We start from the raw sequence: 115,343 nt of genomic DNA, 5'->3' as shown, positions 1-115,343 counted from the left end.
GACCCACAGGTCCTGCCCGGACAGGTGGAGGTGTCGGTCGACTGGTGCGGAATCTGCGGCAGCGACCTCCACGAGTTCCTCGAAGGTCCGATCTTCATCCCGAGGAAGGGCACACCGCATCCGATCACAGGCGCGGAGATGCCCATCGTCATGGGCCACGAGTTCGCCGGCGTGGTCTCGGCCGTCGGACCGGGCGTCACAGGTATCGCCGAGGGGGACCGGGTCGCCGTCGAGCCCTACTGGGTGTGCGGCGCGTGCGCGGCCTGCACGGCAGGGCGCTACAACATCTGTCGCAGCCTGGGCTTCGTCGGGCTCTCGGGTGACCAGGGTGGGTTCGCCGAGCGATGCGTCGTCGACGCCCGGTGGATCCACCCCCTCGGCCACCTGTCGACCGACGTCGGGGCGCTCGTCGAGCCGCTCGCCGTCGGCTACCACGCTGTGCGACTCTCCGGCCTACGCGAGGGCGGCACCGCCGCCGTGTTCGGAGCCGGGCCGATCGGGCTCGTCACGGCGGCGGCCCTCCGTGCCGCCGGGGCGGGCACAGTGATTGTCGTCGAACCCGCGGCCGCCCGGAAGGCGAAGGCCCCCGGCGCAGGCGCTCACGTCGTCATCGACCCGACGACGGACGACGCTGCCGCCGCCATCCGGGACCTCACCGGGGGAACGGGCGTCGACATCGCGTTCGAGTGCGCCGGGATCGACGCCGTACTCGCGTCCGCGATCGGCTCGGTCCGGCCGGGGGGCACGGTCGTGAATGTCGCGATCTGGGGCCACGTGCCGCGTGTGGCCATGAACGCCTTGGTCATGAGCGAGGTGCGGCTCCTCGGCTCGCTCGCCTACTGCGGCGATCACTCCGACGTCATCGCCCTTCTCCGCGACGGGAAGGTCGATGCGGAGCAGTTCATCACCGGTCGGATCGGGTTGGACGACCTGGTCGCCGGCGGGTTCCGGCAGCTGATCGACAACAAGGAGGAGAATGTGAAGATCCTCGTCTCCCCCAAGGAGATGCCGGCGTAGCAGGGGCCGTCGGCGGCGGGTGATCAGTTCAGGCTGGGTGACCCGGGCCCCGCCGCGACGAGCCCACGGGGCGTGGTGACACCTGCCGCGAGAGCCTCGGCGCGGCCGGTCCAGGACGGAAGGTCGAGCAGGATCCTGCCCGCGCGCTGGGGGGACGCGGGAGCGATCTCGAACGTGGTGGTCTTGAAGATCGTGCCGGCACCGCTGTCCATGACCTCCTGGGAGGACTCCCGGCACCGGATCGTGAACGAGTCACTCGCCGCACCGACCGGCAACGCCGCCCGCAGCCGCTCCAGGACGACATCGAGGTACACATGGTCGTCCGACCTGTGGCGGGGCATGTGCGCCTGGGCCGTCAGCAGCTGAGAGCCCTCAGCAGCGCGCGCACCGTCGTTGTCAGCCCACCTCAATGCGACGTAGCACATTCCGGCAGCAGCCCGCTCCGAGGCATGTCCGCTGTCGATCCGATTTGCGTGGTTCACGAGGAGCGCCCTCAGCAGCGCATCCCGGAAGATGAGATTGAACACGTCAAAACGAATATCCATCGTGTCATTCCCGTCAGTTGTCACTGTTTGCGCGGTACGCCGCCGTGAGATTGAGCCATTGACCAGACGCCGGCCGGTGACGCACGTCGGTCGCCCAACTGTCCATCGGGCGACGGATGCGGTGCTGCTGCCTCGGCACGCGCCTCACCTCCTCACGATCGCGTCCCGCCGACGGCCACGAACCGCCGGTCACAGACCTCGTTCCCGCCGTCCCGGGCCGACCCGAAGCGATCGGACCGGGGCTGTAAGGAGTGTGGAACGTCGCACCTGTGAGCACGCTGAAGAGACACTCGATGTGGCGACCAACAGCGGAACAAATCAGACAAAAGAACAGATATCGGAATGATCGACGATCACCTCGAACATCAGCCCCGAACGGGTGAGACGTAACTTCCACCCGGAACCGTCCCAGGCGGGACGACGGCGGTCGATTCGGGCATCAACCGCAACACATATGACATAAATTGCCGGCCAGTAAAACTGTCAACTGGTCGTTGTACCCACTGGAGTACTCGGTATACCGTCGCTTTCCAGTGCATTCGCCGATGCGGTCGGCCCCCACCGCTCGCCAGACGTCGCGGGCGCCCGGTCAGCAGTCCGGACGACCCGGGATCCGCCCACAGTGCCGAGGAGTGGACATGAGCCAGGCCGTACCGGAGACCGTGGGGACGTCGACCGGACGGCAACGATCCCGGCGCCTCACCGTCACCGCGGTCGTGGTGCTCGCGCTCCTCGCCGCCTCCTACGCGATCAACGCCGCCGACCGGCAGGTGTTCCCGGTCCTGCTCAGCTCGATCACCCAGCACTACGGTTTCTCCCTCACCGAGGGCGGATTCCTCGCCACGATCTTCACGCTCGGCATCGGCCTGGGCGGCATCCCCGCCGGCAGGCTCGCGGATCGTCTGAGCCGCAAGAGCTTGATGGTGTTCGGGATCGCGATCTATTCGGCCTTCACGATCCTCACCCCGCTGGCCTTCGGATTCGCCGACATGGCGGCCTACCGCACGTTGTCCGGAGTGGGCGAGTCCCTGCAGAACGCCGCACTCTTCTCCGCGGTCGGCGCCTACTTCTACACCCGCAGGTCGCTCGCGCTCGGCGCGTTGAACGTCTCCTACGGAGTCGGGGGCGCCCTCGGACCGCTGATCGGTGCGCGGCTGTTCACCGCCAGTGGGAGTTGGAGCCTGCCGCTCTACGTCTTCGGCGTCGTCGGCTTCCTCTTCGTCCTCGGCATCCTGCTGCTGGTCGACAAGGGATTCACCGAGGCCAAGGACACCGGGCGCACCCCGCCGGCCGGCGGTGCCGAGAGTTCGCAGTTGCCTGCGACGCTGCGCAATCGCAACAGCGTCATCCTCTGCCTCACGTGTGCGGCAGCGGGGCTCTCGCTGTACTCCTACCTCGGGTTGTACCCGACGTTCCTGCAGAGCGAGCTCGGCCTGAGCGTGAACGACGCCGGGCTCGCGGCGTCGATGTTCGGCATCGGCTCGCTCGTCGCGAGCATCCCGGCAGGCTATCTCGGCGATCGCTACGGAAATCGCATCATCATCCAGCTCTCCTTTCTGTGCGCGATCATCGTGGGGGCGCTGATGTTCATGGCTGCCGACACCGTGGCGGAACAGACGACCCTGTCGTTCCTCGAGGGAGCGTTCGGCAGCGGGTTCGTCTACGTCAACCTCTACGCGGCGTTGCAACGCTCGGTTCGCCCGTCGCTGGTGGGGCGTGCGTCCGGTGCTTTCGTGACCTGTTTCTTCCTACCCTCCGCGGTCGCCGGTTATCTGTTCGCGGAGCTCGTGAAGAGCGCCGGGTGGTCAGGCGCCACGATCGTTCAGCTCATGCTGTTCCCGCTGATCGGAGCGATCCTGATGGCATTCGCCCGGCTCCCCGAGCCGGCGGCCCGGACGCGCCTCGCGACCCGAACAGCGACCACGGGTTGACGGCCCACACCCCAGGAGGGCAGAACATGGAAACCACCGAATTCCGCGATCTTCACGCGCACTATCTGGCGCCCGCCACCATCGCCCGCATCCGGGCGGGCGACTTCGCACCGGCAGTGTCGGTCTCCGACGAGGAGAGCGGACCGCGGTTCACCTTCCCGACCGGCACCTCGCGCACGATGCAGCCGGCGATGGCGGATCTCGACGACCGGCTCCGCCATCTCGACGAGTGCGGGATCGACGTCCAGGTGCTCTCGACATGGATCGACATGTTCGGCTACGACCTGCCGGAGGAGCTGGCGGCCGATTTCCACAGGAGCATCAACGAGGGGATGGCAGAGGCCATCTCGTCCCGGCCCGACCGTTTCGGCTTCTTCGCCAGCGTGCCGCTCCCGTGGGGCGACGCCGCGGCGGATGTGCTGGAGGACGCCGTGACTCGGCTGGGCGCGGTGGGCAGCATGATCGGCACCAACATCAACGGCAGATACCTGGACGACGAGCGGCTGACACCGTTCTGGCGGGCCAGTGAGCGATTGGACGCGCCCGTCGAACTGCATCCGGTGAACGTCGCGGCAGTGGATCGACTGCACACCCACGAGTTCGCGAACTTCCTCGGCAACCCGTTCGACACCACGATCGCGGCCGGCTCGCTCATCTTCGGGGGAGTACTCGACCGCCACCCCGCGCTCCGTTTCGTACTGGTACATGGCGGCGGATACCTGCCCTATGCCGTCGGGCGGCTGTCGCACGGCCGGACGGCACGCGGGGTCGCGCCGGACCTGCTCCGCCGCCCCGATGAGTACCTCGACAGGTTCTTCTTCGACACCGTCGTCTACAGCCCCGCCGTGCTCAGCGCGCTCGCGTCGATCGTCGGGGTGAGCCGGCTCGTGCTCGGCACCGACTACCCGTTCGACATGGAGCCTCCTGCCGTCCGATCGATGGTCGCCGAAACGCTCGGTGAGGACGCATTGGCCTCGATCGCCGGGACCGCACGCAGCCTCAGCTGCCGGCTCGAATACGTAGAGCCACACCGATGAGTCCGAACATCCTGCTCCCCACCGGCGGATCGGCGCAGCCGGGCCTTGTCCGCGAGATCGTGAGGCCCCCCGCGATTGCTTCGATCCCCGTCCGTCGGCGCCAAAAGCAGTGCGAAGATATTCGCGGTGCACTGGGTATACTTCGCGCCATGAGCCCGAGATCGGCGGTCGGCCAAGGGGTCGAGAGTCAGGCGGATATTGCTTACCGGGCGATCTACGGCCTGGTGCTGCGCAACCGCGCCAACAATGACGCCGTGTGGTTCGAGCGTCAGCTCGGCGACCAGCTGGGAATGGGCAGAACACCGGTTCGGGAGGCGCTCAAACGGCTGCAGAACGAAGGCCTTCTGGTGCCGGTCTCCGCCCACGGCGGTCTCGCGGCCGCCACGATCTCGGCCGCCGAGGTGGGCAACGTCTACCGGGTGCGGGCCGTGCTGGAGGCGCTCGCCGCGGAGCTGGCGGCCACTCGTTGCGCCGAGGGCGAGCTCACCCGTTCCCAGCTCACCGAGCTCCGTCGACGCGCAGATGCGATCAAGGACCGGGCAGCCGACCGGGATCTGGCTGGGGTTTCGGAAGTGAACCACCAGTTCCACGAGTACATCGGCGTCCTGGCCGCGAATCCGTTCCTCCAGGACTCGCTGGATCGCCTGTGGAGCCGCATCGCCATCTCCGCTCTGAGCAACATCGTCGACGACGACGCGTGGGTGGCCGAGATTCATCTGCACCACGACGAGCTCGTGCGGCTGATCACCGAGGGCGACGCGGCCGGTGCAGCAGCGATCGCCCGTCGGCACATCGAGCGAGCCTGTGAGGTCTATGTGGCCCATCACGACCCGACGCCGAGCGCGATCGCCTGAACTCCGCGGGCCGCCGCCGCTGAAGCGGAATGTGGCGCCGACCCCATTTCAGGAAGTTAATCATCAATTGTTGATACACTTGGTATACCAAGTCTGACAGCAAAGGATGCCACATGCCAGGAAAGATGATCGATCTCAGCGTTGAGGTCTCCTCCGAAACAGTCGGCCCCCCGTCCACCAACGTCAAAGTGGGGATCGAGCGTTTCCACCGAGGGCCTGGCTTCTGGCAGGTGAGCTCCATTCACGCGAGCGTCCACACCGGCACGCATATCGACACGCCCCTGCACTGCTACGAGGACGGGTCGACCACGAGCGACGCCTCTCTGCAGGACCTGTCCGGACCGGTAGCGCTCTTCGAGCTCGACAAGAAGCCGAGCGAGCCGGTCACCTGGGACGACCTCGAGACGGCCGACCCCGGCATCCGGGAGGGCGATGTCGCCGTGCTGGCCACCGGCTGGACCGACCGGATGTGGGGCAGCTTCCCCCGGTACTACACCGAGTCGCCCTACCTCGCCGAGAGCGGTGCGCAGTGGTTGCTGACCAAGAAGCCCACCGCGGTCGTCTTCGACTTCTTCGAGGAGGAGTGCGCCAGGAAGACCGACTTCACCTCTGAGGAGTTCGTCGTGCACCGGATCCTGCTCGGCGGCGGCGTGTACCTCGTCGAGCACGCCACCCAGCTCCACCTGCTCCGGAACACCGACGCCACCATCTACGCCGCGTTCTACAAGCTCGCCGACTGCGATGGGTCCCCGGCCCGGCTGTTCGCCATCCTGGAGGACTCGTGAGAATCGCGACCATCGAGTGGTCGGGCACCACCTCGGCCGCCGTGGTGTTCGAGAGCGGTCTGGCTCCCGTCCGGACGCTGCCGGGCCGCGAATCGGCAGTGGACGCGCTCAGTGTCATCGCCACGCCGCTCACCTCCGACGAGCTCGTCGCGCTCGAGCGAGGCGAATCGGTGCCGCGCGCTTCGGCGACGTTGCACGCCCCGATACCCCACCCGCCGAAGAACGTGCTGTGTGTCGGCAAGAACTACCGTGAGCACGTCGCCGAGGGGGCGCGAGCCGAAGGACGCACCGACTTCTCCGTGCCGGAGCGGCCGGTGTGGTTCACCAAGCCTGCCAGCGCTCTCGTCGGCGACGGCGGCAACATCATCCAGGATCCCGAGTTCACCAAGGCACTCGACTACGAGGGCGAGCTCGCGATCGTCATCGGCCGCGGCGGCAAGTCGATCCCGGCGGACGCCGTCTTCGACCACATCTTCGGCTACACGATCGTCAACGACGTCACCGCACGCGATGTTCAGCAAGCTCATCTGCAGTGGTTCCGAGGCAAGTCGGCCGACAGCTACGCGCCGTGCGGGCCGTGGATCGTCACCACCGACGAGATCAAGGAGCCGGAGGCGCTCGACCTCACCACCCGGGTCAACGGCGAGATACGGCAGCACGACAACACGCGCAACCTGCTCTTCGGGATCGCCACGCTGGTCAGCAACATCAGCCAGGGGCTCACGCTGCAGCCCGGAGACATCATCGCGACCGGTACGCCGTCCGGCGTCGCATGGGGCATGGACGCCCCTCGCTACCTGACTGCGGGTGACGTCGTGGAGGTCGAGGTCGAGGGCATCGGAACGCTCACCAACACCGTGGTCCCGGTTCCCTGACGCCCCGGGCGGCAGCTCCCCCGTCCACCTCGATCCGTGGAGAGTGCGATGACGACCATCATCACCGGCGGTGCCGACCCGAACGAGATGCCGTTCAGCATCGCCGTGAGCACCGGCGCGAATCCGCGCACCGTGCAGATTTCCGGAGCGACGGCCTTTCCCCTCGTCCACAAGCATCCGCACGACGAGGACGAGCTCCGCGTACCGGCCGGGCTCTACGACCAGACCGTTCGCGCGTTGCACAACCTCCGTATCGCCCTCGATGCAGCAGACGCTGCTGTCACCGACATCGTGAAGGTCGTCATCTACAACACGCGAATGGACCAGCAGGACGAGGTCAACCGGGCCTACACAGAGTTCTTCGGCGACCATCGGCCGGCTCGGACACATGTCGGAGTGAACGCGCTGGTGGGCACGGGCCTGCTCATCGAGATCGACGCAACGGCCGTGGTCGGCGACGGGCCACTCGAGACACGCGACGTCTTCTAGCCACCGCAACCAGCACGCGCCCACATTTCCCCGCGCCGACCTCGTCGTCGGCATGCCTCGCCGATCGCGCAGGGAATCGAAGGAGGTGTTCGAGGTGAGCAACACCATCGAATCCGACACGACGAGCGGCCGGGCCGGCACGGAGCGCAGCTACGCGGCCGGCGCGATATTCGTTCTCCTCCTGCTCGCGTACCTGGTGAACGCCATGGACCGGCAGGTCTTCCCGGTGCTCCTGGTGGCGGTGCGCAACGACTACGGATTCAGCACGACGGAGGCCGGGCTGCAGTCCACCATCTTCGCGCTGGGCATCGGGGTGCTGGGCCTGCCGTCCGGATACTTCATCGACCGCGTGAGCCGTAAGTGGACGGTCTTCGCCGGAACAGTGATCTTCTCCGCCGCCACCGGGCTGACCACGCTCTCGTTCGGGATCTGGGACATGACCCTGTGGCGGGTGCTCTCGGGCGTCGGCGAGTCGATGCAGTTCACCGCTCTCATCGCGATCGCGGCCACGGCGTTCCCGGCGCGCCGCGGGATGGCGATCGGCACGATCAACATCTGTTTCGCCCTCGGCGCGCTGATCGGCCCGACACTCGGCGGAGCACTCCTGACGCGCACCGGCCAATGGCGCCTGCCGGAGATCGTCTTCGCGGTGCTCGGCGGAATCGTGGCCGTGGCCATCGCCGTGTTCGCGCGGCCGTGGCTGACGGAACGACGGGCGCACGCCCGGAACAGCCACCGGGTCGTCGGAGGCGCCGACACGCTGCTCAACCGCAACACCGTCCTGCTGGTCGTCATGACCGTGATCGGTGGCCTGGTCGACTTCGGCTTCCTGGGCATGTACGGGACGTACATGCAGACCGCCCTGCATTACACGGCCGCGCAAGCCGGGTTGGTGGCCGGGATTTCCGGTGCCGGCGCGCTGCTCTCCTTCTACGGCGGGCACCTCGGTGACCGACTCTCCCCACGGATCGTGCTGCCCGCATCCTTCGCGCTCACAGGCGTTGCCGGCGCAGCCGTGTTCCTCGGTCCCGCCAACATGGCGTGGCAGGTCGTATTCGCCTTGATGTTCGGGATCGCCTTCAGCGCAGGCGCGTTCGTCCTGCTCGCGGGGTCCCTGGTGAAGTCGGTCGAGGGCCGCCGCGCGGGTCTCACCGCGGGGATCTTCGTCACCGGCATCTACATTCCAGCCGCGTTCGCCGGCCTTCTCTTCAGCTCGCTCGCGCAGTCCTGGTCCTGGGGTGCCGCTGCCCTCATCCAGATCGTGCTCGGATCCGCCGTCGCGACCGTGCTGGCGCTGCTGCTGCAACCGTCGCGATTCAGCACGGTGCTGCCTGCACGGACGTCGGTGGCTGCGGGCGCATGATGCCGGGACCGGCAGTCGTGGCGTAGGAGCAGCGGCGCCTGCGGGGCGGAAGGCGGGAGGCGCGAAGTAATCGTCGGAGAACGTTGCCGACGACGTCTTGCCATCGCCGTGCCGAAAGGGAGATCGTTCTTCCTGGTCCGGTTCGTCATCGTCGCTGCTGCCCCGACCACCGCCGTGCAGCGGCGGCGGGACCTGCTGCGCGAAAGGACAGCCACGCCATGACCGCTGCGAACTCCTCGCCGTCCGACCTGCGCCACCCCATGTTCAGCTGGATCTACGCGCGAATGAGCCGGCGGATGGAGGCCGAGGGCATGTCCGGCCTGCGTACCGAGCTGCTCGCGGGCCTGTCCGGGCGCGTGGTGGAGCTGGGCGCCGGGAACGGCCTGAACTTCGCTCACTACCCGCGCACCGTCAGCGAGGTGGTCGCGGTCGAACCGGAGCCCTACCTGCGCACCCACGCCGAGGGCGCCGCCGCCACGGCGCCGGTGCCGGTGACCGTCACGCCCGGGCGTGCCGAGCAGGTACCGCTGGCGGACGACAGCGTGGACGCCGTAGTGCTGTGCCTGGTGATGTGCTCGCTGCCCGACCGTGCCGCCGCAATGGCCGAGGTCCGCCGGGTTCTGCGCCCGAACGGGAGCTTGCGGTTCCTCGAGCACACCATCGCCCCCACGCCCGGTTTGCGGGCCGTGCAGAAGATCGTCGACGCCACCTTCTGGCCACGGATCGCGGGCGGTTGCCACACCGCCACCGACCCGGTCGGCACGATCGCCACGGCCGGGTTCGAGGTCACCGAGCTGCGCAGGCTCCGGTTCCCGGACATCCGGTTCACCCAACCCTCCACCCCACACGTGCTGGGTACGGCCCAGATGGCCACGACGTAGCCGACCCTCGACGCCCGACCTTGATCGACAAACGGGTGCCGGCAGCAGGGCCGGGCACGGCTGACAGGCCCGAACCGATGATCCTTCGGCCCCCTCACAGGGTGACTGTGGCGGCTGCCGCAGCTTGATCACCGAATGGGGGCCGGCAGCAGGGTCGGCAACAGCCGGCAGGCCCGAACCGATGATCAAGGCCGCGCCGCCACCGATCGGCCTCCGCGCAGGCGGCTGCCCCCTCGAATGCCACACCTTGATCACCAAACGGGGGTCCGCAGCAGGGCCAGGCACGGCCGACAGGCCCAAACCGATGATCAAGGCTGCGCCGGCACCGATCGACCCCCCGCGCAGGCGGCTGCCCGGTCGAATGCCACACCTTGATCACCAAACGGGGCCCGACAACAGGGTCCGGCACGACCGACCGGCCCCAACCGATGATCAAGCCCCAGACAGCCCAGCCCCGCACCGGGCGGCCCCTCGGCTGATGCAGCTTGATCACCCGACAGGGACGAGCAGGTGGGCCGGGCGCGGCTCAACGGCCCGGCCCGGCCCGGATCATCGAGCCGGTGGCCGGCACCGATCCGCCGCACACCCGGCGGCTGCCCCGATGCCGAACCTTGATCACCAAACGGGGGTCGGTAGCAGGGTCGGGCACGGCCGACGGGCCCAAACCGGTGATCAAGCCCCAGACAGCCCAGCCCCGCACCGGGCGGCCCCTCGGCTGATGCAGCTTGATCACCGAACATGGACGAGCAACCGTGTCCAGTGCTGCTGGCGGCCTCAATCGATGATCAAGGCCGCACTGGTGCCGATCGGCCCTCACGCCGGACGACGGCCCGCCCGAATACCGCGCCTTGATCACCACACAGGGACGAGGAGGTGCGCCAGGCGCGGCTCAACGGGCTCAGCCCGGATCATCAAGCCAGGAGGGCCGGCACCGATCGGCGGCACAGCCGGTGGCTGCCCCGATGCCGAACCTTGATCACCAAACGGGGGTCGGTAGCAGGGCCAGGCACCGCTGACGGGCCCCAACCGATGATCAAGGCCCGGCCAACCCCGGCGGCCCGCCGCGCGCCGGTAGCCACCCCTCGGCTGTCCGGTCTTGATCGCCGAACGGGACGAACAGCCGTGCCAGGTGCAGCGTGGCCCGATGATCAAGACCGCGCCGGCCCCCCGACCGACCACCGCACCGGGCGGCCACCACTCGGACGCCGCGGCTTGATTACCACACGGGGTTCGAGGAGGTGTGCCGGGCGCGGCTCAACGGCCCGGCCCGGATCATCGAGCCGGTGGCCGGCGCCGATCGGCCACACATCCGGCGGCTGCCCCAGTACCGCACCTTGATCACCAAACGGGGGTCAGTAGCAGGGCCAGGCACGGCCGACGGGCCCCAACCGATGATCAAGACCCGGACAACCCGGCCGCCCAGCCAACGCGCCGGGCGACCCCCGCGGCTCAACCCGGATCATCAAGGCGGTGGCCGGCACCGATCGGCCACACACCCGGCGGCTGCCCCAGTACCGCACCTTGATCACCAAACGGGGGTCAGCAGCAGGGCCAGGCACCGCTCACGGGCCCCAATCGATGATCAAGGCCCGGACAGCCCCGGCCGCCCAGCCAACGCGCCGGGCGCCCCGCGGCTCAGCCCGGATCATCGAGCCGGTGGCCGGCGCCGATCGGCGGCACACCCGGTGGCTGCCCCGATGCCGAACCTTGATCATCAAACGGGGGTCAGTTGCAGGGCCAGGCACCGCTGACGGGCCCCAACCGATGATCAAGACCCGGACAACCCCGGCGGCCCGCCCCGCGCCGGTAGCCACCCCGTCGGCTGCCCAATCTTGATCGCCGAACGGGACGAACAGCCGTGTCGAGGGCAGCGGCTGGGCCCGATCTCGTGATCAAGACCGCGCTCGACCCCGAGCCGGGGCGCCACCCGTCAGGCGCCGCGGCTTGACCACGAAACGGGTCCCGGCAGCAGGGCCGGACACAGCCGAAGGGCCCACACCGATGATCACGGCCGGGGCGACCCGGTAGCCCGACCCCCTCGCCAAGCAACCACCCTCCGACGCCACGGCTTGATCACCAAACGGGGACCGGCAGCAGGGCCGGACACAGCCGAAGGGCCCACACCGATGATCACGGCCGGGGCGACCCGGCAGCCCGACCCCCTCGCCAAGCAACCACCCTCCGACGCCACGGCTTGATCACCAAACGGGGACCCACAGCAGGGCCAGGGACGGCTGGTCGGCACCGAACCGATGACCAACGCCGGCTACGACCCGGCGCCCCGGGCCTCCTCGCCAAGCGCCCACCCTCGGCTACCCGGTCTCGAAGCTGTGGGCTGCGGGAGTCCCTGCCGCCACCGCGGCTGCGGCTGCGGGCTGACCTGCCCGCGGAGTCGGGGCTGGGGCGGCAGGCGGTGGCGGGGAGCGCGCTGGTCCTGACCCCACACGGCATCCGCAGCCGGCCAGGTGTCCAGGGAGCCCGAGAATCCGGCCGGTTGTTGGGGCGCACGGACGTGTCAGGCGCCGGATCCTCGGGGCGCCGACTGCCGCTCGCCTACCGGCCCCGAGCAGCAGCGGGGCGGCCCCACCGGCCGACCGCCGACGCCGAGCCGAACCTCGGTGCAAGCGGGCAGCGAGTCATGCGAAACCCTAGCTCACGCCCCACATCACGCTCCCCCGAGCCCGGAGACCAGGAGTTTCCCGGCCTCGTGGCCGGGCCCGGGGCGGGGGTCTACCCCACGTGGACTTGGGGGGGCTCCCTCCCAGGACGGGGGGCGCCCCGATGGTTCGGGGGCATTGCGGACGGCAGTCTTCGAACGAGCAAGAAAGCCAGCCGGGACCACGGTCCCGAACCGAGAAAAGACCATCACCGCACCGGCCCCCGCCAGTGCTTCTGCGTCGCGGAGGACGTTATGCCGATCATTTCTGCACCTCACGAATTCAACGAGGACGAGCTCTACATCGACCTCCGTTCGATGTTCGGGCAGTCGTTGTTCCTGAAGTGCGAGGGCTTCAACTTCGCCGGCTCGATCAAACTCAAGGCCGCGACCGAGATGGTCGAGGCCGCCGAGCGGAAAGGCCTGCTCAGGCCGGGTTCCGTGCTGATCGAGTCGTCGTCGGGGAACCTGGGCGTAGCGCTCAGCATGATCGCGGCGAGCAAGGGCTACGGATTCCTGTGTGTCACCGACTCGCGCTGCAACTTGGCAACCAGGCGCCTGATGGAGGCGCTGGGCAGCCGGGTGCACATCGTCACCGAGCCGTCGCCCTCCGGCGGTTTGCTGGGCGCGCGAATCGATTACGTCCGCGCCATGTGCGCGTCCGACGATCGTTATGTGTGGCTCAACCAGTACACCAACCCCGGCAACGCGCGGTCGCATTACCGTAGGACGGGGCCGGCGATCGCTCGCCAGTTCCCGAACCTCGACGTGCTGTTCATCGGGGCCGGCACCACCGGCACCCTCATGGGCTGCTCGCGCTTCTTCAAGGAGCACCACCCGTCGGTCCGGATCGTGGCCGTGGACAGCGTCGGCTCGGTGACCTTCGGTACCCCCGCCGCGCGCCGCATGATCCCCGGCCTGGGCACGAGCGTTCGTCCCCCGCTGCTCGACGACTCGTACGTGGACGAGGTCGTGCACGTCGAGGAGGCCGACACGATCCGGACGTGCCACAAGCTGGCCCGCCGCGGGTTTCTGTTCGGCGGCTCCACCGGCACGGCCGTCAGCGGCGCGGTGCGCTGGCTGGAGCAGCACGGCTCGCCCGACCTGACCTCGGTGACCCTCGCCCCCGACCTGGGCGAGCGCTACCTCGACACCGTCTACCAGACCAACTGGGTGCACGACCTCTACGGCGAGGACGTGCTCTCCGAGGAGTTGGCCGGCGTTCCGCCAGCAGCCTGACCAGCACGTTCTCGGCAAGTTCGGGCCGTTTCTGCGCAGTGAGGGATTCTTCCCGACTGCGCAGTTTCTGCGTTTACGGGGCCCGGCCGTTCCCGAGGCGGCAGAAGAGACCCAGGCCACGACGCTCGGGGCGTCGCCCGAGTTCTCCGGCCGGACGCACACTGGGGAGGCACCCGGCCACCTGCGGTTCCCGCGGGCCGGGCTCCGGCGATCCGGCTCACGACGGCGTCTGTCCGGTCGAGCCACAGACGGTCAAATCCCCTGTTCCGGGAGCTAACACAAGCCCGTGACCAGCCTCTCGTTCACATATTGGGAGCGCCCGACGTAATGTACGGTCATTAGCCGTTGCGGGATCCTGAGGGGGCGACATGAGTCGAGCAGTGGGGATCGTCGGAGGCGCGGAATCCGGCGTTCGGAGTGATTTCCGGACAGACATCGCAGTCATCGGTGGAGGTGCGAGCGGGACGTTGACCGCGGTGCACCTGTTGCGAGCAGACCCGGATCTGCGGGTGGTGGTGTTCGAGTCCGAGGCGAGCCGGCGCCATCTCGGGGCGGCGTACAGCACCACGGACCCGCGGCACCTGCTCAACGTCCGGGCTCAGGTGATGAGTGCGTTCCCCGAGGAGCCGGGGCATTTCGTCGCGTGGGCCCGGCAGGCCGGCTACGCGGTGGAGCCGACCGATTTCGTGCCGCGGATGGTGTTCGGGCACTACCTGCGGAGCCTGGTCGCGCAGTTCGGTGACGGTCGGCTGAGAGTGGTCACGGAGCGTGTGGAGGATGTCGTAGTCGACGGGGGCGGCTTCACGCTCACCGCCGGGGACACCACCACGCACGCCTCCTCGGTGGTGCTCGCCTACGGCAACCCCGCACCCCGGCAGCTGGCCACCGCGGCCGGACCGCTCCCGGACGCCGCGTGGCATGTGCGCAACCCCTGGGACCTCGACGCGCTCACCGCGTTGCCCGACGACGCCACGGTCGTGCTCGTCGGCAGCGGGCTGACCGCGGTCGATGCCGCGATCACGCTCCTGGACGACACTCCTCGGCGCCGAGTGGTGATGGTCAGCCGCCACGGCGAACTGCCGCGCACGCACCTCGCGCAGGCCCTCACCGACTGGGTCTCCCCCATCCCCCCGCTGGGGCCGCTGACGGCGGACGGGCTCACCGAACTGGTCTGCAACCAGATCGAGGTCGCCGCACGCCGGGGCGTGAACTGGCGCGCGGTGATCGACGGCCTGCGGAGCTGCACCGCGTGGATGTGGGGTCGCCTCGACCTCGAGGAGCGTCGCCGATTCCTCGCCGCCCACTCCCGCGACTGGGACGTGCGCCGCCACCGGATGGCCCCTGCGCCTGCGGCCCGGATCCGCTCCTACCGCGACGCAGGCCGGCTCTCCGTGCACGGCGGCGGCCTCCAGTCGGTGGAGGATCTCGGCTCCCGCTGCCGGGTGGGACTGGACGGTGGCGCGCTCGATGCCGATGCCGTCGTCAACTGCACCGGTCCGCTGAACGACGTCGCACGGACCGTCGACCCGCTCCTGCGCAGGCTGGTCGACCGCGGCACCGTCGCCCCCGACCCACTCGGCTTGGGTCTGGCCTGCACACCCGACGGCCGGCTCCTCGACGACACCGGCGCCGTCGTCGCCGGGATGTACGCCGTCGGCCCGCCCAGGAAGGGCGCATTGTGGGAGTCGCTCGCCGTCCCGGAGATCCGGGATCAGGCCTCCCAGCTCGCCCAGCACCTCGTCTCGGCGCAGGCCGCCTGACGACCACGTACCGCGCCGGCCCGGGTCGATCATCGGACCCGGGCCGGCGCAACGTATATATTGGCAACACGATTGTGAACAATCTCGCTGCCTGTTATGGTCACGATCGGTTCACCGAGCCGGTAAACGCGTCGAAGTCGTAGCTCCCCCAGTTGATTGCCCGGGCCACGGGCACCCGTCTGGCTGCAGCTGCCGATTTCGTCGGGGTTGGTCCACTACGGCGTTGTATGGGACAGCTCGAGCGGGGTGATGTGGTCCGTGAGATCGCAAACGAGGCGCGTTCGTGCACTGCACGGTCTGGCAGTGCTTCTGGCTCTGTCCCTGATGGGCACCGCGTGTGGTGAGGCCGGCGAACGGCCCGACACCGTCACCGCCGGGCTGGACGCGTCCCAGCCGTTCGGGGGTGACCCCGCCGCGGAGGGCACCCCGACCAGCGGCGGAACACTCATCGTCGGGATGTACACCGAGGCCCGGTCCTTCGACCCGACCGTCGGGTCCAACCTCATCGCGTCGGCGGTCTACGACTCGCTGCTCAAGATGGACAGCAAGGGCGACCCGCAGCCGTACCTGGCCAAGTCGATGACGACGGCGGACAACGGCAAGACCTGGCTGCTCGGGCTGCGCGAAGGAGTGACCTTCCAGGACGGCACGCCGCTCGACGCCGACGCGGTGATCTTCAACGTCGCCCGCCAGCGCGACAAGGCCACGGCGCTCGGACATCTCTACACCGAACCCATCGACTCGATGACGGCTGTCGATCCGCTGACCGTCGAGTTCGTGCTCAAGCGGCCCACCGGCTCGTTCCCCGTGTCGTTCGCGCTGCCGTTCTCCTCGGGCAACCTCGGCACGATCGCCTCGCCGACGGCCGTGCAGAAGTGGGGCGAGGACTACGGGCGCCACCCCGTGGGCGCCGGTCCGTTCAGCTTCGTCGAGTGGATCCCGAACAACAAGATCGTCGTCACGAAGTTCGACGGCTACTGGGACAAGGGCAAGCCCTACCTCGACGGCATCGAGTTCCGGCCGCTCCCCGACACCGAGACGCGCTACGCGTCGGTCGCCAACGGCGACATCGACCTCAACATCGGTGGCTTCTTCACCGAGGCCCAGCGCTCGTCACTGGACCAGAACCTCGAGACGTACTACGGCCCGGGCGGCGACGGCGAGTTCCTGTACTTCAACTTCTCCAAGAAGCCTTTCGACGACCCGCGTATGCGGGAGGCCGTGATCCGGGCGATCGACCCGAAGGCGCTCAACGCCACCCAGTACCGCGACGCCGGCGACCTGGCGACCACCGCCTTCGCCGAGGGAGACCAGTACTTCAGCCGGAAGGCAGCCGACTCCTACCCGACCTACGACCCGGAGAAGGCGAAGCAGCTGATCGCCGACTACCGCGCCTCCGGCGGCAACCCGGACTTCACGTTCCAGGACGCCACCTCGCCCAACAACGTCCAGTTCGCGACATTCCTGCAGGCGCAGTGGGCAGCGGTCGGGCTGAACGTGAAGCTGCAGCTCGACGACATCGCCACCGTGATCACGACGGTGGTGCAGGGCGGCAACTTCCAGATGTTGCACTGGATCAGCGGGCCGTACGAGAACCCCTACCCGTTCATGTACAACCAGTTCCACACGGGCGGGATCAACAACTACGGCAAGTACTCCAACCCCGAGGTCGACGCCGCGCTCGACGAGGCCACGAGCACCACCGACCCGGCGGAGCGGATCGCGGCTTACCAGAAGGCGCAGGAGCTGCTCAACGGCGATCTGGCCGTGGCCTGGATGGCCAGAGCGGCGAAGGCCGCGATCGCCAGACCGAACGTGAAGGGCGTGTCCCGGTACCTGTCCAGCGAGCTGTTCTGGGGAGGCACCTGGAAGTCCTCCTAGTGTCGCGTTTCCTCGGCATTAGGGGCCCGGAACGACATTCCAGGAGAGAAGTGTGGACAAGGTTTTCGATTCACCGGCCGCTGCCGTCGCCGACATCGCCGACGGGTCCAGCGTCGCCATCGCGGGGTTCGGGGTCACGCACCGCTTCCCGTCGAGCCTGATCACGGCGTTGCGGGACCAGGGCGCCCGGCGGCTGACCGTCTACTGCAACGGGCTCGGGGTGCCCGGGCAGCCGACCGCGCAGCTGCTGGCCGAGAACGGGCAGCTGGCCAAGCTGGTGGCCTCGTTCTCGTCGCGACCCGGCCCCGTCACCATCTCCGAGGAGCAGATCCTCGCCGGCGAGCTCGAGTTCGAGATCGTCCCCCAGGGCACCCTCGTGGAGCGGATGCGGGCGGGAGGCGCGGGCATCGCGGCCTTCTTCACCCCCGCCGGAGCCGGCACCCTCGTCGGTGAGGGGAAGGAGGTGCGCGACTTCGACGGGCGTCCGCACCTGCTCGAACACGGCATCCGCACCGACTACGCCCTGCTGCGCGGCTGGCGCGCCGACCGCATGGGCAACGTGCAGTTCCGTGGGGCGAGCCGCAACTTCAACGACAGCTTCGCCAAGGCCGCCCGGGTGGCGATCATCGAGGTCGACGAGATCGTGGAGGTCGGCGAGATCGCCCCGCAGGACATCGACCTGCCCGGGGTGTTCGTCGCGAGGGTGGTCGTGGGAACCGTCCACATCGACGTCGGCAACCTCCCGCGCCGCGCGGCCCGCTCGGCCCAGAGCGGGCGGCTCTACGCGGACAAGCCGGGCCTGACCCGCGAGGAGATCGGCCACCGCGTCGCGATGCTCGTGGAACCCGGGAGCATCATCAACCTGGGCGCGGGGCTGCCCAACCTGGTGGCCAACTTCCTGGGTGGCCGCAACGTCGTCCTGCACGGCGAGAACGGCGTGCTGAAGTACGGCGGGTTCGTCACGAACGGCGAGCGGGATCCCGACCATCACGACGCCGGCGGCAACTTCATCACGCTGGAGCCGGGAGCGTCGTTCTTCGACAGCGTCACCTCCTTCGAGATCGCCCGGTCCGGCAGGCTGGACGCGGTGGTGCTCGGCGCGTACCAGGTCAGCGGGCAGGGCGACCTCGCGAACTGGGCGGTGCCGGGCCGTCCGGGCGGGGGGATCGGCGGGGCGATGGACCTCGCGGTCGGCGCGAAGAGGGTGATCGCCACTCTCGAACACCTCGACAGCAAGGGCCGCCCGAAGCTCGTCGAGGAGTGCTCGTACCCCGTCACCGCACCGGGCTGCGTCGACGTCGTCGCCACCGATCTCGCGCTGTTCACCCGCATGCCGAGCGGGCGCTTCCGGCTCGACGAGGTCGCCAGGGGCTTCACGGTCGACGAGGTGCTCGGACTCACCGACATGCGGGTGGATGTCGCCGACTCCGTCGGTGTCATGCAGGACGCCTGGTGAGCGCACCCACGCAGGAGGTCCGATTCCTCGACACCACGTTCCGTGACGGGTCGCAGAGCCTGTGGGCGATGGGGATCCGCCACGGGATGATGGAGGCCCTCGCAGGCGATCTCGACAACGCCGGGTTCGACGTGATCGAGGTGCCCGCCAACGCGATCTTCTTCAAGAAGATGGTGCGCGACCTCAAGGAAGACCCCTGGGAGACCATGCGCATGCTCGCGCGCAGGATCTCCCGGACACCCAAGTCGTGCATGGGCGGTGCGGGAGGCAGCCTCAACGGCTTCGGCACGCCCACTCCCCCGGTGCTCGGCGAGCTCTTCTCCCGCAGGCTCGCCGAGATCGGGGTGCTCAACCGCGGCCAGTTCATGGCCAACACCGCCGACCAGCTCTCCCGGCAGTTCCCCAGGATGATGCCGCTGGCACGCGAGCTGGGACTCCAGATCGCGATCGCCGTCTGCTACACGATCTCGCCGCGGCACACCGACGAGCACTTCGCCGACACCGCCCGCCGCGCCGCGGCGTACCGCCCCGACGTCATCTACCTCAAGGACGCCGGTGGCCTGCTCACCGTCGACCGGATTCGGACGCTGCTCCCGGTGGTGCTCAGGGAGGCGGACGGCATCCCCGTCGAGCTGCACTCGCACTGCACCACCGGACTCGCGCCGCTGGTGTACCTGGAGGCGCTCAAGCTCGGCGTGCGGACGCTGCACTGCGGCATCCCACCGCTGGCCAACGGCTCGGCGCAGCCGTCGGTGCTCGACGTCGCCCGCAACGCACGGCTCATGGGCTTCACCCCGACGGTCGACGAGGAGCTGCTCGCCTCGATCTCGGGACGGCTGCTGGAGTTCGCGAAGCAGGACGCGCTGCCCGTCGGCGTGCCGCTGACCCACGACCTCAACCACTACCGCCACCAGATCCCGGGCGGCGTGATCTCCAACCTGCGGTTCCAGCTCGCCGAGATCCGGATGGACCACCGGCTCGACGAGGTGCTCGAGGAATGCGTCCAGGTCCGCGAGGACCTGGGTTTCCCCATCATGATCACGCCGTTCTCGCAGTACGTCGCCACACAGGCGGCGATCAACGTCGCCTCCGGCGAGCGCTACGGCGTCGTCATCGACGAGCTGGTGCGGTTCGCCGCGGGCCGCTACGGCGAGGACTCCGGCTACACCTGGATGGACCAGAACCTCAAGGACCGCTTCCTCGCCATGCCGAGGGCCCAGGAGCTGGCGATCCTCGACGAGCGGCCCATCGAGGACGTGTCCCTCCACGACGTCCGGCAGAGCATCGGCGCCCCCGGTCTGTCCGACGACGAACTGCTGCTGCGCGTGATCATGCAGGGCACCTCCGAGATCGACGCCATGCGTGCCGCGGGGGCGCCGCGGCGCTACTCCTCCACCGGGATGCCGCTGCTCACGCTCGTGGAGCGGCTCACACAGAGCAATGGGATCAGGTACGTGCGCGTCCAGCGCGGCAGCGACACGATCACCGTCCAGAACCGAGCCGGCGCTGCCGCCACCACGCAGGGGAGCTGACATGACTGATTCTCTGAGCGACTCGGACGTCGAGCAGGTCGTCCGGTTGGTCGAGACGCTGGACGGCTCGTCGTTCGACTATCTGGAGCTGCAGATCGGCGAGCTGAAGGTCACGATCGGGAAGGGCGAGCCGCCGTCGTCCGGTAGCGCCCCCGCCGCCCCCGTCACGACACGAGCGCCCCAGGTGCTCCCTGCCGCGATCGCACCGACGCCCCTCGACGCGGTGGCTCCGGTGGTCGCGCCCCCAGCCGGCTCGGTGGAGATCACCGCCCCGACCATGGGGATCTTCTACGCGCAGTCCGAGCCGGGGAAGCCACCGTTCGTGACGGTCGGCGCGCTCGTCGAGGAGGACACCACCGTCGCGCTCGTCGAGGTGATGAAGACTTTTCACGCCGTGTCGGCCGGCGTGCGGGGCACGGTCGTCGAGGTCTGTGTGCAGGATGCTCAGCTCGTGGAGTTCGGCCAGGTGATGTACCGCGTGGAGCCTGCGCTGCGATGAACGTGTTCCATCTCTCGACGGGCCGGACACTCGATCATCTGCCGCGCCCGGTTGCCGCCCGTTCAACAGGGGTTGGCGGACCGCGATCACCCGCTGTGATCGAGCTGGAGCGCGGCAGCGAGATCAACCAGGGCATTCACGCCGTTCGTGACAATCTCGGACCGGACTTCACCGAAGCGCTCCGTATTCACGGTTTCGCACCGTAGTATCGGTTTCCGCGCCACCCGCCGCGACGCGCCCACCCTGCCGGATCCGGATTCGTCGGTAAACGTCCCATTATTTGCTGCACAACTGGACGTACATTTAATTTCCGACAATTCACTCACCGTTGTGGCGCGCTGTCGCGCGGCGAGCTAGGCTTCGCCGCGACATAACGAGCCGGAGCCAGAGACGGACCCGACACTTGGCAATTCAACTTATCGTGGTGGAGCGTTGCTTTGCATGCACATCTGATCTCCGGCACCGACCCCCGCCATACGTATATGCGCCCCGTCCACACCGGTCACGACGCGATATCTACTGGTGTTCCACGTAGGACGACCCCCTGATCTCACCTTGTCATCGGCCTGATCAGCGCAGCATGCACTGACTTCCCACATCGCCGGCCCGAGTCCACGCGCCGCACGGTCGCAGCACAGACAGCCAACCGGCCTTCTTCTCGCCCCCGCTCGTCCACTGGCCACTCCCCATTGCACCGGCCGGTTTCCCAGCCGCGCACCGCTTGACACCCGGTTGCGCGGACGCACTGTCATGCAGTTCGGCGCGGGCTTCTCGCGAGCCCGTAACGCGCCCCGGAATTGCGGCATTGATCTTAAGGAGCTCATGTCCGTGGGAGATTCGGCTCAGGATTGGGCGGCCGTCACAGCACCTCTGATGACTATTTCGCAGAGGCCGCGGCCTCTGCCTCGGCCTCGGCCTCGACCTCGGCCAGAGTTCGACACCGAACGGAAGTTCGCCGAGCTGCTGGCCGACATCGCACAGATCGAGCAGGTGCCCGTCGACAGCAACTTCTTCGACGACCTGGGCGCCGACTCGATGGTGATGGCCCGGTTCTGCGCTCGAATCAGGAAACGACCGGATCTGCCGGCGGTGTCCATGAAGGACATCTACCGCCACCCCACCGTCAGAAGCCTCGCCACGGCGTTCAGGGACGCCGTTCCCGCGCCGGCCCCAGCACCTGCCCCCGCCCGAGTCGCGGTGCCGGCACAGCGGCAGGCCCCGGCCGAGGAGACGACGCCCACCCCTACCCCGCCGCGAGCGAGCTCTCGGCAGTACGTCCTCTGCGGAGCGTTGCAGCTCCTGATCTTCCTCGGCTACTCCTACCTCGCCGGATACATCGCGAACTTCGGCTACGACTGGATCTCCGCGGGCTCCGGTGTGGGCGATGTCTACCTGCGGTCGATCCTCTTCGGCGACGTGAGCGTGATCGCTCTGTGCGTCCTTCCGATCGTTGCGAAGTGGGTGCTCATCGGACGGTGGAAGCCACAGGAGTTCCGCGTCTGGAGCCTCGGCTACGTCCGCTTCTGGGTCGTCAAGACGCTGGTGCGGTCGAACCCGCTGCTCCTGCTGATCGGCGGCCGAGCGCGGTCGAGCACAGCGTCGCCGATCCTCAACTTCTATCTGAGGGCTCTCGGCGCGAAGATCGGGCCCGGCGTCACGATCTTCTCCCGGAACTTCCCGGTGTGCACCGACCTGCTCACCATCGGTGCGGGCTCGGTCATCCGCAAGGACTCCTTCATCTCCTGCTACCGGGCCCACGACGGGATGATCCAGACCGGCGCGGTCACCCTCGGGAAGGACGTGTTCGTCGGCGAGATGACCGTGATCGACATCGACACCTCGATGGGTGACGGGTCCCAGCTCGGTCATGCGTCCTCCCTGCACCGCGGGCAGGCCGTGCCCGCGGGCGAGAGCTGGCACGGGTCACCCGGGCAACGCGCCGAGGTGGACTACCGCGTGGTCGACGCGGCCCCGGGGGCCGCCTTGCGGGCCACGATGTTCGGCATCACGCAACTGCTGACCGTGCTCGTGCTGGTCGTGCCGGTGCTGGTCGGCGGCATAGTGCTGCTGCTCGTCGGGGTCCCGCAGCTCAACGAACTCCTGAACCCGGGCCCCCTCGCGTTCACCACCTGGCGGTTCTACGAGAACGTGCTGCTGGTCTCCGCGGTGCTCTTCGCCGCGTACGTGGTGGTCAGCCTGCTCTTCGTCGGTACCGTCCCCCGTCTGCTGAACCGCGCGATCAAGCCCGACACGGTGTATCCGCTGTACGGCTTCCACTACGGAATCCACAAGGCGATCGCGCGCATGACCAACATCCGGTTCCTGGTGTGGCTCTTCGGCGACAGCTCCTACATCGTCAACTACCTGCAGTGGGTCGGGTACGACCTGTCCACCGTGGTGCAGAGCGGCTCGAACTTCGGCACGGACGTGCGGCACGAGAACCCGTATCTGACCACGATCGGCAGCGGAACGATGGTCGCCGACGGGCTGTCGATCATCAATGCCGACTTCTCGAGCACGTCCTTCAAAGTGTCCCGGGCGACGGTCGGCGGGCACAGTTTCCTCGGGAACAACATCGCCTACCCTGCGCAGAGCACCGTGGGCGACAACTGCCTTCTCGCGACGAAGGTCATGATCCCCGTCGGCGGCAAGGTCCGGGAGGGGACCGGGCTGCTCGGAGCGCCCAGCTTCGAGATCCCGCGATCGGTGGAGCGGGACACCCGACTGCACGACATCACCCGGGTCGAACTGCGCCGCCGCCTCAAAGCCAAGAACAGGCACAACCTCGTCACGATGGCGCTGTACCTGCTGTCCCGCTGGGCCTTCTTCTTCGGGGTCCTGATGATCGACTCGTTCGCTGCGGTGCTCTACTACGGGTGGGACGACATTGCGATCGCGCTGGCGGGCGTGGTCTCCGTGCTGTTCAGCATCGTGTACTGGACGCTGGCCGAGCGGCTCGTCAAGCGATTCCAGGACCTGGAGCCGTTGTACTGCTCGATCCACGACCGCGCGTTCTGGCGCCACGAGCGGTACTGGAAGGTCCCGGCGCAGGCGTACCTCCTGATCCTGAACGGCACCCCGTTCAAGAACCTGGCCTGGCGACTGCTCGGGGTGAAGATCGGACGCCGGGTCTTCGACGACGGGGCCGTGCTGACGGAGCGGACGCTCACCCATGTCGGGGACGACTGCACGCTCAACGCGTCGACCACCCTCCAGTGCCACTCCCAGGAGGACGGCGCCTTCAAGTCCGACCACATCACGCTCGGCGCCCGGTGCACTCTCGCGGTCGGCGCGTTCGTCCACTACGGCGTGACGATGGCCGACGACTCGGTGCTCGAGACGAGTTCGTTCCTCATGAAGGGCGAGGAAGTCCCACCCCACGCCCGGTGGGCGGGAAACCCGGCCACGGCCCTCATCGACGACCGCACCCGGCCCCTCGTGAAGGTGGGTGGCGCCCGCTGATGAACGACGTTCCGCCGCGTGGGGCGCGGCGGCCGCCGCTGTCAGGGTTCGGCACCCTGCCAGCGGCGGCCACCGTGATGACGTCGGTGCTCGCGCTGTACATGCTGCTGGTCGTGTTCGGCAATATCACCGACTTCGGCACGAACCGTGAGTTCGTCCAGCACGTTCTCGCAATGGACACGACGTTCCACGATCCCCACGTCATGTGGCGGGCGATCACGAACCCGGCGCTACAGGACGCGGTGTACGTCTGCGTTATCATCTGGGAGGCGCTGACGACGGCCGTGCTGGTGTACGCCGTGGTGTTGTGGGGGGTCGCGTTCCGCCGCAGCAGCAGTTTCGAACGCGCGCGGCAGGTCGCGACCCTCGGCCTGCTCATGATCGTGGTGCTGTTCGCGGGTGGGTTCATCGCCATCGGCGGAGAGTGGTTCGCGATGTGGGAGTCCACGGAATGGAACGGGTTGCAGCCCGCTCTGCAGAACACGATCCTCGCCGCGTTCGCCCTGGTGCTGGTGCAGCTGCCGTCCCGGCACTGGGAGGCCGGGGGCCGCGGCCCGGCCTGATCCTGACGTGGTCAGTGGAGGGGCACCATTCCCACACGTTGCCGGTCATGAGCTGTGAGCGTCTGTGCGCATTCGGGCGGCCATTTTCGGGGGCGGCGATACTCCCTCCACCAAGTGGTGGCTCGGCGGCGGCCAGAGCGGGCACAAAAGAGTTCGCAGACGACCGAGGAGGTCGACCGCTATTGCCGGTTCCCACGCACCCTGATGGAAGAACAGCACGCCGGTGGAAGCCTCGGGCGGACGCCTCTTCCCCTCCATTCCCCCGCACTTGCCTGGTCTGTTCGCCGAAGCAGGCGGGGCCCGATCAGCGGGGAGTTGCGCGATCCGGGCGCCCGTGGTGACCCATCGTTGCGGGAACGAGTGAATTCCCGATCGAGGGCTAACACAGCACAGCCCCACAGAGGACGCTCGGGGCGCCGTGATGACGCTGGGGTCGTCTCGGGCAAAGGAGCAGAAGGAGGGCAGGAGATGAATCTGTTCGACTACCTGTTGGGCTGGCTGGGACTGAGCAACCAGTGTTCCCGCAGCGACAGCTATTGCGACCGCGACAACGACGGCTACGACGACTGGGACCGTGACCGGGACGGATACCGCGACAGCGGATACTAGCCAGCGATGACCGATCCGGCGATCGGGCGCCCGGCCCGGCCTCCGAGCCGGGCGTGTCGCGTCGCCCGGTGCGAGTCGCCGCATGCCGCATCTCCCACGGTGCCGTCACGGGGCGATGCCGGCGCGGAAGGCGTAGCCGAGGCGCCGGTCGTGCGGCTGCGGCAGATCGTGCGCCGGTTCTGGCCGATGGCCCGCCGATACCGGTGGTGGCTCGCACTCACGCTGGTGGTGGTCGCAATCTCCCCGGCGGTGACGACCGCGGAGATCTGGCTGTTCAAAATCGTCGTGGACGATGTGCTGACGCCACACGACTACCGCCTGTTCCCGATGGTCGCGGCCGCGTTCGTGGGTTTCTGCCTCGTCAGCGGCGCGCTCGGCTTCGCCGACCGGTATCTGTCCACCTGGATCGGCGAGCGCTTCTTGGTCGACCTGCGAACCCGCACTTTCGCACACCTGCAGAACCTCTCGCTGAGCTACTTCGAGCGGCGCCCGCTCGGCGACATTCTGTCCCGGCTCACAGGGGACGTGTCGGCGGTGGAACGCCTGATCCTCGCCGGCCCCACAGCGCTCGTCTCCTACGTGTTCCGGATCCTCCTGTTCGGCACGGCATTGTTCGTCCTGGACTGGCGCCTCGCAGCAGCATCGCTGGTGGGCGCGCCTCTGTTCCTCGGCATTGCCCGGTACTTCTCCCGAAGGCTCAAGCACGCCGCGCGCGAGACCCGGCGGCGGGATGGGGCGATCAGTACCGTGGCCGAGGAGAGCCTCGGCAACACCGCGCTCGTGCAGGCCTACAACCAGCAGGACGCCCAGATCGAGCGCTTCCACCGGCAGAACCGGGGCAGCTTCGCCGCGCAGATGACCACCGCGCGGCTCCAAGGGATCTTCGCCCCGCTCGTCGATCTCGTCTCGGTCCTCGGCATCCTGGTGGTCGTCGCCCTCGGGGTGTGGGAGCTCGCCCAGGGCCGCATCACCCTCGGCGGGCTGCTGGTCTTCATGGCCTACCTGTCCCAGCTGAACAACCCGATCCGCGGCTTGGGCAGGCTGACGAACTCCCTGTTCGCCGCCACCGCCGGCGCCGAGCGGATCCTCGAACTGCTCGACGAGCGGCCCACCGTTCCCGAACCCGACGCGCCGATGCCCCTGCGGCGTAGCCGGGGCGATCTGCGGCTCGACGGCGTGGCGTTCCGCTATCCCGGCGCGGAGGAGCCTGCGCTGGTCGACGTCACCCTGGAGTTGGCGCCCGGAGAGGTCGTTGCGCTGGTGGGCGACAGTGGGGCAGGCAAGTCGACGCTCGGCAAGCTCGTCCTGCGCTTCTACGACCCCACCAGAGGTGCCGTACTGCTCGATGGGCACGACCTGCGCGAGTACAGCCTCGCCGATCTGCGCCGCAACATCGCTGTCGTCCTGCAGGAGACCCTGGTGCTCGACGGCACGGTGCGGGACAACATCGCGTGGGGGCGGCCGGATGCGGCCGACAGCGACATCCGGCGCGCGGCGGTCGCGGCCGACGCGGCGGAGTTCATCGAGGCCCTGCCCGACGGGTACGACACCCGCGTCGGCCAGCGTGGGCGGCTGCTGTCCGGCGGGCAGCGCCAGCGGGTGGCCATCGCCCGTGCGATGCTGCGCGACGCCCCGCTGCTCCTGCTCGACGAGCCCACCGCCGGCCTCGACGCCGAGTCGGCAGAGCGGTTCCTGGGGCCGGTGCGGCGGCTCATCGCCGACCGGAGCACGCTCATCATCTCGCATGATCTGCTGACGGCGGCGCGGGCGGACCGGATCGTCGTGCTCGCCGACGGCCGGGTCGCCGAGGTCGGCACCCACGCTCAACTGCTCGCGCTGGGCGCGCGTTACGCGCGGCTCTACCGCCTCCACCATCCGGTGCCCGCCCCGGCCCCCGAGCGCGGGTTACCCGACGCAGGCCACCAGCGAGACCGCCCACAGACGTGTGATCGACCCTACCTGGCGCGCTGATCACAGTTCGGTGATCGCGGCGATCCGGTCGAGCCGGTGTTCGAGGTCGACGATGCGTCTTTTGTTCTCCACCAACATGGGCGAGCACGACGCGAAACGCATCGACGGCGCGCGCTTCTCCGGACGGCAGGTCGTGCCGGGTGACGACGAACAACGCTCCAACGGCACTCCCGTCACCCTGGAGTGCCACGGTGAGGCCGCGCAGGCCGATGACGACGGTAGGTGCGGCCCCCTCGACCGCACCTACCGTCGCGAGTTGCAGAAGGTCCGCTCGGTGATCGTCGCGCCCAGCCTGGTGAGGAACGCGTCGCCGACGTCGAGCCGTTGAGGACTCCTTGATTCCCGAGCTAGCTGCGACCGGTGCGTCTCATGCTCGTCAGCCGGCAGTTCGAGACTCTGGCCACCTCATGCTAGGTCCACCCGAGCTGCCGCATGGTGATCCCATCGTTCCAGATCTTGGTCATGTGCCGGATCTTGTCGCCGTCGAAGTCCATGACATAGACGTATTCGGCGTTTGTGGTCTTTCCGGTCGGCGGTACCGGGCCGCCCTCGCCGGTGTGTGTTCCGTGGAAGATGCCGAACACCGACACGTTGCTGCGCGTCTCGTCGACGGCGAGCGACCGCACCTCAGGGTTGCCATCGGGCAATACTGCGAACAGGCCCTTCATGAACTCGACGTAAGCCTCCAGCGTTTCCATACTGCTCAGGTAGTCGGCCTGGGCGGAGAAGGTTGCGCCCGGGCGACAGTACTGCTCGCACACCTTCCAGCCCTTCCCGGTGTCACAAGCATCGAAGAATCGTTCGGCAGTGACTCGTATTGATGTCACGGTCCATCCCTTTCACTGGTCGCAGGTTAAAGATGTATTGGTCCGTGGCTGTTCGCGGTGGCGCGTCCCGCTGGACGCCACATGCGAAAGAAGCGGGTGTCGTCCGGTAGTGGAAAATCGAACGGCTTCATCTCCGTGTAGCCGTGCCGCTTGTACAGCCGGATGTTCGCTTCGTTGGTCGCCTCGAGGTACTCGGGGATGCCGCCCGAGTCGAGTTTCGCGTGCGTGCGGTTCATCAGCTCGCCGCCCAGGCCACGGCCCTGGCGCTGCGGATGCACGGCCAGGAATGCGAGATGCCAGTGCGGCTCGCTCGGGTGGTGAATGTCGAACAGTGTGTCGAGCGTTCGGAAACGATCGAGGAACGGGCCGGCCAGCGCGGCCAGCCGGGCGTCGTAGTCCGGGATCGCTGGTATGTCGTGGGTGCGGTCGAACCAGACGGCGGCCGCAGCCAGTTCCGGCCCGTACGCATCGTCGATCACGTCGACGCTCCCATGGTCGAGGGCGTGCTCGGTGATGAGGGTGAAGTATTCGGCGTTGACATCTCGCCGTCGTGCCGGATCGGGCGCCAGAAAGGCGTTGGCGGCGAGCTGGTCGAACGAGTACGAGATGAGGCGGCCGACGTCCGTCGATTCGTCCTCGCGGGCCGGGCGCACGTTCATGTCTGCTCCTCGTTGTCGGGCACCCGGGCTCACGACCCCCGGGAGATCGGTTACCACGGGAGTTTGGTCACGATGATGCCGGAGCCGGCGGAACGGGCAGCGCCAGGATTGGATGCGCCATTCGCTCCGAGCCCGATATCGGCGTAGAGCTGCGGGCGGAGTCTGCGCAGTACCAGCGCCCACACCGCCCCGGCCAGAGCGACCACGCCGAACGCCAGCGGGACGACCCAGGTCGGTTTCGAGCCGGGTGCGACACCGAACAGTGTTGCGATGTTCGTCAATGCCAGGTAGCTGGTGATCACCAACAGCACCGTGGCGATGATCGGGGCACCGAGGCGGTGCCAGGCGTCCTCACCTGTGGGGTTACGGGCGAAATACCCGATGATCGCGATCGAGGTGAGCGCGATGAGCAGCAGCACGCCCATGCTGCCGCCGGTTCCGCCCCAGTAGAAGAGCTGGATCAGGGGATCCCACCCGGCCACCGCGTACAGGACGATGACGATCAGGCCGAGCGTGGACTGGGCGAGTGAGCCGTTCCTCGGTGCGCCGGTGCCGGGCACCGTTCGGCCGAACCGGCGCGGCAGCACACCTTCACGGCCGAGGGAGAACGTGTACCGGGCACTGATGTTGTGGAACGAGATCATCGCGGCCAGCAGCGAGGTCAGGAACAGGACGTGGCCCAGCAGTAGAGCGACGCTGCCGACCCGCGCCGAGGCGACGTCGAAGAACAGATCCGGACCCTCCGCCGCGGCCCGGGCCAGCACGGTGCTGCCGGCCGCGGAGATCATCGCCCAGGACGCGAACGCGTACAGCACGGCGATCAGCGCGATGGCGAGGTACGTGGCACGGGGAACCGTGCGGCGTGGGTCGCGCGACTCCTCGGTGTACACCACCGACTGTTCGAAACCGACGAAACCCGCGACGGCCATGACCAGCAGCGCACCGGCGCCAGGCCCGACCAGGCCTCGCACGTTGAGCGGGGCGGACGACGCATGGAATCCCGCGACGAAGATGTCGGCGACGCCGAACACGACGACCAGGAGGGTCTCGGCTGCGAGCAGGGTGGCCAGAACCCTTCCGCTGACCGCGATGTCACGCACGCCGAGCACGGCGACGACCGCCCAGCCGATCAGAGCCAGAACCCACCACTGGACGTGCAGACCGAGCCACTCCGTGAACAGCGGGGCGGCGATAGCACCGAACCCGCCGTAGCCGGCGCACTCGAACATGCTGTAGGCCACCAGGGCAACCCAGGACGCCCCGACACCAACCGGGCGCCCGATGCCGCCGGAGACGAACGCGTAGAACGCGCCGGTGTTGGCGATGTGCCGAGCCATGGCCACGTAGCCCACGGAAAAGACCGCGAGGACGACGGCGACAGCGAGGAATGCGACCGAGATACTGAGCAGCCCGGTGACCGCGAGACCGGTCGGCACGACACCGGCGATGACGGTGAGTGGCGCGGACGCCGACATCACGAAGAACACGACGGCGACGACCCCGAGGCGGTCCTTGGCCAGTGCGGTCGAGACCTGACCAGATCCGTGGGACCAGATGACGGACAACGGCTTCTCCGAGAGGTAGGAGGCTCGGGGCGGTCGCGGATGCGGCCCCTGGTTCTGCAACCGCACGGTCGGCGTGCGGCCTTCATATGGAAGAGGCTTTCCAGCCGGTAGGGCGCAGATTGCGGAACCCGCCGGGCGGCCGCGTATCAAAGGAAGATCCCCTTTCACCGTCCGACAGGTGAATCGTGCAGGGAAGCGGCTGTTCCCAACCCGGGCGGCCGACCTCGACGAGTGTTCCGGGTGGAGGTTCTCGACCGGAGGGCTGCCCCGACGGAGCCGCTGATCACCTTCTCACCCGCCGCCGAAGCCTCCTTCGTCCATCCGCTAGAACGCTCGCTCTAGTGGGAAGCTACATTTTGGTGGCCCAGCTTGGCAACCTCGGTCGACAGGAATTCCAGCTCCGCGACGTGGCGTTCTCGCATTAAACGCGTAAGGCCTCAGATCGTACATTCGGGCACATTTCACAAAGAAAGGTCCGTGGCAAAAATGTCGATCACGCGTCCGGACGTCCTCGCCGCGGCCGTGGAGCGTGCGCGGCAGACCGGCGTCGCGGTGGAGGCGGGCCGCGTGCTGAACTGCGCTGCCGCGCCCGTGCCGCTCAGCGGGCGGCGGTTGCCGCCGTTGCGGGACTTCCCGGCCGCGGGCGGCTCCATCGAGGTCTCGTCGGCGCCGCCAGGCAGCGAAACGGATCGGGTGCGCCATCCCGCACGATGGCGCCCCTTGTCGCATTGCGGGGCGAGCGGACGTGGGTAAAGTCGGGCCCATGCGAGGACAGGTCGAGCGCCGCCGTGCCAATAGTGCACAGCCGCATGATTCGGAGCCGGCGACGTCCTCACGCGACCTGATCCTCGATGCCGCCGAGAAGTTGATGGGAGAAAATGGCTACGCCGGCACGCCGATCTCCGCGATTTGCAAGGAATCCGGACTTCCAGTCGGTTCCGTCTACCATCATTTCGGCAACAAGGCGGGAATCCTCGCAGAGGTCCTCGACCGGGGGACCCGCCGCCACTTCACCGCGATGGCCGATGCCGCCACGGACGAAGCGGAGCCCTCATTACGTTTGCGGCACTATTTCGAACAGGCGCCGAAGCTGTTGATTGCAAATGTCAACATCATCCGGATCATGATCACGACGCTCCAACAGCCGCCTGACTCGAGCATTGCCGCTCACGCCCATGCGGCTGTCGAGCTCGCCGCATCGATTCTTTGTACCGTCATCGAGCCCGTCGCAGCGCTGCGCGGGGTGCCGGACCCAGCGGCCACCGCGTTGCGCCTCGCCCACGCCACGATTTCCTACACGTGGGGGGCGGTGATCACGGCCGGATACGACCTCGAGCGCCTGACGACACAGATGGCGCTCTTGCACGACCTCGTGCGGGGGGCCATCCAGGTCGAGGCCATCGAGGCGGGCACGGCTGCGCACAACCCCGAGCCTCGGCGATGATCTGCACGGGCAAGCGGCAGCGCCGGCCTGCCAACGACGGTCTGATGTGTCGGTGGCCCGACGCCATCGCCTCACACGATCAGAGCTCGATGATCGCGGCGATCCGGGCGAGCCGGTGTTCGAGGTCGACGATGCGTCGCTGGTCCTGCACCAGCATGGCGAGAACGTCACGAAACGCGTCGACGACGCGCAGTTCCCCGGGCAGCAGGTCGTGCCGGGTGACGACGAACAACGCTCCGACGGCGCTCCCGTCGCCCTGGAGCGCCACGGTGAGGCCCTGGCCGACCGCCCGTGGCTCGGGGAACCGGATCGCCGCGGGGTCGAAGAGGCACGGTCGCCGCGTCCGGAACGCCTGCACCACGGGCGCGGGCGGTGGGCCGGACGTGAGTCGTTCGGCCAGCCAGCGCCGTACGCCGAACCCGGCGGTGAAGCGCAACTCGCCGTCGTGCAGGAGGTAGAGCCCTGCGGTGTCGGCGTCCAGCACCTGCACGAGCGGCCGGACGGCGGCACGTACGGCGGCGGCGATGTCGGCCGAACCGCTCTCGTCGGGCGGACGTGGTTCCGGCACCGCGGCGTCGACCCATCCGGGCTGTCCGGTACCCGCCCGGTCGGCGTAGCGCCGCAGCTCGGCCGGGTCGTAGCGCCGGTGACCCCCCGGCGTTCGCAACGGCGTCAGGAGGCCGGCGTCCTCCGCCGCAAGAAGAGTGGTGCGGCTCATCCCCAGCGCGCGGCTCGCCTCGCTCACCGTGAGGCGGCGTTCGATCATCACCGATCCTCCCGAAACGACCGAATCGCACGAAGATGATTTGAGGAGCTGATCGATCGAGTGGTACACCTCCAGCCACGGACGGTCAACGTCGGCGTCCGCCGGATCCGTCGTCAGTTCTGGACGTTTCCGGACGGTTCGGGGGGAGGTGCCGGTGCGCGACCCTCGGACCGCGGCGCTGCCGGATCTCACCGGCCAGGTCGCGCTCGTCACCGGGGCGGGCCGTGGCCAGGGCCGCTCGCACTGCCTCGCCCTGGCCGACGCCGGAGCCACGATCGCCGCGCTCGACGTCTGCCGTGACCTCGACGTCCCGAGCTACCCGCTCGCCACCCGGGCCGAGCTCGACGAGGTGGTGGCCGACGTCGAGCGGCTCGGTGGGCGTGCCGTGCCGCTCGTGGCGGACGTGCGCGACCCCGGCGAGGTCACCGCGGCCGTCGCCGCCGTCGAGAAGGCCTTCGGACGCCTGGACGTGCTGGTCAACAATGCGGCGATCCTGACGAGCGCGCCGTTCTGGGAGCTCTCCGAGCAGCAGTGGACAGCCGTCGTCGACACGAACCTCTCCGGGGTCTGGCGCACCACGAAGGCGGCCGCGGAGCTGCTGCGGCGGTCGCCGCGGGGCCGCATCGTCAACATCGCCTCGACGGGCGGGGTGCGCGCGGTGCCGGAGTTCGCGCACTACGTGGCCGCCAAGCACGGCGTCGTCGGGCTCACGCGGGCGATGGCGATCGAACTGGCGAACGACGGCGTCACCGTGAACGCGATCCTGCCCGGCGCCGTCGACTCGCCGATGCTCGCCGGGCTCGCCGACGAGCTCGGCCTCACCCCCGACGACGTGCACAAGCGCTGGCTGCACGACCAGCTGCTGGTCGAGGTCATCGCGCCCGCCGAGGTCACCGGGGCGCTGCTGTGGCTGCTCTCCGACTCCGCGCGCCACGTCACGGGCCACTGCCTCGCGGTCGACGGGGGTGCACTGGCCCGCTGACCGGTCCCCACGCGCAGTACCCCACGAACTCGAGGAGGAGCGATGGGCAAGTTCGACGGCAAGGTCGTGCTGATCACCGGAGGCGCACGCGGACAGGGGCGGTCCCACGCGCTGAAGTTCGCGCGGGAGGGGGCCGACGTCGCGTTCTGCGACATCGCCTCCCAGCTCGACTCGGTGCCGTACCCGATGTCGAAGCCCGACGACCTGCAGGAGACCGTGCGGCTCGTCGAGGACCTCGACCGCCGCTGCCTCGGGGTCACCGCCGACGTGCGGGACCGCGGGCAGATCGACTCGTTCGCCGAGCAGACCCGCACCGAGCTCGGCCGCATCGACTTCCTCCTGGCCAATGCCGGGATCTTCTCCTTCTCCACTGTCGCGGACATGGACGACCGGAAGTGGCAGGAGATGATCGACACGAACCTGACCGGGGTCTTCCACGCCATGCGCGCCGTGCTGCCCGCGATGCTCGAACAGAACTACGGCCGGATCGTCGCGACGTCCTCGATGGCCGGGAAGACAGGATCGCCCAACATCGCCCACTACTGCGCCACGAAGTGGGGAGTCATCGGGCTGGTCAAGTCACTCGCCCAGGAGGTGGCCGGGAACGGCATCACGGTCAACGCCGTCTGTCCCACCGGCGTCGACACGACGATGATCCAGAACGAGGCGGCCTACAAGCTGTTCGTCCCCGATGTCGCAGGCCCCAGCCGTGAGGACGCCGCTCCGGCCTTCCAGCGTCTGAACTCGATCCCGATCCCGTGGGTCGAGACGGTCGACATCTCCAACGCGATGGCCTTCCTGTGCTCGGACGAGGCCCGCTACATCACCGGCGAGACCCTCGCGGTCGCCGCCGGCATGAACGCCGCGAACGCCGGCTGACCAGACTCGACGAAGAGGAGCACGAACCATGGCAGGACGTCTCGAGGGCAAGGTCGCTCTCGTCTCGGGCGCGGCACGTGGGCAGGGCCGCTCGCACGCGGTGCGGCTGGCGCAGGAGGGCGCGGACATCATCGCGTTCGACATCTGCCGCCAGCTCGACACCGTGCCCTACCCGATGGCGGTCTCGGAGGACCTCGAGCAGACGATCAAGCTCGTCGAGGACCTCGACCGCCGGATCATCGCGCGCGAGGCGGACGTGCGCGACTCGGCAGCCGTGCAGGCCCTGGTCGACGATGGGGTGAGCGAGTTCGGTCGCCTCGACGTGGTGTGCGCCAACGCGGGAATCGCCGGAGTTGCGGAGAACACCTGGACGATGACCGAGGACGCGTGGGAGGAGATGATCGCGGTCAACCTCACGGGCGTGTGGAAGACCGTGAAGGCGGCCGTACCCTCGATGATCGAGGCGGGCAACGGAGGCGCGATCGTGATCACGAGCTCGACCGCGGGCATCAAGGGTCTGCCGGGCACGGCCCACTACGTGTCGGCCAAGCACGGCGTCGTCGGCCTCATGCGCACCCTCGCCAACGAGCTGGCCCCGCATTCCATCCGGGTAAACACCGTGCACCCGACGGGGGTGAACACCCCGATGATCATCAACGACTTCATGGCGCAGGTGCTGTCCAGCGATGACGGCGCGGTCAACCTGCAGAACGCATTGCCGGTGGGGATGGTCGAGCCGGTGGACATCTCGAATGCCATCGTGTGGCTCGCCTCCGAGGAGGCCCGCTACGTCACGGGCGTGTCGCTGCCGGTGGACGCCGGGTTCCTGCAGCGGTGACCACTCCGGCAGCACCTGCCACCCCGAGCGCGAACGGATCGCGACGCGATGCGATCGCGCGCGGGGTGGTGGGCAGGCGACGCGAGCTCGATCTCGTGCTGGCCGCGGTGACGGCGGGGCGCGACATCCTGCTGGAAGGCCCGCCGGGCACGTCGAAGTCGACGCTGCTGCGCGCGATCACCGGCCAGTGGGGCGTGCCGTTCGTGCTGGTGGAGGGCAACGCCGAGCTGACGCCCGCCCGTCTCGTGGGCCACCACAACCCCGCACGCGTGCTGCGGGAGGACTACTCGGCGGAGAACTTCGTGCCGGGCCCGCTCGTCGAGGCGATGCAGGGCGGCGGGTTCCTCTACATCGAAGAGCTCAACCGCGCCCCCGAGGACACGCTCAACGTGCTGCTCGCCGCGATGGCGGAGCGCGAGGTCACCGTTCCGCGGGTGGGGCTGATCAGGGGGCTGCCGACGTTCCGGGTGCTCGCGTCGATGAACCCGTTCGACGACATCGGCACGGCCCGGATCTCCGACTCCGTCTACGACCGCTGGTGCCGTCTCGCCGTGGGATACCAGGACGAGGCCGACGAGCGGGCCATCGTCGCGGTGCGCACGGGCTGCGACGACGACCGGCTCATCGCCGACGGCGTCGCACTCACCCGCGCCACGCGCTCCCACCCGGACCTACGCCGCGGGTCGAGCGTGCGGGGCGCGATCGACCTGGTCGCGATCGCCGTCGAGCTCGCAGCGCTCGGCAGCTACGGCACCGGCGATGAGATCGATCGGCCGCGTGTCGTGCTCGACGCCGCGCTGCTCGCGCTGTCGGCGCGGATCGGAGTCGACGAGGCGAGCGAGGCCACACCCGAGCAGGTGATCACCCAGATCTGGGAGAACCATTTTTTCTCGCGCCCCGGCGTGCAGCGCCGGGTCCCCATCGCTTAGACGTCGACAACGCCGTCCGGCTGCCCGGATCCGACGGGCCGCCACGCGGCCTCGCGCCCCTGCGCAGGAAGCCGAAGCGACTGACGGCCGCCCCCGCCCTGTTCCGGACGGGGACGGGAGCCCCGTTCGTCGCCGACGCCGGGGACAGCCGCGGGAACGGCGCGGCGACCGGTCCGGCGGGTGGACAGGGCGTGCTGGTCACCGGTCAGCGCGCGGAGCTGCGTGACGTCGGCGAGCTGCTCGAGGACCTCGCTCCCGACCTGGAGATCGCCGCGATGGCGCAGCGGATCGGGCGCAGGCTCGCGATCCGACGGCGCCCACGCGCAGACCGTCCCGAGCGCGGTTCCGGACGGCTCGCGTCCGTGCCGTACCGGTACCGATCCGACGACATCGACCTCGACCGCACCATCGAGGTGCTCACCGAGCGTCCGGTGCCCGAGGACACGGACATCATCGTGCGTGAGCGGATGCGGTCCCGGCGAGACGTCGTGCTCGTCGTGGACGTGTCCGGCTCCATGCGGGGCGAGAAGGTCCGGATCGCCGCCGCGACGGTCGCGGCCCTCTCGGCGGACCTGTCGGCGCACGGCAGCCGGCTCGCCCTCGTGGCGTTCTGGTCCGATGCCGCGTTGCTGAAGCCCCTCGGCGCGCACGTTCCCGCCTCGCGGCTGCTGGACCAGTTGCTGCGCATTCCGGCGCGCGGGCTCACCAACGTCCAGTTCGCGCTGGCGGTGGCTCACGCGGAGCTGCACCGCTCGTCGGCACGCAGGCGCACCGCTGTGCTGCTCACCGACGCCGTGCACAACGCCGGACCCGACCCCCGGCTGATCGCACGCCGCTTCCCCGAGCTGCACGTGCTGCTCGAGACCGACGGCGAGCACGACACCTCACTCGGCGCCGACATCGCCCGTCTCGGACGTGGTCGCCTCGCCCCGGTCGCGACCCACCGCGACGTCGCGCCCGCCGTCAACCGCCTGCTGGGTTGAGCACGTCGTGGGCGGCGTCATGCGCGGCACTTATCTCGCGTCATGAACAGTATTTATCCGTTGTGTGATGGAGATCCTGTACCGCATCCATAGGTCATTCAGGCCACTGGTCGGATTATTACTTGTTGTCCCTAACTGAATCCCGCTTGATCAACATTCGATCGAGCGCCGGCAGATCGGGTGTGTGCTTGACCACGCAGAGTCGACACGATCACTCGGCGACCCCCACGACCGGGTCGGCCGTCCTGCCCCACCGACTGCTTCGCCGGATCCTGCCGGTGGCAGTCCTCCTCACCTGGCTCGGACCGTTCTCGATGGACGCCTACAGCCCGGCCTTCCCCGCCATCCAGAAGGACTTCGCGACCTCGGCCGGAGCCGTGCAGGCCACGCTGGCCACCACGCTGGTCGGCCTGGCGCTCGGCCAGCTCCTCGTCGGCCCGATCAGCGACAGATACGGCAGGCGCCGCCCCCTGGTCGTCGGCCTGTCCGGGTACGTGGTCGGGTCCGTGCTCTGCGCGAGCGCCTGGACGATCGAGCTGCTGATCGCCGCCCGCTTCGTGCAGGGCTTCGCCGCCGCCACCGGCATCGCGATCGCGCGGGCGATCGCTCGCGACGTGCACTCCGGAACGCAGCTCGCCCGGTTCTACTCCCTGCTCACCGCAGCGACGGCCATCGCGCCCATGGTCGCGCCGATCGCCGGCGCGGGGTTGCTCGAGTCGGGGCTGTCGTGGCGCTGGATCTTCGGGGTCACCTTGATCCTGGGGGTCATCGGGCTCGCCGCGGTCGTCCTGCTCCTCCCGGAGACGCATCCGCGCTGGATCGGCGGCGTGGACCGAGCCGTGACGCAGGTCGGGCACCCGCAGCCGGAGCCCGCCGCCCACCTGAGCCTCTGGGTGCTGCTGCGCAGGCGCGAGGTCTTCGTCAGCGCGCTCGTGCTCGGGCTGTGCGGTGCGGCCATGATCGCCCACCTGGCCGGGCTTTCCTTCTTCCTCCAGGACGAGCGCGGGCTGAGCCCGGCCGCCTACGGTGCGGTGTTCGCGCTGGACGCCGCAGGACTGGTGATCGCGAACAACGTCAACCGGTTCGTACTGCGCCGCTGGTCCTCGCGCCAGGTGCTGTCCGTGTCGGTGCCGGTGATGCTCGTCTTCGCGCTCGTGTTCGCGGCGCTGCTGCGCGCCGAAGCGCCGTTGCCCGCTGTGCTCCCGGCGCTGTTCCTGTTCATCAGCTGCTGGGGCTTCGTGATGCCGAACGCCGTCGCCGTCGGCATGTCCGTGGAACGTGCCGCGGCCGGGCGGGCATCGGCGATCCTCGGGGTGGCCCAGTTCGGCTTCGCCGCGTTCAGTGCTCCGCTGGTGGGCACGATTCCGGTGATCGCCGGCACTCCCCCGATGGCCACCGTGATCGTCGTGTGCCTCGCCGGGGCGGTGGTGACGCAGATCGTGGCGCGGCTCGTCGGTCGCCGCGCCGCTGCTCCGGCTCCCGCCCCCCGTCGTCGCGGGCTCCGGCGGCAACCGTCCGCTGCCCTCATGGCGGAGAGGACGTGCGTGTCCCCTGCCGCCCAGCTCGTGGACCGCCACGTCTGCGCGAAGGGAAGCGAGGCGAACCCCACGCCATGACCGGAGCGGCGATCAGCGGATCGCCAGACTCTCGAGGAGGTCACGGATCTGGTCGATGGACATCCCGGACGGGGACAGGCACGGCACGGAGATCCCCGCCGCCCGGTACCCGGCGATCACGCTGCGCACGGCCGACGGCCGGAGATCGGTGACGGCGGTGCGCCGGGCCACCTCCTCGGCCGTCCGAAGGCCCTGACGGTCGAGGTGCCTGCGGTAGTTGGGGAAACGCGTGAGGTAGGCGTCCGCCTCGGCCAGCACGGCCTCCGGCTCGCCGACCCGGACGTAGAGCGCCGTCTCCGGGCGGGCGTTGCCGATCTCGGCGGCTGCTTCGGCCATCACGCGGCTCGTGGTCTCGGCGTGCTCAGGAGTCAGCCAGTTCAGGACGGCACCGTCCGCGGCCGTGGCGGCCAGTCGCAGCATTCGCGGACCGAGCGCGCCGAGCAGCACCGGGAACCCGTTACCGAAGGTCAGGTCCTTCTGCGAGAGTTCGCGCAGTTCCACGAGGTAGGCCGTCATGTGGGCCATCGGAGAGTCCGGGAACGGCACACCGATGGCTGCCAGCGCGCCTCGATGCGAAATGCCGCAGCCGAGCACGAACCGGCCGCCCGAGTCCTCCTGGCAGTTCGCCGCGAGCAGCGCCATCGCCCGGGCAGCGCGGACCGGGGTGATCGCGACGCCGGGGCCGACCCGCAGCCGGGTGGTTGCGGCCAAGGCGGAGGCGGAGGCGATGAACGGGTCGCGCCCGGTGATCCTCGTGGTGGCCGCGTAGCCCATCTCCGGGAGGAACAGGTCGGTGAAGCCTGCCGACTCGGCCAGCCGTGCGATCTCCGCAACTCGTTCGCCCGGCTGGTCGCGCACGACGATGCCGAGCCGCTCTGTCGTGCTGTCGTGATTTGCGCTGGTGGGGGATATGGGACCCGGCCTCCTCTTTCGGCGCGCCACGTCGCCGTGGCCCGTGCGTGGCCGCCGGAGCGGCGATTCGAAGCCTTGACAGCATATTCGCCCGGTCGTACGGTGCAACCGTATACAAAAACAACACGAAATAACGAATGCGTCCAGGAATGCGCGATTTGTGATATGCCGACGGAATTCGGTCGCGAGTCGATGCGGCGGCATATTCCGCACGCCCGCGGAGCGCGGATCGGCCACGACGCACGCCGGGCCGACGAGAGCGGGCAGTGATGACTGAGATCTGGACGTCGGCCTGGAACGCGCGCGTGGAGGAGATCGCACAGCAGGCGCACCAGGCCGAGGACGCCGGCTTCGACGGCATGTTCATCACCGACTCGCAGAACCTCTGGATGGAGTGCTGGGTCGCGCTCACGGTGGCGGCCACCGAGACCGAGCGGCTGAAGCTGGGCACGGCGGTCACGAACCCCGTCACCCGCCACGCCGCTGTCACTGCCGACGCCGCAGCCAGCCTGCAGGAGGTCTCGAAGGGACGAGTGCTGCTCGGCATCGGCCGCGGCGACTCCGCGCTCGCCTACCTCGGCCACGCCCCGGCACCGCTCCCCCGCTTCGCCCGGTACCTGCGGCAGCTGCAGGGCTACCTGCGCGGCGAGGACGTCCCCTTCGACACCGACGGCCTCACCGACCTGCCACCGCTGGGCACCCTGGGCTACGAGCGAGTGCCCCGGTCCAGCCGGATCCGGTGGCTGCCGGGCACGCAACCGAAGGTGCCGGTCGACGTGGCAGGGTCCGGCCCGAAGGTCGTCCGGCTGGCCGCAGAGCTCGCCGACGGTGTCACGTTCGGCGTCGGCGCGGAGAGCGGACGGCTGCGCGCGATGCTGGACATGGTCGCCACGGCTCGCGGCGAGGCCGGCCTCTCCAGCACGCCGTTCAGCTGCTCCGCGATGGTCACCGTGGTGCCGCATCAGGACACCGCGATTGCACGCCGGCTGGCGGCCGGGGGCGTGGCACTGGCCGGGCGCTGGTCGGTGATGCAGTCGCGCAAGCCGATCGCCGGCGTGGACGACCAGACCCGGGCGCAGTTCGACATGGCCAGGACCTCCTACGACATGACCCGGCACGGGGAGACCCACAGCAGCCACGCGGCCTCCATGAACGACGCGCTGGTCGACCGCTTCGGCATCGCCGGCCCGCCGGAGCACTGCATCGAGCGGTTGCGCGAGCTGATGTCGCTGGGCCTTCACCGGATCGTGTTCAACACCCAGATCCGCGGTGCGACCGAGGAGGAACAGGCGGACGTGACGCACCTGCTGCTGAACGAGGTGCTGCCCAACGTTTCCGGTCGCGCCCGCGACGGGCAACCATGATGAGTGCCTGACCGTCGTCGTGGATCTACGAGAGGTGGAGTCATGGACGGGATCGCGGACATGGGAGGCACCCGTGGCTGGGGCGCCCTGCACCCGCCGCGCGACGAACCGATCTTCGCGGAACCCTGGCACAGTCGGGCGTTCGCGATGGCGCTGCTGTCCCGGGGCGCGATGACCGGGTACAACCTCGATGCGTTCCGGCATGCGATCGAGCGGCTGGATCGGGCCGCCTATCTGGACGACGGCTACTACGGTCGCTGGCTCAGCGCATCGGAGCTGATACTCACCGAGTGCGCGATCCTGGCGCCGGGCGCCGTCGAGGCCCGCATCCGCAACCTGAACGGCGAGCAGGTGGAGGAACCACCGGTTCCCGAGCCCGTCCTGCCCGACTACACGCCGACCGACGCAGGATGGCGGCGTGCCGTGGACTCCGCGCCTGCCTTCGCCGTCGGTGAGCGGGTGCGCGCCAAGGACATGGCGCCTGCCGGGCACACCAGGCTGGCGGGCTACGTGCGCGGGCACATCGGGGTGGTCGAGCTCATCCAGCCCGCGGCGGTGCTACCGGACACGCACGCGCACTTCCAGGGTGAGAACCCGCAGCACGTGTATTCGGTGCGGTTCGACTCGCACGAGCTGTGGGGTGCCGACGCCGAGTCCTTCGTCGTCACCATCGAGCTGTATGAGAGTTACCTGGAGAAGACTGCATGAGCGAGCTTGCGCGTGAATCCGACCCAGCGCAGGGAAATACCGGATCCGCCGGGCGCTTTCCGGCTGCGCTGCGCGCCGAGGCCATCGAGCAGTTGCTCACCGAGCGCGGCTTGATCGAGTCCACCGTGCTGGACAAGATCATCACCGACTACGAGACCAACATCGGCCCGCTCAACGGCGCCAAGGTGGTCGCCAAGGCGTGGACCGATCCGCAGTTCCGGCAGCGGCTGCTCGACAACGGCACCGACGCCATCGCGGAGCTGGGCCTGTCAGGCACGCAGGACAAGCACATCGTCGTCGTCGAGAACACTCCGACGGTCCACAACGTGGTGGTCTGCACGCTGTGCTCGTGCTACCCGTGGGCGGTGCTCGGGCTGCCGCCCAGTTGGTACAAGGACCCTGCCTACCGTGCGCGGGTGGTGAGGGAGCCGCGCGCGGTGCTCTCGGAGATGGGCCTGGAGATCGCCGACGACGTGCAGATCATCGTGCGCGACTCCAGCAGCGAGGTGCGCTGGCTGGTGCTGCCCGAACGTCCTGCCGGCACCGAGGACCTCTCCGAGGAGCAGCTGACGCAGCTGGTCACCCGGGACGCGATGATCGGCGTGGCCAAGCTCGCGACGCGGTAGGCGCTCCGCTCCACGTGACGTGTGACGGCTCGAGCGACCCCGGAACGGGTGGCAGCCGTCCACGAAGGTGGCGAACCGAGCGGCCGACCGGGCCGCCTGCGCCCTGATGCCCCTGCCCGGCCACGGCGATCGGCGTGACCCACACGGTCGGAGTCGCCGTCATCGCACCTCACCACGAGGTGACGCCGCATATCGTCCGATCGGTGTCGGCGCGATAGCCCTTCGTGTTCACGTCACCCGATATTTCGAGCCCTTTCGCTGAAACGGGTTCCGCCGGCTCACGCTCGCCGCAATGTGCTGGTCCGTTAACCCCCGAACGGGTCATACTGCAAAACAAGGCGAATCCCCTATACATTTACTGAAATCCCCCATGCCCCGTCACCCGACCCCAACGGAAAGCCAGGCGGATCCCCGATGGCTCGCCGGCGCACCGCCCATAGCTTTCGCCTGAACATCGGTCAGTCCGAACACAACATCACGAACATCGGAGATGATCAGAATGGCCCAGCCCATGACGCTGCTCGAGTTCCTCCGGGAGCTGACGATGAACGAGCAGGCGCGTGATCTGTACGCCGCGAACCCCGAGGCGACGCTGAGCCAGTACGGGCTCGACAACCTCAGCCCTGCAGACGTTCGCGACGCCCTCGTGCTGATCGAGGACAACGAGACCGCGCAGTACACCGCAGGCCACTTCGACGCGCAGTTCGGGACGCCGCCGCCGGTGCCCATGAGTTACGCGGGCAGCGAGCACGAGGCCGCGGTCGAGTACATCAACCGGTACGTCAGCAACGACTACGACTCCGACCGTGACGCCAACGGGGACAACTTCCTCGACCAGAACGTCCGCAACAGCGGCATCTTCGATCAGGACGTCGACGTCGACGCGCTCGGCGCGTCAGGCGACGGCTCCGTCGCGGCAGGCGACGGAATCACGGACTCCGCCGTCGTCAGTGGCGACGAGAACCAGGTCGGTGCCGGGAACCTCAGCGGCGACAACAACGTCGTCGGGAACGGCAACGCCGCCGTCGGCGGTGACGGCAACACCATCGCCTTCGGCGACGGCGACGCCAACAAGTCGGCCCTGGAGGACGTCGGGATCAGCCACGGCGGCGCCCTCTCCGTCGGCGCCACCGCAACCGGCGACTACGACGCCAACGGCTCGTTCAATGACGTCGACGCGTCGACCAGGAACTCCACCGAGTTCGACGACTCCTTCAACACCGACAACGACAGCGCGAACGACTCGTTCAACGAGTTCTCCACGGACAACAACATCGACTCGCACGACCACACGCACAACGACAACCAGAGCCACAACAACCTCGACATCGACAGCTGACCCCGGCGGGTTCGCGTTTCCAGGGCGGCCCGTTCCTGCGGTGCAGGGGCGGGCCGCCGCTGGCGCTGGTGGGAGTTCCGTCTCCTGACAACGCGGAGTGACCCGGCCTCGGGACCGGGCGCCGCGAGCCCTGGAATCCCCGAGGCCACCGCGGCGCCGATCCAGCCCGGACGATCTCCGATGGCCCGAACGGCACAGCGCCCTGACCTCCTCCGCAACGCCGGGACGACCGGCAACCCGCCGAACCACTTGGGAGATGACCCGAGATGACCACCTCGACCTCACTGCTCGATCTGCTGCTCGACCTCTTGCGCGACCCCGAGGCCAAGGCCACCTTCAATGACGACCCCGACGGCTACCTCGCCACCTGCGGCGCCCTCTCGGCCGCCGACGTCCGCGACGCGATCGTCCTGCTCCAGGACGAGCAGGAAGCCGACCTCGACCGCGAGTACGCCGCCGGTGCGAGCCACCTCGGCGGCCAGGGCCACATCGCCACGCCGCCGCCCGCCCCTCAGAAGCACGACGGCGAGAGCGACCACGAAGCCGCCGTCCGCTACCTCAACACCTACGTCACCAACAACTACGTCGACAACCGCGACACCGTCATCGACAACTCCGTCAACCAGCAGATCGACACCGGCGGCGGCGACTTCGACCAGGACATCGACATCGACTCCACCGCCGCCACCGGCGACGGCGCCGTCGCAGCCGGCGGCAACATCCAGGACTCCAAGGTCGTCACCGGCGACGGCAACCAGGTCGGGCAGGGCAACCTTAGCGGCGACGACAACCTCGTCGGCGACGGCAACGACGCAGTCAGCGGCGACGACAACACCATCGCGTTCGGCAACGGCGACGCCGACAGGTCCGCGATGAAGGACGTCGGTGTCGACCACGGCGGCGCGCTCTCCGTCGGCGACACCGCAACCGGCGACTACGACGCCAACGGCTCGTTCAACGACGTCGACGCGTCGACCAGGAACTCCACCGAGTTCGACGGCTCCTTCACCACCACCGACGACGCCGCGTCGAGCTCGTTCAACGAGGCCGACAGCGACGTCGACATCGACTCGCACGACACCACGCACACCGACTTCCAGAGCCACAACGACCTGGGGATCGACTCCTGACGGCGTTCATCGGCCTGCGCTACATCGCCGGTTCCATCACCTAGTGGATGACCATCCACGGATTGGCGCAGTGGGCCGCCGACTTATGCAGTAGAGCAGCGCCGAGTGATCGTTTAATTGATCATTCCACCCATCCCTGAGTGATCTTTATGGCCATCTTCCGTACCCCGCACTCGATCGCCGGAAACGTCACCCGACTAATCGATTGATAAACCTTCGGGGGGTTGACCAGTATATATCATTGTGATAGCGTTCACAATTTAAATTCGGCGCGCCAGGAGGTGCAGGTATGACGACCACTGCGGGGGATCGGCCCGACCTGCTCGAGAAGCTCGGGCTGACTGGACAGAACAAGGCTACCCTGGGTCGACTGTTGGCCACCGGAAACATCGGCCAGGCCACCGAGCGATCCGATGGCACCATGCAGGCCACCATTCGAATCAATCCCGATGAGCTGTGCTGGGATCCGTCCGTCCTGGTCATGCCGCACGGCGGTGACCTCGAACTCGAGCTCATCAACGACGACCTGAACACGCACTGCGCGCTATTGCCGAGCAATGGCGACAGGAAATTCATCTGGCTGGTCAACCATTCACGAGGACGGGCGCGCCTCAATCTCGACGGCCCGGGCTACTACTGGTACAGCTCACCCACAGGCAACGACGAAGGTCGGGGACTGACCGGCGCCATCGTCGTGCTGGGGGAAGTTCCGCCGGAAGCTCGCCTCGATCGCCCCGAACAGCCGCGCCCGTAGAAAGGAGCAGTCGGTGACAGTTGAATACGTAGACGCAGGGGAAGCCATCGACCAAGGGTTACTGAGCGGCAAGGTCGCGGGCGGAGAGATCGCGCCGCCCGTGGTCGCCGGTGTCGACTACGAGCGCATTCGCAACGCACGCTCGGAGCCCGAGAACTGGCTCACGTACTACGGCGCCTACAACGGACAGCGCTACAGCCCGTTGGACCAGATCAACACAGAGAACGTCAAGAATCTCCGCCCCGCGTGGATCTTCCAGGCCGGCACGAGCGGCATGATCGCGGGTGCGTCGACCTATTCGTTCGAGGCCGCCCCGATCGTCGTCGACGGGATCATGTTCGTCTCCGGTTGGGACGGCTGGGTCTGGGCCCTCGACGCGAAGACCGGCGTGGAGATCTGGCGGTACAAGCACGCAATTCCCTACGACGTGTCCCTGTGCTGTGGGAACGTGAACCGTGGGGTCGCGGTGGCTCGAGGAAAGGTCTTCTTCGTCACGGCGAATGCCCACGTTCTCGCGCTCGACGCCACCAGCGGCAAGCGGGTGTGGGACAAGACCTACGGAGACGTGCGGGCCGGGGAGAGCGCCACGGTCGCGCCGCTGGTCGTGAAGGACATGGTCATCGTCGGGAGCTCCGGCGGTGAGTTCGGTGTACGCGGTCACCTCGACGCGTTCGACATCGAGAGCGGGGAACACCGCTGGCGGTGCTACATGGTGCCGAAGCCCGGGGAGCCCGGCTCGGAGACCTGGCCCGCCGACGGCGAGGCCTGGGCGCGTGGTGGCGCGAACTGCTGGCTCACCAGCACCTTCGACCCGGAGACGAACCTGCTGTACGTGGGCACCGGCAACCCGGCGCCCGACTTCGATGGCGACGTCCGCCCGGGCGACAACCTCTTCACCGACAGCATCGTGGCCGTCGACGTGGACAGCGGCCAGATCCAATGGCACTACCAGTGCACCCCGCACGACGTGTGGGACTACGACAGCATCTCGGAGAACATCCTGTTCGAGTCGGGCGGGCGCAAGCTGCTCGGCCACTTCGACAAGAACGGATACTTCTTCGTCCTCGACCGGACCGATGGCAAGTTGGTCCAGATCACCCCCTTCGTGGACCGCATCACCTGGGGAGCGATCACGCGGGACGGCAAGGTGACGGCCAGGGTGTACCCCGACAAGGAGGGGGAACCGGTCCACTTCTACCCGGGTCCGGCCGGCGCGAAGGAATGGACCCACGCGGCCTACAGCCCGAAGACCGAGCTCTTCTACGTGCCGGTCCAGGACACCGGCGCGACGGCCACCCGGCGGCGCCGGGAGTTCAAGGAGAGCATCCCGTATTGGGGCGCGGGTGTGCAGGTGGACATCGAGGACATGGCGGGGTCCATCAGCGCGTTCGACGCCAACGGCGAGGAGAAGTGGCGCTGGCGCAACGAGCTTCCGATGTGCGCCTCGGTGCTGGCCACGGGCGGCGATCTGGTGTTCGCCGGTGAGCCCTCCGGTGAGTTCAACGCGCTCGACGCCCGTGACGGGAAGCTGCTGTGGCAGTTCCAGTGCGGAAGCGGCCACCACAGCAGCCCGACGACCTACATGGTCGACGGCAAGCAGTACGTCGCCGTGCCGGTCGGCTGGGGCGGGTGGGCCGAGGGATTCCTCCCCGGCATGCTCGGCGCGGGCCACGGAAGCGCCCTGATCGTCTTCGCACTCCCGGATTAGCCCTGAGGCCGTGACGGGAGCCTGCCGGAACAGGCGGAGAGGAGGTGAATCCGTGGAGTCTCAGCTTGCTGTGTGGGAGACGCCGGAGTTCGAGGAGATCGGCGTCGCGCCCGAGGTGACGATGTACATCGCTCAGTTGGACGACTAGCGGGGACGTGGAGCGGCGCCGGACCTGACCGGGTCCGGCGCTCTCCGACGGCCCGGAACGACCACAGATGGCCGGCCCGGGCCGCAGCGCCCACGCATGTCCGAGAAGCCGACGCCATCGGGCGGCGGCTCCTCGGTGGAAAGAGGAGTGACAACGATGTTGCTGCGGGTGCTGGGCTCGGCAGCGGGGGGCGGCTCTCCGCAGTGGAACTGTGGCTGCGGTGTGTGCGCCGCTGTCCGCCGCGGGGCAGCTCCGCCGCGCACCCAGTCGTCGGTCGCGGTGAGCGTCGACAACGGCGAGCGCTGGTTCCTCTTCAATGCTTCGCCCGACGTCCGCGCCCAGATCGAAGCCTTCCCCGGCCTGCACCCGCGCGACGACCGGACGACCCCGGTGGAGGCGGTGCTGCTCACCGACGCCGAGCTGGACCACACGTTGGGCCTGCTTCTGCTGCGCGAGGCCCGCGCCCTGCGGCTTCATGCCACGCCTGCGGTGCACAAGACACTGTCCGACGGCTCGGGGATCCTGCGCACGCTCGAGCGCTACTGCCCGGTCGAGTGGCAGACGGTGCTCCCCGGCAGCGACTTCGCCCTGGCCGACGAGCTGTCCTGCCGGGCATTCGACGTGCCCACCACCAAACGGGCCCGGTTCGGAGCCGGGGTGGACCACGGCCGCGTCGTCGGCTACCGCCTGACCGACGAGCGCAGCGGAGGCACGCTCGTGTACCTGCCGGGGGTGCAGTCGCTGACGCCGGCACTCCGCGCGGAGATCGCGGGCTGCGATTGCCTGCTGATCGACGGCACCTGCTGGCGCGACGACGAGCTCGTGCGGCTCGGCCTGGCCGGCAAGACGTCCCGGGAGATGGGCCACCTGCCCATCGACGGCCCGGACGGCAGCCTGGCGCAGCTCCGGTCGCTGGGCGTGGGCCGCACGATCTTCGTTCACATGAACAACACCAACCCGATCCTGCTGGAAGACGCGCCCGAGCGGCGCATTGTGGAGGACAGCGGTATGCAGGTGGCCACGGACGGCCTCGAGGTCGAGGTATAGGGCCCCATGACGACGACAACCAGGACGCCGAGAACCGACGCCGACGACTTCGTCGAGACGTTGCGGGCCCACTCGCGGCGCTACCACGACCAGCACCCGTTCCACGTCCGGATGAACGCCGGTCGGCTGAGCCGCCGACAGCTCCAGGGCTGGGTGGCCAACCGCTTCTACTACCAGGAGAACATCCCCCGCAAGGACGGGGCGATCCTCTCCAACTGCCCCGACGTCGAGGTCCGCCGCCGCTGGATCCGCCGCATCATCGACCACGACGGCCAGCAGCCCGGGGAGGGCGGCATCGAGGCGTGGCTGCGCCTCGGCGAGGCCGCCGGGCTGACCCGTGAGGAGATCCGCGACCACCGGCACCTGGTCCCCGGAGTGCGGTTCGCAGTCGACGCCTACGTGAACTTCACGCGGACCCGTCCGTGGGTGGAGGCGGTGGCGTCCTCGCTCACCGAGCTGTTCGCCCCGGACCTGATGGCGGAGCGGCTCGCCGCGTTCGAGCGGTGGTACCCGTGGATCGACTCCGAGGGCCTCGCCTACTTCCGCGCCCGCCTCGAGCAGGCCCCCCGCGACTGCGAGCACGCCCTCGAGGTGGTCACCGCGCACTGCCTGACCGCCGAGTCCCAGGCGCGCGCCGTCGACGCGTTGTCGTTCAAGTGCGACGTCCTGTGGAGCCTGATGGACGCCATCGACCAGGCCTATCCGGAGTGATCGTCATGGACCCGACCCAGACCGGAACGGCACGGACCACAACCGTGACCCGAGCCGTGGCCGGCTCGGACCGGCCGCGGTTGGCGCGCCATGTCCGGATGGGCTTCTGCCCGACCCGGAAGAAGCCCATCCTGCTGCTCCCCGAGACGGTGGTGGTGCTGAACAGCAGCGGCGCCGACATCCTCGAGCTGTGCGACGGGCGGCACACCGTGGCCGAGATCGTGGCCGAGCTGGGCGCGCGCTACCAGACCGTCCCCGACGAGGAGGTGCGGCGGTACCTGACCCAGCTCGTCGCCCGGCGCTGCGTGGTGCTGTCCGATGGCTGACGCCGGTGAGATGACAAGCCCCTTCGGATTGCTGGCCGAGCTCACGTACCGCTGCCCGCTGGCCTGCGCGTACTGCTCCAACCCGCTGAACATGGCCGACTACACCGACGAGCTGACCACCGACGAGTGGCGGCGGGTGCTGACAGAGGCCCGTGATCTGGGAGTTCTGCAGTGCCACCTGTCCGGCGGGGAGCCGCTGCTGCGGCGCGACCTGGTGGAGATCGTGGCGGTCGCTCATGAGCTCGGCCTGTACTCCAACCTCGTGACCAGCGCCCTCGGGCTCTCGCGTTCGAAGGCCGAGCAGCTGCGGGCGGCCGGCCTCGACCACGTGCAGGTCAGCATCCAGGCCGACGAGCCTGCCGTGTCCGACCGGATCGCCGGCACCCCGTCCTTCCAGCGCAAGATCGAGGCCATGGGCGTGGTCAAGGAGCTGGGCTGGCCGCTCACCATGAACGTGGTGCTGCACCGGCAGAACATCGATCGCGTCGCCGACGTGCTCGGGCTGGCCGAGGAGGTGGGCGCCGACCGGGTGGAGCTGGCCAACACCCAGTACTACGGCTGGGCCTGGCGAAACCGTGACGCGCTGCTGCCGAGCCGCACCCAGCTCGAGGCGGCCGAGGTCGTCGTGCGGGCCGCTCGCGAGCGGTTGCGGGACCGCATGGACGTCATCTACGTCATCCCCGACTACTACAGCCGGTATCCGAAGCCCTGCATGGGCGGCTGGGCCTCGCGGCAGCTGACCGTGACACCGAACGGCGACGTCCTGCCCTGCCCGGCAGCACAGTCCTTGCCGTTGCCGCGGGCCAGCGTGCGCGAGGACACGCTGGAGCGCATCTGGGCCGAGTCCCCCGTGATGACGGCGTTCCGCGGCACGGACTGGATGCCGGATCCCTGCCGCAGCTGCGACCGGCGGGAGCTGGACTTCGGCGGATGCCGCTGCCAGGCGTTCCAGCTCACCGGCGACGCCGCCCGTACCGATCCGGTCTGCCACCTGTCGCCCGACCACGACCTGGTGACTCGGGCCGTCGAGGCCGCCAACGCCGACGCGCGACCCGGCGACCTTCCGCTGATAGCCCGCCCGCACGCGGTTCGCGGCGCAGGAGATCGCGCTCGACGTGACGCAGCGCGGCAGGGTACTTAGGGTGGAAAGTGACAGGCGAGCCTGAAACGAGTGACGAGGCAGGACGACCCGACGCAGCGCCCAGTCCGCTGTAGGCCCGGCCGCGGCGAGCGGTGACCGGCGCGGACCGCGCGCATGCCGTCGACGTCGGGGATGGACCAAGGGCGGTTCCCCAGCATGACGGACGTGTATCGGACATACGACAAGAGCCTGGGCCTAGGCATCCATGCCTCGGCCGGTCCTGACGCTCGCCCGACCGGCGGCGCGACCAACCGCGACTGGTGGCCGAACCAGCTCGACCTGTCGATCCTCCGGAAGCACACCGCCGTCGCCGACCCCATGGGCGAGGCCTTCGACTATGCCGCGGAGTTCCTGACCGTCGACCTCGACGCCCTGGCGAAGGACGTCGACGAGGTGCTGACGACCTCGCAGGAGTGGTGGCCCGCCGACTTCGGCCACTACGGCCCGCTCGTGATCCGGATGGTGTGGCACTGTGCGGGGACGTACCGCATCGCCGACGGCCGAGGCGGCCCGGCCGCCGGCATGCAGCGCTTCGCGCCGCTGAACAGCTGGCCGGACAATCGCAACCTCGACAAGGCACGCCGGCTGCTCTGGCCGGTCAAGCAGAAGTACGGCCGCAAGATCTCCTGGGCCGACCTGATGGTCTTCGCGGGCAACCGTGCCCTGGAGTCGATGGGCTTCACGACCTTCGGCTACGCCGGTGGCCGGGAGGACGTCTGGGAGCCGGACGAGGACATCTACTGGGGCCCCGAGCGCACCTGGCTCGGCGACGAGCGCCACACCGGCATCCGCGAGCTGGCGCAGCCGCTGGCCGCCGATCAGATGGGCCTCATCTACGTCAACCCGGAGGGCCCGAACACCGTCCCGGACCCGCAGGCATCGGCCCGGGACATCCGCGAGACGTTCCGGCGCATGGGGACGAACGACGAGGAGACCGTCGCGCTGATCGCGGGCGGGCACACGTTCGGCAAGACCCACGGCGCGGCCGATCCGGACCGCTACCTGGGCCCCGAACCCGAGGGCGCCCCCCTGGAGGAACAGGGTCTGGGCTGGAAGAGCGGCTACGGCACCGGGAAGGGCGCGGACACCATCTCCAGCGGGCTCGAGGGCACGTGGACACCCACCCCGACGACGTGGGACAACAGCTACTTCGAGACCCTGTTCCGCTACGAATGGGACCTGGAGCTGAGCCCCGCCGGTCTGTGGCAGTGGATCCCGAGGGACGGCGGCGGGGCCGGCACCGTGCCGGACGCCCACGACCCGTCGACGACACACGCCCCGACGATTCTGACGACCGATCTCGCCCTGCGGTTCGACCCGGTCTACGAGCCGATCGCGCGGCGCTTCCTGGAGAACCCGGACCAGCTGGCCGACGCGTTCGCCCGGGTCTGGTTCAAGCTGACGCACCTGGACATGGGCCCGATCCAGCGCTACCTCGGCCCGCTGGTCCCCCAGGAGAGGCTGATCTGGCAGGACCCGATCCCCGCCGTCGACCACGAACTGGTCGGCGACGAGGACATCGCCGCCCTCAAGAGCCAGATCCTCGACTCCGGACTGACGGTCTCCCAGCTCGTCTCGACCGCGTGGGCGTCGGCCTCGACGTTCCGGATCAGCGACAAACGTGGTGGGGCGAACGGGGCGCGCATCCGCCTCGAACCGCAGCGGAATTGGCAGGTCAACGACCCCGACGAGCTGACCCTGGTGCTGCGCACGCTCGAAGGAATCCAGGAGTCCTTCAACAGCTCGCAGACCGGGGGCAAGAAGATCTCGCTCGCCGACCTGATCGTGCTCGGCGGGTGCGCCGCCGTCGAGCAGGCGGCCCGGGCCGCCGGCCACGACATCCGGGTCCCGTTCACCCCGGGACGCATGGACGCCTTCCAGGAACAGACCGACGTGGAGTCCTTCGCCGCGCTCGAGCCGGCCGCCGACGGGTTCCGCAATTACCGGGGGAAGGGCAACCGGCTGCCGTCGGAGCACCTGCTGGTCGACCGCGCGAACCTGCTGAACCTCAGCGCGCCCGAGATGACCGTCCTCGTGGGCGGGCTGCGCGTGCTCGGCGCGAACTCCGGGCGGTCCCCGCTGGGCGTCTTCACCTCGTCGCCCAGGTCGCTGACCACCGACTTCTTCGTGAACCTGCTCGACATGGGCACGGAATGGAAGCCGACATCCACGACCGCGGAGACCTTCGAGGGCCGCGACCGCGCCACCGGTGAGGTCCGGTGGACCGGCAGCCGCGTCGACCTCGTCTTCGGCTCGAACGCCGAGCTGCGGGCCGTCGCAGAGATTTACGCGAGTGACGACGCGCGGGAGAAGTTCGTGAAGGACTTCGTGGCCGCATGGGACAAGGTCATGAACCTCGACAGGTACGACCTGGCCTGAGCTTGGCCGCACACACCTCCTGGCCACCGTGCACACATTCGGACATGTGTGCCGTGGCCAACCGGTGTGTGCCGCGTGCGTAGCGACCGGTCAGCTCCCGGTCGCCCGCCGGAGCCAGCGGGCGACTCCGTCGATGTGGACCGTGGTCTGCGCCGCCGCCAGCGCCGCGTCGCCCTTGCCGAGCGCGTCGACGATGGCGTGGTGCTCGGTGAGGGTGCGCTCGACGGATCCCTCCTCGCTGAGACCGCGCCACACGCGCGCCCGCAGCGTGCCGCTCGACACCGTCTCCAGGAGGCCGACCAGGTAGGCGTTGCCGGTCAGCTCCGCGATGTAGCGGTGGAAGACGCGGTCGTGGTCCACGAGGTCGTCCACCGACGTCGTGGCGTGCACCTGGGCGAGCAAGCCGAGCAGGTGCTCGACGTCCGCCGGTTTCGCGCGGCGCGCTGCCAGCGTCATGGCCGCGGGCTCCAGGATGCGGCGCACCTCGAACAGCTCCAGTGCCGATGAGTCCTGGTGGATGTCCACCAGGAACGCCATCGCGTCGAGCAGCAGATCCGGGGTCAGGCTCGTGACGTAGGTGCCGTCGCCCTGGCGCACGTCGAGCACCCGGATGACCTCGAGTGCCTTGACCGCCTCGCGCAGGGAGCTGCGCGAGAGCCCGAGCGCGTCGCTCAGCTCCTTCTCCGGGGGCAGCCGGTCCCCCGGCTGCAGCTCCCCGGACCGGATCATCGCCTTGATTCTGAGGATCGCCTCGTCGGTGACCGCCACGCGCTCAGGAGGCGGCGAACCCGACCGCCACGGGTGTCTCGGCCGTGCGGCCCGGAAGGTCCACCGTGACGCCACCGCCGTCCGCCCTGGCCGGTACCGGCGTGCCGTCGGCGAGGGCAGCGGACGCGAGATCAAGTCGGCCGGGACGGACGGGCAGGGTCACGGCGCCGCCCGCGTCGACCACCGCCCAGACCCGGTCGTCGGTACGGGTCCAGCGGATCCAGGGCGTGTCGGACGGATCCGCGATCTCGCCGTCGAGGGGACGTGAGCCGTGCACCACCCGCGAGTTCACGGCCATCCAGCCGGCGAGCGCCTCCAGGGTCCGGCGCTGGCCGTCGGGGATGAGCCCGCTCGCCGTCGGGCCGACGTTGAGCAGGAGGTTGCCACCCCGGGAGACGACGTCGACGAGGTGGCGCACCAGCTGAGGGCCGCTCATCAGATGCCGGTCGTCCTCGACCTGGTTGTAGCCGAACGACAGACCGATCCCGCGGCAGTTCTGCCAGGCCGGTGATCCCTCCGCATCGAGGTGGTGCTGGTACTCGCTCGTGCGGTAGTCGCGGTGCGTGTCGCCCCACCGGTCGTTGACGACGCCGTCCGGAACGGTCGCGTAGTAGTGCTGGAACAGCTCGAAGAGACCCAGCGGACCGCTGTGCTTGCCGAAGTCGGGCCACTCGATGTCGTTCCAGAGCACGTCCGGCCGGAAACGGTCGATCAGGTCGCGGACGTGCAGGTGGGCGTAGGCGGCGTAGGCGGCGTCATTGGGCCGCAGTGCCCGGACGTTCGCGTCGGTGTCGATGACCGGGAAGTCGCTGGTGCTCCAGTCCAGGCCGCCCGAGTAGTAGACGCCGAACCGCATTCCGGCGGCTCGCACGGCTGACTCCAGGTCGCCGATCAGGTTGCGGCGCGGACCTCTGTGGACGGTGTTGCGCGAGCCGGTGCCCGGCGCGTCCCACAGGGCGATGCCGTCGTGATGCTTCGTCGTGGGGACGACGTAGCGGGCGCCCGCCCGCGCGAAGAGGGCGCACCATTCCTGCGGGTCGAACTGTTCGGCGCGCCAGGCGTCGAGGAAGTCGTCGTACGGGGCGTCTCCGTAGGTCTGCCGGTGGTGGAGGCGGGCCGGGCTGTCGGCGAACCGGATGGTGTTCCAGTACCACTCGGCGTAGGCGTTGTGCGCGAACCAGGTCTCCTCGTCGACCGCTCCGAGCTCACCCGTCGGTTCTGCCCACGCCGGCACGGAGTAGGCGCCCCAGTGGATGAAGATGCCGAGCTTGGCGTCGGAGAACCAGCCGGGCAGCGGGCGTGCCAGCCTGCTCCAGTCGACGGTCTCGATCCGGCTGCCGGTCTCGACGGGCGTGGCCATGGGACTCCTTCGCATGCGGGTGTCGGTCATCGGCCGCCGAGGCCGGACAGGGCGATGCCCCGGACGAGGTGGCGCTGCAGCAACACGACCATGACGACGGTCGGCAGCATCGAGATGGCCGAGGCGGCCATCAGCAGGTGCCACTGGTTGCCGTTCTGGCTGAGGAACAGGTTCAGCCCCAGCGGAACCGTCGCCATCTCGCGGCTGTTCACGATGATCAGCGGCCAGAGGAAGCTGTTCCAGTAGTTGATGAACGTGAACGCGGCCAGAACGGCCACGGCGGGCTTGGCGATCGGCACGACCACCTGCAGGAGGATCCGCAGCTTCCCGGCGCCGTCGATCGTCGCGGCTTCCTCGAGCTCGCTCGGGATCGACAGGAAGAACTGGCGCAGCAGGAACGTGCCGAACGCGGTGAAGGCCCACGGGAGGATCAGTGCCGCGTAGCTGTCCACCCACCCGAACTGCTGCATGAGGATGAACATCGGGACGACGGTGACCTCCTGCGGCACCATCAGCGTGCCGAGGTAGACCAGGAAGAGACGGTCGCGGAACCGGAAGCGCAGCCGGGCGAACGCGTACGCCGACAGCACCGACGTCACGCAGACGACGACCGTGCCCGTGACCGCGACGAACAGCCCGTTGAGCATGAACCTGCCGAACGGCAGGTAGCTCCACGCCTCGGCGAAGTTGGACCACCGGATCTCCGACCCGATCAGCCCCGCGCCGCTGCCGAACACCTCGGCCGGCGGCTTGAGCGCGCTCGCGATCATCCAGACGAACGGCATCAGGAAGAGCACGAGAACAGCGGTCAGGAGCACCTGCGACAGCACAGCTCGCGGGGTCGTGCGCCTGCGTGGCGTACGGGCCGGGCGCCGGCCGGTGTCCACCTCGGCGAGCCCGGCCGGGCCACGCGGGAGCGTCTCAGCCGTCATAGTGCACCCACCGCTTCTGGCCCAGGAACTGCAGCGCGGTCACGAGCATGATGATCATGAAGAGGAACCAGCCGATCGTCGACGCGGTGCCGAGATCGAACTGCTCGAACCCCTGCCGATAGAGGTGAAGGACCATCGTCTCCGTGGTCACGCCGGGCCCGCCGCGCGTGAGGACGTAGGGCTGGACGAACACCTGGAACGAGGTGATCAGCGTCATGATCATCGCGAAGAACATCGACGGCGAGAGCATCGGCAGCGTGATGCTCCAGAACCGGCGCAGCGGCCCGGCCCCGTCGATCGCGGCCGCCTCCTGGATGCTCTGCGGGATCGCGTCGAGTCCGGCCGAGAAGACCAGCATGTTGTAGCCGAAGCCCTGCCAGACCGACATCAGGATCACCGCTGCCATCGCCCAGCGGGTGTCGCCCAGGAAGTTCGGCGCCGGGACACCGAACACGGTCTGGACCGTCTGGTCGATCACGCCGCCCGGTTGGTACAGCAGCCGCCACACCAGAGCGTTGGCGATCACCGGCGTGACGGTGGGGATGAAGAAGAGCAGCCGGTAGAGCCCTCGCCCGCGGATGCGGGGCGAGATCCACAGCGCCAGCCCGAGCGACACGACGATGTTCAGCGGGACGTACACCACCACGAAGATCAGCGTGTTCAGCATGATCTGGTGGAAGATCGGGTCGCCGAGCAGGTCCGTGAAGTTGTCCAGGCCGACGAACCGGCGCCTCCCGAGCACCGGCCAGGCGAAGAAGCTGATCGCCAGTGACCCCACCAGCGGGATCAGGGTGAACAGCAGGAACCCCGTGGTGCTCGGGGCGAGGAACCCCAGTGCTGCTCGCCCGTCACCTCGCCGCACTCCGCGCCCGGCGTCCCGCCGGAGCTCGGCGGGCGGGGCAGGGACCGACATCGTCATGTGCAACCGCCTCCCCGCGGACACGCCGCCCCTGCCGGGCAGCGGCGTGTCCGCTCCGGTCGTGGTGTCATCCGGTCTGCTGCTGCACCGTGTTCAGGAAGTCCGGCACGCTCTGCTGCCCGTTCACCGCCTGCATGCCGTACTGCGTGAAGAGCTGCGAGACCTGGGTGTAGTTCTCCGTCGCCGGAGAGCTCACGCTGTTGTCGATCGCCGCCTTCAGGCCTTCCTTCGCGCCCGCCAGCTCCGGCTTGAACCACGCGTCCTGCTGGGCGATGCGGGACGGGTACGCGCGTCCCTGGTCGGCGAGGTACCCGAGCGCCTCGGGCCCGGTGAGAACGGCGATGGCCTGCATCGCCTTCTCCGGGTCCGCGCACGTCTGGGAGATCCCGAAGCCCGAGCCTGCGACCTGGCTGTGCGAGCCGCTGTCGCCCGCGGGGATCGGGAGCACACCGACCTCGAAGGCCGCCTGCTTCTGGAGGTTCACCAGCTGCCACGGACCGTCGACGACCATGGCGGCGTCGCCTGCGATGAAGGTGCTGAGGGCGGGCGTCGGGTCGCTGGAGGCCGCGACCTGCGGCGCGACGTGCAGCTTGTTGACCAGGTCGGTGTACCACTGCACCGCTTCGACGAAGCCCTGCTGTGTGAGGTCCATCTTCCCGTCGGGTGTGACGGGGTCGGTGCCCTTCAGGGAGAGCGACCACGGGATGACGGTGTCGACCGTGGGGTAGAGCGCGAACCCGTACTTGCCGCCCGTGGTCAGCGACTGGGCCGCGGAGAGGAAGTCCTCCACGGTCCAGTCGACCGACGGCACCGGCACGCCGGCCTCCCGGAACCGGTCGACGTTGTAGAACATGACGAGGGGCCCGAAGTCGTAGGGGATGGCGAGCTGCTCGCCGTCCACCTGCAGGCCCTTCCAGATCGACTGGTCGAAGTCGGCCGGGTTGACGCCCGCGCCGGCGAGCATGTCGTCGAGCGGGACCAGCAGCGGCGCGATGCTGCGCGCCCGCAGTGACTGGACGCCCAGGATGCAGCCGGTGTCTCCACCGCTCGCCTGCGCGGCCAGCTTCGTCCAGTAGTCGTTGAAGCTGCTCGTCTGGAACTCGAGCGCGATGTCGGGATGGGCCGCGGTCACCATTCCACCGAGGTGGTTCCAGGCTTCGACCTCGGCGGTGGACCCGCTCCACATGTTCCAGACGAGACTGCTGCGGCCGTCCGCGGTGGTGGTGCTGCCACCGCCGCCGTTCGAGCCGCACGCGGCGACAGCCAGGGCGAGACTCACGGCAGCTGCGGCCCCTACGGCCCGCTTCCACGTGGTGTGAACCGTCATGGTGCTCCTCGACGCTGATGGAGACATCCGATGTTCCGGGGACAATGACGGTCGCCGGCCCCACTCGTCAAGAGGGCGGCACATATTCGCCATGTACGCCCTCCGCGCGCCTTCACACGCGCGCCCACCGAGACGGGAGCGCTTCGATAGGCCGTCTACCTGCGATTGTTTTCCGGCATGCCAATCGAACCACATGGCACCCAGCTCGCCGAGAGGGCCGAGTTCCCGGATGTCCCGAGATCACGGCACCATGAAGTCGCGCAACACGGAATGCGCAATACATCCGATGTTGCAGGGTGGATCAGCCCGGAGGGCTTCGGGACATCTCGCCTCCAGCGGAGGTCACACCAGCTTCTCGAAGAAGAACTCGTGCTTGAGGAAGGAGACGTCGTACTCGTGCCCCGGCTGGGGCGGCAGGAGCTGCGCGGCCTGGATCAACCGCCAGCCGTCCCGCAGCGCATCCAGCCCGCTCTCGTAGGGCGGCGTGTCGCTGTCGCCCGTGGTCGGGTTCGTCCGACCGGTGCCGTCGTAGACCGACCAGCCGACGACATCCGAGTCCAGCGCCGAGGACGACAGGTAGAGAACCAGCACTTGCTGGCGCAGGGACTCCGAGGCGCTCCGCTGGTCGGTCCCCTGGGTGCTGGTCATGCCGTCTCCCCCACCGCGGTGGGCTGACGGGCGTGCGGATTGAGACTGCGCTGCGCCACCACGCGGGTGGGCCGGTTGGTGACCCGGGTGACCCAGTAGTCCGGGTCGTAGCTGTCGTCCCCCACGAGGGCCTGCCACAACTTCACCCGGTTGTAGATCTCGAGCCGCCCGGTGGCGTGCTCGTACCAGGGGAAGAGCCTGCCGAGCTCGGCGGCCACCGCCGGGTCGTACAGATCGTCGGTGTTCCACAGCCGCAGCTGCCGGACCGTGGGATTGAAGCGGATCTTGAACATGTACCGGTCGACGTCACTGTCGTTGCGCCGACCGCCGTGCCAGATGCCGTGGTGGAGGAACACGACCGTGCCCGCAGGGCAGGTGAGCCGGCTCTGGCCGCGCAGATTCTGGTACCGGCCGGTGTCCGACTCGTTGGTGCGACGAAGATGGCTGCCCGGCACGGACAGCGTGCCGCCCATGTCCAGCGTGACCTCCTGCGGGTAGTACATGAGCTGCACGTCGAAGGCATCGGGCCGCACGTCGATGATCGCGTCGCCGTGCAGGTTCTGCGCCGTGCCCTCTCGTGCTCTGCGGATGTGCACGGCGTGGTGGTCCACGGTGGGGTCCGGCCCGACGAGGCTGTAGATCGCCCCGGCGATCTCGGGCAACCCGACGAGCCGCCGGGCGAACGACCCTTCCTCGAACGCCTCGGCGAGCGGTGCCCCGTACGGCGCTGCCGGGATTCCCTCCCGCAGCACGTCGACGGCCTGGGCGTTCATCTCCGCCGGCACGACGGCATCCATGCGCAACGAGCCGTGCGCGACGAACCGAGCCATCTGTACGGACGTGAGCAGGTGTTTGCGGTGGGGACGGGACATGTCTCTCCTTCGCCGCCGACGACTGGTCTGCGTTCGGCGAGCGTAGGAAGGGATCAACGCGCAGCGCGTGGGTCTGGTTCGCCACTGGTGGTAATTTTTCACCATGATCGCCCGGGTGGAGCGCGTCCCGCTCCGCTTGGGCGAGCCGCCGGGGCCGGTGAACGTCGGCGTGGGCGTGCACGGCGTCCGCAGCCTGCGCGACGTCTTCCGGCTGCCCGACCTGTGGCAACTGCACGTCTACGGCTACTCGGCGAAGCTGACCATCGGCGGGCGCAGCTACCCCGTCCACCCCGGTTCGGTCAGCCTGGTTCCGCCGGGGGTCGAGGTCCGCTTCGACTACACGGGCCGGTCGGAGCACCTCTTCGCTCATTTCCGCACTCCGTCACGGGGCCAGGCCGTGTCCGTGCCCGTCGTCCAGGACGCCGGTCCGGCGGCCGCCGGGCTGTCAGAGCTCCTCCGTTCCGCGATCGAGGCGTCGCCCGGCGCGTCACCCCGAGTGGCGGCCGAGGTCTGGACGGCACTCTGGCGCGTCGCGCAGCTCCCGGAGCCGGCCACGAGCAGCACGAGGCACACGGCCAGCGCGAGGCACCCGGCCGTCGCCTCCGCGATCGCCAACATCGAGGCCAACCTCGCGCAGCCGCTGGCCGTGCCCGAGATCGCCCGTGCGGCCGGCGTGTCGCACAACCATCTGACCCGGCTCTTCCGGGCCGAGACCGGCGTCCCGGTGGTCGGCTACATCCGGCAGCGGCGGATGGCCAGGGCGAGCCACCTGCTGACCGCCACCACGATGTCCATCCCCGCCATCGCCGCCTCCATCGGCATCACCGACCTGCAGGCCTTCAACAAGGCGTGCCGCCGCGAGCTCGGCCGCTCACCCCGGGCGATCCGCGCCGGCGCCTGACCCCGGGACCCCGCTCCGGGCGAACGGCTCGTCCTGCGGTGCTTGAGCCGTCATCCGCGGGCGGACGAACACCAAGGTGGCGATCGTCGTCGCCACGAGCACCGTCGCGGCGACGAGGGCGCCCGTGTGCAGCCCCGTGACGACCGCCCCACCGGCGAGGCTGCCGAACAGGGCCACGCCCAGCGCCCCGCCGAACTGCCGACCTGCGTTGAGCAGTCCCGCGGCGAGCCCGGCTCGGTCCGCGTCGACGGATTCGAGCAGCGCCGCGGTCAACGCGGGCACGGCGAGTCCGGCACCGAGGCCGAAGGGCAGCAGGACGGCTGCCTGCACGACGCGCGGGGTGTCGTGCTGGAGTGCAAGCAGCCCACATACTCCACCGACGAGCACCGCCTGGCCGAGGGCCATCGGAAGCCGCGGCCCGTACCGGGTGGTGAGACGTCCCGAGAGCAGGTTCACCATGGTGATCAGGGCCGTCATCGGCAGGAACATCAGCCCGGTCTCCAGCGCGGACAAGCCGCGGACCTGCTCGAAGTAGAGGGCCAGCAGGAAGACCGCGCCGTAGAAGGCGAAGTTGAGGGCGAGCCCCGTGGCAGTCGGTACCGCTACTGCGGGACGACGGACCAACCGCGGCGAGACCATCGGGTGCGCGGATCGCCGCTCGACGATCACGAAGACGGCGGAGACCACACAGAACGCCGCCAGCGCGGCCACGCTGCCCTCGATCACCGCATACGTGATGGCCGCGAGCGCCAGCGTCGCGGACAGCTGGCCGGGAAGGTCGAACGGCGTCGGGCGAGGAATCGAACGAGGCCCCCGGATCAACGCGATCAGTGCGACCAGCCCGATCGGGAGGTTGACGTAGAAGACAGACCGCCAACCGAGGGTGCTGGTCAGCAGCCCGCCGACGAGTGGGCCCGCGGCCATCGCAGCACCGCCGACGGCGGTCCACGCAGCCACGGCCCGAGCTCTGGCGGCGGCCGTCGGATATGCCTGCCGTACGAGTGCCAGCGACGCGGGCAACACCAAAGCACCGGCGGCGCCCTGCAGGAACCGGGCCCCCACCAGCACTCCCAGCTCGGGTGCAACGCTGCACGCCGCAGAAGCCACGGTGAACGCCGCCAGCCCGATCGCGAAGGCCTTGCTTGCTCCGATCCGGTCGGACAGCGCCCCGGCTGACAGCAGCAACGCGGCGAGCATCAGCGTGTAGCCGCTGACCACCCATTGCAGCGCGGTGATGTCGCCGTTCAGCTCGGTCCCGATCACGGGCATGGCAACCGTCACGACCTGCGTGTCGAGCGTCAGTACGAAGAATCCCAGTGCGGCGGCGAGCAGGGTCAGACCGGCCGAGCCGCGGTGCGCGGCACCGCCGTCGGTGGGGTCGGGTAGATCATCGGACACGACACCAGCCTGCGAGCCGGTCGAGGCGGCGGCCAGCGATCAGGGTGACCAGGACGTGGTCACCCTGATCCGGAATCCGGGGGCGGCCCGGTCCGTTCGCCCGAACGACGAGAGGTGAGGACATGGCGGCACTGAACGCCCAGCTGCGGGAGCTGGGCACGTTCCTGCGCGGTCGTCGCGGCCGCCTCGAACCAGTCGAGGCCGGTATCAACCGTTCTGGTCCCCGACGCACGCCGGGCTTGCGCCGCGAAGAGGTCGCCGACGCCGCCGGCGTGAGCCTCGGCTACTACGTGCGCCTCGAACAGGGCCGCGGCGGCCCACCATCAGCCGGAGTGGTCGACGCGCTCGCGCGGGCATTGTGTCTCGACAACGACGAGCAAGCCCATCTGCACGCCCTGGCCGATCCCAGCCGCAACCGGCGCCCGACCGCCGTGGCCGCTGAGCACCTCCAGCAGGCGCGAGACGTGCTCGACCTCGTCGCGCCACCGTCGGCGGCATATGTCATCGACCGCGTCGGGGACGTTCTCGCGTGGAACGCGGCCGCGACGGCGCTGTTCGTCGGCCATTTCCCTGAAGACGCCGGCACCACCGGGCACGTGCCCGACGACGTTCGTCCCAACAACGTCCGCTACCTCTTCGTGAACCCGGCGGCGAGACGGCTGTTCCCTCACTGGGAAGAGATCGTCGACGACTCGGTCGCACATCTCCGGGCGACAGTCGGGTACCGGCCCGACGACCCGGCGTTGCGGGCGCTCGTCGCCGACCTCAGCGCGGAATCCGCGGACTTCACGCAACGCTGGGAGCGCAGGAACGTGCGCCCGTGTCACAGCGGGCGGAAGGTGTTCGAGCACCCGAGGGTCGGCCGACTTGATCTCGACTACCGCGTGCTCGACATTCCGGCGACCTGCCACCACCGACTGGTGGTCTACAGCGCCGCCAAGGGCAGCGCCGACTTCTGTGCTCTCGGCCGGTTGTCGGAGTCCTGGTCGGCCTAGGCCACGTGGACGTGGTCGGGATCGGTGATCGCCTCGTCCAACCGCACCCGGACGCCGGGGTGGATCGGGAAGCGGTCGAGCTGGTCGGGGCGTATCCAGCCCACCTGCGCCGTCTCCTGGCATTCCGGCCGGATGGCACCGGCCGTCGGGCGGGCGTGGAAGCACACCGCGAACTGCTGGCGCACCTCCCCCGTCGGGTAGGCGATCACGTACTCCGGGTCGGTGTAGATCCCGGACGCCCCGGTGACGGCGATCAGCACCCCGGTCTCCTCCTCGACCTCGCGCTGTACCGCATCCAGAGCCGACTCGCCTGCCTCCACCGAACCGCCGGGTATCTCCCAGTTGCCGGTGTCAGCGCGGCGGCACAGCAGGACCCGGCCGCGGTCGTCCCGCACGACGGCGAACGCCACCGGCACCAGGACGGTCGGCCGGGGCGCGGAGGGATCGTGGAAGTACTCCAGCCGAGTCCCCACCCGGTGAGGACTCACCGCGTCGCTCACGGGTCGGGCCGGGCGCCGACACCCGTCGTTCGAAGGCCGGGTGCCGGCCCCGTCGCCGGTAGAGATCCGTCCGTCGCGCTCCCGCTGCGGCGGACCGTTGTTCTGCGCAGACTGCTCTCCGGCTCCGCCCATCGTCTCCTCCTCGGCTCGCGGCTCACGGTTACCCGTTCGCTGCGCCGGACCCACCCGTCAGCAGGCAGGAAGCCCGAAAGGAGGAGAGAAAAGCCCTCGTGAGGGCGTCAGTTGGCCGTCTGTACGAGCAACACCTCCGGCCAGCGTCCCGAGTCGTCGACCAGCACGAGGTCGCCGCGCTGCCCGGGCGCGATCGTCCCCCGGTCGAGCAGACCGGCCGTGCGAGCGGGACCCGCCGTGACGAGCCCGACGGCCTCGGTCAGCGCAAGGACGCCGTCGGCTGCGAGCCGAATCGCCGCGGCGAGCAGAGCGGGCGGTGCATAGTCGCTGGCCAGGGCGTCGACCAGACCGGCGGCGGCAACGTCGCGCGCCCCGATGTTGCCGGAGTGCGAGCCGCCCCGCAGGACGTTCGGTGCTCCCATCACCACGGGCATCCCGGCCTCGCGGGCGGCCCGCGCCGCCTCCAACGTGGTGGGGAACTCGGCCACGCAGGCACCACGCGTCCGGACGTCCGCGATCTCCTCGGCCGACACCACGTCGTGGGCCAGCAGCCGGATGCGACCGGACGCAGCCAGATCCCCGAGCCGCTCCACGTTGCGGTCGCGGTTCACCAGCAGCGCGTCGCGGCCGGTGATCCGGTCGCGGACGAGCTTTTCGATCTCCTCCCGCGACTTGCCCGGCTGCTCCGCCGCGCGAGCGGCGACGAAGCGGTCGATGTCGCGGAACTGGCCCTGGCCCGGCGTGTGGTCCTCCACCGAGACCATCGGGGCAGGAACCCCCGGTGCCTGCTCGGGAAGGCACTCGAGCAGCACGTCGAGAGCGAGCGGGCTACGGACGTCCATGCGGTGCAGCACGTGGTGCGCGACACCGGCGCGGCCGGACTCCATCCGGATCCGCAGAACCGCGCACACGGACCGGGCCTGCTCGAGCGTCCGGCCCGTGTGGCGCCCGCCCCCGGTGTCGTAGAAGCCGACGCCGTGGAAAACGGTGGTCACGCCCGCCGCTCGCACACGCGCCTCGAACGCCCCTAGGGCGAAGTCGATCGGGAACGACGTGCCGGGGCGGGGGTTGACCTCCACCTCGAGCGCGTCCGAGTGCACGTCGACGATGCCGGGGATCAGCAGCGATCCCCTGCCGTCGACGGCGCCGACGGGGGCCGCCCCGCCCTCCTTGACCTCGGTGATCACCCCGTTCTCGCAGACGACCACCGCGCCGTCGAGCACGCGGCCGGGCAGCACCGCGCGAACGTCGTGGACCGCGAAGGTGCCGACCGCGGTGCTCATCCGGTCCATCGCGAGGCTCATCGTGTGGCTCCGTCGATCCCGGCGGACGCGGGGCGGGCGGTCATGGCGCCACCTCCGCGAGCACCTCGGCCGGGTCCCCTGCGTCGACGACGCGACCGTCGGCCATCAGCACCACCTGGTTGGCGAGCCGTCGGATCGCCTCGTGGTCGTGCAGGATCGTGAGCACCGCGGTTCCTCCCGCGACGAGCGTGGAGATCATCGACAGCACGGCTTCCCGGTTGGCCGGGTCCAGCGCCGAGACGGGCTCGTCGAGCAGCAGCAACCGCGGCGGGGCGAGCAGCGCCGACGCGAGGTTGACGCGCTGCTGCTCACCACCCGACAGCAACGTCGGGTAGGTCTGCCACAGCTCGCGGTCGAGGCGCAGCGCGCCCAGCACGTCGGCGGCGGCCTCCCGGGCCCGGCCCGGCTCCATGCCACGGCGCACGCCTGCGCGCGCCACCACGTCGAGCACTCCGCGTCGGGGCTCGGCACGCAGGAACTGCGAGACGTAGCCGATCTCGCGTTCCCGCAGGTCGGCGACGTCGGCGTCGGGCAGTGCGGCGAGGTCGACGGGCTCCCCCGTCGAGGGGGCGAACATGACCGTGCCCGCGGTCGGCCGGTACGTCCGGTACACGGCCTTGATCACCGAGGACTTGCCGGCACCCGACCGGCCCGCCAGCGCCACGAGCTCCCCGGGCGCGACGGTGAGGTCGACGCCGGAGAAGGCGTGCACGACACGGCCGCCGATGCCGTGCAGGGTGAAGGACTTGGCGAGGCCGCGGACGTCGAGAACGGGGGTCACCTGGGTTCCCTTCATCGGGCCGCGGCGACGAGCCGCTGGCTGTAGGGGTGCTGAGGGTCCTCGAGCAGCTGGTCGGTGAGGCCCTGCTCGACCACGCGGCCGTGCTGCATCACGAGCACCCGCCGGGTGAGCATCTCGATCACGCGGAAGTCATGGCTGACGACCACCACGGCGAGGTCCAGCTCCTCCTGCAGGTCGCGGATGAGGTCGAGCACCCCGGCCGCCACCGACGCGTCGAGCCCGGTGGTGGGCTCGTCGAGCAGGAGCACGCCGGGCCGGTTGGCGAGCACCTTCGCGATCTGCACGCGCTGGCGCATGCCGCCGGAGAACGTGCGCACGACGTGGTCGACGCGCTCGGTCGGCACCTCGGTGCGAGCGAGCAGCTCGAGAAGCCGCTCGCGCATCCGGCCGAAGTGCCGCCAGCCGGCGGCCGCGAGCCGGTCGACGACGTTGCCGCCTGCGGTGATGTCGAGGCTCAGGCCCTCGGCTGGATCCTGGTAGACCATGCCGACGTCCTCGACGCCGACGCGCCTGCGGTCGGCCGCGGGCAGCGTGAAGAGGTCGGCGGTGCCGCCCTCGACGCTGCGGACGTAGGCGTGGCCCGCCGTGGGGGCCTGGTCTCCCGCGAGGCAGCGCAGCGCCGTCGACTTGCCGGAACCCGACTCGCCGACGATGCCGAGGGACTCACCTGCGGCGACCTCGAAGCTCACGTCCCAGCAGGCCACGATCGACCCGCACACCGCGCACAGCTCGCGGGCCAGCTCCGGCCCGGTTGCGGCGACGCACTCCGGGCAGCCGGGGCCGAAGATCTTCCCCAGCCCTTCCACCCGCAGTGCCGCCTCCTGGGCCCGGCTCATGACTGACCCTCCGTACGGCGATCGCACCAGTCGGTGTCGCTGCAGACCCAGCGCGACGGCGCGTCCTGTTGGGGAATCTCGCTCAGGTAGCTCTCGGTGCTGCCGCAGCGCGCGCACACCGCACCGGGGATGCGCTCGACCTCGAACGGGATGTCCTCGAAGGTCAGTGGCACCACGTCGGTGAACGGCGGCACCGCATAGATCCGCTTCTCCCGTCCGGCGCCGAACAGCGCCAGGCCCTCGTGGTGGTGCAGCCTCGGTACGTCCCAGCGCGGGATCGGGCTGGTCTGCATCACGTAGCGGCCGTTCACGAGCACCGGGTAGCCGGTCGACTTCGTGATCGCCCCGTGGCGCACGTAGTCCTCGTAGAGCGCCACCCACATCCGCGAGTAGTCGGCCTCGGCGTGCATCCGCCGCAGCTCCGACTGCCGACGCTCGATCCCGCGCAGCGCCTCCGGCACGGGTACCTGCAGCACGAGGACCTGCCCGTCGGGCATGCCCTCCTCGGGGACCCGGTGCCGAGACTGGACGATCGTGGCCTCGCGGCGGTCCAGCGTGGTGGTCACGCCCGTGGTCCGCTGGATCAGCCTGCGCAGGTTCGCGGCGTTGACGCCGGCATCGTCACCCTGGTCGATCACCTTCACCACATCGTCGGGGCCGACGATGCCGAGGGTGATCTGCAGCCCGCCCGAGCCCCATCCGCGGGCCACCGGCATGTCCCGGCTGGCGAACGGCACCTGGTAGCCGGGCACGGCGACGGCGGACAGGATCGCCCGCCGGATGGCGCGCTTGGACAGCTCGTCGAGGAAGGCGAAGCTGTAGCGGTCGGCCTCGTCCAGCAGATCGGTGGTGGAGCGGGCGGCAGGCACCTCGGTACTCATCTCCTGGATGGTCACCGGCGCATCGCCTCCTTGCGTTCGAGCTGCGAGCCGAACGTCACGTAGTGGGGGAGCTTGAGGTGCTCGAGGAACCCGCTGGCGTCGGTGCCGTCGCAGGTGGCGATGACGTTCTGCTCCAGGCCCGTGCGGGCCCGGTCGCGGTGCATCGCGATGTCGAGCACGGCCATCGCGATCGCCTTGCGCTCGTTGTGGCCGAGCACCAGGCCGTAGCCGATGTCGAAGACGGCGGTGTTCTCGTCGGGGCGGTTGAGGTTGGACATCGCCTCGACCTCGGTGACCTGCACCGACCCGACGCGGACGGCGCCGCCGGTGCGCGGGTGCCGGACGGTCACGGGCAGCTTGCCGACGCGGACCTCGCCGAGCGTGATGTCCTCGGCGCCACGCCGGTCACCCATTACGCCCTGGTACCAGAGGTTCACCAGCGCGCCGGTCTCCCCGCGGGCCATCACGGCGAGCCGGGCCGACCGCGGGGCCGGCACGGTCACCGGGTCGCGGGTGATGTCCACCGGCTCGGGGTCGCCGTCCACGCGGCGGTCGGCGAGCAGCCCACGTGCGGCGAGGAGCTCGGCCAGCCGCGGCTGTGTCAATGCGTGCTCCGCCGAGGCTCCCCCCGGTGTCAATGCGTGCTCCGCCGAGGCTCCCCCCGGTGTCAATGCGTGCTCCGCCGAGGCTCCGCCCCGTCCGCTGTCGGCCGGGATCTCCGGCGGCTCGCCCAGTGCGGCGCGCGCGGCGGCCTCGTCCCGGAAGTCGACCAGGCGCTCGGTGTAGTCGAGCGTGCGGCCGAGCAGCTGGCGGCCGGGAGGTTCGCGGAACGCCGGGACGATCCGGCGCACCGCCTCCATCTCGGAGGTCGGGGTCGGGACGGTGTAGCCGAGCCGGGGCAGGGTGCTGCGGTAGGAGCGCACCAGCAGCGAGGCCTCGATGAGGTCGCCCTCGGCCTGCCTGATCGCCCGCGCCGCGAGCTCGGCGGACGCGAGACCGCCCTCGCCCTGCACACGGTCGACGGCGAGCCGGAGCCTGCCGATCAGCTGCTCCTCGCCCACCCAGGGGCTCGCGTCGTCCACCCGCATCCGGGCGACCAGGTCCTCGGCGGCCAGGATCGCGTCCAGCCCACCCTTGACGGCGGCGTACCCCACGTCAGTCCCTCCCTGCTGCGGTCGGAGCAGCCCAGGTGCCCGCGCCGGAGGTGATCCGGACGGCGGTGCTGCGGGGAAGGCCCGCGACCCGGCCCTCGGTGTCGACGAGGTAGGTGTCCACGCCGAGCGGGAACCGGCGGTTGACCGCGACGAGCGCCTCGATCGTCTCCAGCGGCACCCGGGACACGGCGAGGGCCGCGTGGCCGTCGACACCGGGTCCGCTGAGGTCGAGCAGTGCCGCGGAGCCCGTGCCGTCGGCCGCCCCGGTGTCGACGCGGTCGCAGGCCAGCACCAGCCGGCAGGCGAGGTCAGGCCGGTCGGGGGTGCCACGACGCAGGCCACGGATCTCGTCGGGGCGCGGCGAGCGCAGGGCCAGCACGAGGTCCGCACGCTCGGGTGCGGCAGGCCGGGCCCCCGTGGCCTCGGCCAGCGCGGCGGCCCAGTCGGGTCCGGCGGGCTCCAGCACGGCGAGGTCCACTTCGAGGTCGGCCAGCGCCAGCGGGACGAGCACGGCCGCGGGCACGTCGACGTCGAGGACACCCTCGGGGACGCGGTGCACGGTGCCGGGCCGCGACAGCGCGTCGAGCAGCACACGGAACGTGGCCTGCGAGTCGGTGTGGTCCAGGGCCCGCAGCCGGGCCGCAGAGCGACCGCCGGCAGTCTGCGCGCTCATCGCACGTCCTCGGCCGACGCTTCGCACAGGCGCTGTATCGATGACTCGCTCGCGCGCTCGCTCATCGGTCCAGCTCCTCGAACGTGACGGCCGTCGCGGCGACCCTGGCCTGTTCAGCGGCCTGCGCGGCGGCGTTCGCGGCCGCGGTGGTGGCGCACAGCCGCACGACGTCGTCCGCCAGCGCGTGCCCGGCCTCGACAGCACCGTCGCAGACGGCGGCGGCGAGTGCGGCGAGCCGGTCGTCACCGGTGCGCATCGACCAGCCGGAGGCCCCGTCGACGGTCACGCGGGCCTCGGTGACCAGCACTTCGGTGAGGTGGAACCGTTCGCCGGCGACCGGCTCACGGACCTCCAGGACAACCATGCCGACCTGCGGCTGGGCCTCCACTCGGACATCCGCCGCGGCGGTGATGCGGTCGGCGAGCGCGACCAGCTCCGCGGGTGCGGCGTCGGCGAGGAGCGAAGCGCGTTCCTCGGTGGACGGCGGTTGCGCGATCAGGGTTGGGGGTGGCGTCACAGCAGTCGCTTCCTCAGATAGGCGGATATGAAGTCGAAGAAGGCGACGCAGACCCCGATCGTGATGAGGATCATCGCCATGTTCTGGTACTGGAAAAGCCGGATCGCGGCCGTCAGCTCGAACCCGATTCCGCCTGCGCCGACGACGCCGAGAATCGTCGCGGCACGGAAGTTGATCTCCAGTAGGTAGATCACGAAGCTGGCCATGATCGGCACGGCTTGCGGGACCACCGCGTACCAGGCGGTCTGCGCGCGGGTGGCGCCCAGGCCGGAGAGCGCATCCACCGGCCGGGGGTCGACGCTCTCGAGCGTCTCGGAGTAGATCTTGCCCAGGAATCCGAGGTTGCCCAGGATCAGCGCCATCACGCCGGCGAACGGACCGAGCCCGACAGCCGCCACGAAAAGGAGGGCGAAGATCAGCTCGGGAATCGTGCGGAGCGCGTTCAGAATCGGCCGGATGACTGCTCGCACCGCGGGGTGCGGGGTGACGTTCCGGGCGGCCAGAAATCCGAGCGGCAGCGACACGACCGCGGCACACACCGTGCCGACGATCGCCATCCGGACGGTCTCCAGCGCAGGCTCGATCAGGCTGGGGAAGATCGTGATGTCGGGCGGCAGCATCCGGCCGATCAGGTCGAAGAGGTTCGGCAACCCCTCGGCCAGCTCGACCGGCGAGAACCCGGTGCCGGTGAAAGCCCAGACCAGCACGGCCACGCCGCAGACGATGCCGACGGTGCGCAGCGCGGTGAAGCGGCGGGGCGCGAGCGGCAGCGTGCGGGAGGCCACCGCAGCCGAGACGGTGGGGGGCGCACTCATACCGCGCCCCCGAAGGCGGGCCTGGCCCTCTTGGCGTCCATCCAGTCCGGAAGGGCGACGACGAGTTCCTCCTCGTCGGTCGTGCCCGCATAGATCCGCTGCAGGGTCGCGGGATCGTCGAGGAGCGACGCCGGGCCGTCGACGACGACACGTCCGGCGTTGATCCCGATGACGCGGTCGGCGAACCGCGAGGCCATGGCCACGGTGTGCAGGTTCACGAGCGTCGTGATGCCCTGTTCCTTGTTGACCTCGCGCAGGTAGCTCAGGATCCGCTCGGCCAGCTTGGGGTCGACGCTGGCCACGGGCTCGTCGGCGAGCAGCAGGCGCGGCTCCTGGCACATCGCCCTGGCGAGCGCGACCCGCTGCTGCTGGCCCCCGGAGAGGGTGTCGGCGCGCTGGTGGGCGCGGTCGAGCAGGTCCACCCGCTCGAGGCAGTGGTAGGCGGCTTCGACGGCGTCGGCGGGGAACCGTCCGGTCAGCCAGGCCGACGTGGACAGCTGCGGGAGCCTGCCCAGCAGGACGTTGGTGATCACCCGCAGCCGCCCGACCAGGTTGAACTGCTGGTAGACCATTCCGATCTCGTTCTGCGCGGCACGGCGGGCGGAGCCGCGCAGCGCGGTCAGTTCGTGGTCGCCGATGACGATGCTGCCGGATTCGGGACGCACCATCCCGGTCAGCGAGCGCAGGAGGGTCGTCTTGCCGGCACCGGACGGGCCGAGAACCGCGACGAACTCACCCCCGCGCAGCTCGAAGCCGACATCGTCGAGGGCCTTGGTAGTGCCGTAGGTCTTGCGGAGGGCCCGCACACTGACGGGCGTTCCTCCCTGGCTCATGGCGACGACGCTAGGTACGGGAGACGTCGTGGCGGGATCGTTCAGGGAAACGCGAGACGACGGGGTGCGAGACATCTATATATCTCTCATCCCAGTTCTTTGAGGTCGACGTGCAGCTTGTCCGCGAGGTCACGGATCACCTGGTACTTGTCGTCCGTGATCGGCGCGTAGGGGTACTTGGGCGGCGTCTTCTCACCCTCGGTCTGCATCATCACCTCGGGGGCGTCCTTCTGCAGGCCGACGTAGAGATCGATGATCTGCTGCCGCAGGGCGGGGTCGAGGTCGCCGCGCGCCGCCACCGGGCTCGGAGGGATCTCGTCCGACTGGGCGATCACCTTGATCTGCGACGGGTCGGCGAGGCCCTGCTGGTAGTAGCGCGCGATGCAGCTGTCGCACACGCCCGCGGCGTCGACCTGGTTGTGCGCAACGGCCACCAGCGAGGCGTCATGGCCACCGGAGAAGCTCGTCGTCGAGAAGTAGTGGTCGGGGTCCGTGATGCCCGCGTTGGCGAGGATCAGCTTCGGGAACAGGAAGCCCGAGGTCGAGGCCGGGTCGGCGAACGCCATCGAGTGGCCCTTGAGGTCCTGCAGCGTGTTCAGCCCGGACTTGACGTTCGTGATGATCAGGCTGTGGTAGCCGAGCTCGCCCGTGTCCTGGTTCGGCACGGCCACCAGCGGCACGGCGTTGGCCTCGCTCGCGGCGATGACGTAGGAGAAGGGGCCGTAGAGGGCGATGTCGACGCGGCCTGCGCGCATCGCCTCGATCACCGAGCTGTAGTCGGTGGTCTGGACGAACTCGGTCTTCATCCCGAGCTTCTTGCCGAGGTAGTCGACGAGCGCCGTGTAGCGGGCCGTGGTTGCTTCCTCGTCGGCACCCGAGATGGTGGCGATGTGCAGGGTGGTCGGGCGGTAGAACTGGCCCTGGACCACGTCCTTCGCGTTCGGAGCGCGATCGGGCAGGGCGCCGGGGGCAGCTGGAGAGCTACCCGTACCGCCGCATGCGGCGAGCACCGTGACCACGGCGGCTGCGGCCACAGAGAGTAGGAGTCGGGAGCGGTTGCGCGATCGTGGGCGCATGGTGTCCTCCGGGCGATCGCCGGGCACGCGGGTGCGCGCCGAGGCGGACGATCGCTCCCGGACGGTAGGTCGACACCATGACTGCTAGCTCACTCCTTCATGAACGACGCCAACCGACCAATTGATATCTATACGTCTTCATCCTCCGCGTCGAAGTCGACCACGTATTCGATGCGGTCCCCCCTCGAACGGCGGTGCACCTGGCTCAGCGGGACGCCCGTGGGGTCGGTGTTCGCACCGACCAGCACCAAGAGCGGCGCGCCGAGCGGCACGCCGAGGGCAGCGGCGTCCTGCGGGCTCGCCGGCTCGGCCGAGTGGCGACGCCACGATCGGCGCAGAACGATTCCGTAGGCGCCCAACAGGAGGCCGGTGAGCGAGGTCTGGGGCGTCCAGACGGCGGGCACGCCCCCGAACCGCTTCGCCGAGAGCCACGTCGTGTCGCGCGACCACGCCTCGCCGTCCACCGACATGAGCGTGTCCAGCCGCAACAGCTCGTCATCGGGCAGCGCGGGAGGATCGGGCAGGTCAGAGCGCGGCACCACCGCGTGCCGCAGCAGGTCCTGCGTGATCACCGTGGACGTGCCCCGCATCTGCGCGACGATGCTCGGCGTCGTGGCGCGCAGCCGGAAGCGGTACGGCAGCTCGGCGACGAAGGAGCCGCGACCGTGGACCGTCTTGATCGTGCCCGCCCGCGCCAGCTCGGCCAGCGCCTGGCGGACCGTCAGCCGGTTCACCTTGAACCGCTCCGCGAGATCGGCTTCCGTCGGCAGCCGTTCACCCGGGGCGAAGGAGCCCGCGGCGATCGCCGAACTGAGCTCCGTCATCACCTGGTGCCATCGCGGCTGGCCGACCTCTACGCTGGAACTGTCCTCGCTCACGCGGCGGAACTCTAGATGACTGAGGTCAACGACCTCTGCCACATTTCTGGGACGCCGGATCCACCGTCCGGCGAACTCACCGAGCGGACAGCGTGAGACGCAGGACGATCTCGTCGTCGTCGACCTCGCCCGTGGGCACGAAACCGAACCGCTGGTAGAAGGGCCACGGTTCGCCCTCGCCCGGCTCGTAGCTGGTGTACAGCTCCGTGGCGCCGTCGGCTCGAACCAGGTCGACGATCTGCGTCAGCACCTCCCAGCCGATCCCGCGCCCCTGGTGGCGCTCGTCGACGAGCAGCCGCCACAGGTAGTACTTCCCGACGCCGGAACGATCGTCGGGAACGTTCCACGAGAGCATCACGAAGCCGACCGGCTCGTCGCCGCTGTACACAGCCCGGTACCAGGGATTCTCCTCGGGCTCGTCGGCGGCGTCGTCGAGCGAGGTGGCCACCGAGGCGACGAACTTCTCCTGGTCGCGTCGGACCCGCAGCGCGCAGACGGCGTCGCGGTTGTCGTCGGTGATCTCCCGAAAGTGCACGCCTGAAGACGTCATGCCGCGACCTCCCGTGTCCGGCGGCGGAAACCCCGCGCTCCACGACACGGTCTCACGTCGCGAGCTGAGCACGTGGTGTTGCCAGTGTCCGCCACCGGTTCGGGGGCGATCTCACGACGAGACGGTGTTGCGGCCGTCCGGCTCCGGATCCGCCGCCGTTACCTCGAATCGGAGAACACATGTCGACGTTCCGCACCCGCTACAGGACCGCCACGGTGGACGGACTGGAGGTCTTCTACCGCGAGGCGGGCGATCCCGACCAGCCCACGCTCGTGCTGCTGCACGGCTTCCCGAGCAGCTCGCACATGTTCCGCAATCTCATCGAAGCGCTGGCCGATGAGTACCACCTGATCGCACCGGACCACGTCGGATTCGGCCGCTCGGCCAGGCCGGCGGCTGTCACCGACTTCGAGTACAGCTTCGACAGGCTCACCGAGATCACGGAACACCTGCTGGACCAGTTGGGGATAGACCGGTTCTGCCTGTACATCCACGACTACGGCGCCGCAATCGGCCTGCGGATCGCCGGCCGCCGGCCCGACAGGGTCACCGCGCTGATCACGCAGAGCGGCAACGCCTACGTCGACGGCTTCACCCCGTTCTGGGACGTCCTGTTCGCCTACGCCACCGACCAGGCCGCGAGTGAGCCGCTCGTGCGGGAGCTGCTGACGCTCGACCTCACCCGCTGGCAGTACACGCACGGAGTTCCCACGGACCGGCTGGACCGGATCGCTCCCGAGACCTGGTTGCTGGACCAGGCAGGCATGGACCGGCCGGGAAACAAGGAGATTCAGCTCGAACTGTTCTGGGACCACCAGTTCAACCTCGACATCTACCCCAGCGTCCAGGAGTACTTCCGCACCCACCGACCGCCGACGCTCATCGTGTGGGGCAAGAACGACGAGATCCTCGGCGCCGCCGGCGCGGAGGCCTATCTGCGCGATCTCCCCGCTGCCGAGATCCACCTACTGGATGCCGGCCACTTCGCTTTGGAGACCCACGGCGACGAGATCGGCGAGCTGATCCGCTCGTTCCTGCGCCGCGTCGTGTAATACCGCCAGAAAGGCGGTGTGCAGGCCGGAGGTTCTGGTCACCGGGGAGAACCGGAGAGACTACGGGCAGCGACCGAGGCGGGCACCCAAGGTAGACAAGCCCCACTTTTCCCTCGCAGGGCTCGACGGTGGCCGGACGCCGGTGGTGATGTGGCCTGGTGTTACGCGACCGCTGCAGCGAGAGTGCGGTGCTCGATCGGCTGCTCGACGCCGTCCGGCGGGGCGGCAGCAGCGCGCTGGTGGTGCGCGGTGAGCCGGGCGTGGGCAAGACGGCGTTGCTGGACCACATGGTCGGGCGGGCACCGGGGATGCGGATGCTGCGCGCAGCCGGAGTTCAGTCGGAGATGGAGCTGGCGTTCGCCGGTCTGCACCAATTGTGCGCACCGATTCTGGAGTCGGTCGGCCGGTTGCCCGATCACCAGCGCGATGCGCTTCGCACGGCGCTCGGGCTGAGTGGTGGAGAAGCGCCGGATCGATTTCTCGTCGGACTCGCGACTCTGGGCCTGTTCGCCGACGCCGCGCGAGAGCGGCCGCTGATCTGCGTGGTGGACGACGCGCAGTGGCTCGATCGCGCGTCGGCGCAGGCACTGGGTTTCGCCGCGCGCCGGCTGGGTTCGGAGTCGGTGGCGATCGTCTTCGGCGTCCGCGAGCCCGACGAGACACCCGAGCTGACGGGTCTGCCGGAGCTGGCGGTCTCGGGTCTGCCCCATGACGAAGCGCGAACATTACTGGGCGCGGCGCTGCCCGGGCGGGTGGACGAGGAGGTCCTCGATCGGATCGTCGCAGAGACCCGGGGCAACCCACTGGCGCTGTTGGAGCTGCCCCGGGGTTTGACGGCAGCGGAACTGGCTGGTGGGTTCGGATTGCCGGACGGGCAGGGCCTGACGAGGCGGATCGAGGAGAGCTACCGGCAGCGGCTGTCGACGCTCCCGACCGAGACACGAAGGCTGTTGCTGGTCGCGGCGGCGGAGCCCCTGGGAGAGCCGATGCTGGTCTGGAGGGCGGCCGAGCGGCTCGGGATCGGGGTCGAGGCGATGACGCCTGCTACAGCGGCTGGACTGCTGCAGATCGGTGCACAAGTGCGGTTCCGGCATCCACTGGTCCGCTCCGCGGTCTACCGGGCCGCCTCGCCGGAGGAGCGCCGGAATGCGCACCACGTGCTGGCGGCGGTCACCGACCCCGATGCGGACCCCGATCGCCGCGCCTGGCACGCCGCACAGGCGACGACCGAACCGGACGACGACGTCGCGACGGAGCTCGAGCGCTCGGCGGCCCGGGCGAGCGCCCGCGGGGGGCTGGCCGCGGCGGCTGCCTTCCTGGAGCGGTCAGCCGGGCTGACGCAGGACCCGGTGCGCCGGGCCGAACGCGCGCTGGCCGCTGCGCAGGCCAAGCACCAGGCAGGCGCCCCCGACGCGGCGAGGCTCCTGCTGTCACTGGCGATGGCGGGCCCGCTGGACAAGCTTCAGCACGCCCTGGCGGATCAGCTGCGTGCCCAGATCGCGTTCGCCGTGCGACGCGGCCGCGACGCTCCCCCGCTGCTGCTGAGCGCGGCGAAGCAACTCGAGCCACTCGACGCGAGGCTGGCACGCGAGACCCACCTGGACGCCTTGTCCGCGGCGTGGCTCTCAGGCACGTGTGTCGGTGAAGCAGCGGAGGCAGCACGCGCCGCTCCTCCAGCGCCTGGGCATCCGGATGCGACGGACCTTCTCCTGGAAGGCTCCGCGACGCGGTTCGCCGACGGATACGCCGCGGGCGCGCCGATGCTGAAGCAGGCGCTGCGAGCCCTCCGCAGCCCGGACCTCTCGGGGGCGGTGGGGCTGCGCTGGGGATGGCTCGCCTGCGTCACCGCCCGGGATCTGTGGGACGACGAGAGCTGGGAGGTCCTCGCCACCCGGTACGTCGGGCTGGCCCGAGACGCCGGCGCGCTCACCGTGCTCCCCCTCGCCCTCAGCCTGCGGATCGTCGTGCATTCCTTCCTGGGAGAGCTGAGCGCTGCCGCATCGCTGACCGACGAGGTGGAGGTGATCAGCGAAGCGACCGGAAACCCCGTCGTGCCCTACGGAGCCGTGCTGCTCGCCGCCTGGCAGGGCCGGGAAGCCGAGGCCATGGAGGTGATGGCCGCCGCCACCAGGCAGCTGGAGCAGCGGGGCGAGGAAGTCGGGCTGAGCATCACCGGGTGGGCGAGGGCCTTGCTCGCAAACAGCCTCGGGCGGTCGCAGGACGCGCTGACAGCGGCCGAGCAGGCCGGCGACCAACCGGCGGGGACGGACCTGGCGCCGCCGGGGGTACTGGTCGAGCTCGTCGAAGCGGCTGCCCGCAGCGGGATGCGCGAGCGCGCCACCGCGGCGCTCACGCGGCTCTCGGAGGCGACCCGCGCCAGCGGCACCGAGTGGGCGCTGGGGGTCGAGGCCCGCTCGCGCGCGCTGGTAAGCGAGGACGAGACGGCCGAGCGTCTTTACGCCGAGGCGATCGACCGGCTCAGGCGCACCCGCGTTCGGGGTGAGCTCGCCCGCACCCACCTGCTCTACGGCGAGTGGTTACGCCGCGAGCGTCGCCGCCAGGACGCACGTGAGCAGCTCCGCACCGCGCACGAGATGTTCACGACGATGGGTATGGAGGCGTTCGCGGAGCGGGCCGCCCGCGAGTTGCAGGCCACCGGTCAGCGCCTCAGCAGCCGCACCGCCGAGACCAGCGGCGACATGACCGCGCAGGAGGCGCAGATCGTGCGGCTCGTCCGGGAGGGATTGTCGAACTCGGAGGTGGGAGCCCGGCTGTTCCTCAGCCCTCGCACCGTCGAGTGGCACCTGAGAAGGATCTTCAGCAAGCTTCAGATCACCTCCCGCAAGCAACTCCTCCGTTGAGCCTCATCACCACTCGGCGCCGGGGAGCGTCGTCGAGGGGTGTGATCGCCGCGTCGAGCGCGGCCCTGCGACACACGGTGCCGCTGCAAGGGCAGGTCTCGTACCGGTACGCCACCCTGGCGGCCTCACTGGCACGACGGCGGCCCCTCCCGCACCCGTGTGACCCGCATCGCCGATCGGTCGCGGTCGCCCCCACGTCGACCGCGCGCAGTGGGCGGCGCACCTGCCCGGATCGCAGCCGGGACGCCCGTTCCACGGCCGATGTCCGGCTCCCGGGTGACGTCGGCCATTGGCGGCGGGACGTCGGCGGTTCTCACCTACGAGCATTCGCGCACGCGCGTTCGGCCGACGTGCTTCATGATCTGCGGCCGGGCGCTTCCCTACCCCTCTGACCACCGCAGGCGGCTCAGCCCAGCGGCGGGATGATCCGGTTCGCGCGCAGCCGCTCGAACAGGTCGAGGAAGGACCGGCGGGTGTCCTGGGCAGCGGTGAAGCCGAACGCCCGGCTCTTGCCCATGTCCGCGAAGGTCTCGGTCGGGCGGCCCAGGTCGCCGTCGGTGTGCCACCAGGACGCGAGCTCCTCCAGCTTGGTGGGCACCAGATCGTGCTTCGCGACGATGCGGTCCCACACCGGGGCCGCGTCGGCGAACCGCTCGGCCAGCGGCTGGGCATGCCCCGGGTACGGCGCGGCCGGCACGCCCAGGCCCTCGGCCACCACCGGCCACAGCTGCCGCCAGCGGAACACGTCACCGTTCACGGTGTTGAACGCCTGGTTCCAGGCCTCGGGTGTGCTCGCGGCCCACACCAGTTGCTTGGCCAGCAGCCGGGCGTCGGTCACGTCGGTGACCCCGTTGAACTGCTCCGGCGAGCCGGGGAAGACGAAGGGCTCGCCGGTCTCCCGGCTCAAGGCCCCGTAGACGGCCAGGGTCACGCCCATGTTCATCGCATTGCCCAGCGCCCAGCCGATGAGGGTGTGGGGCCGGTGCACGGACCAGGTGAAGCCGCCGCGTTCGGCGGCGTCGAACAGGACGTCCTCCTGGGCGTAGTAGAAGTTCAGGTTGGGCAGCCGCGGCAGTTCCTCACGGAACGGGGTCTCCATCGGCGTCTGCGCATACGCCTCGAACGGGCCGAGGTAGTGCTTGAGGCCGGTGACAAGTGCGACGTGCTCCAGATCGCCCGTCGGGATGAGGGGGTCGAGCAGATTGGTCATCATGGCGGCGTTCACCTCGCAGTTCTCCGCTTCGGTCGGCCGCCGCTGCCACGTGCAGTAGAAGACGTGCGTAGGTCGCAGTTCGGCCATCGCCCGCTGCGTGGCGGCGGCGTCCAGCAGATCCGCGGCCACCGGGTGAATCGCCGATTCCGGCACGGTTCCGCTGCGGGAAAGCCCGTGCACCTCCCACCCCTCGGCGAGCAACTGCCGGGCGGTGTTGTTACCCGAGATCCCCGTGACTCCGACCACGAGCGCGCGTCTGTCGTCCATCACGTTGCGTCTCCACCTTCCAGTACGTTGATTCGCGGACCCCGCAGCACTGCGTCAAGCATTACTGAACAGATGCGGCATTCCGCGGTCGAGTGAGGTTTTTCATGCAGGTCACTGTCGCGCAGATCACTGTTCAAATATGCTGAACGCGCGATCCGCCCCACCCCCGAAATGCCCCGAAAAGCGAGCAGAGGTGCATCCGTGACAGCGACGAGCGGCTCCCCGGATGGCTCGGGCGCACCGCGTCGGCGGCGCTCGACCGGCGCCCGAAGAGCGTCAGGTGCGAGCACACCCACCGGGCGGAGCGACATCACCGGCGTGGGCGAGCGGCTGCGCGCACAACGGCTGGCCGCCGGGCTGACGCTGCGCCAGTTCGCACGAGATCTCGGAGTGTCGGCCTCGCTCGTCTCGCAGATCGAGAACGGAAAGTCCCGCCCCTCGGTCGACACGCTGTACGCGATCTGCAGCGCGCTCGACCTCTCGATCGACGAGCTCTTCAGCAACGTCGGAGCACGTGAGGCGCCACGGCCCCACCACCGCACCGATACCACGCGGGCGGGCCACCCCACCCACAGCTTCCGTAGCGCCCTTGCCGAGCTGGACGAACCGACGCAGCGCGCGGCCGGCCCGGTCGTGCAACCCGGCGACCGACGGCAACTGGTGCTCGACTCCGGAGTGACCTGGGACCAGCTGTCCGCCGCACACGAGTCGGACGTGGACTTTCTGTTCGTCCGCTACGAGGTCGGCGGCAGTTCCGTGCACGGCGAGCACCTCACCCGCCACTCCGGCATCGAGTACGGCTACATCATCAGCGGCACCCTGGACGTCTCTCTCGGGTTCGAGGTCTATCGCATCGGCCCCGGCGACGCCATCTCCTTCGACTCCTCCACGCCCCACCGTCTCACCAACAACGGCGACGTCCCCGTCGAAGCGATCTGGTTCGTCCACGGCCGCAACCACACGGGCTACTGAGACCGCTCCGGAGGTCAGCCCGCGGCGAGCGCTGGTGATCTTTCCAGCCTGCGCCTGCGGTGCGCCGCCATGCGCACCGGCGAATCCGGTTCGCCGTGGCCCTCGTAGCCGGGCGAACGCTGCACCACCTGCAGGAACACCCGCCCGCCGAGGACCTCGGTGGCGAAGTGGCGGTACTCCCCCGCCGGGGTCCGGTCGTACATCACGCCGAGCGCCCGCATCTCGTGGAGAAGATCGGGCTCGAGACCGTAGCGCGCGTCCAGGTCCTCGTAGTAGTTGCCGGGGATGTCGAGGATCGGGGCGCCTGCCGCGCGGGCCGCCCGTGCCGCGGCGAGGGCGTCGGAGGTGGCGAACGCGATGTGCTGCGGGTCGGACACGCCCGGTGCCCACTCCCCTCGCCGCAGCAGACTCGCCGTGAGCGCGAGCCGGACCCCACCCGAGGTCACCGTCCGGTCCCGGACCAGCCCGAACGGCGCCGCGATCTCGCTCGTCGGCTCGGGGTCCATGCCCAGTACGGCCCGGTAGAAGAGCGCTGCCTCGTCGAAGTGGTCGTAGGGCTGTGCGAGGGCGACGTGGTCCGTACCGCTGATCAAGCCGCCGTCTGCTGTGGGGGTGCGGTCGAAGTCGGCGAGCCAGCCGCCGGTGGCGTCGGTCCGGCAGAAGAACACCGACGTTCCGTCGGGCGCGGCAACGGCGGCGAGATCGGCCTCCGCCGGCCCGCGGTCGCGCGGCAGGATCGGAGCGCACAACGCGGCGGCGCGTGCAGCCGACAGGGGCGGATCGGTCGACTCGACGGCGAGCGCGGCCACTGCCACGTTCCCCGCTCCGGGATGGGGCGCACCGGCGTTGAGCAGCACACGTGCGGTGCCCTGTTCCCACAGGTCCACGGGCTTCGTGCGATGCCTCCCCGTACGGGCGAACCCGAGAGCGCGCAGGGCGTCCGCGATCCGCGGGCCGGACGTGTCGTCGACCGCGAGCTCGGTGAAGGCGTGGCCGGCGAGTGCTGGTGGGGCGGGCGGCACCGCCGCGGTGGTCAGGGCGGGAACCGCCGCGCGGCGGGCGACCTGCTCGCGCAGGGCGAGAAGGGAACGCATGGCGTCCACGGCCGTCCGGCGGGGGTCGGACTGGCGGTAGACGTCGTTGAACACCTCGAGCGACAGGGGGCCGGTGTAGCCGGCGGTGAGCACGGGTTCCAGGAAGGCCGGCAGGTCGAATGCGCCCTGGCCGGGGAAGAGCCGGTGGTGGCGGCTCCACTGCAGCACGTCCATCCGCAGCCGCGGTGCGTCGGCGAGCTGGAGGAAGAAGAGCTTCTCCCCCGGAATGCCGAGCACTCCCGCGGGGTCCGAGCCGCGGGAGAGGATGTGGAAGCTGTCGAGGCAGAGCCCGAGTGCAGGGTGGTCCCCGCGGCGCACCACCTCCCACGACCGCTCGTAGGTGTTGATGTGCGTGCCCCAGGCGAGCGCCTCGTAGGCGATCCGCAGCCCGTGGCGGGCGGCACGCTCGGCGAGGGCGCGCATCTGGGCGGCGAGCAGGTCCAGGTCGGCGACGGCGTCGGGGGCGACCGCGGAACAGACCAGCACAGTGTCGGTTCCGAGCTGCTGCATGACGGCGAACTTGTGCTCGGCGCGTCGCAGGTTCGCCGCGAACCGGTCGGCGTCGACCGAATCGAGATCACGGAACGGCTGGTAGAGGTCGATCGAGAGCCCGGAGTCCGCGCAGCGCCGCCGGATCTCGGCCGGCGAGAGCGGGGAGGCGAGGAGATCCGGCTCGAAGATCTCCACTCCGTCGAAGCCGGCAGCAGCCGCGGCAGCGAGCTTGTCCTCGAGCGTGCCGGAGAGGCAGACGGTGGCGATTCCCAGGCGCGCGGCAGGCTCATCGGCTGGGTGCACGGTTGTCCTCCTCGCTGCCGACGAGCTCGGCGAAATGCCGGATCATGCGGTCGGCGTCAGGCGTGATTCCGGTGAAGAGCGCGAACGCGTCGACCGCCTGGTACACGGCCATGCGACCGCCGTCGAGCGTGTCGCAGCCGCGGCTCCTGGCTGCTCGCAGCAACGCGGTGTCGAGCGGCCGATAGACGATCTCGGCGACCCAGAGGTGCGGTGCCAGCAGGTTCTCGGGCAACGGCAGGCCGGGATGGGCCGCCATGCCCGTGGGCGTGGCGTGCACCAGACCGTCGACGCGCGCCAGCAACCGCGGCAGGTCGGCCGGTGTCCCGTGATCGGCGTCCAGCTTCCCGGCGAGCCGGACGGCCGCGGCGGCGTCCGTGTCGACGATGACGAGGTCCGTCGTCCCCAGGTCGCGCAGCGCGTATGCCGCTGCCGCGCCCGCGCCGCCTGCCCCGAGCAGGACGACCCGGTCGCGGCAGCCCCCCGGCAGTCCGGTGGTCAGGCCGCGGGCGAAGCCGGATCGATCGGTGTTGTAGCCGACCGCGCGCCCGTCGGTGAACACGACGGTGTTGACGGCGCCGATCGCGGCGGCGTCCGGGGAGATGTCGTCGAGGCGGGAAAGCACCTGCTGCTTGCAGGGATGCGTGACGTTCACGCCACGGAAGCCCTCGGCCTGCGCGCGAGCAAGGAGGTCGCCTGCACCCTCGGGAGGCACGCCGAGCACATCGAGATCGAGCCGCACGTACCGATAGCGCAGGCCGAGCCGCCGCGCTTCACGCTCGTGCAGGGCAGGGCTCAGGGAGGGCCCGATTCCGGCGCCGACCAGTCCCACCGTGTAGTCCACTGGGCCCCTTCTCTGAACGTACTGGTTCGTTAGTTGTACCCGCCGGGCGCGTCCACGGGAAGGGGCAACGCGTCGCCGGCCGGGCGGCCTAGAGTCAGGGCTCCGTCAACAGCTGGTCAGGAGGGTTCTCGGTGGTGACATCGTCTGTCCCGTCGGATGAACGCGTCCGGGACGCCGACCGCACTCGCGCGGAGATCCTCGACGTCGCCACCCGCGAGTTCGCCGACCACGGCTACGCAGGCGCCCGGGTCGACGAGATCGCCGCCAAGACCAGCACGACGAAGCGAATGCTCTACTACTACTTCGGCAGCAAGGAAGGGCTCTACCTCGCGGTGCTCGAGCGCGCCTACGCCGGCATCCGCAGCCTCGAACAGGAGGTCGACGTCGAGCACCTCCCCCCGGAGCTCGCACTGCGCCAGCTCACCGAGTTGACGTTCGACCACCACGAGTCGCACCCGGACTTCATCCGCCTCGTCAGCATCGAGAACATCCACCGGGCCGAGCACCTCAGGAAGTCGCCCGACCTCGAAGGGTTGGCCGGCCCGGCGCTCGACGTCCTGACCAGCATTCTCGAGCGGGGACGCGCGGCCGGGGTGTTCCGCGACGACGTCGACGCGCTGGACGTGCACATGCTGATCAGCTCGTTCTGCGTCTTCCGGACGGCCAATCGGCACACGTGGAGCGCGATCTTCCGGCGCGACATGCTCGACCCCGCCCGCCGCGAGCACTACCGGAAGCTGCTGGCCGACGTGGTGCTGGACCACCTCACCGCGCGCTGACGCTCGCCTGCGCTCGCCGCAGCCCTTGACAGGCACGGGACGCTAACTCACCATCCGGTACATCACTAAACGGTACATAACCGTTCGGTCCATAGCGGTCCCCCGTCCCTGTCCTGCAACGACGCATCCCTCAGGGAGCCCTACGTGACGTCTGACTCCGCACCGGCCACGGGCAAGCCCCGAAAGGCGGCCCTGGCCGCCTGGATCGGCAGCGCGCTCGAGTACTACGACTTCTTCATCTACGGCACGGCCGCGGCGCTGGTCTTCGGGAAGATCTTCTTCCCGTCGTCGGCTCCCGCGACCGGCACGCTGCTCGCGCTGGCCACGTTCGGTGTCGGATACGTCGCCCGGCCCGTCGGCGCGATCGTGCTCGGCCACGTGGGAGACCGTTTCGGACGCAAGCGGGTGCTGGTGTTCACGATCCTGCTGATGGGCGTCTCGACGTTCCTCGTCGGCTGCCTGCCCGACTACGAGCAGATCGGCACCCTCGCGCCCGTGCTGCTGGTGGTGCTGCGCCTGATGCAGGGGATCTCGGCCGGTGGCGAGCAGGCAGGGGCCAACTCGATGAGCCTCGAGCACGCTCCCGCGCACCGGCGGGCGTTCTTCACCAGCTTCACCCTCAGTGGCACCCAGGCCGGGTCGATCCTGGCAACCGCGGTGTTCCTGCCCGTCGCCGCGATGCCCGAGGACATGCTCCTGTCGTGGGGGTGGCGGGTGCCGTTCTGGCTGTCGGCGATCGTCGTCGCCGTCGCCTACGTCATCCGGCGCACGCTCGACGAGACACCGGTCTTCGCCGCCGAGGTCGAGCGCAACACCCGCGCCGAGATGCCGCTCGCGGTGCTGATGCGCGACCACTGGGCCGACGTGCTGCGCGTCGTCGTGGCCGCCACCGTCGCTGCCGTCAGCACGATCTTCGGCGTCTTCGCGCTGTCGTTCGCCGTGGACACCGCCGGGCTGGACCGCTCCGCGATGCTGTGGGTGGCGATCCTCGCGAACGTCGTGGCCCTGGCCGCGATCCCTCTGTTGGCTTCGCTCGCCGACCGGATCGGCCGAAAGCCCGTGTTCATCGCAGGCGCACTGGGCAGCGCCGTGCTCACGGCCGGCTACCTCTGGTCGATCACCACCGGCTCGTACGTGCTGGTGTTCCTTATCGGCGTGCTGCTCTCCGGAATCGTCTACAGCGCAGCGAACGGCGTCTGGCCCGCCTTCTACGGCGAGATGTTCCCTGCGCAGGTCCGGCTGTCGGGCACGGCCATCGGCACGCAGATCGGCTTCGCGATCGGCGGTTTCGCGCCCACCGTGGCCGCGGGCCTTGCCGGAGGAAGCACCTCGGGCTGGGTTCCGGTCGCGGTGTTCACCGCGGTCCTCTGCGTCCTCTCCGCCCTCGCAGCCGCGACGGCGAGGGAGACCTACCGGACCCCCATGCACGAACTCGGCCGGAAACGCGCCGGAGCACCGGCACCGGGCGTCCGGACGGCCTGATCGCGCGGTCGCCGGCCAATGGCGCGGAAACGAGGTTCCTTGCCCGGATCCGGTGTCCAGGTGCAGTGTCCCTGCGGGACACCCGCACCCGGGCAATCGCAAGGCGGAGGAGGCGCCGACACCGCTGCTGTATCGGCGCCGACGACAACGCCGCGAGGCGCCGCCTGGGCTGCGCTGTCGTCGGAGGCGGGTAAGACGACCTCGTTTCCTCGGCGCTAGGAGGCGAAGCGGATCACCGCGAGGACGAGGGACAACAGGCCCAGCACCAACGCGGCGGCGTACTGCTCCTTGCGGCGGATGTGGACCACCACGGCGCCCGCCATCACGAGTGCGAGCCCGACCGCCGCGAGCGGGGTGAGGGCGGGCGCCACACCCAGCAGCCACGGAAGGATCAGTCCGACGGCGCCGATCACCTCGATCAGACCGATCGCCTTGATCGCGCCGTCGGAGAAGTCCGCCGCGTAGCCCATGCCTGCGGACACCAGCACCGGCTTCGGCCGCGCCACCTTCATCCCGCCCGCGGCCAGGAAGGCCGCGGCGAGCACGATCTGCAGGACCCAGGCGACAACGTTCATCAGGACTCCATCGTGAGCAGCCCGGCAGGCGTCGAACTTGAACACTCAAGAATCTAGACCGGCGCGCCAGGACGTCGAAGCACCGGGGTGATCTGTGGCCGAGGTGTGATCCACCGGCCTCTCCGATCCGAGCCTCGGGCTCGACCCCGTGGTGACATCCGGTGGCGTGCCGAGCGTCCACAGCCCGGTGACGTACTCCGCCACCCCACCGCCCTACCGCCTGCCGCCACCCGCGCTCGACGTCCACGGGGCCGAGATCCACGAGCGGCGGCTCGGCAACTGTGCAGCGGCGACCGCGAGCTATGCCCCCGGGGCCGACTCTCCACCTTCATGATCACTGGTTCAGGGTCGAGAACCGGGTCATATGCTGCTGCAGGGCCACAAGTGATGATCATGAGTTTCCGACCACTCCTCGGGCTGGACGGCGACTCCCGGCTCGGCATCCCACGCGGGCGACCGGTCGCGGCCGACTTCTGACGGGTCGGGCGCGGCGGGTTCCGCATGATCATCGGTTGGGGGCCGGGAGCCGGGTCATGCCCTGCCGCAGGGTCCGAAAAGTTGATCAACACCCGGACAGGCCGGCAAGAAGCCAGATCCAGGGACAATCGCCGCCTCGGCGCCACCCCGGACAACAGAGCGCCACCGACTCCGGACGCTCGACCGTCAAAGACCAGGGCCAGGGCACCGGACTCCACATGATCATCAGTTCGGAACCGGCAGTCGGGCCATGCCCTGCCGCGGAGCCCGAAATATTGATCAACGTCCGGGCAGGGCGACCAGACGCCAGATCCGGGGGCGAAGATCGGCTCGGCCCACCTCGGGTAACAGGTTGCCGCCGTTTTCGGACAGCGGACCGCCAAGGCCGGGTCAGGGGTACCGGATTCCGCATGATCATCAGTTGGGGGCCGGGAGCCGGGTCATACCCTGCCGCAGGGTCCGAAAAGTTGATCAACACCCGGGCAGGCCGGCGAGAAGCCAGACCCAGGGACAATCGCCGCCGCGGCGCCACCCCGGACAACAGAGCGCCACCGACTCCGGACGCTCAACCGCCAAGACCAGGGCCGGGGCACCGGACTCCACGTGATCACCAGTTCGGAACCGGCAGTCAGGCCATGCCCTGCCGCGGAGCCCAAAATATTGATCAACGCCCGGGCAGGGCGACCAGACACCAGATCCGGGGCCGAAGGTCGGCTCGACCCACCTCGGGTAACAGGTTGCCGCCGTTCTCGGACAGCAGACCGCCAAGGCCGGGTCAGGGGCACCGGATTTCACATGATCATCAGTCGGGGCCAGGAGCCGGGTCATACCCTGCCGCGAGGCCCGAAATGTTGATCAACGCCGACAGGGCGACCAGACACCAGATCCGGGGCCGAAGGTCGGCTCGGCCCACCGGGCAGGCCGGCAAGAAGCCAGATCCAGGGGCAATCGTCGCCTCGGCGCCACCCCGGACAACGGATTGCGCCGATCTCGAACACCGGACGGCCGGGCGGAGTCAGGGTGCGGCCGGGTCATGTGCTGCCGCCGGACCGAAGCGTTGATCAAGAGGTGCGCGGCACGACGTGCGGTAGCGCGCGGCCGGGCTGTCGACCGGGATGCGTCCGGCCGAGCCGATGTGATCGATGGTCACGGAGTCGCCGAAGCGGGCGGGCACGCCGGCCGCACGCCCGCGGACGGGACGCGCCGGATTCGTCGGTGATCGCCCGTGCGGTCCGGCCCGCCGGGCGATGGGTGGCGCGGGCTCCGGAAGGTGGAGCCGTCGGACCGGGATCGGGTCGACGGGGTGCTGTTCCGCCATGATCACCGGTTCGGGGGCGAGAACCGGGCAATGTACTGCTACGGAGCCCGAAAAGTTGATCAATGCACCGCGCCCTCGTCAACCGCGCCCTCGTCAACCGCGCCCTCGTCAGCGGAGCCCGGCCGACCGGCCGCCGTGCCCGCCGGCGCGGAATCACCGCGGCCGCAATGCGCTCCGCGCGAACAGACGCGTTATTGAGATGAATCGACGACGCGCGAGCTCTAGGTTGTGCTCCCGCAAGGCGTGGCGCGCCGGGCTCCCCAACCAGGTACACACCGCGACGGCCCGATCGCTGACGGTTCTATTCTCAGGAGTACCGCCACCAGGGGACGCCGGCGGCCAGGGGGGACACCGACGTGAACGGAGAAAGTGTGACTGCCGAAGAGCACGGCTCGACGGGGGGCGAAGCGGCCGCATCCTCGGACGCGACGTCGCTATCCACGGCGGAGTCCGCCAATCCGCCACCGGGCGCCATGGTCGTGGTCGCCCTGCTGGTGGGATCGGCATTCGCCATGATCCTCAACGAGACGATCATGAGCGTTGCATTGCCGGCGCTCATGGCCGACCTGGAGATCGGCGCGAGCACCGCGCAATGGCTCACCAGCGGCTTCCTTCTCACAATGGCCGTGGTCATCCCGACCACCGGATACCTGCTCCAGCGATTTCCTCCGCGGTCGATCTATCTCGCGGCGATGTCGCTGTTCACCACGGGCATCCTGATCGCAGCGCTCGCTCCGGGTTTCGGGGTCCTCCTCGTCGGCCGGGTCGTGCAGGCCACGGGTACCGCCGTCATGGTGCCGTTGCTGATCACCACGGTGATGCGGCTGGTGCCGGCCGATCGACGAGGCCGCACGATGGGCACCATCACGATCGTCATCGCGGTCGCCCCGGCGATCGGCCCCACCGTGTCGGGGCTGATCCTGGGCGCGCTCGGGTGGCGCTGGATGTTCTGGATCGTGCTCCCCATCGCGGTGATCGCCCTTGCCATCGGCGCCGCCCGCTTGCGCATTCCGGCCGACACCCAGCGGGTGCCCCTCGACGTGGCCTCGGCCCTGATCTCGGCCGTGGCCTTCAGCGGCCTGCTCTACGGGTTCAGCAGCATCGGCGAGGCCCTGCGCGGCGAAGCGAGGATCACGCCGTTGATCCCGATCGTGATCGGGGCGATCGCACTGGTCGCCTTCGTGGCGCGCCAGCTCCGGCTGCAGGCCGACAACCGGGCCCTGCTCGACCTGCGCCCCTTCTCCCATCGCCCGTTCGTAGTGGCCCTCGTTCTGGTGGTGATCAGCATGATGGCGTTGTTCGGGGCGCTCATCCTGCTGCCGCTCTACATGCAAGGCGTGCTCGGGGCCACCACCCTCGCCACCGGTCTGGCGCTGCTTCCGGGCGGTCTGGTCATGGGGCTGCTGGGACCAGTGGTCGGGCGGCTCTTCGACCGGTTCGGCGCCCGCCCACTCGTCGTGCCGGGCGCGATGGTGCTGTGCGTCGCCCTGTGGCTGTTCACCACGCTCGGCGCGGAGTCGCAGCTGTGGATGATCATCGCGATCCACGTCGTGCTCACGATCGGTCTGTCGCTGATGTTCACCCCGCTCATGACCGACGCGCTGGGATCGCTGCCCGGCGAGCTCTACTCCCACGGCAGCGCGATCGTCACCACCCTGCAGCAGGTGGCAGGCGCAGCAGGAACGGCTCTGTTCATCACCGTGACGACGGTCGGGTCCGCGGATCCGACCGGAGCGATCGACGCCGCGGGCACCCACACGGCGTTCCTGGTCGCAGCGGTCATCTCGATCGTCGTCGTCGGCCTGTCGTTCCTGGTGGCGCGCCCCTCGGCCGCCACGGAGCCGACCCCCGCACCGGCCACCTCGGCCGCCTCCTGATCACGGGCGGCCACCCACGACACAGCTGAACACCGCCGGGCAGGCACCAGGATCCGACCAGGTGGCGCCCGGCGGTCGCAGGGTGCCGGCGCCGGCGCGGGAGGATCGCCCTGTGCACCCCCAGGACCCGTCCCCGCAGTACGTGGGCGCCCGGCACCGGCATCGAGGCCGAAGCACGCGCGGCGGGATCGAACCGGAGCACGGACACGGGCACGGGCATGGGCCCGCCACGCCCGCCGACCGACGCGTCCGGTTCGCGATCGCAGCCTTGCTCGTACCGGCACTCCTCGCCACCGTGGTCGGCCTGATCGTGCTCTACCCCTTCGAGGACCGACGGCCCTCGGCGCAGGACCCCTCCGTGCGGATCGCCGCGCACGTCACCGCGGCGACCGAGGTGGACTGCACCGACGGGCAGCCCGGGGGCAGCGGCTGTCTCGCCCTCACCGCCGAGATGTCCGAGGGACCGCGAGCCGGCCAGAGCATCGTCACGCTGGTGTCGGTCGTGCGGGGCAAGGCCCCCTTCGGTGCCGGCGACGACGTGATCATGCTCTGGAGCGGCGAGAACCCCGCCGACCCCGACTCGTACCAGATCGTCGACTTCCAACGCGACCAGCCGCTGCTGGTCCTCGCGCTCGTCTTCGCCGCTGCCGTGCTGGCGCTCGGACGGTGGCGCGGCCTGGCGGCGCTCGTCGGGCTGGGCTTCACGGCCGTGGTGCTGCTCGCCTTCATGCTTCCCGCGATCCTTGCAGGCCGCGATCCGCTCGCCGTCGCCGTCGTCGGGTGCTGCGCGATCATGTTCGGCGTCCTCTACCTCACCCACGGATTCTCCGCGCGCACGTCGACCGCCGCGCTCGGGACGCTGCTCAGCCTGCTGCTCATCGGCGTGCTCGGTGCCGCGTTCGCCGCGCTGACATCGCTGACCGGCAGGGACGAGGACACCGCGAACCTCGCCTCCACGCTCGGCACCGACCTCGACGGGCGCGGGCTCGTACTCGCCGGTCTCATGATCGGAGCCCTGGGCGCCCTCGACGACGTCACCGTCACCCAGACCAGCGCCGTGTGGGAACTACGTCGCGCCGACCCCTACCTTCGCCCCACCGCGCTCTTCGGCGCCGCCATGCGCATCGGCCGCGACCATGTCGCATCCGCGGTCAACACCCTCGTGCTCGCCTACGCGGGAGCCGCGCTCCCCCTCCTCCTGCTGTTCAGCGTGGCCGAACGCGGACTCACCGACACGCTGACGACACAGGTGATCGCCACCGAGGTCGTCCGCACCCTGGTGGGCAGCATCGGACTCGTAGCGTCGGTTCCACTCACCACCGCGCTCGCCGTCGCCGTGGTCACGCGCAGCCACCGCGGAGGCAGGTCAGCCGTTGCTGGATAGCGGCGTACGGCCCCGCCGCGGGCGGCTTCTCAGCGGCTTCCGCGGTCGGCGAGTGCGCCCTTGATCCAGAGCCCGAGCTTGTCGCCGAGCAGCGCTCCGCCGATTCCGGCGATGCAGGCGGGCACGAGCAGGAGGATGTCAGCAAGCACGAGGTTGAACTCCTTCGGCTCGAGCCGGGGTCTCGAGCAGGTCGGGGCTGCAGGTCACGCGCATGCTTCGGGGGCACGGCGGGATCCGGTCGATCAGTGTATGGAACCGCCGGCACGCCTCGACGCCCGACGGTCCGTCACCAATGTCGGTGGTGGAAACGCCTCCGTCGAGACCGAATGGGGCACATCACGTTGACCTTGACAACCTCGCCTGGGTTCGATTCAGCGCTCAACGCTCGACGTAGTGGATGTCGAACGGCTTGTTGGTGATGAAGAGAAAGGTGACGTCACCGTCCGCAGAGGCCCCGTGCTCCATGATCCCGCCCTCGGGGAACCACACGAAGCTACCCGGCCCGAACTCCCCTCCGTGGGTGGTGAGGACGCCGTCGAGCACGTAGATGCCATGCGCACAGGGATGGTGGTGCCAGGGGTTCGTGAAACCCGCGCGGTAGACCATCTTGAAGACCTGCATGCCCGTGTCCGGGTCCGCGATCAACGGCAGGGCGTCCAGTTCCACTCCGATCTGAGGGATCGGGAACAGCGTCCACTCGGCAGTGTTGGTGTCGACGACCGTCAGATCCACCGGCCGAAGTTCAGGTGCGGTCATGGCAACTGGCCTTCCTGGACGACAAAGAGGGCCTCTGAGTGTCCAGCATCGATCATGAGCAGTACACAGACTCACTCTCCCGGCGGCCGGCGGACCGGCGATCGTCCATGGCGCCCGGCGATCTCCACACAGATCGGACCGAACGGAGATAAGGCGCAGCCGGCCCGAGTGGACATTCGGTTAATACGCATCACACGACCGGTCGCCGGAAGTTCGCCCAGCCGTCGTCGACCGGTCAACTGAAATCCGCGAGCGCTGATGAGGCTATCCCGAGAAACATTGTTTCGAACCCGGGAGACCTGATCGATGACCGCCTTGAGCCGTCGCAGATTCGTGCAGTTGGCGGGCGGCACAGCTGTCGCCTCCATGTTCTCCAACAGCATCGCCCGCGCGGCAGCCATCGAACCTCAGCACGGCACCGAAAGTATCCGGGACATCGAGCACATCGTCATCCTGATGCAGGAGAACCGCTCCTTCGATCACTATTACGGGTCGATGCGCGGCGTGCGCGGCTTCGGAGACCCCCATCCCGTCACCCTTCCCGACGGGCGGTCGGTGTGGCAGCAGCCTCACAACTCCGACGACGTGCTGCCCTTTCGGCCGGCCGTCAAGGATCTCGGACTGCAGTTCATCGAGGACCTCGACCACAGCTGGAACGGCACCCACGCGGCGTGGCACGAAGGGAAGTACGACGAGTGGGTACCCAGCAAGGGCACCACGACGATGGCCTACCTGACCCGGGATGACATTCCCTTCCACTATGCGCTCGCCGATGCGTTCACGATCTGCGACGCCTACTACTGCTCGATGATGGCCCCCACCGACCCGAACCGCTACCACCTGTGGACCGGCTACGTGGGTAATGACGGAAAAGGTGGCGGTCCGGTCGTCACCAATGATGAGCTCGGCTACGGCTGGACGACGTACCCCGAACGGCTGGAAGCGGCCGGAATCTCCTGGAAGGTCTATCAGGACATCGGTGACGGCCTTACCGACGAGGGTAAGTGGGGCAACATCGACGACGCCTACCGGGGCACCTACGGCGACAACTCGCTGCTGTTCTTCAACCAGTATCGCAACGCCGTTCCCGGACAGCCGCTCTACGAGAAGGCCCGCACCGGGACGAACGCCAAGAACGGCGACGGGTTCTTCGACGTGCTGAGCGCCGACATCGCAGCGGGCGCGTTTCCGCAGGTGTCCTGGATCGTCGCGCCCGAGGCCTACAGCGAGCACCCGAACTGGCCGCCCAACTACGGGGCCTGGTACATCGCGCAGCTGCTGGACGCGTTGACGCACGACTCGGACCTGTGGAGCAAGACGGCGCTGCTCATCCCCTTCGACGAGAACGACGGCTTCTTCGACCACATGGTGCCGCCCTACCCGCCGTCCTCGGCGGCGCAGGGGAAGTCGACCGTCGACGTGAGCGACGAGCTCCTCGGCTCGGCCTTGCCCGGCCAGGTCCCGGGACCCTACGGCCTCGGTCCGCGCGTCCCGATGCTCGTCGTCTCGCCGTGGAGCAGGGGTGGCCGGGTCTGTTCGGAGGTGTTCGACCACACCTCGGTCCTGCGGTTCATCGAGCAGCGCTTCGGGGTGCGTGAACCGAACATCACCGCGTGGAGGCGCACCGTGTGCGGTGACCTCACCTCGGCCTTCGATTTCTCCCGTGCCGACGCGGGCGTGCCGGCCCTCCCGGCGACCAACACCTACTACCCACCGGACAAGATCAGGCACAAGGACTACGTCCCCACGCTGCCCGACAATCCGGCGCTCCCCAAGCAGGAGACCGGCCGGCGCCCCGCCCTCCCGCTGCCCTACGACCTGGCAGCCGACGGGTGCCTGACGAGCGGCCACCTGAACCTCGCCTTCTCCAACCACGGTGCCGCGGGAGCGTGCTTCTACGTCACCTCGTCGACCGACACGAACGGACCGTGGACCTACACCGTCAGCGCCGGAAAGCAGCTGTCGGGCGACTGGACCATCGCGGCTGCCGACAGGGGGGCCTATGACTTCACGGTGCACGGTCCCAACGGCTTCCTGCGCCGGTTGGCCGGTCACACGAGCAATGCAGGCCCCGAGGTGTCTGCACGCCACCGCTCGGCAGGCGCAGAAGTGCAGCTCGTGCTCACCAACAGCGGCGCCCGGGCCGTCCGGCTCACGGTCAACGACGTCAAGCAGACGGACCAGTCGGCGGTCTATCACATCGCGCGCGGCGGACGTGTGGTCCACACGGTGCGCACTGCCGGCAGTGACGGCTGGTACGACCTGTCCGTGGTCTCCGACGGGGACGGCACCTTCCTGCGGCGCCTCGCCGGGCACGTCGAGACGGGCAGGACCACGATGTCCGATCCGGCGATCGGCGCGCGCTGACAGAGCCCGCCGGCCGTGTCACCGGCTCCGTCAACCTGGCCGTTCCAGCAGTCGGCGCCGGCCGGTTCCGGTGCTCCGGGAAGCCGCCGAATGGGGCGAGAGGTGCCGATGGCTCGCTGCGAGCCCCCGACGTCGGGATAATCCCCCTATGAGCTATGCGCCGTATCCGCACGCCCACGCCCGCGCAGGACCAGCGCTCGAGCGGCCATGACCCAGCTACGTGTGGTCATCGCCGAAGACGATGTCCTGCTTCGCGAGGGCCTGGCAAGCCTGCTCGAACGCTCGGGCTTCGAGGTCGTCGGCCAGGCGGGTGACGCCACCCGTCTGCTCGAACTCGTCCGCGAGACGACACCCGAACTGGTGGTCGTCGACATCAGGATGCCGCCGACCCAGACCAACGAGGGGCTGGAGGCGGCCAGGGAGATCCGCCGGGAGCAGCCGGATACCGGGATCCTCGTGCTCTCGGCCCACGTCGAGGTCGAGCACGCGATGGAGCTGCTCGCCAGTGGCCAGGGCATCGGCTACCTGCTCAAGAGCCGCGTCACCGAGGTGAACGAGTTCATCGAGACGCTCGAACGGGTCGCCCGCGGTGGTTCCGTCGTCGACCCCGCTCTCGTGCAGGAACTGGTGGCCGCCCGCAAGCGCAACGACCCGCTCGCCGTGGTCAGCGCCCGCGAACGCGACGTCCTCACCCTCATGGCCGAAGGCCGTTCCAACGCAGGCATCGCACGCCGGCTCTGGATCAGCGAGGGCACGGTGGAGAAGCACGTGCGCAGCATCCTGACGAAACTGAGCCTGCCCGAGACCGATGACAGCCATCGCCGTGTGCTCGCGGTACTGACGTTCCTGGACGCCCGCTGACGGCGACCGTCACCGGGGCAGGATCGGAAGGGTCACCTGCACCAGCGTGCCGTCGCCGACCGGGCTGCTGACCTCGAACGTCCCACCGAGGGCCTCCACCCGGTCGCGGATGCCGACGAGTCCCGACCCGCGCGCCGGATCGGCGCCTCCGACGCCGTCGTCCTGCACCTCGAGCCACAGGCTCCCGTATCGCTCCTCCAGGAGGATTGTCACGCGCGACGCGTCGGCGTGCTTCGTCATGTTCGTCAGCGCTTCGGAGACGACGTAGTACGCCGCGACCTCGACCGGTTCGCGAAAGCGGGCCTGCGTCCGGACGTCGAGCTCGACGAACACCGTCGAGCGGCGGGCGAGCGCCCGCAGGGCAGATCCGAGCCCTCCCTCGGAGAGGACCGCCGGGTGGATCCCGCGCGACATCTCGCGCAGCTCGTCGAGGACCTCGGCGAGATCCGCCGCTATCCGGCCGATCCCGGATCGCAGGTCGTCCAGGTCCGGCGGCACCGAGCCCTGCAAGAGACTCAGCTCGAGCCCCAGCGTGACGAGCCGCTGCTGCGCGCCGTCGTGCAGGTTCCGCTCGATCTTCCGCCGCGCCTCGTCCGACGCGGCGACGACCCGGGCCCGGGAGGCAGCGAGCTCCGCCGCGCTCTCCGCGTCCGCGACGGCGATGGCGACGAGCTCGGTGAAGGCCGCCATGCGGTGCTCGGTGCCGACGGGGAAGCGCGCGTTTCGCGTCGCGATGGCGAGAGCGCCCCACGACTTGCCCCCGGCGACGATCGGGATGCCGATGGCCGACCTGATGCCGGTCTCGCGGATCGCCGCAGCGAACTCGCCGGGTACCTCGCTGATGTCGTCGAGAATGGCCGGCTCGCCCGTGGCCAGCGCGGTCGCGAGGGCGTGCGGCGGGTCGATCTTCCACCGGGTCCCCTCGGCCAGCCGTTCGCCGTGCACACCGGTGCTGCCCACCACCGTCACCAGGCCGTCCAGATCGAGCCGGACGGTCATCGTGGCTTCGGCTCCGAGCACGCGGCCTACCTCCTCCCCGACCTCGGCGACCACCTGCGCCGTGGGCGCGCCACGGGCGACGAGGGTCGCGACCCGCCGCAGTGCGGCCTGGTTGTCGAGGAGGTCGCTGATCTCGGCGCGACCCTGCGCGTTCTCGATCGTGGTGACCACGAGCTCCGTGAAGTCCGCCATCTGCGCCTCGGTGTTGACCGGGAACGGGACGTGGCTGCGCGTCGAGGCCGCGATCACACCCCAGAGGTGCCCGGCGACCACGATCGGGGAGCCCACCGACGAACGGATCCTCAGCTGCCGGGCCTCCTCGGCGATCGGGCCGCTGGCGCCTACGAAGCCTTCCACCCGGACGGGACCGCCGCTCTCCTTCACCCGGGCGGCGATGCTCAGTCCCTCGAGAGCGAACCGCGTGCCCACGGCCAGCCGCACCGGCACGCGGCTCCAGGCCGCGACACCGGTCACGGTCCCGTCGTCGTCGTAGCGTTCCAGGCGCGCGAGGTCGGCGCCGCACAGCAGGCCGACCTCGCGCGTGACGGCCTCGAAGACCTCCGACGGCGGGCTCGCCTGTGCCACGAGGGTTGCGACCCGCCGCAACGCCGTCTGCTCCTCGGTGAGCCTCGCGGACTCCCGCGCCTGCCGCTGCGCCCGCGCCGCGAGCTGCCCGACGACGACCGCGGTGATGAGGAAGATCACCAGCGGCAACAAGGTCTGCGGATCGTCGGCACGGATGCGGGCCGGCTTCAGAAACAGGAGCAGGTAGGCCCCGGAACTGATGATCGCCACCGCCACCGCTGCCGTCGAACCCCAGATGAGGGCGACCGGTAGGACCGCCAGCAGGTAGAGAACCAGCAGGCTGATGACGGGAACATGCCCGTCGAGGAGCTCGATCAGACCACTGATCGCAGCCACGAGCACAACGCCGACGAGCAATCCACTCAGCCGGCGGAGAACGGACGGTCGAATCCGGACATCTGCCATCTCACGACTCCCGCAGCGAGACGCTAATCCGGGGTCCGCCTCCCTGACGACCCTGCGGACACGTCGCCACGTGCGCCTGCGCCGAATGCAGGCCGAGATGCCGCTGCCCGCGTGGCATTCATGCCTCCGCTCAGCGCCCTCCGGCGTCCACCAGGTTGAGCACGGCGGTCGCTGACAGGAGCGACTTGGAGAGGAATCCGGCCGCAGGGCTGGACGCAATCAGGTCTGCGAGGTCCTCCTCGCCGCGCGTGGAGATCAGCACGACGCGGGCGCGGAGCTCAGGAAAGTCCTCGACCAACCGCCGGGTGAGCTCGAACCCGCTCTCCTCCCCCAGGGCGACGTCGACCAGCACGACATCCGGGCGCAACACGGCCGCCTCCAGCAGGGCCCCGGCGATACTCGTCGCGGTCCCCACCACCTCCAGTCCCTGGCGTTCAAGGCTGAGACGGGCGATCTCGAGGAAGCGCTCGTTGTCGTCAACAATCAGGCAACGTCGCAGCACACGTTCAGCATCGCAGTAGTCGGCGCGTCGCACATTGCAGCTAGCCGGAACGAGCGATGCCCGGCCGGGCCCAGCACGGCGCCGGCGAGGGCCCGCGGGCCGGGCTGACACCCACTGCGGGTTCCTGCCAACCGGTAGAGCGGATGCCCGCAGGCCCTGACGACAGGAGGGCGGGCGAAGCGCACTCTCATCCCGTGGATACAGCCACGGTGATTGCCAACGCGATGACGGACTACCTCCTCGCCTCAGGCACCGGCACGGCCCCGGCCACCCGTGCTCCTGCGCACATGGCTGCCTGGTTGGACGCCCGTGGCTACCGGCTCGTCCGCCCCCCTGCTCCCCATCCGTCCGAGCAGGACGACGGGAACGAGTTCGCCCGGATCGCCTCGTCGATCGACTGGCACTCGGCCGACATCACGGACGAGGCGAAGGGCGAGATCGTCCGCCAGGTCATCGACGCCGTCACGACCGCGGCGACGGTGTCCACGGACAAGCGTCAGTCGGCGCCCCTGGGCGCGCGCCACCCGTCCCCGTTCCGGCCGACGATCGTCCGCTCGACCACGGCCGGCACCGAGCACGACGCGGAGCCGGCCGAGTCACCGTCCGGCTACACCCAGGTGAACGCGCGCAGCGCGACCGCACAGCCGTGTTCGATCGAGCTGTACGGGAGCCGGCGTGAGTCGGTGACCCTGCGAAGCGTTCCGGCGACCAGTCCAGGGCCCGCGCGGGCGCAGACGCCGCTGCGCGCGAGCGTGGAGCTGCCCGACCCGATCCGGCCCGCCGGATACGCCGAGCGTGACCCCTACAAGGTGACCTGGGCCGGAGGTGTCCACCTCCTCGGTGCGCGGATCCTCGTGATCCCGTGTCGCACCGTGAACAGCCCGGACGAAGCCCGGGCGCACGCGGCGGCCGTCCTCGCCGCCGCCGCGCGCATGCAGCGCTAGCTGCGCTCCTTCCCCGGTGCACGGCCGCTCGGCCACCACAGACCGGCCTCCTCGCCGAGGCCGGTTTCGTCATGCGCCGGACGTACTCGGCGGCTCGCGAGTGCCCTCGTGAGTCGCCCCTCCCCACCCTGTGAGTCGCCTGATCCGGCAGCAGCCGGTGCGGGTGGGGGGCAACCCCCACTCTCGGTTGGCGGGTTCGCTCCAGTGGTTCGGGGGGCAGCGGGATGGCAGGAGACAGGGCCCGCGACGGATCCTTCAAGGGTCACAGGAACGACAGAGCCGGAAGGAGAACGACGATGATCACCACCGCCAACCCCCTCAGCTACCGCGACCGCGCCGTTCTCCGCGCCGTCGCCGCGGGCCGCTGCGAGATCTCCGACGACACAGGCGGCGCGCTGGTCGTGGACGGGCGGTTCCTCAGCGACCAGTTCACCGGCCCTCGGCTCACAGCCGCCGGTCTGATCGACGCCGGTTCGCACCACGGACCGGCCCGGCTCACCGCTTCCGGCGCAGCCCTGCTCGAGGCGGCGTGACGACATGACGATCCAGGACTTCCCCGTTCTCACCCGTTTCGACCGCTGCGACCGCTGCAGCGCCGCCGCGCGGATGCGGGCACTGCTCCCGGCCGGCAACGAGCTCCTCTTCTGCAGGCACCACGCACGTCAGCACGAGCCCCGGCTGCGCGAGATCGGCGCAGAGCTCAGTATCGATCCCTGAGGATCGCCCATTCGTCGAGCCCGGTTTCCTCCCGCGACCGGGCTCGCGTCATGTTCAGGGGACGGCACCGCGACCGACGTGCGATGCGTCGGCCCCGCCGTCAGCGGCGGAGCTGCCTGCGTGAGGTGATGTCGAGCTTGGAGAAGATCCGCCCCAGGTGCCACTCGACGGTGCGTGGGCTGATGAACAGCCGGGCACCGATCTCGGGGTTGGAGAGTCCCTCACGCACCAGCCCCGCGATCTGCGCTTCCTGGGGGGTGAGCTCCGTGCTGGTCTCGACCGTCCGTTTACGTGGGGAGTCACCGGTGGCCCGCAGCTCGGCGGCCGCCCGCTGGGCGAACGCCTCGGCGCCCATGGCGGCGAACATCTCGTGGGCGGCACGTAGCTGCTCGCGTGCGCTGAGCCGTCGGCCCTCCCGGCGTAGCCATTCGCCGTAGAGGAGGTGGGCGCGGGCGAGCTCGCCGCGGACGCGGGTGCGGCCCAGCCGGTTGATCGCCTCGCAGTAGGCGCTCTCGGCGTCCTGACCGCAGCTGAGCAGGGCGCGGGAGCGGGCTTCGACGCCCCGAGCCCAGTCGGTGCCGCTGGCGCGCGTGACATCGGTGAGCCGACCGAATGCCTCAGCAGCGCGTTCGGCCATCCCGCAGCGCACGGCCGCTTCCACGAGTTCGGCCAGCGCCGCCCACGGGGCGACCCCCAGCACCGGCGGCTGGCTGCCGGCCTGCTCTGCGCAGGCCAGCGCGTCCTCGTAGCGGCAGAGGCTGTTGCCGAGGAGTGCCGCTGCCCATTGGGCTTTGACGAGCCCGTCGCCCTCCCCGCGTTGCAGCACCTCCATGGTGGTCGCCTCGATCAGCGCGCCGGCCTCGGCTTCGCGCCCGTGCCAGGCCGCGATCAGCAACGCGGCGAGTGGTGGTGGGGGATGTCCGGTCGCGTCCGTGACCGAGTTCAGCTCCTCTTGCAACGAGGCGGCCTCGGCCAGTTCACCGAGGAAGACGTGCACGCCGATGCGTTGGCCCAGGGCGAGCGGAAGCATCGTCAGGGCGCCGGCTTCGCGTGCGGTGCGCACGAAGCGGGTGGCGAGTGCCTCCCAGGTGTCGTGGTCCCAGAGGTGGGCCGCGGTGACGCAGGCGTGCCAGAGCCAGCGAAGGCCCTCCTGCGCGGACAGGCCGTCGCCCCGGAACGCGCGGAGCGCCCGCTTCAGCGTCGGCGCCGCGGAGGCGTAGCCGTCGTTGAACCGCAGCGCCAAGCCCTCGAGGAGCAGATCCGGTGGGCGCGGGGCCCGCCTCGTCGGGGACGCGGCACGGGCGGCGTGGGCGGCCTCCTGCACGCTGACGCCGCCGGCGAGCGCGCCGGCGAACATCGCCGCGAGCAGGGCGTCGAGGTAGGTCTCACCGGCCAGTTCGACGTCGAGTTGTTCGAGTTGTCGGGCGGCCTGCAGCAGCAGGGATGGGGCTTCTCGGCCGCGGTCGAGGGTGAAGGCGATCTGGGCGCGTTGCAGGTCCACCCGGGCGCGTTGAAACTTGGTCAGCGAGCACGCCTCGGCCAGCGACAGCAGCTTGAGCGCCGCGTCGGGCGCCCCGGCCAGGTGTGTGGCCTGTGCCGCGGCCAGCGCCCGCTGCACCCGGCACTCCGGGTCGGCGGTCAGCTCCGCGGCCCGTTCCAGGTAGGCGGCGGCAGCAGCGAGCCCACCGCGTGCCTGCGCGCGCCCCGCCGAGTGCTCCAGGTCGGCCGCGACCTCCTCATCCGGCCCCGCGGTGGCCTGCGCGGCATGCCAAGCACGACGATCGAAATCGGCCTCCGGATCGGTGACGTCCGCCAGCGCACGGTGCGCGATCCGCCGCTCCTCCGGCGACGCCACCCGGTAGCTGGCCGAGCGGACGAGGGGGTGATGAAACAGCACCCGCCGGCCGATCCTGAGCAACCCGGCCGATGCCGCCGGAGCGGCGGCGGCGATGCTGATGTCGAGCAGGGAGACGGCACGCCACAGCAGCACAGGATCGCCCAGCGGTTCGGCCGCGGCGACCAGCACGAGCCGCTGGGTGTCGGCCGGGAGCGCGGCGAGCCGGCGCCGGTAGTTCTCCTCGATCTGCCCGGCGAGCGTGCCGGTGCCACTCACGACGACACCGCCTGCCAGCTGCGCCGGGGTCAACCCGCGCGGCAACTCCAGCAACGCCAGCGGATTGCCCCTGGTCTCGGCGACGATCCGGTCACGCACACGCCCATCCAACGGCCCACGCAACGTCGCACACAGCAACTCCCGCGCATCGGCATCGGGCAACCCGGCGACCACCAGCTGCGCCAGGTCCCCCAGCTCTGCTGCCTCGCCATCACGCGCCGCGAAGACCAACCCCACCGACTCCGCCACCAGCCGCCGCGCGGCGAAAGCCAACGCCTGCGCCGACGCACGATCGAACCACTGGGCGTCATCCACCACACAGATCAACGGCTGCCCATCAGCGACCTCGGCCAGCAGGCCCAGCACAGCCAGCCCGACCAGGAAGCAGTCCGGCGGATTCCCGGCACTGAGGCCAAATGCCGTACGCAGCGCATCGCGCTGGGGCAGGGGAAGGCGGTCGAGCCGGTCGAGCATCGGGGTGCACAGCTGGTGAAGGCCGGCGAAGGCCAGCTCCATCTCGGACTGGATTCCTGCGGCACGCGCCACCCGGCCGGGCGCTCGCTCGACGACGTACTCCAGCAGCGTGGTCTTACCCACGCCCGGCTCGCCGCGCACCACCAGAGCTCGGCTCTCACCTGTCAGCACGGCCTCCAGTAATCGATCAAGCACTACGCACTCGTTGCGCCGGCCCCGCAGCGAGTTCTGGTGGTTGCGGCCGTTCGCGCCATCCATCTCGAGCCTCCGCCTCACCCCGACGAGCTCCTTACCTACCGCCCACACGTCTCGCTCGTGCCCTCGTTCGAGCGAGCAGGTGGTGATGCCTGCCAGCGGATTCGGTCGGCGTTTCCAGCATGACGCCGAGAATGTGGCAGCCGCGCTCGGGGAACGGTGCAACAGCACGAGCGGAGTGTCCGGCCTGGGCCACCGATCTCGTGCTGATGCGTGAAATCGACGGTATGTCGGCCATGAGCAGTGATGCGGCCGATACACGGTGGCGCCGGGACGGTCACTCGTTTCTCACCCCGTTATCCTCAGCCGCGGCCGCCACCCCTGTCCATTGAGCTAGCTCAACTGTTCCGTGAGGCAAGCCGACCCTCACCCGTAGGGCGTGCCCCACAGTGATGGAATGTGGTCGACGACCCACGGCGGGTGCGGGATGTCGTGTGGATTCGCGTACTGAACGTTCCGAGAACGGAAGCGGCAGGTAACGGGGCGATATGCTCCGATTTCAGTGGGAGGAACCGCGATAGCCGGGAGGCGGGTGTGCGTGGGGAGGGAGGGCGCCCGTGCGCGTACCGCCGGTGCCACGGCCACGCTTCAGCCCGGCCGAACGGTCCGGCCGTCCACCCCGCCGACCGGGCCCTCGGACGCGCGAGGCCCGGCCGATGACCGAGCATCTGCGCGTCGTCGTCGGCGAGGACCAGGCGCTGGTCCGAGAGGGCATCGTGCGCGTGCTCGAACGCGCAGGCCTCGACGTGGTGGGCGTGGCCGTCGACGCACCGGACCTGCTCCACTCGGCCCGCACGCACCACCCCGACGTCGTGATCGCCGACATCCGCATGCCCCCTGACCTCGAGGATGACGGGCTCCGCGCCGCATTGGAGATCCGCGCGACGATGCCGGACATCGGCGTCGTCGTGCTCTCGCAGTTCCTCGAGGCCCACTACGCCCGCGAGCTCGTCGGCGAGCGGCCGGAGGGCGTGGGATACCTGCTCAAGGAGAAGGTCGCCCGCCCCCAGATCCTGGTCGACGCGGTGTGCCGCGTCGCTGCCGGCGAGTCGGCCCTGGACCCGGACGTCATCCAACGACTGGTCATCCGCAAGCGCGTCAGCAGCCCGTTCGACGACCTGACTCCGCGCGAGCGCGACGTGCTCGCCCTGATGGCCGAAGGACGCTCCAACGCCGGCATCGCGGCCACGCTCGTCGTCTCGGTGCCGGCGGTCGAACGGCATGTGACCAGCATCTTCAGCAAGCTCGGCCTGCGTCGGTCGGACGCCGCACAGCACCGGCGAGTGCTCGCCGTGCTCAGGTACCTCCAGAGCTGACGCCGCAGCTCGAACCGGCCGGCCCCGAGACCCCGCCGCCCACCACTCCCGGGGTGCACCACCCCGGGCTTTTCCCGTGGTCGGCGGCGCGAACCCCGGGAGTCACCCGGGGGCGCCGGGACACCGACAGGCCGAAGACTGGTCTCCCACCGCGAGGTATGTGTCGACGCTCCGGAGAAGGAGGTTGACGATCGTTGCACAGATCGATCCCGCTCGACCCGCGCCGTCCGACGACGCCGCCGCCACCGGTGATTCCGATCTGACCCGCCCAGCCACGAGAGCACACGGAGAGGCCCATGCCCGAAGACGATGTGACTGCCGGCAACGGCCGGCCGGTCGAACGCAGGCTGACCACCGCCGCAGGCGCGCCCGTGCCCGACAACCAGAACGTCGAGACAGCCGGCCCCCGTGGCCCGATGCTCCTGCAGGACATCTGGTTCCTGGAGAAGCTCGCCCATTTCGACCGCGAGGTCATCCCCGAGCGACGCATGCACGCCAAGGGCTCCGGAGCATTCGGCACCTTCACCGTCACCAACGACATCACCCGGTACAGCAAGGCGAAGATCTTCTCGGAGGTGGGCAAGACCACCGAGATGTTCGTCCGGTTCTCGATCGTGGCCGGTGAACGCGGAGCCGCCGACGCCGACCGGGACATTCGCGGATTCGCCGCGAAGTTCTACACCGAAGAGGGGAACTGGGACCTCGTCGGCAACGACGTTCCGGTGTTCTTCTTCCGCGACCCGCTCAAGTTTCCCGACCTCAACCACGCGATCAAACGCGACCCACGCACCAACATGCGCAGCCCGAAGAACCAATGGGACTTCTGGAGCTCACTGCCCGAGTCGCTGCACGTCGTGACGATGATCATGAGCGACCGGGGCATCCCGGCCTCGTACCGCTACATGCATGGCTTCGGATCCCACACCTTCAGCTTCATCAACGCCGACAACGAGCGTTTCTGGGTGAAGTTCCACCACCGTGTGCAGCAGGGGATCAAGAACCTCACCGATGCCGAGGCGGCGGCCGTCATCAGCGGAGACCGCGAGAGCTCGCAGCGCGATCTCTACGAGGCCATCGAGCGGGGCGAGTTCCCACGCTGGAAGCTGTGCGTCCAGATCATGCCCGAGGCCGACGCGGCGACCGTGCCCTACCATCCCTTCGACCTCACGAAGATCTGGCCGAAGGGCGACTATCCGCTGATCGAGGTCGGCGAATGGGAGCTCAACCGCAACTCGGAGAACTACTTCGCCGACGTCGAGCAGGCCGCGTTCAACCCTGCCGCCGTCGTCCCCGGAATCAGCTTCTCACCCGACAAGATGCTGCAGGGACGGCTTTTCTCCTACGGCGACACCCAGCGCTACCGGCTCGGCGTCAACCACCACCAGATCCCGGTCAACGCTCCGCGAGTGCCCGTGCACAGCTACCACCGCGACGGCCCCATGCGGGTCGACGGGAACTACGGCAGCACCCTGAGCTACGAACCCAACAGCTACGGGACCTGGCAGGAACAACCGGGCTACCGCAACCCACCGGAGCCCGTCGGCTCGGTGGCCGACCACTGGGACTTCCGACAAGACGACGACGACTACTACACCCAGCCCGGCAACCTCTTCCGCACGATGAACCCACAGCAGCAGCAAGCACTGTACGAAAACACCGCACGCGCCATGATCGGCGTCCCCACCCAGATCAAACAACGCTGGATCGACCACTGCACCAAAGCCGACCCCGACTACGGCACCGGCGTCGCCGAGGCCATCGCGGCCCTCGACTGATGCAGAGTCTGAGGAGACGACGAAAGGCCACTCGATGAACGAAACGATCGCGGACGTCACCATCCCGGATACGGCGCTGGTCCGGGCGGCCACCGACATGGTTCGCGAGGCGAGCTCAGCGCTGCTGTTCGACCACTCCCGGCGCGTGTACCTGTTCGGCAGCCTGAAGGGCCGGCATCGCAAGCTCGAGGTGGACCCCGAGTTGCTCTACGTCGGTGCGATGTTCCACGACCTCGGGCTGACCGAGCGCTATCGGAGCACCGACCAGCGCTTCGAGGTGGACGGCGCCGACCTGGCCAGGGATTTCCTACTCGACCACGGGCACAGCCCGGCCGATGCCCGCGCCGTCTGGCTGGGTATCGCCCTCCACACCACGCCCGGCGTCCCGAACCATCTCGAACCCGAGACCTCGCTCGTCAGCGCAGGGGTGGAGACCGACGTCCTGGGCTGGGACCTCGACGAGATCAGTCCTGAGAACATCGCCGAGGTGGTCAAGGCGCATCCTCGGCCGAACTTCAAACGCGAAATCCTGCGCGCCTTCACCGACGGCATGAAGGACCGCCCCGCCAGCACGTTCGGCACCATGAACGACGATGTGCTCGCACATTTCGTGCCTGGCTTCGTCCGTGAGGACTTCGTCGACATCATCATGGGTTCCGATTGGCCCGAGTGAGGGTTACGGGCGCCGCCATCCGTTGGGGAAGCCGGCGTTCCAGAGCCGGCGTCCGAGGGTGACGGCGATCAAAGCGAGGCCGGCGTAGGGCAGGACGAGCAGCACGAGCTGGGTGGCGCCGAATGCGGCGGCGGCGACATCCGCGGCCCGGACCGCGGTGGCAGTCGCCCCGAGGTGCCCGACCAGTGCTGCCCACACGACGGGCAGGACCTGCGGCGCCAGCACGACGAACATGACGCTCCAGCAGCCCAGGAACGCCGTGGTCAGCGCCGCCCAGCAGGCGACGATGCGGCGGGTCAGCGGTGTCAGCTCGGCGACCCGTGGGTGGTTGCCGCGTCCGGGCAGCGCGCTGCGGAGGATCGGGCCGAGGCGGGCGAACAGATCCGGCACGCCGACGAGGTCGGCGAGGATGTAGTAGCCGTCGAGTCGCACCGAGGGCAGGAACTGCCACATCGTCTCGACGTGCAGGGCCACCAGCACGACCAGCAGCCATGGTGAGCCGGTGGTCAGGTACGCCAGACCGATCACGGTCATGGCGACCGCGTTGAGGTACACCCCGCCCAGGTCGACGCGCAGCCGAGCCGCTCGGCAGAGGCGGTAGGCGTCGGTGACCGTGCTGAAGAACACCGGCCAGACCAGGTACAGCCCGATGCCCATCGCCCCGGGCCGGGCACCGCCGTAGCGGCAGGCGGCGGCGTGGCCGCACTCGTGGAGGGCCGCCACGGCGAGGATCACCGCCAGTACCGGGACGGTCAGCGCAGGCTGGTCGCTGAAGGCCCGGACGGCGGGCAGGATCTGCCCGAAGCCACCACCGGCGAGGATGAGGACGTCGACGGCGGCGAACCCGGCGAGCATCAGGGCCACGACCGGGGAGGCGAAGAGGGGCCCGAGCAGCCCGGCGATCGCCCACACGAGGCGTTCGGGCACGAGCCGCGCCCGATGCGTGAGCATCAGCAACGGATCCGGGCAGGCAGGGAGCGACGGTCCGGCGTCGGCGGCGACGAGACCGGCCGGGCGGAGCCTGTTGTCGAGCAGGAACGCCACCTGCGCCGCGGTGACCGTCCGGTCGATCTCGGCGCCGAGCGCCGCGGCCAGCTCGTCGAGATCGCGGCGCCCATCCACCAGCCTGGCCAGCCGGAACACCCGCTCGGAGAGCTGCACGACCTGCCCGTCGCCGCGGCAGGCCAGGTAACGGGGTTCGGTGAAGCCCGAGCCGGAGTACTGCCCGATCAACTCGGTGCCATCGGCCGGTCGAGGGACCGTCGATGTGCGAGCGACGAGTGCGCTGTCGGCGGGGCTCATCGGGGATCTCCTCGGACGTACGAGCGTCGTCCGAGACGTCATCACTTGCAGCCCGGCGGCTTCGGAGACCACCACGGAACGTCATTGCACGGCGTCTGAGCAGCGCTGTCGACACCGCCGCTGAGGGCGGTGACGACGCCGGTGCCGGTCGTCGGGGCCGGGGTGAGCAAGGTCGTGACGAGGGTGCGGGCAGGCAGCAGCTCGACGTGCTCGGCGGCGAGCTCGGCGGAGCTCAGGTTCTTCGCCATGGCGTCTCCTGTGTTCATTCCGTGATGAGGGTGCCTGCTCGGCGTCGGCGCCGCGATGGAGTACACCCCCGAACGTTTCGGGAGAACCCCCTGCCAGAGGGGGCAAACCCTACTTTCGGCAGCATCCTTGGCCACGGCCACCAGGGCGTTTAGCGTGTAGCAGCCGGACGGATCCGGCTGAGACCGGTGGTGCGGGATGAACCGGACGATTGTGGCGCAGCTGGCGCGGCCGCTGCTGGTGAGCATTTGTGTGGCCGTGGTCCTGACGGTCGTGGTGCGGGGCGGCGGCACGGTGCTCGGATCCGCGGCGTCCTTCGCCGTGCTGCTGCCCTTCGTGGCGGCCGCGCTGTGCGTGGTGGGTCTCGGGCTGGTGCGGCCGCGGGTCGACCGTCTGGTCGGTCGGTTGACCCACCACCGCGAGGTGACGCCGTACTCCGCGCTGGCGGCGGCCGCGGCACGTATCCGCGCGGGCTCCCTCGAGCAGGCCCTCCCCGGACTCACGGAGGTGGTGGCGAGCGGCACCGGAGCGAGCCGGACCGTCGTATGGCTCGCCGTCGACGACCGCCTCGTCAGCGCGGCCGCCCAGCCACCCCACGACACCGCACCGCCGACCGTCGAGAGCCTCGCTGTCCTGCTCAGCCGACCTGACACCGACTACGTCGTCCCGGTGCTCGACGGGCCGGTGCTGCGCGCGGTGCTGGCCATCGGGAAACCGGACGCCGCGATCACCCCGGAGGACAAGCGGCTGATGCACGACGTGGCGAACGGGGCAGGTCTGCTGCTGCGCAGTGTCGCGCTCAACGCCGAGCTGGCGGAACGGATCCGGCGGGCCGACGACCTGGCCTCCGAGCTCGAGGCGTCCCAGCAACGTCTCGCCCATGCCCGCGAGATCGAACGACGCCGGTTGGTCGTGGAGCTCGGGTACGCAACCGTCGATCGGCTCGCGGCACTGCGGGACGAGGTGGTCGGGGCGCGGTCCGTCCTCACCCCGGGGCGGGAACGGGCGGGAACGGCGATGGATGCGCTGAAGCGGGCCCGCGTCGGGCTCGAGGATCTGATCGACCGGTTCCGGGTGATCGCCCGTGGCGTCTACCCGGCGGTTCTGCGGGACCAGGGGCCGATGGCGGCTCTCGAGGAGCTGGCCGCGGATCTGCCACGGGCGGTGCGGCTGACCGGCGACCTCGGCAGGCGGCTGAGCTGGGAGGTCGAGTCCGGGATCTACTACCTGACCGCCTCGGCGATCCAGCAGCTCGCGGGCCGGCCCGCCGAGCGCGAGCTGCTGGTGCACCTCGAACATGCCGACGGCCGGTTGAGCGTGCATGTCGAGGACACCGCGCCCGTCGTCACTGCCCAGGAGGTGCGTGATGCGCTCGCAGGCGACGCCGAGCGACTCGCGGCGCTGGGAGGGGAGCTCGAACTGATCGATCACGCTGCCGGAGCCGATGGGAGCACCGCGCACGGGACGGCGCGCGTGGTCGTCCTCGATGCCTGGTTGCCGGACCGGCTCGAGCCTCAGGTCGGGCAGGCTTCCGTGGAGGCGTGGATGCGGTGAGAGAGCTCGGCCCGTCCCGGCCTGCCACCGTGGGGTACGCGGTGGTGTTCGTGGCGTGCGTCGTCCTCTCGATCAGCCTTCTGGTGGGCGGTGCCCTCGTGCTGCTCACGGACGGCGCACCGGCCCTCGCCGACGCCGCGGCGCGCGGTGATGGCTGGGCCCGGGCCGTGCTCGACGCGAAGCCGTTCAGTGAGCCACTCGATCAGGCTGTGCTGGACTACTCGTTCAGCGTGCTCAACCTCGTCGTCGCCACAGTTCTGCTGGCCTCCCGTCGTCAGGACCGGCCCATCCGGCTGCTGGCCGTCGCCATGATCGCGGCGGCCGGCGCGTTCAACCTGCAGGCGTACGCGGGAACGGTCGTGCTGCAGGCGACGACGGGGCTGCCCGTCGAGATCCTGTACCTGGTGGTCCTGCCTGCCATCGCGTGCGCGTCCTACGTCCTGGCCTTGCTGCTCTTCCCCTCGGGACAGCTCCCGCTGGCCGGTTCCGGACTGCGCAGGAGCCTGATCGCCACGGGTCTTGGCGTGCTCCTGCTCGTCGGCGTCGGAACCGTTCTGCTGCCGCGCACGCTCGGCTGCGTGGTCTTCTTCGGATTCCTCGTCCCGCTGATCGCGCTGGCCGTGACACCGCGACACCGCGTCGGCGCCGGTCTGACCTCGGAGCAGCGCACCCAGGCCCGGCTGTTGTTCACCGTGGTGGCAGCCGTGCTCCCGGTGGCCGCCGTGCTGGGGTTGATCACTCAGATGTGGTGGGAGCTCGGGTGGACCGGTCCCCTCGTCCAGGATCAGACGGCGCAGGCGGCAGGCGGGATCGAGCAGCCGACAGCGCTGCTGTTCTGGTTCGCGCGGTTCGCGTCGTCCGCGGTCGCTGCAGCGGTACTGGTGGTCACCCGACGGACCGGGCTGTGGACCGCGGAGCGCGTGCTCAGCCTGTGGCTGGCCGCGACGCTGGTCGTGGCGCTGGTCGGCGGCGAGTTCGCGGTCGTCGAGGCGATCGCCGGCGTGATCGCCGGGGTCATGGTCAGCGCCGGCATCATCGGCGGTGTCGTCGTGGTCGCGGTGCTCGCAACGGCCTTGGAAGCGCTGTCGTTCCTCCCCGTGCACGTCCGGGCCGAGAGGTTGGTCGACCGGCTGCTGTACGGAACCCGGCCGACCCCTTACAACGTGCTCGCCGGGATCACGGAGCTGTCGCGCTCCACCCCACGGGACGGACCGGATCTGGCACGGGTCGCGGAGGCCGTCGCACGTGGCCTGGGGGCGACCATGTGCCGGCTGACCGTGATCCGGCCCGGGCTGCGCGACCGCATCTACTCGTGGGCCGAGGACGGCACCGACCCCGGCATCGACGACCTCATCGAGGTGCCCGTCCATCACGGCGAGGAGCGCATCGGGTCGATCGCCGTGGACCGCGGCGCGGTCGTCGGCCTGTACGCGCAACGCCGGCGCCTGCTGACGGACATCGCCGACAGCCTCGGCGTGGTGATGCAGGCGAACCGGGCCGGAGTCGAGCTCGACCGCCAGCTCCGAGCGGTGCTCGCGCGCGCCGAGGACATCGCGGTGTCGCGGCGCCGGACGATCGCGGAGATGGACAGCGAACGACGCCGGATCGAGCGTGACCTGCACGACGGGGCGCAACATCGTCTCGTGTCCCTGCGTCTGACTCTGGGCCTCGCCGAGCACCAGGTCGAGACGGCGCAGTTCGAGCAGGCCCGCAACCGGCTCGACCAGATCGCCGAGCAGATCGGGAGCACGGAGGCGGTGCTCGCCGCCACGGCAACCGGCGTGTCGTCTCCGGTCCTGGCCGAACGCGGTCTGGTGGCGGCGCTGGAGCGCGAGCTCCTGAGCATGCCGCCGGTCGTGCTGGACGTCGCAGGCCTCGACGCCGGCCGCCGGTTCCCCGCCCCCGTCGAGGCCGCCGTGTACTTCAGCTGCCTGGAGTCGGTCAACAACGCCTGCAAGCACGCGCCGGGCGCGGACGTCGTGGTGCGCCTGTCGGCGATCGACGGTCGGCTGTGCTTCACCGTGCGCGACGAGGGCCCGGGATACGACCAGGATGCGGGGTCCGGTCCGGGCCGCGGGCTGGGCAACGTGCAGGCCCGGATGCGCGCGGTCGGCGGCCGGGTCGAGGTGCGTTCGCGGCCGGGTGCCGGCACGGCGGTGCAGGGCTGCGTGCCACTGCCTGCCGACCGGTCACGCATGCCCGAATCGGAGATGCGACGGCATTCCCATCACTGATCACATTCCCGTGTCGGTGGGTGCATATCGGACAGTCATCCCTATAGTGGCACTCGATGCCAAAACGGCGCGGTAGCGCTGCGGTGCCACGCTTGTGCAGTCGCCGGCCACCGACCCGAGGGAGCGAGAAACGATGCAAGGACGCGTCGCAGGCAAGGTCGCGCTGATCACGGGCGCCGCGCGAGGGCAGGGCAGGGCGCACGCCGTCCGGCTGGCTCACGAGGGCGCCGACATCATCGCGATCGACGTGTGCGCGCCGCTGCCCGGCGTCGCCTACGACTCGGCGACGCCCGCGGACCTCGAGGAGACCGCCCGCCTGGTCGAGAAGCACGACCGCCGGGTGATCACCGGCCGGCTGGACGTCCGCGACCTGGGCGCCCTGCGCACGGCCGTGGACGACGCGGTCGCCGAGCTGGGAAGGCTCGACATCGTGGTGGCCAACGCCGGGATCTGCATTCCGGCGCCGTGGAACGAGGTCACCTCGACGATCTTCGACGACACGATCAGCACGAACGTCACCGGCGTGTGGAACACCGTCATGGCGGGCGCCCCGCACCTCGTCACCGCGGGCGGGGGTTCCATCATCCTGATCAGCTCGGCCGCAGGCCTGAAGGTGCAGCCGTTCATGGTCCCGTACACCACCAGCAAGTTCGCCGTGCGCGGCATGGCCAAGGCGTTCGCCGCCGAACTGGCCCAGCACCACATCCGGGTCAACAGCGTGCACCCGACCGGCGTGAACACCCCGATGGGCTCCGGAGACATGCAGGCCGTGCTCGGCAGGGTGATAGCGGGCGACCCCCGCCTGGGCGGGATGTTCACGAACCTCCTGCCCGTCGAGGGCACGGAGCCCGAGGACGTCGCCGACACCGTGCTGTTCCTCGCCTCCGACGAGTCGAAGTACGTCACGGCGCACGAGATCGCACCCGACGCCGGCGTGACGGAGTTCTGAGATGGCCAGCACCAGGGACTGGTTCGAGACGGTCGCGGAAGCGCAGCGGCGCGCGAAGCGGCGACTGCCCAAGGGCGTCTACCTCGCGCTCGTGGCTGGCGCCGAGGCCGGCGTCACGATGGACGACAACGTCGCCGCCTTCACCGAGCTGGGCTTCCGTCCGCACGTCGCCGACCTGCCCGCGGCCCGCGAGCTCGCCACCACCGTGATGGGCCAAGAGGTCAGCTTCCCCGTGCTGATCTCCCCCACCGGGGTGCAGGCCGTCGACCCCGACGGAGAGGTCGCCGTGGCCCGCGCGGCTGCGGGTGCGGGCACCGCGATGGGCCTGTCCTCGTTCGCGTCCAAGCCGGTGGAGGACGTCGCGGCCGCGAACGACAAGCTCTTCTTCCAGACCTACTGGGTGGGCGACCGCGACGCCATCCTCGCCCGCGCCGAACGCGCCCGCACCGCAGGTGCGAAGGGCTTGATCGTCACCCTCGACTGGGTGTTCGACTCACGCCGCGATTGGGGCAGCCCCTTCATCCCCGACAAGCTCGACCTCAGGGCGATGGCCCGCTACGCCCCCCAGGTGGCGCTCAAACCCGCCTACCTGCTGCAGTGGCTCAAGCACGGCAAGCTGCCCGACCTCGGCGTGCCCAACCTCGTCGCACCGGGCGAGCAGGTGCCCACGTTCTTCGGCGCCTACGGGCAATGGATGTCCACCCCCCTGCCGACCTGGCAGGACCTCGCCTGGCTGCGCGAGCAGTGGGGCGGGCCGTTCATGCTCAAAGGCATCACCCATCCCGACGACGCCCGCCGCGCGGTCGACATCGGCGCCACCGCGATCTCGGTGTCCAACCACGGCGGCAACAACCTCGACTCCACCCCGGCCACGATCCGGCTGTTGCCCGCCGTCGCCGACGCCGTCGGCAACCAGATCGAGATCCTTCTCGACGGCGGCATCCGCCGCGGCAGCGACGTGGTCAAAGCCCTCGCACTCGGCGCCCGCGCCGTCATGATCGGACGCGCCTACCTCTGGGGCATGGCCGCGGGCGGCGAGAAGGGCGTCAGCAACGTCCTCGCCATCCTCCGCAGCGGAATCGACGAAACCCTCCTCGGCCTGGGCAGAACCTCGATCCACGAGCTCAGCCCCGACGACCTCGTGGTCCCCGAGGGCTTCACCCGGGCCGCGCAGAAGTAGGGCTCGCCAGAACCACACTTCTGAAGGTTGCTACATACAACTAACTTGAGTTAGTTTGCATGTATCAACCATGGAGGGGGACAGTGATCGCGTCGACGACCGCCGCGGATCTCATCGAGGCGCTGCGGACGATCGTCCGTACAGGACGGGGCGCCAGACAAGCAGCGCTGTTCGGTGATCTGCCCGGCGCGTCCGTCACCACGCTCGTCGCGCTCGACCGGCACGGGGAGCAGCGCATGGGCGAGCTGGCCGAACGCCTCTGCGTCGACCCGTCGGTGGTGAGCCGGCAGGTCGCGACGCTTGCGCGCTCGGGCTTCGTGGCCCGCCGACCCGACCCGGTCGACGGCCGGGCGCAGCTTCTGGGCATCACGGACGCAGGACGCGACGCCATCGCCCGGTACAGGGGCGAGTGGATCGGATGGGTCGCGCAGGCGCTCGAGGACTGGGACGACGAGGACGCCCACCATCTGGTGGCGTCGCTCCATCGGCTCGCCGACGACCTTCGGCAGTCGGCGCCGGCCCCGTCCCGCCCGGCACTCCCCCACCCGACGACGCCCGCCGCGCGCTGACGCGACCGGCGGCCGCTCGCCGAACACTCGAAGTACGAGGAGAACGACCTTGGCCACGTCTACCGACGGGGTGTCCGACACCCAGCCCACTGCCCCACCCCGCGATCCAGCGGAGCCGTCATCCGCCGAGGACAGCGGCCGGATGACGCACCGGCAGACCCTGGAAGCACTCTCCGGGATGCTGCTGGCGATGTTCACCGCGTTCCTGTCCTCGACGATCGTGTCGAACGCGCTGCCGACGATCATCACCGATCTGCACGGGACGCAGCACCAGTACACCTGGGTCATCACCGCGACCCTGCTGTCGTCCACCGCCAGCACCCCGATCTGGGGCAAGCTCGCCGACCTGTTCAGCAAGAAGCTGCTGGTCCAGCTCGCCATCCTGATCTTCACGGTCGGCTCGGTGCTCGCCGGTCTGTCGCAGTCGGTCGACACCCTGATCGCGTGGCGGACCGTACAGGGCCTGGGGCTCGGGGGACTGCAGGCGCTGGTGGTCATCGCCATCGCGGCGATGATCAGCCCCCGAGAGCGCGGCCGCTACACCGGGCCGATCGCAGGCGTGATGTCCGTCGCCACGGTGGCCGGACCGCTGATCGGCGGCGTCATCGTCGACACGAGCTGGCTGGGCTGGCGCTGGTGCTTCTTCGTCGGGGCCCCGCTCGCGCTGGTCTCGCTCATCGTGGTCCAGCGCACCCTCAACATCCCGGTGATCAAGCGCCCCGTCCACATCGACTACCTCGGCGCGGCCCTCATCGCCGGCGGTGTCTGTGACCTGCTGATCTGGGTGACGCTCGCGGGCACCGAGTTCGCGTGGGGGTCGAGAACGTCGCTGCTGCTCGCCGGGATCGGCGTCGCCCTGCTGGCCGCAGCCGTGTTCGTCGAGATGAAGGTGAAGGAGCCGATCATCCCGTTGCGGCTGTTCCGCGACCGCACCACGACGCTGGCGACCGTCGGCAGCATCGCCGTCGGGGTGGCGCTCTTCGGCAGTGCCGTCTTCCTCGGCCAGTACTTCCAGATCGCCCGCGGCTACTCCCCGACCGCCGCCGGGCTGCTCACACTCCCGATGATCATCGGCTCCACGCTCTCGTCCACGCTGTCCGGCCAGCTCATCACCCGGCTCGGACGGTGGAAGGGCTTCCTCGTCGGCGGCTCGATCCTCATGGTCGCGGGATTCGGACTGCTCGCCACCACCGACCACGCGACGAACATGGTCCTGCTCAGCGGCTACCTCTTCCTGCTCGGTACCGGAATGGGCATGACGATGCAGAACCTCGTGCTCGCCGTGCAGAACACCGTGGCCGGCACCGATCTCGGTGCGGCCAC

Annotated in this window: 103 protein-coding genes (2 of these 103 cut by a window edge); 66 read left to right on the top strand and 37 right to left on the bottom strand. The window is 69.6% G+C overall.

The window, feature by feature from the left end; genetic code table 11:
• Nucleotides 1–1,017, top strand: partial view of a 2,3-butanediol dehydrogenase gene (locus tag MMF94_RS01040; protein WP_241034277.1) — the 3' portion only. 54 nt of this gene lie to the left of the window's left edge; 1,017 of the gene's 1,071 nt are visible here — the last part of the coding sequence; its start codon lies off the left edge, out of view; it ends in the stop codon at nt 1,015–1,017.
• A 23-nt stretch (nt 1,018–1,040) separates the two neighbouring features.
• Here the strand turns inward: MMF94_RS01040 and MMF94_RS01035 are convergent, their stop codons facing one another.
• Nucleotides 1,041–1,562: a hypothetical protein gene (locus MMF94_RS01035; protein ID WP_241034276.1), complete on the bottom strand. Its 522-nt coding sequence runs from the start codon at nt 1,560–1,562 to the stop codon at nt 1,041–1,043.
• 638 nt (nt 1,563–2,200) lie between these two features.
• On the opposite strand from MMF94_RS01035, the gene MMF94_RS01030 reads away from it, so the two are divergent.
• From MMF94_RS01030 to MMF94_RS00935, 20 genes are all read left to right on the top strand, one after another.
• On the top strand, nt 2,201–3,493 hold the full coding sequence (locus MMF94_RS01030; RefSeq protein WP_241034275.1) for an MFS transporter: 1,293 nt from the start codon (nt 2,201–2,203) through the stop codon (nt 3,491–3,493).
• 26 nt (nt 3,494–3,519) lie between these two features.
• On the top strand, nt 3,520–4,530 hold the full coding sequence (locus MMF94_RS01025; RefSeq protein WP_241034274.1) for an amidohydrolase family protein: 1,011 nt from the start codon (nt 3,520–3,522) through the stop codon (nt 4,528–4,530).
• Nucleotides 4,527–5,384 carry a GntR family transcriptional regulator gene (locus MMF94_RS01020; RefSeq protein ID WP_241034273.1) on the top strand — a complete coding sequence of 286 codons (858 nt, stop codon included), beginning with the start codon at nt 4,527–4,529 and terminating at the stop codon, nt 5,382–5,384. Before MMF94_RS01025 ends, MMF94_RS01020 begins: the two co-directional genes overlap by 4 nt.
• 113 nt (nt 5,385–5,497) lie before the next feature.
• A complete protein-coding gene (locus MMF94_RS01015) occupies nt 5,498–6,169 on the top strand; it encodes a cyclase family protein (RefSeq protein ID WP_338104142.1) in 672 nt (223 codons plus the stop codon).
• Entirely contained in the window at nt 6,166–7,044 is an 879-nt protein-coding gene (locus tag MMF94_RS01010; RefSeq protein ID WP_241034272.1) for a fumarylacetoacetate hydrolase family protein, read from the top strand. The genes MMF94_RS01015 and MMF94_RS01010 overlap by 4 nt, the downstream gene beginning before the upstream one ends.
• A gap of 48 nt (nt 7,045–7,092) precedes the next feature.
• Nucleotides 7,093–7,533 (top strand): RidA family protein, encoded by a 441-nt coding sequence (locus MMF94_RS01005; RefSeq protein ID WP_241034271.1) that lies wholly within the window; start codon nt 7,093–7,095, stop codon nt 7,531–7,533.
• A gap of 94 nt (nt 7,534–7,627) precedes the next feature.
• Nucleotides 7,628–8,896, top strand: a complete 1,269-nt coding sequence (locus MMF94_RS01000; protein WP_241034270.1) for an MFS transporter — start codon at nt 7,628–7,630, stop codon at nt 8,894–8,896.
• Between the two features lie 218 nt (nt 8,897–9,114).
• Nucleotides 9,115–9,777, top strand: a complete 663-nt coding sequence (locus tag MMF94_RS00995; protein WP_241034269.1) for a class I SAM-dependent methyltransferase — start codon at nt 9,115–9,117, stop codon at nt 9,775–9,777.
• A 2,911-nt stretch (nt 9,778–12,688) separates the two neighbouring features.
• Nucleotides 12,689–13,672, top strand: coding sequence for a 2,3-diaminopropionate biosynthesis protein SbnA (sbnA, locus tag MMF94_RS00990; protein WP_241034268.1), 984 nt, complete (start codon nt 12,689–12,691; stop codon nt 13,670–13,672).
• 368 nt (nt 13,673–14,040) lie between these two features.
• Nucleotides 14,041–15,432, top strand: coding sequence for an FAD/NAD(P)-binding protein (locus tag MMF94_RS00985; RefSeq protein WP_277398633.1), 1,392 nt, complete (start codon nt 14,041–14,043; stop codon nt 15,430–15,432).
• 303 nt (nt 15,433–15,735) lie between these two features.
• Nucleotides 15,736–17,313 (top strand): ABC transporter substrate-binding protein, encoded by a 1,578-nt coding sequence (locus MMF94_RS00980; protein ID WP_241034267.1) that lies wholly within the window; start codon nt 15,736–15,738, stop codon nt 17,311–17,313.
• A 52-nt stretch (nt 17,314–17,365) separates the two neighbouring features.
• Nucleotides 17,366–18,769 (top strand): 3-oxoacid CoA-transferase, encoded by a 1,404-nt coding sequence (locus tag MMF94_RS00975; RefSeq protein ID WP_241034266.1) that lies wholly within the window; start codon nt 17,366–17,368, stop codon nt 18,767–18,769.
• Nucleotides 18,766–20,301: a hypothetical protein gene (locus MMF94_RS00970; protein ID WP_241034265.1), complete on the top strand. Its 1,536-nt coding sequence runs from the start codon at nt 18,766–18,768 to the stop codon at nt 20,299–20,301. The genes MMF94_RS00975 and MMF94_RS00970 overlap by 4 nt, the downstream gene beginning before the upstream one ends.
• Before the next feature lies 1 nt (nt 20,302).
• A complete protein-coding gene (locus MMF94_RS00965) occupies nt 20,303–20,800 on the top strand; it encodes an acetyl-CoA carboxylase biotin carboxyl carrier protein (protein ID WP_241034264.1) in 498 nt (165 codons plus the stop codon).
• On the top strand, nt 20,797–21,006 hold the full coding sequence (locus MMF94_RS00960; RefSeq protein ID WP_241034263.1) for a hypothetical protein: 210 nt from the start codon (nt 20,797–20,799) through the stop codon (nt 21,004–21,006). Before MMF94_RS00965 ends, MMF94_RS00960 begins: the two co-directional genes overlap by 4 nt.
• 667 nt (nt 21,007–21,673) lie before the next feature.
• Complete coding sequence (locus MMF94_RS00955; RefSeq protein WP_241034262.1) at nt 21,674–24,262, top strand: Pls/PosA family non-ribosomal peptide synthetase; 2,589 nt, start codon at nt 21,674–21,676, stop codon at nt 24,260–24,262.
• Nucleotides 24,262–24,825: a DUF2165 domain-containing protein gene (locus MMF94_RS00950; RefSeq protein ID WP_241034261.1), complete on the top strand. Its 564-nt coding sequence runs from the start codon at nt 24,262–24,264 to the stop codon at nt 24,823–24,825. The genes MMF94_RS00955 and MMF94_RS00950 overlap by 1 nt, the downstream gene beginning before the upstream one ends.
• 468 nt (nt 24,826–25,293) lie before the next feature.
• The gene (locus MMF94_RS00945) at nt 25,294–25,434 is read left to right on the top strand and encodes a hypothetical protein (RefSeq protein ID WP_241034260.1); all 141 of its coding nucleotides are present in this window, start codon (nt 25,294–25,296) and stop codon (nt 25,432–25,434) included.
• Between the two features lie 150 nt (nt 25,435–25,584).
• Nucleotides 25,585–27,405: an ABC transporter ATP-binding protein gene (locus MMF94_RS00940; protein ID WP_241034259.1), complete on the top strand. Its 1,821-nt coding sequence runs from the start codon at nt 25,585–25,587 to the stop codon at nt 27,403–27,405.
• Nucleotides 27,406–27,457: 52 nt separating this feature from the next.
• The gene (locus MMF94_RS00935; protein WP_241034258.1) at nt 27,458–27,733 is read left to right on the top strand and encodes a hypothetical protein; all 276 of its coding nucleotides are present in this window, start codon (nt 27,458–27,460) and stop codon (nt 27,731–27,733) included.
• Nucleotides 27,734–27,815: 82 nt separating this feature from the next.
• On the opposite strand, the gene MMF94_RS00930 is transcribed toward MMF94_RS00935, so the two are convergent.
• Genes MMF94_RS00930 through MMF94_RS00920 form a run of 3 tightly spaced genes read right to left on the bottom strand, consistent with a single transcriptional unit; the run spans nt 27,816 to nt 30,456 of the window.
• Nucleotides 27,816–28,232 (bottom strand): ester cyclase, encoded by a 417-nt coding sequence (locus tag MMF94_RS00930; RefSeq protein WP_277398632.1) that lies wholly within the window; start codon nt 28,230–28,232, stop codon nt 27,816–27,818.
• Between the two features lie 26 nt (nt 28,233–28,258).
• The gene (locus MMF94_RS00925; RefSeq protein ID WP_241034256.1) at nt 28,259–28,891 is read right to left on the bottom strand and encodes a GNAT family N-acetyltransferase; all 633 of its coding nucleotides are present in this window, start codon (nt 28,889–28,891) and stop codon (nt 28,259–28,261) included.
• 50 nt (nt 28,892–28,941) lie between these two features.
• The gene (locus MMF94_RS00920; RefSeq protein WP_241034255.1) at nt 28,942–30,456 is read right to left on the bottom strand and encodes an APC family permease; all 1,515 of its coding nucleotides are present in this window, start codon (nt 30,454–30,456) and stop codon (nt 28,942–28,944) included.
• A 486-nt stretch (nt 30,457–30,942) separates the two neighbouring features.
• Between MMF94_RS00920 and MMF94_RS00915 the strand changes: the two genes are divergently transcribed.
• Both MMF94_RS00915 and MMF94_RS00910 read left to right on the top strand, forming a co-directional pair.
• Complete coding sequence (locus MMF94_RS00915) at nt 30,943–31,209, top strand: hypothetical protein (protein ID WP_241034254.1); 267 nt, start codon at nt 30,943–30,945, stop codon at nt 31,207–31,209.
• A 10-nt stretch (nt 31,210–31,219) separates the two neighbouring features.
• A complete protein-coding gene (locus tag MMF94_RS00910) occupies nt 31,220–31,900 on the top strand; it encodes a TetR/AcrR family transcriptional regulator (RefSeq protein ID WP_241034253.1) in 681 nt (226 codons plus the stop codon).
• 79 nt (nt 31,901–31,979) lie between these two features.
• Here MMF94_RS00910 and MMF94_RS00905 read toward each other — a convergent pair whose 3' ends face one another.
• Entirely contained in the window at nt 31,980–32,666 is a 687-nt protein-coding gene (locus MMF94_RS00905; protein ID WP_241034252.1) for a MerR family transcriptional regulator, read from the bottom strand.
• 154 nt (nt 32,667–32,820) lie between these two features.
• Between MMF94_RS00905 and MMF94_RS00900 the strand changes: the two genes are divergently transcribed.
• The 6 genes from MMF94_RS00900 to MMF94_RS00875 all read left to right on the top strand — a co-directional run bounded on the left by MMF94_RS00900 (nt 32,821) and on the right by MMF94_RS00875 (nt 38,893).
• Nucleotides 32,821–33,648, top strand: coding sequence for a mycofactocin-coupled SDR family oxidoreductase (locus MMF94_RS00900; RefSeq protein WP_241034251.1), 828 nt, complete (start codon nt 32,821–32,823; stop codon nt 33,646–33,648).
• Nucleotides 33,649–33,690: 42 nt separating this feature from the next.
• The gene (locus MMF94_RS00895) at nt 33,691–34,527 is read left to right on the top strand and encodes a mycofactocin-coupled SDR family oxidoreductase (protein WP_241034250.1); all 837 of its coding nucleotides are present in this window, start codon (nt 33,691–33,693) and stop codon (nt 34,525–34,527) included.
• Between the two features lie 28 nt (nt 34,528–34,555).
• Complete coding sequence (locus MMF94_RS00890; protein ID WP_241034249.1) at nt 34,556–35,365, top strand: mycofactocin-coupled SDR family oxidoreductase; 810 nt, start codon at nt 34,556–34,558, stop codon at nt 35,363–35,365.
• Nucleotides 35,362–36,294: an AAA family ATPase gene (locus MMF94_RS00885; RefSeq protein WP_241034248.1), complete on the top strand. Its 933-nt coding sequence runs from the start codon at nt 35,362–35,364 to the stop codon at nt 36,292–36,294. The genes MMF94_RS00890 and MMF94_RS00885 overlap by 4 nt, the downstream gene beginning before the upstream one ends.
• A gap of 191 nt (nt 36,295–36,485) precedes the next feature.
• Nucleotides 36,486–37,277 carry a VWA domain-containing protein gene (locus MMF94_RS00880; protein WP_241034247.1) on the top strand — a complete coding sequence of 264 codons (792 nt, stop codon included), beginning with the start codon at nt 36,486–36,488 and terminating at the stop codon, nt 37,275–37,277.
• Between the two features lie 278 nt (nt 37,278–37,555).
• On the top strand, nt 37,556–38,893 hold the full coding sequence (locus MMF94_RS00875; RefSeq protein ID WP_241034246.1) for a multidrug effflux MFS transporter: 1,338 nt from the start codon (nt 37,556–37,558) through the stop codon (nt 38,891–38,893).
• Between the two features lie 12 nt (nt 38,894–38,905).
• Here MMF94_RS00875 and MMF94_RS00870 read toward each other — a convergent pair whose 3' ends face one another.
• Nucleotides 38,906–39,751: an LLM class flavin-dependent oxidoreductase gene (locus MMF94_RS00870; RefSeq protein WP_241034245.1), complete on the bottom strand. Its 846-nt coding sequence runs from the start codon at nt 39,749–39,751 to the stop codon at nt 38,906–38,908.
• Nucleotides 39,752–40,074: 323 nt separating this feature from the next.
• Between MMF94_RS00870 and MMF94_RS00865 the strand changes: the two genes are divergently transcribed.
• From MMF94_RS00865 to katG, 13 genes are all read left to right on the top strand, one after another.
• The gene (locus tag MMF94_RS00865; protein WP_241034244.1) at nt 40,075–41,169 is read left to right on the top strand and encodes an LLM class flavin-dependent oxidoreductase; all 1,095 of its coding nucleotides are present in this window, start codon (nt 40,075–40,077) and stop codon (nt 41,167–41,169) included.
• 42 nt (nt 41,170–41,211) lie between these two features.
• On the top strand, nt 41,212–41,877 hold the full coding sequence (gene nthB / locus MMF94_RS00860) for a nitrile hydratase subunit beta (RefSeq protein ID WP_241034243.1): 666 nt from the start codon (nt 41,212–41,214) through the stop codon (nt 41,875–41,877).
• Entirely contained in the window at nt 41,874–42,503 is a 630-nt protein-coding gene (nthA, locus tag MMF94_RS00855; RefSeq protein WP_241034242.1) for a nitrile hydratase subunit alpha, read from the top strand. Before nthB ends, nthA begins: the two co-directional genes overlap by 4 nt.
• 511 nt (nt 42,504–43,014) lie before the next feature.
• Nucleotides 43,015–43,842: an IniB N-terminal domain-containing protein gene (locus tag MMF94_RS00850; protein WP_241034241.1), complete on the top strand. Its 828-nt coding sequence runs from the start codon at nt 43,015–43,017 to the stop codon at nt 43,840–43,842.
• A 266-nt stretch (nt 43,843–44,108) separates the two neighbouring features.
• Nucleotides 44,109–44,972, top strand: coding sequence for an IniB N-terminal domain-containing protein (locus tag MMF94_RS00845; RefSeq protein WP_241034240.1), 864 nt, complete (start codon nt 44,109–44,111; stop codon nt 44,970–44,972).
• A gap of 289 nt (nt 44,973–45,261) precedes the next feature.
• On the top strand, nt 45,262–45,726 hold the full coding sequence (locus MMF94_RS00840) for an MSMEG_3727 family PQQ-associated protein (protein WP_241034239.1): 465 nt from the start codon (nt 45,262–45,264) through the stop codon (nt 45,724–45,726).
• Nucleotides 45,727–45,739: 13 nt separating this feature from the next.
• Nucleotides 45,740–47,434, top strand: coding sequence for a PQQ-dependent dehydrogenase, methanol/ethanol family (locus MMF94_RS00835; RefSeq protein ID WP_241034238.1), 1,695 nt, complete (start codon nt 45,740–45,742; stop codon nt 47,432–47,434).
• 52 nt (nt 47,435–47,486) lie between these two features.
• Nucleotides 47,487–47,582, top strand: a complete 96-nt coding sequence (gene pqqA, locus MMF94_RS00830) for a pyrroloquinoline quinone precursor peptide PqqA (RefSeq protein ID WP_241034237.1) — start codon at nt 47,487–47,489, stop codon at nt 47,580–47,582.
• Nucleotides 47,583–47,738: 156 nt separating this feature from the next.
• Nucleotides 47,739–48,629: a pyrroloquinoline quinone biosynthesis protein PqqB gene (pqqB, locus tag MMF94_RS00825; RefSeq protein WP_241034290.1), complete on the top strand. Its 891-nt coding sequence runs from the start codon at nt 47,739–47,741 to the stop codon at nt 48,627–48,629.
• 6 nt (nt 48,630–48,635) lie between these two features.
• On the top strand, nt 48,636–49,340 hold the full coding sequence (gene pqqC / locus MMF94_RS00820; protein WP_241034236.1) for a pyrroloquinoline-quinone synthase PqqC: 705 nt from the start codon (nt 48,636–48,638) through the stop codon (nt 49,338–49,340).
• Nucleotides 49,341–49,384: 44 nt separating this feature from the next.
• On the top strand, nt 49,385–49,666 hold the full coding sequence (gene pqqD / locus MMF94_RS00815; protein ID WP_241034235.1) for a pyrroloquinoline quinone biosynthesis peptide chaperone PqqD: 282 nt from the start codon (nt 49,385–49,387) through the stop codon (nt 49,664–49,666).
• Nucleotides 49,667–49,676: 10 nt separating this feature from the next.
• Nucleotides 49,677–50,807 carry a pyrroloquinoline quinone biosynthesis protein PqqE gene (pqqE, locus tag MMF94_RS00810; RefSeq protein WP_241034289.1) on the top strand — a complete coding sequence of 377 codons (1,131 nt, stop codon included), beginning with the start codon at nt 49,677–49,679 and terminating at the stop codon, nt 50,805–50,807.
• 156 nt (nt 50,808–50,963) lie between these two features.
• The gene (katG, locus tag MMF94_RS00805) at nt 50,964–53,186 is read left to right on the top strand and encodes a catalase/peroxidase HPI (protein WP_379660253.1); all 2,223 of its coding nucleotides are present in this window, start codon (nt 50,964–50,966) and stop codon (nt 53,184–53,186) included.
• A gap of 90 nt (nt 53,187–53,276) precedes the next feature.
• Here katG and MMF94_RS00800 read toward each other — a convergent pair whose 3' ends face one another.
• From MMF94_RS00800 to MMF94_RS00770, 7 genes are all read right to left on the bottom strand, one after another.
• Complete coding sequence (locus MMF94_RS00800; RefSeq protein WP_241034234.1) at nt 53,277–53,954, bottom strand: FadR/GntR family transcriptional regulator; 678 nt, start codon at nt 53,952–53,954, stop codon at nt 53,277–53,279.
• Nucleotides 53,955–53,958: 4 nt separating this feature from the next.
• Nucleotides 53,959–55,314 carry an alpha-L-fucosidase gene (locus tag MMF94_RS00795; RefSeq protein ID WP_241034233.1) on the bottom strand — a complete coding sequence of 452 codons (1,356 nt, stop codon included), beginning with the start codon at nt 55,312–55,314 and terminating at the stop codon, nt 53,959–53,961.
• A gap of 26 nt (nt 55,315–55,340) precedes the next feature.
• The gene (locus MMF94_RS00790; protein ID WP_241034232.1) at nt 55,341–56,246 is read right to left on the bottom strand and encodes a carbohydrate ABC transporter permease; all 906 of its coding nucleotides are present in this window, start codon (nt 56,244–56,246) and stop codon (nt 55,341–55,343) included.
• A complete protein-coding gene (locus MMF94_RS00785) occupies nt 56,236–57,165 on the bottom strand; it encodes a carbohydrate ABC transporter permease (RefSeq protein ID WP_241034231.1) in 930 nt (309 codons plus the stop codon). Before MMF94_RS00785 ends, MMF94_RS00790 begins: the two co-directional genes overlap by 11 nt.
• Nucleotides 57,166–57,232: 67 nt before the next feature.
• The gene (locus tag MMF94_RS00780) at nt 57,233–58,492 is read right to left on the bottom strand and encodes an ABC transporter substrate-binding protein (RefSeq protein WP_241034230.1); all 1,260 of its coding nucleotides are present in this window, start codon (nt 58,490–58,492) and stop codon (nt 57,233–57,235) included.
• 342 nt (nt 58,493–58,834) lie between these two features.
• The gene (locus MMF94_RS00775; RefSeq protein WP_241034229.1) at nt 58,835–59,140 is read right to left on the bottom strand and encodes a hypothetical protein; all 306 of its coding nucleotides are present in this window, start codon (nt 59,138–59,140) and stop codon (nt 58,835–58,837) included.
• Nucleotides 59,137–60,012: a phytanoyl-CoA dioxygenase family protein gene (locus MMF94_RS00770; protein ID WP_241034228.1), complete on the bottom strand. Its 876-nt coding sequence runs from the start codon at nt 60,010–60,012 to the stop codon at nt 59,137–59,139. Before MMF94_RS00770 ends, MMF94_RS00775 begins: the two co-directional genes overlap by 4 nt.
• A 103-nt stretch (nt 60,013–60,115) precedes the next feature.
• Here MMF94_RS00770 and MMF94_RS00765 point away from each other — a divergent pair, with 103 nt between their 5' ends.
• On the top strand, nt 60,116–60,913 hold the full coding sequence (locus tag MMF94_RS00765; RefSeq protein WP_241034227.1) for an AraC family transcriptional regulator: 798 nt from the start codon (nt 60,116–60,118) through the stop codon (nt 60,911–60,913).
• Here MMF94_RS00765 and MMF94_RS00760 read toward each other — a convergent pair.
• On the bottom strand, nt 60,884–62,311 hold the full coding sequence (locus MMF94_RS00760) for an MFS transporter (protein ID WP_241034226.1): 1,428 nt from the start codon (nt 62,309–62,311) through the stop codon (nt 60,884–60,886). The two genes, MMF94_RS00765 and MMF94_RS00760, sit on opposite strands and share 30 nt — an antisense overlap.
• A gap of 122 nt (nt 62,312–62,433) precedes the next feature.
• Between MMF94_RS00760 and MMF94_RS00755 the strand changes: the two genes are divergently transcribed.
• A complete protein-coding gene (locus tag MMF94_RS00755; RefSeq protein ID WP_241034225.1) occupies nt 62,434–63,306 on the top strand; it encodes a helix-turn-helix transcriptional regulator in 873 nt (290 codons plus the stop codon).
• Here the strand turns inward: MMF94_RS00755 and MMF94_RS00750 are convergent.
• The 13 genes from MMF94_RS00750 to MMF94_RS00690 form a co-directional block, all read right to left on the bottom strand.
• Nucleotides 63,303–63,779: an NUDIX domain-containing protein gene (locus MMF94_RS00750; RefSeq protein ID WP_241034224.1), complete on the bottom strand. Its 477-nt coding sequence runs from the start codon at nt 63,777–63,779 to the stop codon at nt 63,303–63,305. The two genes, MMF94_RS00755 and MMF94_RS00750, sit on opposite strands and share 4 nt — an antisense overlap.
• 266 nt (nt 63,780–64,045) lie before the next feature.
• On the bottom strand, nt 64,046–65,242 hold the full coding sequence (locus MMF94_RS00745) for an alpha-D-ribose 1-methylphosphonate 5-triphosphate diphosphatase (protein ID WP_241034223.1): 1,197 nt from the start codon (nt 65,240–65,242) through the stop codon (nt 64,046–64,048).
• A 40-nt stretch (nt 65,243–65,282) separates the two neighbouring features.
• Entirely contained in the window at nt 65,283–66,023 is a 741-nt protein-coding gene (locus MMF94_RS00740) for an ATP-binding cassette domain-containing protein (protein WP_241034222.1), read from the bottom strand.
• A gap of 11 nt (nt 66,024–66,034) precedes the next feature.
• Nucleotides 66,035–66,880: an ATP-binding cassette domain-containing protein gene (locus tag MMF94_RS00735; protein WP_241034221.1), complete on the bottom strand. Its 846-nt coding sequence runs from the start codon at nt 66,878–66,880 to the stop codon at nt 66,035–66,037.
• Entirely contained in the window at nt 66,877–67,776 is a 900-nt protein-coding gene (locus MMF94_RS00730; protein ID WP_241034220.1) for an alpha-D-ribose 1-methylphosphonate 5-phosphate C-P-lyase PhnJ, read from the bottom strand. The genes MMF94_RS00735 and MMF94_RS00730 overlap by 4 nt, the downstream gene beginning before the upstream one ends.
• On the bottom strand, nt 67,773–68,915 hold the full coding sequence (locus tag MMF94_RS00725) for a carbon-phosphorus lyase complex subunit PhnI (protein ID WP_241034219.1): 1,143 nt from the start codon (nt 68,913–68,915) through the stop codon (nt 67,773–67,775). The genes MMF94_RS00730 and MMF94_RS00725 overlap by 4 nt, the downstream gene beginning before the upstream one ends.
• A gap of 1 nt (nt 68,916) precedes the next feature.
• Nucleotides 68,917–69,588, bottom strand: coding sequence for a phosphonate C-P lyase system protein PhnH (gene phnH, locus MMF94_RS00720; protein ID WP_241034218.1), 672 nt, complete (start codon nt 69,586–69,588; stop codon nt 68,917–68,919).
• A 61-nt stretch (nt 69,589–69,649) separates the two neighbouring features.
• Complete coding sequence (locus MMF94_RS00715; protein WP_241034217.1) at nt 69,650–70,105, bottom strand: phosphonate C-P lyase system protein PhnG; 456 nt, start codon at nt 70,103–70,105, stop codon at nt 69,650–69,652.
• Nucleotides 70,102–70,920, bottom strand: a complete 819-nt coding sequence (gene phnE / locus MMF94_RS00710; protein WP_241034216.1) for a phosphonate ABC transporter, permease protein PhnE — start codon at nt 70,918–70,920, stop codon at nt 70,102–70,104. Before phnE ends, MMF94_RS00715 begins: the two co-directional genes overlap by 4 nt.
• Nucleotides 70,917–71,753: a phosphonate ABC transporter ATP-binding protein gene (gene phnC, locus MMF94_RS00705; protein WP_241034215.1), complete on the bottom strand. Its 837-nt coding sequence runs from the start codon at nt 71,751–71,753 to the stop codon at nt 70,917–70,919. The genes phnE and phnC overlap by 4 nt, the downstream gene beginning before the upstream one ends.
• 86 nt (nt 71,754–71,839) lie before the next feature.
• A complete protein-coding gene (locus MMF94_RS00700) occupies nt 71,840–72,829 on the bottom strand; it encodes a phosphate/phosphite/phosphonate ABC transporter substrate-binding protein (RefSeq protein ID WP_277398631.1) in 990 nt (329 codons plus the stop codon).
• Nucleotides 72,830–72,957: 128 nt separating this feature from the next.
• Nucleotides 72,958–73,707 (bottom strand): GntR family transcriptional regulator, encoded by a 750-nt coding sequence (locus tag MMF94_RS00695; protein ID WP_241034213.1) that lies wholly within the window; start codon nt 73,705–73,707, stop codon nt 72,958–72,960.
• Between the two features lie 76 nt (nt 73,708–73,783).
• Nucleotides 73,784–74,257, bottom strand: coding sequence for a GNAT family N-acetyltransferase (locus MMF94_RS00690; protein ID WP_241034212.1), 474 nt, complete (start codon nt 74,255–74,257; stop codon nt 73,784–73,786).
• Between the two features lie 179 nt (nt 74,258–74,436).
• Between MMF94_RS00690 and MMF94_RS00685 the strand changes: the two genes are divergently transcribed.
• A complete protein-coding gene (locus MMF94_RS00685; RefSeq protein WP_241034211.1) occupies nt 74,437–75,309 on the top strand; it encodes an alpha/beta fold hydrolase in 873 nt (290 codons plus the stop codon).
• Nucleotides 75,310–75,497: 188 nt separating this feature from the next.
• Nucleotides 75,498–78,170: an ATP-binding protein gene (locus tag MMF94_RS00680; protein ID WP_241034210.1), complete on the top strand. Its 2,673-nt coding sequence runs from the start codon at nt 75,498–75,500 to the stop codon at nt 78,168–78,170.
• A 406-nt stretch (nt 78,171–78,576) separates the two neighbouring features.
• On the opposite strand, the gene MMF94_RS00675 is transcribed toward MMF94_RS00680, so the two are convergent.
• Nucleotides 78,577–79,650 (bottom strand): SDR family oxidoreductase, encoded by a 1,074-nt coding sequence (locus tag MMF94_RS00675; protein ID WP_241034209.1) that lies wholly within the window; start codon nt 79,648–79,650, stop codon nt 78,577–78,579.
• 201 nt (nt 79,651–79,851) lie between these two features.
• Between MMF94_RS00675 and MMF94_RS00670 the strand changes: the two genes are divergently transcribed.
• Nucleotides 79,852–80,622: a helix-turn-helix domain-containing protein gene (locus tag MMF94_RS00670; protein WP_241034208.1), complete on the top strand. Its 771-nt coding sequence runs from the start codon at nt 79,852–79,854 to the stop codon at nt 80,620–80,622.
• 14 nt (nt 80,623–80,636) lie between these two features.
• Here MMF94_RS00670 and MMF94_RS00665 read toward each other — a convergent pair whose 3' ends face one another.
• Nucleotides 80,637–82,511 (bottom strand): sugar phosphate isomerase/epimerase and 4-hydroxyphenylpyruvate domain-containing protein, encoded by a 1,875-nt coding sequence (locus MMF94_RS00665; RefSeq protein WP_241034207.1) that lies wholly within the window; start codon nt 82,509–82,511, stop codon nt 80,637–80,639.
• Entirely contained in the window at nt 82,495–83,352 is an 858-nt protein-coding gene (locus tag MMF94_RS00660) for a shikimate dehydrogenase (protein WP_241034206.1), read from the bottom strand. Before MMF94_RS00660 ends, MMF94_RS00665 begins: the two co-directional genes overlap by 17 nt.
• A gap of 134 nt (nt 83,353–83,486) precedes the next feature.
• Here MMF94_RS00660 and MMF94_RS00655 point away from each other — a divergent pair, with 134 nt between their 5' ends.
• Together MMF94_RS00655 and MMF94_RS00650 are read left to right on the top strand one after the other, a co-directional pair.
• Nucleotides 83,487–84,131 carry a TetR/AcrR family transcriptional regulator gene (locus MMF94_RS00655; protein ID WP_241034287.1) on the top strand — a complete coding sequence of 215 codons (645 nt, stop codon included), beginning with the start codon at nt 83,487–83,489 and terminating at the stop codon, nt 84,129–84,131.
• Nucleotides 84,132–84,275: 144 nt separating this feature from the next.
• Nucleotides 84,276–85,613 carry an MFS transporter gene (locus MMF94_RS00650; RefSeq protein ID WP_241034205.1) on the top strand — a complete coding sequence of 446 codons (1,338 nt, stop codon included), beginning with the start codon at nt 84,276–84,278 and terminating at the stop codon, nt 85,611–85,613.
• Between the two features lie 215 nt (nt 85,614–85,828).
• Here MMF94_RS00650 and MMF94_RS00645 read toward each other — a convergent pair whose 3' ends face one another.
• On the bottom strand, nt 85,829–86,188 hold the full coding sequence (locus MMF94_RS00645; RefSeq protein WP_241034204.1) for a DoxX family protein: 360 nt from the start codon (nt 86,186–86,188) through the stop codon (nt 85,829–85,831).
• A 166-nt stretch (nt 86,189–86,354) separates the two neighbouring features.
• On the opposite strand from MMF94_RS00645, the gene MMF94_RS00640 reads away from it, so the two are divergent.
• The 3 genes from MMF94_RS00640 to MMF94_RS00630 all read left to right on the top strand — a co-directional run bounded on the left by MMF94_RS00640 (nt 86,355) and on the right by MMF94_RS00630 (nt 91,244).
• Nucleotides 86,355–86,522, top strand: coding sequence for a hypothetical protein (locus MMF94_RS00640; protein WP_241034203.1), 168 nt, complete (start codon nt 86,355–86,357; stop codon nt 86,520–86,522).
• A gap of 1,934 nt (nt 86,523–88,456) precedes the next feature.
• Nucleotides 88,457–89,860, top strand: a complete 1,404-nt coding sequence (locus MMF94_RS00635) for a DHA2 family efflux MFS transporter permease subunit (protein ID WP_241034286.1) — start codon at nt 88,457–88,459, stop codon at nt 89,858–89,860.
• A 112-nt stretch (nt 89,861–89,972) separates the two neighbouring features.
• On the top strand, nt 89,973–91,244 hold the full coding sequence (locus MMF94_RS00630; RefSeq protein WP_241034202.1) for a YibE/F family protein: 1,272 nt from the start codon (nt 89,973–89,975) through the stop codon (nt 91,242–91,244).
• A gap of 378 nt (nt 91,245–91,622) precedes the next feature.
• Here MMF94_RS00630 and MMF94_RS00625 read toward each other — a convergent pair whose 3' ends face one another.
• Nucleotides 91,623–92,000: a cupin domain-containing protein gene (locus MMF94_RS00625; RefSeq protein WP_241034201.1), complete on the bottom strand. Its 378-nt coding sequence runs from the start codon at nt 91,998–92,000 to the stop codon at nt 91,623–91,625.
• A 306-nt stretch (nt 92,001–92,306) separates the two neighbouring features.
• On the opposite strand from MMF94_RS00625, the gene MMF94_RS00620 reads away from it, so the two are divergent.
• Together MMF94_RS00620 and MMF94_RS00615 are read left to right on the top strand one after the other, a co-directional pair.
• Complete coding sequence (locus MMF94_RS00620) at nt 92,307–94,367, top strand: phosphocholine-specific phospholipase C (RefSeq protein ID WP_241034200.1); 2,061 nt, start codon at nt 92,307–92,309, stop codon at nt 94,365–94,367.
• Nucleotides 94,368–94,574: 207 nt separating this feature from the next.
• Nucleotides 94,575–95,228, top strand: coding sequence for a response regulator transcription factor (locus MMF94_RS00615; RefSeq protein WP_241034199.1), 654 nt, complete (start codon nt 94,575–94,577; stop codon nt 95,226–95,228).
• A gap of 9 nt (nt 95,229–95,237) precedes the next feature.
• Here MMF94_RS00615 and MMF94_RS00610 read toward each other — a convergent pair whose 3' ends face one another.
• Together MMF94_RS00610 and MMF94_RS00605 are read right to left on the bottom strand one after the other, a co-directional pair.
• Nucleotides 95,238–97,217: a GAF domain-containing protein gene (locus tag MMF94_RS00610; RefSeq protein WP_277398630.1), complete on the bottom strand. Its 1,980-nt coding sequence runs from the start codon at nt 97,215–97,217 to the stop codon at nt 95,238–95,240.
• 130 nt (nt 97,218–97,347) lie between these two features.
• On the bottom strand, nt 97,348–97,719 hold the full coding sequence (locus MMF94_RS00605) for a response regulator (protein WP_241034197.1): 372 nt from the start codon (nt 97,717–97,719) through the stop codon (nt 97,348–97,350).
• 194 nt (nt 97,720–97,913) lie between these two features.
• Here MMF94_RS00605 and MMF94_RS00600 point away from each other — a divergent pair, with 194 nt between their 5' ends.
• From MMF94_RS00600 to MMF94_RS00590, 3 genes are all read left to right on the top strand, one after another.
• Nucleotides 97,914–98,663 carry a hypothetical protein gene (locus tag MMF94_RS00600; protein WP_241034196.1) on the top strand — a complete coding sequence of 250 codons (750 nt, stop codon included), beginning with the start codon at nt 97,914–97,916 and terminating at the stop codon, nt 98,661–98,663.
• Nucleotides 98,664–98,959: 296 nt separating this feature from the next.
• Nucleotides 98,960–99,196 carry a hypothetical protein gene (locus MMF94_RS00595; RefSeq protein WP_241034195.1) on the top strand — a complete coding sequence of 79 codons (237 nt, stop codon included), beginning with the start codon at nt 98,960–98,962 and terminating at the stop codon, nt 99,194–99,196.
• A 4-nt stretch (nt 99,197–99,200) separates the two neighbouring features.
• The gene (locus MMF94_RS00590) at nt 99,201–99,380 is read left to right on the top strand and encodes a DUF7455 domain-containing protein (protein WP_241034194.1); all 180 of its coding nucleotides are present in this window, start codon (nt 99,201–99,203) and stop codon (nt 99,378–99,380) included.
• Between the two features lie 100 nt (nt 99,381–99,480).
• Here the strand turns inward: MMF94_RS00590 and MMF94_RS00585 are convergent, their stop codons facing one another.
• Entirely contained in the window at nt 99,481–102,225 is a 2,745-nt protein-coding gene (locus tag MMF94_RS00585) for an AAA family ATPase (protein WP_241034193.1), read from the bottom strand.
• A gap of 665 nt (nt 102,226–102,890) precedes the next feature.
• Between MMF94_RS00585 and MMF94_RS00580 the strand changes: the two genes are divergently transcribed.
• The 3 genes from MMF94_RS00580 to MMF94_RS00570 all read left to right on the top strand — a co-directional run bounded on the left by MMF94_RS00580 (nt 102,891) and on the right by MMF94_RS00570 (nt 105,986).
• Nucleotides 102,891–103,538 carry a response regulator transcription factor gene (locus tag MMF94_RS00580; RefSeq protein WP_379660258.1) on the top strand — a complete coding sequence of 216 codons (648 nt, stop codon included), beginning with the start codon at nt 102,891–102,893 and terminating at the stop codon, nt 103,536–103,538.
• A 296-nt stretch (nt 103,539–103,834) separates the two neighbouring features.
• On the top strand, nt 103,835–105,313 hold the full coding sequence (locus MMF94_RS00575) for a catalase (protein ID WP_241034191.1): 1,479 nt from the start codon (nt 103,835–103,837) through the stop codon (nt 105,311–105,313).
• A gap of 34 nt (nt 105,314–105,347) precedes the next feature.
• Nucleotides 105,348–105,986: an HD domain-containing protein gene (locus MMF94_RS00570; RefSeq protein ID WP_241034190.1), complete on the top strand. Its 639-nt coding sequence runs from the start codon at nt 105,348–105,350 to the stop codon at nt 105,984–105,986.
• A 3-nt stretch (nt 105,987–105,989) separates the two neighbouring features.
• On the opposite strand, the gene MMF94_RS00565 is transcribed toward MMF94_RS00570, so the two are convergent.
• Complete coding sequence (locus tag MMF94_RS00565; protein ID WP_241034189.1) at nt 105,990–107,288, bottom strand: hypothetical protein; 1,299 nt, start codon at nt 107,286–107,288, stop codon at nt 105,990–105,992.
• A 41-nt stretch (nt 107,289–107,329) separates the two neighbouring features.
• Entirely contained in the window at nt 107,330–107,536 is a 207-nt protein-coding gene (locus MMF94_RS00560) for a hypothetical protein (protein WP_241034188.1), read from the bottom strand.
• Between the two features lie 196 nt (nt 107,537–107,732).
• Between MMF94_RS00560 and MMF94_RS00555 the strand changes: the two genes are divergently transcribed.
• The 6 genes from MMF94_RS00555 to MMF94_RS00530 all read left to right on the top strand — a co-directional run.
• Complete coding sequence (locus tag MMF94_RS00555; RefSeq protein WP_241034187.1) at nt 107,733–109,088, top strand: sensor histidine kinase; 1,356 nt, start codon at nt 107,733–107,735, stop codon at nt 109,086–109,088.
• On the top strand, nt 109,076–111,322 hold the full coding sequence (locus MMF94_RS00550) for a sensor histidine kinase (protein ID WP_241034186.1): 2,247 nt from the start codon (nt 109,076–109,078) through the stop codon (nt 111,320–111,322). The genes MMF94_RS00555 and MMF94_RS00550 overlap by 13 nt, the downstream gene beginning before the upstream one ends.
• Nucleotides 111,323–111,455: 133 nt before the next feature.
• A complete protein-coding gene (locus tag MMF94_RS00545; RefSeq protein WP_241034185.1) occupies nt 111,456–112,271 on the top strand; it encodes a mycofactocin-coupled SDR family oxidoreductase in 816 nt (271 codons plus the stop codon).
• A gap of 1 nt (nt 112,272) precedes the next feature.
• On the top strand, nt 112,273–113,451 hold the full coding sequence (gene mftD / locus MMF94_RS00540; RefSeq protein ID WP_241034184.1) for a pre-mycofactocin synthase MftD: 1,179 nt from the start codon (nt 112,273–112,275) through the stop codon (nt 113,449–113,451).
• Between the two features lie 83 nt (nt 113,452–113,534).
• Entirely contained in the window at nt 113,535–114,020 is a 486-nt protein-coding gene (locus MMF94_RS00535) for a MarR family winged helix-turn-helix transcriptional regulator (RefSeq protein ID WP_241034183.1), read from the top strand.
• A 49-nt stretch (nt 114,021–114,069) separates the two neighbouring features.
• Nucleotides 114,070–115,343, top strand: the 5' portion of a protein-coding gene (locus MMF94_RS00530) for an MDR family MFS transporter (RefSeq protein ID WP_338104138.1). It continues 361 nt past the right edge of the window; only the first 1,274 of its 1,635 coding nucleotides appear in the window; its start codon is at nt 114,070–114,072; its stop codon lies off the right edge, out of view.

It is taken from the genome of Pseudonocardia alaniniphila (genome assembly GCF_022524485.1).
Classification (GTDB): Bacteria; Actinomycetota; Actinomycetes; order Mycobacteriales; family Pseudonocardiaceae; genus Pseudonocardia; species Pseudonocardia alaniniphila.
Note: the sequence above shows the minus strand (reverse complement) of the source record. Positions and strands in the feature narration are given on the sequence as shown.

Coding starts and splice junctions, on each gene's coding strand:
- MMF94_RS01035 (WP_241034276.1), bottom strand. CDS start 1,562: ATGGATATTCGTTTTGACGTGTTCAATCTCATCTTCCGGGATGCGCTG.
- MMF94_RS01030 (WP_241034275.1), top strand. CDS start 2,201: ATGAGCCAGGCCGTACCGGAGACCGTGGGGACGTCGACCGGACGGCAA.
- MMF94_RS01025 (WP_241034274.1), top strand. CDS start 3,520: ATGGAAACCACCGAATTCCGCGATCTTCACGCGCACTATCTGGCGCCC.
- MMF94_RS01020 (WP_241034273.1), top strand. CDS start 4,527: ATGAGTCCGAACATCCTGCTCCCCACCGGCGGATCGGCGCAGCCGGGC.
- MMF94_RS01015 (WP_338104142.1), top strand. CDS start 5,498: ATGCCAGGAAAGATGATCGATCTCAGCGTTGAGGTCTCCTCCGAAACA.
- MMF94_RS01005 (WP_241034271.1), top strand. CDS start 7,093: ATGACGACCATCATCACCGGCGGTGCCGACCCGAACGAGATGCCGTTC.
- MMF94_RS00995 (WP_241034269.1), top strand. CDS start 9,115: ATGACCGCTGCGAACTCCTCGCCGTCCGACCTGCGCCACCCCATGTTC.
- sbnA (WP_241034268.1), top strand. CDS start 12,689: ATGCCGATCATTTCTGCACCTCACGAATTCAACGAGGACGAGCTCTAC.
- MMF94_RS00985 (WP_277398633.1), top strand. CDS start 14,041: ATGAGTCGAGCAGTGGGGATCGTCGGAGGCGCGGAATCCGGCGTTCGG.
- MMF94_RS00965 (WP_241034264.1), top strand. CDS start 20,303: ATGACTGATTCTCTGAGCGACTCGGACGTCGAGCAGGTCGTCCGGTTG.
- MMF94_RS00960 (WP_241034263.1), top strand. CDS start 20,797: ATGAACGTGTTCCATCTCTCGACGGGCCGGACACTCGATCATCTGCCG.
- MMF94_RS00955 (WP_241034262.1), top strand. CDS start 21,674: ATGACTATTTCGCAGAGGCCGCGGCCTCTGCCTCGGCCTCGGCCTCGA.
- MMF94_RS00950 (WP_241034261.1), top strand. CDS start 24,262: ATGAACGACGTTCCGCCGCGTGGGGCGCGGCGGCCGCCGCTGTCAGGG.
- MMF94_RS00945 (WP_241034260.1), top strand. CDS start 25,294: ATGAATCTGTTCGACTACCTGTTGGGCTGGCTGGGACTGAGCAACCAG.
- MMF94_RS00935 (WP_241034258.1), top strand. CDS start 27,458: ATGCGTCTTTTGTTCTCCACCAACATGGGCGAGCACGACGCGAAACGC.
- MMF94_RS00925 (WP_241034256.1), bottom strand. CDS start 28,891: ATGAACGTGCGCCCGGCCCGCGAGGACGAATCGACGGACGTCGGCCGC.
- MMF94_RS00915 (WP_241034254.1), top strand. CDS start 30,943: ATGTCGATCACGCGTCCGGACGTCCTCGCCGCGGCCGTGGAGCGTGCG.
- MMF94_RS00910 (WP_241034253.1), top strand. CDS start 31,220: ATGCGAGGACAGGTCGAGCGCCGCCGTGCCAATAGTGCACAGCCGCAT.
- MMF94_RS00905 (WP_241034252.1), bottom strand. CDS start 32,666: ATGATCGAACGCCGCCTCACGGTGAGCGAGGCGAGCCGCGCGCTGGGG.
- MMF94_RS00895 (WP_241034250.1), top strand. CDS start 33,691: ATGGGCAAGTTCGACGGCAAGGTCGTGCTGATCACCGGAGGCGCACGC.
- MMF94_RS00890 (WP_241034249.1), top strand. CDS start 34,556: ATGGCAGGACGTCTCGAGGGCAAGGTCGCTCTCGTCTCGGGCGCGGCA.
- MMF94_RS00865 (WP_241034244.1), top strand. CDS start 40,075: ATGACTGAGATCTGGACGTCGGCCTGGAACGCGCGCGTGGAGGAGATC.
- nthB (WP_241034243.1), top strand. CDS start 41,212: ATGGACGGGATCGCGGACATGGGAGGCACCCGTGGCTGGGGCGCCCTG.
- nthA (WP_241034242.1), top strand. CDS start 41,874: ATGAGCGAGCTTGCGCGTGAATCCGACCCAGCGCAGGGAAATACCGGA.
- MMF94_RS00850 (WP_241034241.1), top strand. CDS start 43,015: ATGACGCTGCTCGAGTTCCTCCGGGAGCTGACGATGAACGAGCAGGCG.
- MMF94_RS00845 (WP_241034240.1), top strand. CDS start 44,109: ATGACCACCTCGACCTCACTGCTCGATCTGCTGCTCGACCTCTTGCGC.
- MMF94_RS00840 (WP_241034239.1), top strand. CDS start 45,262: ATGACGACCACTGCGGGGGATCGGCCCGACCTGCTCGAGAAGCTCGGG.
- pqqB (WP_241034290.1), top strand. CDS start 47,739: ATGTTGCTGCGGGTGCTGGGCTCGGCAGCGGGGGGCGGCTCTCCGCAG.
- pqqC (WP_241034236.1), top strand. CDS start 48,636: ATGACGACGACAACCAGGACGCCGAGAACCGACGCCGACGACTTCGTC.
- pqqE (WP_241034289.1), top strand. CDS start 49,677: ATGACAAGCCCCTTCGGATTGCTGGCCGAGCTCACGTACCGCTGCCCG.
- katG (WP_379660253.1), top strand. CDS start 50,964: ATGACGGACGTGTATCGGACATACGACAAGAGCCTGGGCCTAGGCATC.
- MMF94_RS00795 (WP_241034233.1), bottom strand. CDS start 55,314: ATGGCCACGCCCGTCGAGACCGGCAGCCGGATCGAGACCGTCGACTGG.
- MMF94_RS00790 (WP_241034232.1), bottom strand. CDS start 56,246: ATGACGGCTGAGACGCTCCCGCGTGGCCCGGCCGGGCTCGCCGAGGTG.
- MMF94_RS00785 (WP_241034231.1), bottom strand. CDS start 57,165: ATGACGATGTCGGTCCCTGCCCCGCCCGCCGAGCTCCGGCGGGACGCC.
- MMF94_RS00780 (WP_241034230.1), bottom strand. CDS start 58,492: ATGACGGTTCACACCACGTGGAAGCGGGCCGTAGGGGCCGCAGCTGCC.
- MMF94_RS00775 (WP_241034229.1), bottom strand. CDS start 59,140: ATGACCAGCACCCAGGGGACCGACCAGCGGAGCGCCTCGGAGTCCCTG.
- MMF94_RS00770 (WP_241034228.1), bottom strand. CDS start 60,012: ATGTCCCGTCCCCACCGCAAACACCTGCTCACGTCCGTACAGATGGCT.
- MMF94_RS00765 (WP_241034227.1), top strand. CDS start 60,116: ATGATCGCCCGGGTGGAGCGCGTCCCGCTCCGCTTGGGCGAGCCGCCG.
- MMF94_RS00755 (WP_241034225.1), top strand. CDS start 62,434: ATGGCGGCACTGAACGCCCAGCTGCGGGAGCTGGGCACGTTCCTGCGC.
- MMF94_RS00745 (WP_241034223.1), bottom strand. CDS start 65,242: ATGAGCCTCGCGATGGACCGGATGAGCACCGCGGTCGGCACCTTCGCG.
- MMF94_RS00735 (WP_241034221.1), bottom strand. CDS start 66,880: ATGAGCCGGGCCCAGGAGGCGGCACTGCGGGTGGAAGGGCTGGGGAAG.
- phnH (WP_241034218.1), bottom strand. CDS start 69,588: ATGAGCGCGCAGACTGCCGGCGGTCGCTCTGCGGCCCGGCTGCGGGCC.
- phnE (WP_241034216.1), bottom strand. CDS start 70,920: ATGAGTGCGCCCCCCACCGTCTCGGCTGCGGTGGCCTCCCGCACGCTG.
- phnC (WP_241034215.1), bottom strand. CDS start 71,753: ATGAGCCAGGGAGGAACGCCCGTCAGTGTGCGGGCCCTCCGCAAGACC.
- MMF94_RS00700 (WP_277398631.1), bottom strand. CDS start 72,829: ATGCGCCCACGATCGCGCAACCGCTCCCGACTCCTACTCTCTGTGGCC.
- MMF94_RS00690 (WP_241034212.1), bottom strand. CDS start 74,257: ATGACGTCTTCAGGCGTGCACTTTCGGGAGATCACCGACGACAACCGC.
- MMF94_RS00685 (WP_241034211.1), top strand. CDS start 74,437: ATGTCGACGTTCCGCACCCGCTACAGGACCGCCACGGTGGACGGACTG.
- MMF94_RS00675 (WP_241034209.1), bottom strand. CDS start 79,650: ATGGACGACAGACGCGCGCTCGTGGTCGGAGTCACGGGGATCTCGGGT.
- MMF94_RS00645 (WP_241034204.1), bottom strand. CDS start 86,188: ATGAACGTTGTCGCCTGGGTCCTGCAGATCGTGCTCGCCGCGGCCTTC.
- MMF94_RS00635 (WP_241034286.1), top strand. CDS start 88,457: ATGGTCGTGGTCGCCCTGCTGGTGGGATCGGCATTCGCCATGATCCTC.
- MMF94_RS00625 (WP_241034201.1), bottom strand. CDS start 92,000: ATGACCGCACCTGAACTTCGGCCGGTGGATCTGACGGTCGTCGACACC.
- MMF94_RS00620 (WP_241034200.1), top strand. CDS start 92,307: ATGACCGCCTTGAGCCGTCGCAGATTCGTGCAGTTGGCGGGCGGCACA.
- MMF94_RS00615 (WP_241034199.1), top strand. CDS start 94,575: ATGACCCAGCTACGTGTGGTCATCGCCGAAGACGATGTCCTGCTTCGC.
- MMF94_RS00610 (WP_277398630.1), bottom strand. CDS start 97,217: ATGGCAGATGTCCGGATTCGACCGTCCGTTCTCCGCCGGCTGAGTGGA.
- MMF94_RS00595 (WP_241034195.1), top strand. CDS start 98,960: ATGATCACCACCGCCAACCCCCTCAGCTACCGCGACCGCGCCGTTCTC.
- MMF94_RS00590 (WP_241034194.1), top strand. CDS start 99,201: ATGACGATCCAGGACTTCCCCGTTCTCACCCGTTTCGACCGCTGCGAC.
- MMF94_RS00585 (WP_241034193.1), bottom strand. CDS start 102,225: ATGGATGGCGCGAACGGCCGCAACCACCAGAACTCGCTGCGGGGCCGG.
- MMF94_RS00575 (WP_241034191.1), top strand. CDS start 103,835: ATGCCCGAAGACGATGTGACTGCCGGCAACGGCCGGCCGGTCGAACGC.
- MMF94_RS00570 (WP_241034190.1), top strand. CDS start 105,348: ATGAACGAAACGATCGCGGACGTCACCATCCCGGATACGGCGCTGGTC.
- MMF94_RS00565 (WP_241034189.1), bottom strand. CDS start 107,288: ATGAGCCCCGCCGACAGCGCACTCGTCGCTCGCACATCGACGGTCCCT.
- MMF94_RS00560 (WP_241034188.1), bottom strand. CDS start 107,536: ATGGCGAAGAACCTGAGCTCCGCCGAGCTCGCCGCCGAGCACGTCGAG.
- MMF94_RS00555 (WP_241034187.1), top strand. CDS start 107,733: ATGAACCGGACGATTGTGGCGCAGCTGGCGCGGCCGCTGCTGGTGAGC.
- MMF94_RS00545 (WP_241034185.1), top strand. CDS start 111,456: ATGCAAGGACGCGTCGCAGGCAAGGTCGCGCTGATCACGGGCGCCGCG.
- mftD (WP_241034184.1), top strand. CDS start 112,273: ATGGCCAGCACCAGGGACTGGTTCGAGACGGTCGCGGAAGCGCAGCGG.